Annotated in this window: 97 protein-coding genes, 8 tRNA genes, 3 pseudogenes and 1 riboswitch (1 of these 109 only partly in view); of the genes and pseudogenes, 40 read left to right on the forward strand and 68 right to left on the reverse strand. The window is 71.2% G+C overall.

Annotated features, from left to right (window positions below; all coding sequences use genetic code 11):
* Window positions 1-365: 365 nt before the first annotated feature.
* Window positions 366-914 (reverse strand): MarR family winged helix-turn-helix transcriptional regulator, encoded by a 549-nt coding sequence (locus ACZ5DS_RS26465; RefSeq protein WP_468243028.1) that lies wholly within the window; start codon window positions 912-914, stop codon window positions 366-368.
* Window positions 915-1,036: 122 nt separating this feature from the next.
* On the opposite strand from ACZ5DS_RS26465, the gene ACZ5DS_RS26470 reads away from it, so the two are divergent.
* Window positions 1,037-2,311, forward strand: a complete 1,275-nt coding sequence (locus ACZ5DS_RS26470) for an MFS transporter (protein WP_468243774.1) — start codon at window positions 1,037-1,039, stop codon at window positions 2,309-2,311.
* 21 nt (window positions 2,312-2,332) lie between these two features.
* Here ACZ5DS_RS26470 and ACZ5DS_RS26475 read toward each other — a convergent pair whose 3' ends face one another.
* Both ACZ5DS_RS26475 and ACZ5DS_RS26480 read right to left on the reverse strand, forming a co-directional pair.
* The gene (locus ACZ5DS_RS26475; RefSeq protein ID WP_468243030.1) at window positions 2,333-3,985 is read right to left on the reverse strand and encodes an ATP-binding SpoIIE family protein phosphatase; all 1,653 of its coding nucleotides are present in this window, start codon (window positions 3,983-3,985) and stop codon (window positions 2,333-2,335) included.
* 130 nt (window positions 3,986-4,115) lie between these two features.
* The gene (locus ACZ5DS_RS26480) at window positions 4,116-5,495 is read right to left on the reverse strand and encodes an NAD(P)/FAD-dependent oxidoreductase (protein WP_468243032.1); all 1,380 of its coding nucleotides are present in this window, start codon (window positions 5,493-5,495) and stop codon (window positions 4,116-4,118) included.
* Window positions 5,496-5,874: 379 nt separating this feature from the next.
* Between ACZ5DS_RS26480 and ACZ5DS_RS26485 the strand changes: the two genes are divergently transcribed.
* On the forward strand, window positions 5,875-6,654 hold the full coding sequence (locus ACZ5DS_RS26485) for a TetR/AcrR family transcriptional regulator (protein WP_468243034.1): 780 nt from the start codon (window positions 5,875-5,877) through the stop codon (window positions 6,652-6,654).
* A 796-nt stretch (window positions 6,655-7,450) separates the two neighbouring features.
* On the forward strand, window positions 7,451-9,343 hold the full coding sequence (locus tag ACZ5DS_RS26490; protein WP_468243036.1) for a sigma-70 family RNA polymerase sigma factor: 1,893 nt from the start codon (window positions 7,451-7,453) through the stop codon (window positions 9,341-9,343).
* On the opposite strand, the gene ACZ5DS_RS26495 is transcribed toward ACZ5DS_RS26490, so the two are convergent.
* Together ACZ5DS_RS26495 and ACZ5DS_RS26500 are read right to left on the reverse strand one after the other, a co-directional pair.
* The gene (locus tag ACZ5DS_RS26495) at window positions 9,333-12,695 is read right to left on the reverse strand and encodes an AfsR/SARP family transcriptional regulator (RefSeq protein WP_468243039.1); all 3,363 of its coding nucleotides are present in this window, start codon (window positions 12,693-12,695) and stop codon (window positions 9,333-9,335) included. The two genes, ACZ5DS_RS26490 and ACZ5DS_RS26495, sit on opposite strands and share 11 nt — an antisense overlap.
* Window positions 12,696-13,032: 337 nt before the next feature.
* Complete coding sequence (locus tag ACZ5DS_RS26500; RefSeq protein WP_468243041.1) at window positions 13,033-15,108, reverse strand: asparagine synthase-related protein; 2,076 nt, start codon at window positions 15,106-15,108, stop codon at window positions 13,033-13,035.
* Window positions 15,109-15,854: 746 nt separating this feature from the next.
* On the opposite strand from ACZ5DS_RS26500, the gene ACZ5DS_RS26505 reads away from it, so the two are divergent.
* From ACZ5DS_RS26505 to ACZ5DS_RS26520, 4 genes are all read left to right on the forward strand, one after another.
* Window positions 15,855-17,279, forward strand: a complete 1,425-nt coding sequence (locus ACZ5DS_RS26505) for an MFS transporter (protein WP_468243043.1) — start codon at window positions 15,855-15,857, stop codon at window positions 17,277-17,279.
* A gap of 104 nt (window positions 17,280-17,383) precedes the next feature.
* Entirely contained in the window at window positions 17,384-18,601 is a 1,218-nt protein-coding gene (gene lhgO / locus ACZ5DS_RS26510) for an L-2-hydroxyglutarate oxidase (RefSeq protein WP_468243045.1), read from the forward strand.
* Window positions 18,602-18,675: 74 nt separating this feature from the next.
* Window positions 18,676-19,515, forward strand: a complete 840-nt coding sequence (trmB, locus tag ACZ5DS_RS26515; protein ID WP_468243047.1) for a tRNA (guanosine(46)-N7)-methyltransferase TrmB — start codon at window positions 18,676-18,678, stop codon at window positions 19,513-19,515.
* 27 nt (window positions 19,516-19,542) lie between these two features.
* The gene (locus ACZ5DS_RS26520) at window positions 19,543-20,829 is read left to right on the forward strand and encodes a PrsW family intramembrane metalloprotease (RefSeq protein WP_468243777.1); all 1,287 of its coding nucleotides are present in this window, start codon (window positions 19,543-19,545) and stop codon (window positions 20,827-20,829) included.
* Between the two features lie 6 nt (window positions 20,830-20,835).
* Here the strand turns inward: ACZ5DS_RS26520 and ACZ5DS_RS26525 are convergent, their stop codons facing one another.
* The 4 genes from ACZ5DS_RS26525 to ACZ5DS_RS26540 form a co-directional block, all read right to left on the reverse strand.
* On the reverse strand, window positions 20,836-21,780 hold the full coding sequence (locus ACZ5DS_RS26525; RefSeq protein ID WP_468243049.1) for an aldo/keto reductase: 945 nt from the start codon (window positions 21,778-21,780) through the stop codon (window positions 20,836-20,838).
* Between the two features lie 91 nt (window positions 21,781-21,871).
* Window positions 21,872-22,909, reverse strand: coding sequence for a M23 family metallopeptidase (locus ACZ5DS_RS26530; RefSeq protein WP_468243051.1), 1,038 nt, complete (start codon window positions 22,907-22,909; stop codon window positions 21,872-21,874).
* A 9-nt stretch (window positions 22,910-22,918) separates the two neighbouring features.
* Window positions 22,919-23,085: riboswitch (cyclic di-AMP (ydaO/yuaA leader) on the reverse strand.
* 344 nt (window positions 23,086-23,429) lie between these two features.
* Window positions 23,430-23,503 (reverse strand) — tRNA-Met (locus ACZ5DS_RS26535).
* Between the two features lie 65 nt (window positions 23,504-23,568).
* Window positions 23,569-24,702 (reverse strand): dihydrofolate reductase family protein, encoded by a 1,134-nt coding sequence (locus tag ACZ5DS_RS26540; protein ID WP_468243053.1) that lies wholly within the window; start codon window positions 24,700-24,702, stop codon window positions 23,569-23,571.
* A 65-nt stretch (window positions 24,703-24,767) separates the two neighbouring features.
* On the opposite strand from ACZ5DS_RS26540, the gene ACZ5DS_RS26545 reads away from it, so the two are divergent.
* Window positions 24,768-25,283, forward strand: a complete 516-nt coding sequence (locus tag ACZ5DS_RS26545) for a MarR family winged helix-turn-helix transcriptional regulator (protein ID WP_468243056.1) — start codon at window positions 24,768-24,770, stop codon at window positions 25,281-25,283.
* Between the two features lie 107 nt (window positions 25,284-25,390).
* On the forward strand, window positions 25,391-26,026 hold the full coding sequence (locus ACZ5DS_RS26550; protein WP_468243058.1) for a GTP cyclohydrolase II: 636 nt from the start codon (window positions 25,391-25,393) through the stop codon (window positions 26,024-26,026).
* A gap of 2 nt (window positions 26,027-26,028) precedes the next feature.
* Here ACZ5DS_RS26550 and ACZ5DS_RS26555 read toward each other — a convergent pair whose 3' ends face one another.
* Window positions 26,029-27,438, reverse strand: coding sequence for a DHA2 family efflux MFS transporter permease subunit (locus ACZ5DS_RS26555; protein ID WP_468243060.1), 1,410 nt, complete (start codon window positions 27,436-27,438; stop codon window positions 26,029-26,031).
* Window positions 27,439-27,453: 15 nt separating this feature from the next.
* Window positions 27,454-28,056, reverse strand: coding sequence for an NADPH-dependent FMN reductase (locus ACZ5DS_RS26560; RefSeq protein ID WP_468243063.1), 603 nt, complete (start codon window positions 28,054-28,056; stop codon window positions 27,454-27,456).
* A 140-nt stretch (window positions 28,057-28,196) separates the two neighbouring features.
* Between ACZ5DS_RS26560 and ACZ5DS_RS26565 the strand changes: the two genes are divergently transcribed.
* Together ACZ5DS_RS26565 and ACZ5DS_RS26570 are read left to right on the forward strand one after the other, a co-directional pair.
* A complete protein-coding gene (locus tag ACZ5DS_RS26565; RefSeq protein ID WP_468243065.1) occupies window positions 28,197-28,883 on the forward strand; it encodes a TetR/AcrR family transcriptional regulator in 687 nt (228 codons plus the stop codon).
* A gap of 135 nt (window positions 28,884-29,018) precedes the next feature.
* Complete coding sequence (locus ACZ5DS_RS26570) at window positions 29,019-29,723, forward strand: gamma-glutamyl-gamma-aminobutyrate hydrolase family protein (RefSeq protein WP_468243067.1); 705 nt, start codon at window positions 29,019-29,021, stop codon at window positions 29,721-29,723.
* A gap of 82 nt (window positions 29,724-29,805) precedes the next feature.
* Here the strand turns inward: ACZ5DS_RS26570 and ACZ5DS_RS26575 are convergent.
* The 14 genes and pseudogenes from ACZ5DS_RS26575 to ACZ5DS_RS26640 all read right to left on the reverse strand — a co-directional run bounded on the left by ACZ5DS_RS26575 (window position 29,806) and on the right by ACZ5DS_RS26640 (window position 41,756).
* Window positions 29,806-30,754 (reverse strand): annotated as a pseudogene (locus ACZ5DS_RS26575) (amino acid permease).
* A complete protein-coding gene (locus tag ACZ5DS_RS26580) occupies window positions 30,706-31,272 on the reverse strand; it encodes an amino acid permease (protein WP_468243069.1) in 567 nt (188 codons plus the stop codon). Before ACZ5DS_RS26580 ends, ACZ5DS_RS26575 begins: the two are co-directional and overlap by 49 nt.
* Before the next feature lie 46 nt (window positions 31,273-31,318).
* Complete coding sequence (locus ACZ5DS_RS26585) at window positions 31,319-32,200, reverse strand: TIGR03619 family F420-dependent LLM class oxidoreductase (RefSeq protein WP_468243072.1); 882 nt, start codon at window positions 32,198-32,200, stop codon at window positions 31,319-31,321.
* 59 nt (window positions 32,201-32,259) lie between these two features.
* Window positions 32,260-33,672 carry a class I adenylate-forming enzyme family protein gene (locus ACZ5DS_RS26590; protein ID WP_468243074.1) on the reverse strand — a complete coding sequence of 471 codons (1,413 nt, stop codon included), beginning with the start codon at window positions 33,670-33,672 and terminating at the stop codon, window positions 32,260-32,262.
* Window positions 33,669-34,295 carry a polyketide synthase gene (locus ACZ5DS_RS26595; protein ID WP_468243076.1) on the reverse strand — a complete coding sequence of 209 codons (627 nt, stop codon included), beginning with the start codon at window positions 34,293-34,295 and terminating at the stop codon, window positions 33,669-33,671. Before ACZ5DS_RS26595 ends, ACZ5DS_RS26590 begins: the two co-directional genes overlap by 4 nt.
* Window positions 34,292-35,527, reverse strand: a complete 1,236-nt coding sequence (locus ACZ5DS_RS26600) for a beta-ketoacyl-[acyl-carrier-protein] synthase family protein (RefSeq protein WP_468243079.1) — start codon at window positions 35,525-35,527, stop codon at window positions 34,292-34,294. Before ACZ5DS_RS26600 ends, ACZ5DS_RS26595 begins: the two co-directional genes overlap by 4 nt.
* Window positions 35,524-36,030 carry a 3-hydroxyacyl-ACP dehydratase FabZ family protein gene (locus tag ACZ5DS_RS26605; protein WP_468243081.1) on the reverse strand — a complete coding sequence of 169 codons (507 nt, stop codon included), beginning with the start codon at window positions 36,028-36,030 and terminating at the stop codon, window positions 35,524-35,526. The genes ACZ5DS_RS26600 and ACZ5DS_RS26605 overlap by 4 nt, the downstream gene beginning before the upstream one ends.
* Window positions 36,023-36,490: an acyl-CoA thioesterase gene (locus tag ACZ5DS_RS26610; RefSeq protein ID WP_468243083.1), complete on the reverse strand. Its 468-nt coding sequence runs from the start codon at window positions 36,488-36,490 to the stop codon at window positions 36,023-36,025. The genes ACZ5DS_RS26605 and ACZ5DS_RS26610 overlap by 8 nt, the downstream gene beginning before the upstream one ends.
* Window positions 36,487-37,887 carry an aminotransferase class III-fold pyridoxal phosphate-dependent enzyme gene (locus ACZ5DS_RS26615; RefSeq protein ID WP_468243086.1) on the reverse strand — a complete coding sequence of 467 codons (1,401 nt, stop codon included), beginning with the start codon at window positions 37,885-37,887 and terminating at the stop codon, window positions 36,487-36,489. Before ACZ5DS_RS26615 ends, ACZ5DS_RS26610 begins: the two co-directional genes overlap by 4 nt.
* Window positions 37,884-38,141 (reverse strand): acyl carrier protein, encoded by a 258-nt coding sequence (locus tag ACZ5DS_RS26620; RefSeq protein ID WP_468243088.1) that lies wholly within the window; start codon window positions 38,139-38,141, stop codon window positions 37,884-37,886. The genes ACZ5DS_RS26615 and ACZ5DS_RS26620 overlap by 4 nt, the downstream gene beginning before the upstream one ends.
* 31 nt (window positions 38,142-38,172) lie before the next feature.
* Window positions 38,173-38,772, reverse strand: a complete 600-nt coding sequence (locus tag ACZ5DS_RS26625) for a 2OG-Fe(II) oxygenase (protein ID WP_468243090.1) — start codon at window positions 38,770-38,772, stop codon at window positions 38,173-38,175.
* Between the two features lie 259 nt (window positions 38,773-39,031).
* Window positions 39,032-39,901 (reverse strand): EamA family transporter, encoded by an 870-nt coding sequence (locus tag ACZ5DS_RS26630; protein ID WP_468243092.1) that lies wholly within the window; start codon window positions 39,899-39,901, stop codon window positions 39,032-39,034.
* A gap of 605 nt (window positions 39,902-40,506) precedes the next feature.
* Complete coding sequence (locus ACZ5DS_RS26635; protein WP_468243094.1) at window positions 40,507-40,866, reverse strand: DUF732 domain-containing protein; 360 nt, start codon at window positions 40,864-40,866, stop codon at window positions 40,507-40,509.
* Window positions 40,867-40,955: 89 nt separating this feature from the next.
* Entirely contained in the window at window positions 40,956-41,756 is an 801-nt protein-coding gene (locus ACZ5DS_RS26640; RefSeq protein ID WP_468243096.1) for a GntR family transcriptional regulator, read from the reverse strand.
* 99 nt (window positions 41,757-41,855) lie between these two features.
* Here ACZ5DS_RS26640 and ACZ5DS_RS26645 point away from each other — a divergent pair, with 99 nt between their 5' ends.
* The 3 genes from ACZ5DS_RS26645 to ACZ5DS_RS26655 all read left to right on the forward strand — a co-directional run bounded on the left by ACZ5DS_RS26645 (window position 41,856) and on the right by ACZ5DS_RS26655 (window position 43,693).
* A complete protein-coding gene (locus ACZ5DS_RS26645) occupies window positions 41,856-42,188 on the forward strand; it encodes a hypothetical protein (RefSeq protein WP_468243098.1) in 333 nt (110 codons plus the stop codon).
* Between the two features lie 282 nt (window positions 42,189-42,470).
* The gene (locus ACZ5DS_RS26650) at window positions 42,471-42,947 is read left to right on the forward strand and encodes a glycine-rich domain-containing protein (protein WP_468243100.1); all 477 of its coding nucleotides are present in this window, start codon (window positions 42,471-42,473) and stop codon (window positions 42,945-42,947) included.
* 71 nt (window positions 42,948-43,018) lie between these two features.
* Window positions 43,019-43,693: a class I SAM-dependent methyltransferase gene (locus ACZ5DS_RS26655; protein ID WP_468243103.1), complete on the forward strand. Its 675-nt coding sequence runs from the start codon at window positions 43,019-43,021 to the stop codon at window positions 43,691-43,693.
* 80 nt (window positions 43,694-43,773) lie between these two features.
* Here ACZ5DS_RS26655 and ACZ5DS_RS26660 read toward each other — a convergent pair whose 3' ends face one another.
* The 3 genes from ACZ5DS_RS26660 to ACZ5DS_RS26670 form a co-directional block, all read right to left on the reverse strand.
* A complete protein-coding gene (locus tag ACZ5DS_RS26660) occupies window positions 43,774-44,322 on the reverse strand; it encodes a hypothetical protein (RefSeq protein WP_468243105.1) in 549 nt (182 codons plus the stop codon).
* Window positions 44,323-44,641: 319 nt separating this feature from the next.
* Window positions 44,642-44,714 (reverse strand) — tRNA-Lys (locus ACZ5DS_RS26665).
* A gap of 99 nt (window positions 44,715-44,813) precedes the next feature.
* Window positions 44,814-46,331, reverse strand: coding sequence for an amino acid permease (locus tag ACZ5DS_RS26670; RefSeq protein WP_468243108.1), 1,518 nt, complete (start codon window positions 46,329-46,331; stop codon window positions 44,814-44,816).
* Between the two features lie 292 nt (window positions 46,332-46,623).
* Here ACZ5DS_RS26670 and glgA point away from each other — a divergent pair, with 292 nt between their 5' ends.
* Complete coding sequence (gene glgA, locus ACZ5DS_RS26675; protein ID WP_468243110.1) at window positions 46,624-47,814, forward strand: glycogen synthase; 1,191 nt, start codon at window positions 46,624-46,626, stop codon at window positions 47,812-47,814.
* A gap of 105 nt (window positions 47,815-47,919) precedes the next feature.
* Here the strand turns inward: glgA and ACZ5DS_RS26680 are convergent, their stop codons facing one another.
* From ACZ5DS_RS26680 to ACZ5DS_RS26710, 7 genes are all read right to left on the reverse strand, one after another.
* Window positions 47,920-49,152, reverse strand: coding sequence for a low temperature requirement protein A (locus ACZ5DS_RS26680; protein ID WP_468243112.1), 1,233 nt, complete (start codon window positions 49,150-49,152; stop codon window positions 47,920-47,922).
* A 5-nt stretch (window positions 49,153-49,157) separates the two neighbouring features.
* Window positions 49,158-49,544: a nuclear transport factor 2 family protein gene (locus ACZ5DS_RS26685; protein ID WP_468243115.1), complete on the reverse strand. Its 387-nt coding sequence runs from the start codon at window positions 49,542-49,544 to the stop codon at window positions 49,158-49,160.
* Window positions 49,545-49,637: 93 nt separating this feature from the next.
* On the reverse strand, window positions 49,638-50,246 hold the full coding sequence (locus tag ACZ5DS_RS26690) for a DJ-1/PfpI family protein (RefSeq protein ID WP_468243117.1): 609 nt from the start codon (window positions 50,244-50,246) through the stop codon (window positions 49,638-49,640).
* 4 nt (window positions 50,247-50,250) lie between these two features.
* Window positions 50,251-50,676, reverse strand: coding sequence for an ester cyclase (locus ACZ5DS_RS26695; protein WP_468243119.1), 426 nt, complete (start codon window positions 50,674-50,676; stop codon window positions 50,251-50,253).
* 93 nt (window positions 50,677-50,769) lie between these two features.
* Complete coding sequence (gene mftG, locus ACZ5DS_RS26700) at window positions 50,770-52,278, reverse strand: mycofactocin dehydrogenase MftG (RefSeq protein WP_468243122.1); 1,509 nt, start codon at window positions 52,276-52,278, stop codon at window positions 50,770-50,772.
* A gap of 84 nt (window positions 52,279-52,362) precedes the next feature.
* Window positions 52,363-53,142: an antibiotic biosynthesis monooxygenase gene (locus ACZ5DS_RS26705; RefSeq protein WP_468243124.1), complete on the reverse strand. Its 780-nt coding sequence runs from the start codon at window positions 53,140-53,142 to the stop codon at window positions 52,363-52,365.
* A complete protein-coding gene (locus ACZ5DS_RS26710; protein WP_468243126.1) occupies window positions 53,139-53,879 on the reverse strand; it encodes a DJ-1/PfpI family protein in 741 nt (246 codons plus the stop codon). The genes ACZ5DS_RS26705 and ACZ5DS_RS26710 overlap by 4 nt, the downstream gene beginning before the upstream one ends.
* Before the next feature lie 176 nt (window positions 53,880-54,055).
* Here ACZ5DS_RS26710 and ACZ5DS_RS26715 point away from each other — a divergent pair, with 176 nt between their 5' ends.
* The 5 genes from ACZ5DS_RS26715 (at window position 54,056) to ACZ5DS_RS26735 (ending at window position 59,969) form a co-directional block, all read left to right on the forward strand.
* A complete protein-coding gene (locus tag ACZ5DS_RS26715) occupies window positions 54,056-55,453 on the forward strand; it encodes an MFS transporter (RefSeq protein ID WP_468243129.1) in 1,398 nt (465 codons plus the stop codon).
* 71 nt (window positions 55,454-55,524) lie between these two features.
* Window positions 55,525-56,688, forward strand: a complete 1,164-nt coding sequence (locus tag ACZ5DS_RS26720; protein ID WP_468243131.1) for a ferritin-like domain-containing protein — start codon at window positions 55,525-55,527, stop codon at window positions 56,686-56,688.
* A 22-nt stretch (window positions 56,689-56,710) separates the two neighbouring features.
* Window positions 56,711-57,394: a type 1 glutamine amidotransferase domain-containing protein gene (locus ACZ5DS_RS26725; RefSeq protein WP_468243133.1), complete on the forward strand. Its 684-nt coding sequence runs from the start codon at window positions 56,711-56,713 to the stop codon at window positions 57,392-57,394.
* Window positions 57,391-59,001, forward strand: a complete 1,611-nt coding sequence (locus ACZ5DS_RS26730) for an MFS transporter (RefSeq protein ID WP_468243136.1) — start codon at window positions 57,391-57,393, stop codon at window positions 58,999-59,001. Before ACZ5DS_RS26725 ends, ACZ5DS_RS26730 begins: the two co-directional genes overlap by 4 nt.
* A complete protein-coding gene (locus tag ACZ5DS_RS26735) occupies window positions 59,001-59,969 on the forward strand; it encodes an aldo/keto reductase (RefSeq protein WP_468243138.1) in 969 nt (322 codons plus the stop codon). Before ACZ5DS_RS26730 ends, ACZ5DS_RS26735 begins: the two co-directional genes overlap by 1 nt.
* Before the next feature lie 12 nt (window positions 59,970-59,981).
* Here the strand turns inward: ACZ5DS_RS26735 and ACZ5DS_RS26740 are convergent, their stop codons facing one another.
* The 15 genes from ACZ5DS_RS26740 to ACZ5DS_RS26810 all read right to left on the reverse strand — a co-directional run bounded on the left by ACZ5DS_RS26740 (window position 59,982) and on the right by ACZ5DS_RS26810 (window position 77,897).
* Complete coding sequence (locus ACZ5DS_RS26740; protein WP_468243140.1) at window positions 59,982-60,899, reverse strand: NAD(P)/FAD-dependent oxidoreductase; 918 nt, start codon at window positions 60,897-60,899, stop codon at window positions 59,982-59,984.
* A 29-nt stretch (window positions 60,900-60,928) separates the two neighbouring features.
* The gene (gene glgB / locus ACZ5DS_RS26745; RefSeq protein ID WP_468243143.1) at window positions 60,929-63,121 is read right to left on the reverse strand and encodes a 1,4-alpha-glucan branching protein GlgB; all 2,193 of its coding nucleotides are present in this window, start codon (window positions 63,119-63,121) and stop codon (window positions 60,929-60,931) included.
* Window positions 63,118-65,160, reverse strand: coding sequence for an alpha-1,4-glucan--maltose-1-phosphate maltosyltransferase (locus ACZ5DS_RS26750; protein ID WP_468243780.1), 2,043 nt, complete (start codon window positions 65,158-65,160; stop codon window positions 63,118-63,120). The genes glgB and ACZ5DS_RS26750 overlap by 4 nt, the downstream gene beginning before the upstream one ends.
* A 62-nt stretch (window positions 65,161-65,222) precedes the next feature.
* A complete protein-coding gene (locus ACZ5DS_RS26755; protein ID WP_468243145.1) occupies window positions 65,223-66,017 on the reverse strand; it encodes a MinD/ParA family ATP-binding protein in 795 nt (264 codons plus the stop codon).
* Between the two features lie 20 nt (window positions 66,018-66,037).
* Window positions 66,038-67,273 (reverse strand): PP2C family protein-serine/threonine phosphatase, encoded by a 1,236-nt coding sequence (locus ACZ5DS_RS26760; RefSeq protein ID WP_468243148.1) that lies wholly within the window; start codon window positions 67,271-67,273, stop codon window positions 66,038-66,040.
* 10 nt (window positions 67,274-67,283) lie between these two features.
* Window positions 67,284-67,793, reverse strand: a complete 510-nt coding sequence (locus ACZ5DS_RS26765) for an ATP-binding protein (RefSeq protein WP_468243150.1) — start codon at window positions 67,791-67,793, stop codon at window positions 67,284-67,286.
* 12 nt (window positions 67,794-67,805) lie between these two features.
* Complete coding sequence (locus tag ACZ5DS_RS26770) at window positions 67,806-68,117, reverse strand: STAS domain-containing protein (RefSeq protein WP_468243152.1); 312 nt, start codon at window positions 68,115-68,117, stop codon at window positions 67,806-67,808.
* A gap of 53 nt (window positions 68,118-68,170) precedes the next feature.
* Complete coding sequence (glgX, locus tag ACZ5DS_RS26775) at window positions 68,171-70,315, reverse strand: glycogen debranching protein GlgX (RefSeq protein WP_468243155.1); 2,145 nt, start codon at window positions 70,313-70,315, stop codon at window positions 68,171-68,173.
* Window positions 70,312-70,653, reverse strand: coding sequence for an STAS domain-containing protein (locus tag ACZ5DS_RS26780; RefSeq protein WP_468243157.1), 342 nt, complete (start codon window positions 70,651-70,653; stop codon window positions 70,312-70,314). The genes glgX and ACZ5DS_RS26780 overlap by 4 nt, the downstream gene beginning before the upstream one ends.
* Window positions 70,650-72,488 carry an AGE family epimerase/isomerase gene (locus tag ACZ5DS_RS26785; protein WP_468243160.1) on the reverse strand — a complete coding sequence of 613 codons (1,839 nt, stop codon included), beginning with the start codon at window positions 72,486-72,488 and terminating at the stop codon, window positions 70,650-70,652. Before ACZ5DS_RS26785 ends, ACZ5DS_RS26780 begins: the two co-directional genes overlap by 4 nt.
* Window positions 72,489-72,633: 145 nt before the next feature.
* The gene (locus ACZ5DS_RS26790; protein ID WP_468243162.1) at window positions 72,634-74,082 is read right to left on the reverse strand and encodes a maltokinase N-terminal cap-like domain-containing protein; all 1,449 of its coding nucleotides are present in this window, start codon (window positions 74,080-74,082) and stop codon (window positions 72,634-72,636) included.
* Window positions 74,079-75,356 (reverse strand): IS701 family transposase, encoded by a 1,278-nt coding sequence (locus tag ACZ5DS_RS26795; RefSeq protein ID WP_468243165.1) that lies wholly within the window; start codon window positions 75,354-75,356, stop codon window positions 74,079-74,081. The genes ACZ5DS_RS26790 and ACZ5DS_RS26795 overlap by 4 nt, the downstream gene beginning before the upstream one ends.
* 248 nt (window positions 75,357-75,604) lie before the next feature.
* Window positions 75,605-76,309, reverse strand: coding sequence for an SDR family oxidoreductase (locus ACZ5DS_RS26800; RefSeq protein ID WP_468243168.1), 705 nt, complete (start codon window positions 76,307-76,309; stop codon window positions 75,605-75,607).
* 41 nt (window positions 76,310-76,350) lie between these two features.
* Complete coding sequence (locus ACZ5DS_RS26805; protein WP_468243170.1) at window positions 76,351-77,694, reverse strand: sugar phosphate nucleotidyltransferase; 1,344 nt, start codon at window positions 77,692-77,694, stop codon at window positions 76,351-76,353.
* Window positions 77,695-77,741: 47 nt separating this feature from the next.
* The gene (locus ACZ5DS_RS26810) at window positions 77,742-77,897 is read right to left on the reverse strand and encodes a hypothetical protein (protein ID WP_468243173.1); all 156 of its coding nucleotides are present in this window, start codon (window positions 77,895-77,897) and stop codon (window positions 77,742-77,744) included.
* Between the two features lie 268 nt (window positions 77,898-78,165).
* Between ACZ5DS_RS26810 and ACZ5DS_RS26815 the strand changes: the two genes are divergently transcribed.
* Window positions 78,166-79,014 (forward strand): helix-turn-helix transcriptional regulator, encoded by an 849-nt coding sequence (locus tag ACZ5DS_RS26815; RefSeq protein ID WP_468243175.1) that lies wholly within the window; start codon window positions 78,166-78,168, stop codon window positions 79,012-79,014.
* Window positions 79,015-79,430: 416 nt separating this feature from the next.
* Here ACZ5DS_RS26815 and ACZ5DS_RS26820 read toward each other — a convergent pair whose 3' ends face one another.
* Both ACZ5DS_RS26820 and ACZ5DS_RS26825 read right to left on the reverse strand, forming a co-directional pair.
* Window positions 79,431-80,234 carry a transketolase family protein gene (locus tag ACZ5DS_RS26820; protein ID WP_468243178.1) on the reverse strand — a complete coding sequence of 268 codons (804 nt, stop codon included), beginning with the start codon at window positions 80,232-80,234 and terminating at the stop codon, window positions 79,431-79,433.
* 278 nt (window positions 80,235-80,512) lie between these two features.
* Complete coding sequence (locus ACZ5DS_RS26825; RefSeq protein WP_468243180.1) at window positions 80,513-81,115, reverse strand: methyltransferase; 603 nt, start codon at window positions 81,113-81,115, stop codon at window positions 80,513-80,515.
* Between the two features lie 431 nt (window positions 81,116-81,546).
* Between ACZ5DS_RS26825 and ACZ5DS_RS26830 the strand changes: the two genes are divergently transcribed.
* A complete protein-coding gene (locus ACZ5DS_RS26830; protein WP_468243182.1) occupies window positions 81,547-83,472 on the forward strand; it encodes a helix-turn-helix domain-containing protein in 1,926 nt (641 codons plus the stop codon).
* Window positions 83,473-83,556: 84 nt separating this feature from the next.
* On the opposite strand, the gene ACZ5DS_RS26835 is transcribed toward ACZ5DS_RS26830, so the two are convergent.
* Window positions 83,557-85,725 (reverse strand): DEAD/DEAH box helicase, encoded by a 2,169-nt coding sequence (locus ACZ5DS_RS26835; protein ID WP_468243185.1) that lies wholly within the window; start codon window positions 85,723-85,725, stop codon window positions 83,557-83,559.
* A gap of 265 nt (window positions 85,726-85,990) precedes the next feature.
* Between ACZ5DS_RS26835 and ACZ5DS_RS26840 the strand changes: the two genes are divergently transcribed.
* The gene (locus ACZ5DS_RS26840) at window positions 85,991-86,269 is read left to right on the forward strand and encodes a hypothetical protein (protein WP_468243187.1); all 279 of its coding nucleotides are present in this window, start codon (window positions 85,991-85,993) and stop codon (window positions 86,267-86,269) included.
* Between the two features lie 271 nt (window positions 86,270-86,540).
* Here ACZ5DS_RS26840 and ACZ5DS_RS26845 read toward each other — a convergent pair whose 3' ends face one another.
* Window positions 86,541-86,891, reverse strand: a complete 351-nt coding sequence (locus ACZ5DS_RS26845; RefSeq protein ID WP_468243189.1) for a metallopeptidase family protein — start codon at window positions 86,889-86,891, stop codon at window positions 86,541-86,543.
* An 83-nt stretch (window positions 86,892-86,974) separates the two neighbouring features.
* Here ACZ5DS_RS26845 and ACZ5DS_RS26850 point away from each other — a divergent pair, with 83 nt between their 5' ends.
* The 8 genes from ACZ5DS_RS26850 to ACZ5DS_RS26885 all read left to right on the forward strand — a co-directional run bounded on the left by ACZ5DS_RS26850 (window position 86,975) and on the right by ACZ5DS_RS26885 (window position 93,956).
* Complete coding sequence (locus ACZ5DS_RS26850) at window positions 86,975-88,498, forward strand: metallophosphoesterase family protein (RefSeq protein WP_468243192.1); 1,524 nt, start codon at window positions 86,975-86,977, stop codon at window positions 88,496-88,498.
* 81 nt (window positions 88,499-88,579) lie between these two features.
* Window positions 88,580-88,652: transfer RNA gene (locus ACZ5DS_RS26855), tRNA-Glu, on the forward strand.
* Window positions 88,653-88,689: 37 nt separating this feature from the next.
* A tRNA-Asp gene (locus ACZ5DS_RS26860) sits at window positions 88,690-88,764 on the forward strand.
* Between the two features lie 24 nt (window positions 88,765-88,788).
* Window positions 88,789-88,862 (forward strand) — tRNA-Phe (locus ACZ5DS_RS26865).
* Between the two features lie 127 nt (window positions 88,863-88,989).
* A complete protein-coding gene (locus ACZ5DS_RS26870) occupies window positions 88,990-89,301 on the forward strand; it encodes a hypothetical protein (RefSeq protein ID WP_468243194.1) in 312 nt (103 codons plus the stop codon).
* A gap of 58 nt (window positions 89,302-89,359) precedes the next feature.
* Window positions 89,360-93,313, forward strand: a complete 3,954-nt coding sequence (hrpA, locus tag ACZ5DS_RS26875) for an ATP-dependent RNA helicase HrpA (protein ID WP_468243196.1) — start codon at window positions 89,360-89,362, stop codon at window positions 93,311-93,313.
* A gap of 95 nt (window positions 93,314-93,408) precedes the next feature.
* Window positions 93,409-93,483, forward strand: a tRNA-Asp gene (locus tag ACZ5DS_RS26880).
* A 278-nt stretch (window positions 93,484-93,761) separates the two neighbouring features.
* On the forward strand, window positions 93,762-93,956 hold the full coding sequence (locus tag ACZ5DS_RS26885) for a DUF6274 family protein (protein WP_468243199.1): 195 nt from the start codon (window positions 93,762-93,764) through the stop codon (window positions 93,954-93,956).
* 460 nt (window positions 93,957-94,416) lie between these two features.
* On the opposite strand, the gene bldC is transcribed toward ACZ5DS_RS26885, so the two are convergent.
* Window positions 94,417-94,623 (reverse strand): developmental transcriptional regulator BldC, encoded by a 207-nt coding sequence (bldC, locus tag ACZ5DS_RS26890; RefSeq protein ID WP_003949541.1) that lies wholly within the window; start codon window positions 94,621-94,623, stop codon window positions 94,417-94,419.
* A 519-nt stretch (window positions 94,624-95,142) separates the two neighbouring features.
* Window positions 95,143-95,985: a DUF8083 family protein gene (locus ACZ5DS_RS26895; protein WP_468243201.1), complete on the reverse strand. Its 843-nt coding sequence runs from the start codon at window positions 95,983-95,985 to the stop codon at window positions 95,143-95,145.
* Window positions 95,986-96,184: 199 nt separating this feature from the next.
* Here ACZ5DS_RS26895 and ACZ5DS_RS26900 point away from each other — a divergent pair, with 199 nt between their 5' ends.
* Window positions 96,185-97,279, forward strand: coding sequence for a Leu/Phe/Val dehydrogenase (locus tag ACZ5DS_RS26900; protein WP_468243203.1), 1,095 nt, complete (start codon window positions 96,185-96,187; stop codon window positions 97,277-97,279).
* Between the two features lie 328 nt (window positions 97,280-97,607).
* Window positions 97,608-97,859, forward strand: coding sequence for a DUF3073 domain-containing protein (locus ACZ5DS_RS26905; protein WP_067000810.1), 252 nt, complete (start codon window positions 97,608-97,610; stop codon window positions 97,857-97,859).
* Window positions 97,860-97,925: 66 nt separating this feature from the next.
* Here ACZ5DS_RS26905 and purM read toward each other — a convergent pair whose 3' ends face one another.
* From purM to ACZ5DS_RS26950, 9 genes and pseudogenes are all read right to left on the reverse strand, one after another.
* A complete protein-coding gene (gene purM, locus ACZ5DS_RS26910; RefSeq protein ID WP_468243206.1) occupies window positions 97,926-98,993 on the reverse strand; it encodes a phosphoribosylformylglycinamidine cyclo-ligase in 1,068 nt (355 codons plus the stop codon).
* Between the two features lie 34 nt (window positions 98,994-99,027).
* Window positions 99,028-100,557, reverse strand: coding sequence for an amidophosphoribosyltransferase (gene purF, locus ACZ5DS_RS26915; RefSeq protein ID WP_468243208.1), 1,530 nt, complete (start codon window positions 100,555-100,557; stop codon window positions 99,028-99,030).
* Between the two features lie 201 nt (window positions 100,558-100,758).
* Window positions 100,759-101,181 carry an META domain-containing protein gene (locus tag ACZ5DS_RS26920; RefSeq protein ID WP_468243210.1) on the reverse strand — a complete coding sequence of 141 codons (423 nt, stop codon included), beginning with the start codon at window positions 101,179-101,181 and terminating at the stop codon, window positions 100,759-100,761.
* A 56-nt stretch (window positions 101,182-101,237) separates the two neighbouring features.
* Complete coding sequence (locus ACZ5DS_RS26925; RefSeq protein WP_468243213.1) at window positions 101,238-102,035, reverse strand: maleylpyruvate isomerase family mycothiol-dependent enzyme; 798 nt, start codon at window positions 102,033-102,035, stop codon at window positions 101,238-101,240.
* A 283-nt stretch (window positions 102,036-102,318) separates the two neighbouring features.
* Entirely contained in the window at window positions 102,319-102,615 is a 297-nt protein-coding gene (locus tag ACZ5DS_RS26930; protein WP_468243215.1) for a hypothetical protein, read from the reverse strand.
* A complete protein-coding gene (locus ACZ5DS_RS26935) occupies window positions 102,612-102,911 on the reverse strand; it encodes a DUF6247 family protein (RefSeq protein ID WP_468243217.1) in 300 nt (99 codons plus the stop codon). Before ACZ5DS_RS26935 ends, ACZ5DS_RS26930 begins: the two co-directional genes overlap by 4 nt.
* 34 nt (window positions 102,912-102,945) lie before the next feature.
* A pseudogene (locus ACZ5DS_RS26940) lies at window positions 102,946-103,147 on the reverse strand (DUF397 domain-containing protein).
* Between the two features lie 98 nt (window positions 103,148-103,245).
* Window positions 103,246-103,797 (reverse strand): DUF5753 domain-containing protein, encoded by a 552-nt coding sequence (locus ACZ5DS_RS26945; protein ID WP_468243219.1) that lies wholly within the window; start codon window positions 103,795-103,797, stop codon window positions 103,246-103,248.
* A gap of 6 nt (window positions 103,798-103,803) precedes the next feature.
* Window positions 103,804-103,938, reverse strand: a pseudogene (locus ACZ5DS_RS26950) (helix-turn-helix domain-containing protein); the annotation flags it as partial.
* Between the two features lie 175 nt (window positions 103,939-104,113).
* Here ACZ5DS_RS26950 and ACZ5DS_RS26955 point away from each other — a divergent pair.
* On the forward strand, window positions 104,114-104,677 hold the full coding sequence (locus ACZ5DS_RS26955; protein ID WP_468243220.1) for a Uma2 family endonuclease: 564 nt from the start codon (window positions 104,114-104,116) through the stop codon (window positions 104,675-104,677).
* A 66-nt stretch (window positions 104,678-104,743) separates the two neighbouring features.
* Here ACZ5DS_RS26955 and purL read toward each other — a convergent pair whose 3' ends face one another.
* The 3 genes from purL to purS are packed head-to-tail and all read right to left on the reverse strand — an operon-like array spanning window position 104,744 to window position 107,939.
* Window positions 104,744-107,002 carry a phosphoribosylformylglycinamidine synthase subunit PurL gene (purL, locus tag ACZ5DS_RS26960; protein WP_468243221.1) on the reverse strand — a complete coding sequence of 753 codons (2,259 nt, stop codon included), beginning with the start codon at window positions 107,000-107,002 and terminating at the stop codon, window positions 104,744-104,746.
* Window positions 106,999-107,679: a phosphoribosylformylglycinamidine synthase subunit PurQ gene (gene purQ / locus ACZ5DS_RS26965; protein WP_468243222.1), complete on the reverse strand. Its 681-nt coding sequence runs from the start codon at window positions 107,677-107,679 to the stop codon at window positions 106,999-107,001. Before purQ ends, purL begins: the two co-directional genes overlap by 4 nt.
* On the reverse strand, window positions 107,676-107,939 hold the full coding sequence (purS, locus tag ACZ5DS_RS26970) for a phosphoribosylformylglycinamidine synthase subunit PurS (protein WP_015659417.1): 264 nt from the start codon (window positions 107,937-107,939) through the stop codon (window positions 107,676-107,678). The genes purQ and purS overlap by 4 nt, the downstream gene beginning before the upstream one ends.
* 311 nt (window positions 107,940-108,250) lie before the next feature.
* Here purS and ACZ5DS_RS26975 point away from each other — a divergent pair, with 311 nt between their 5' ends.
* The 6 genes from ACZ5DS_RS26975 to ACZ5DS_RS27000 form a co-directional block, all read left to right on the forward strand.
* Window positions 108,251-108,568, forward strand: coding sequence for a histone-like nucleoid-structuring protein Lsr2 (locus tag ACZ5DS_RS26975; protein WP_031164632.1), 318 nt, complete (start codon window positions 108,251-108,253; stop codon window positions 108,566-108,568).
* A gap of 154 nt (window positions 108,569-108,722) precedes the next feature.
* Window positions 108,723-108,794, forward strand: a tRNA-Gly gene (locus tag ACZ5DS_RS26980).
* A gap of 82 nt (window positions 108,795-108,876) precedes the next feature.
* A tRNA-Gly gene (locus tag ACZ5DS_RS26985) sits at window positions 108,877-108,952 on the forward strand.
* Between the two features lie 123 nt (window positions 108,953-109,075).
* Window positions 109,076-110,014, forward strand: a complete 939-nt coding sequence (locus ACZ5DS_RS26990) for an ABC transporter ATP-binding protein (RefSeq protein WP_468243226.1) — start codon at window positions 109,076-109,078, stop codon at window positions 110,012-110,014.
* Window positions 110,011-110,790 carry an ABC transporter permease gene (locus ACZ5DS_RS26995; RefSeq protein WP_468243228.1) on the forward strand — a complete coding sequence of 260 codons (780 nt, stop codon included), beginning with the start codon at window positions 110,011-110,013 and terminating at the stop codon, window positions 110,788-110,790. Before ACZ5DS_RS26990 ends, ACZ5DS_RS26995 begins: the two co-directional genes overlap by 4 nt.
* A 14-nt stretch (window positions 110,791-110,804) precedes the next feature.
* Window positions 110,805-111,564 carry the 5' portion of a sensor histidine kinase gene (locus ACZ5DS_RS27000; protein WP_468243230.1) on the forward strand. 482 nt of this gene lie beyond the right edge of the window, so only the first 760 of its 1,242 coding nucleotides appear in the window; it begins with the start codon at window positions 110,805-110,807; its stop codon lies off the right edge, out of view.

Here is a 111,564-nt window from a genome sequence, read left to right on the forward strand (position 1 = left end):
TTCCTCGGTGCTTTCCAGGTTTCCGCTCTCGCGGTTTCCTTTCCGGCGGTTCCGACTCTATCAGATCCTTTCGGGCCTGACTCCCAGTCAGCGGGGCTTGTCTTCGCGGCTGTTGGGCCGTTCCGACGTCTCAAACCTTAGCGGATCCTCCCGGCGATTCCTAATCGGACCGCCGAGTCCCTATTCGAATTGAATTCGGGCACGCCGAAATCAACCCGGTCGGGAGATCGTACTGGTGGTTGAGGTGCCGCTCGAGGCGGCGGAGGTGCTGCCGCAGAACCGTTACGGCCCCGTGGCAACCCGAAGAACTTTACGGATCGGGTCGGGGCGTGTCAAGCATCCTTGTCAAGATCTTTTCGGGTGGCTCAGTCCAGGTCGCTGAGCCGGCCGCCGGCGTCGGGCTGGGCGTGTTCCACGCGGCGCAGGAGCCTGGTCAGGACCTCGCCGAGCACCGCGCGCTCCGCAGGGGTGAGGTCCTGGAGCAGGTCCTCCTCGAAGACGGTCGCGCGCTGCATCGCCTCCAGCCACTTGTCGCGGCCCTCGGGAGTCAGCTCGACGATGACCCGCACGCGGTTGGACTCGTCGCGCTCCCGGGTGACCAGCCCCTCGGCGACCATGCGGTCGATCCGGTGGGTCATGGCGGCGGGGGTCAGGCCGAGCCGCTTGGCGAGGTCGCTGGGGCCCAGGCGGTACGGGGCGCCGGAGAGCACGAGCGCCTTGAGGACCTCCCACTCGGCGTTGCTGATGCCGAGGGCGGCGGTCTGGCGGCCGTACGCGACGTTCATACGGCGGTTCAGCCGGGACAGTGCCGACACGATCTTCTCGACCTGAGGGTCGAGGTCCTGGAACTCGCGCTGGTAGGCGGCGATCTGTTCGTCGAGCGTCGGCTCGGTGACGTCGGGGGTCTCGGCCATGGCCGCAGTATCGCACGGGGCTGCTTTGCGTTGAAGTCCTTGGAGATGTAGTCTTTAGCTTCGAACTTTAGCTTTGAAGTCTTCACTCCTAACTAGTGAGAGAGGTGAACGTGACCAGGGCGATGGGCGCAGCGATGCGCCGGATCCACGTGGGCAACGCACTCAGCGCATTCGGGCTCGGCTTCACGGTCCCCTACCTGTACGTCTATGTGGCGCAGGTGCGGGGTCTGGGAGCCATGACGGCGGGACTCGTGCTCGCCGTCTTCGCCGTGGCCGCGCTGATCGTGCTGCCGTTCGCCGGCCGGGCGATCGTGCAGCGCGGCCCGCTGCCGGTCCTGCTCGCCGCCCTGGTCACGGCCGCGCTGGGCGCGCTGAGCCTCGGACTCGCGGGGAGCGCGGGTGCCGTACTGCTGTCGGCCGCGGCTCTCGGGGCGGGGCAGGCCGTGATGCAGCCTGCGCTGGCGACGATGATCGTGGACTGCTCGACGACTCAGACGCGGTCGCGGGCGTTCGCGATGCAGTTCTTCCTGCAGAACCTGGGGCTCGGCGTCGGTGGTCTCATAGGCGGCCACCTCGTCGACACCACCCGGGTGTCCTCCTTCACGCTGCTGTTCGCGATCGAGGCGGCGATGTTCCTGCTGCTCGTCGTGGTGATGTCCACGGTGCGGATGCCGCACTCGCCGCGGATCGAGGACGCGCCGGCCGCTTCGGGGAAGGCCAGCTGGAAGCAGCTGACCGGGAACCGGGCGATGGTGCAGCTGTGTGTGCTGGGCTTCGTGCTGTTCTTCGCCTGCTACGGGCAGTTCGAATCGGGGCTGAGCGCGTACGGCGTGGAGGCCGCGGGGATATCGACGTCCGCGCTCGGTACGGCGCTGGCTGCGAACACGATGATGATCGTCGTCGCGCAGTTCGCCGTGCTGAAGTTCGTGGAGCGGCGGCGGCGGTCTCGGGTGATCGCGGGTGTGGGGCTGATCTGGGCCGTGGCCTGGCTGGCGGCGGGGTATGCGGGGCTTGGGCACGGCAGCCAGGAGATGGCGACTGCCGCGTTCGTGTCGACGTACGCGCTGTTCGGGCTGGGTGAGGCGATGTTGTCGCCGACGGTTGCCCCGCTGGTGGCCGATTTGGCGCCGGAGGGGATGGCTGGGCAGTACAACTCGGCGTTTGCGCTGGTCAAGCAGTTGGCGTTGGCCGTTGGCCCGGCGGTGGGTGGTCCTCTCGGGGCCTCGCTGCATGCCCCGTACATCGTGATCTTCCTGCTGTTCTCGCTGGGCATCACGGTGCTGGCGCTGCGGTTGGGACGGCGTCTGACCATTGCCCAGGATCAGCCGTGGGCTGCCGCGAAGAGCAGCCGGGTGGTGGCCCGGGGTGGGGCACCTACGGAGACCGTGACCGCATAGCCGTACGGCACCCGGCGCCCCCTAACCCCTCGGCAAGACGAACTCGCACCACACCGCTTTGCCGCCGCCCGGGGTTCTTCTCGACCCCCAGTTGGAGGCGATCGTCGCCACGATGGCGATCCCCCTCCCCGATTCGTCGCCCGGTTCTGCGCGGCGGCGGCGTGGCAGGTGGTCGTCGCCGTCCGTGACCTCGATGATCAGGCGGCGGTCGGTGCGGCGGAGTCGCAGGCGCATCGGTGGGGTTCCGTGCTGGAGGCTGTTGGCGACCAACTCGCTCGTGGCCAGGACGCCCAGGTCGTGCAGGTCGGCCGGGAAGCGCCAGCTGGTCAGGACGCCGGAGGCGAACGCGCGGGCGCGGGGTGCCGCCTCCACGCCGCCGAGCAGCTCCAGCGCCGCGTTGCGGAAGAGGTCGCCCTCGGGGCCGGTACGGGCGGGGTGCTGGAGGACGAGGACGGCGACGTCGTCGTCGTGGTCGGCGGTGACGCCGGCCGAGCGGACCAGGCGGTCGCAGACGACCTGGGGGGTGCCGGTCGCGCCGGACAGGGCGCGCTCCAGGGAGGCGATGCCCTCGTCCAGGTCCTCGTCGCGGCGCTCGACCAGGCCGTCCGTGTAGAGGACCGCCGTGGAACCGGGGCCGAGTGCGATCGAGCCCGATGCGTGCATCCAGCCGCCGGTGCCGAGCGGCGGGCCGGTGGGTTCGTCGGCGCGCAGGACCGTGCCGTTCTCGTCGCGGACCAGGATGGGCAGGTGGCCGGCGGAGGCGTACACCAGGCGGCCCTCGTTCGGGTCGTGGACGGCGTACACGCAGGTGGCGATCTGGTTGGCGTCGATCTCGGTGGCGAGGCCGTCGAGGAGTTGCAGGACCTCGTGCGGGGGGAGGTCGAGGCGGGCGTAGGCGCGCACCGCGGTGCGGAGCTGGCCCATGACCGCGGCCGCGCGGACGCCTCGGCCCATGACGTCGCCGATCACGAGCGCCGTGCGGCCGCCGCCGAGGGTGATCACGTCGTACCAGTCGCCGCCGACCGCGGCCTCCGTGCCGCCGGGCTGGTAGGTGGCGGCGATGCGCAGGTCGTCGGGCTGTTCCAGTTCCTGGGGGAGGAGAGAGCGTTGCAGGGTGACGGCCGTCTCGCGTTGGCGGCGCTCGCTGGCGCGCAGGCGTTCGGCGGCCTCGGCGTGGTCGGTGACGTCGGTGGCGAAGACGAGAACCGCGCCGTCCGCGCCGTCGGCGCCGTCCTCGGCCACGGGCGTGCAGGTGAAGGTGTAGGAGCGGCCGTCGACGGCCTTGCGGGACTTCAGGGTGCGGGGCTTGCCGCTGCGCAGCACCTGGTCGAGGAGGGGGAGGAGGCCCAGTTCGGCGAGCTCCGGGAGCGCCTCGCGGGCCGGTGCGCCCGGGGTGCGGGCGCCGAAGGCCGCCGCGTAGGCGTCGTTGACGTAGGCGATGCGGTGCTCGGGGCCGTGGACCAGGGCGACGAGGGCCGGGACGCGGTCCAGGACGTCGCGCGCGGGCAGTTCGTCGACGGCGGGCACGGGCGGTGCCCCGTCGGCCGGCTGTTCGGCGCGGGCAGCGGGCACGGAGCCTTCCCCTCGCCGGTCCGGGGGGACCGCGGTGTCGGTCCGCGCTGCGGCGCGGCGCTGCGTTCCGGGGAGCCGGGCGCTCCAGCGCGTGAAGTTCACAGTGGGGAAAGCCTCGTGGGTGCTGAGGGCGGGCAGGTGCCCGTCCGAGGACGTGGGGCAGTCTGGCAGGTGGCCGTCCGTGGCGATATCCGTCAGACGCCGGGGCGGGCCGGGTAGTTCCTGAGTCCGGTCAGGACGACCCCTTCGGGTCGTCCGAGGGGCTGTGAGGAGACTTTCCACCGGCCGCGAGTTCGAACTCCGCTCGGGGATGTTCGAGCGAACCGAGCGAGACGATCTCCCGTTTGAAGAGCCCGGCCAGGGTCCATTCCGCCAGCACGCGGGCCTTTCGGTTGAAGGTGGGCACCCTGCTGAGGTGGTACACGCGGTGCATGAACCAGGCAGGGTAGCCCTTCAGCTTGCGCCCGTAGACCTGGGCGACGCCCTTGTGCAGGCCGAGGGAGGCGACGGAGCCGACGTACTTGTGCGCGTACGTCTCCAGGGGTTCGCCGCGCAGCGCGTGGACGAGGTTGTCGCCGAGGACCTTGGCCTGGCGGACGGCGTGCTGGGCATTGGGGGCGGTCTCGGTGCCGGGTTCGGGGGCGGTGACGTCGGGGACGGCCGCGGCGTCGCCCGCGGCCCACGCGTGCGGGGCGCCGTCGACGGTCAGTTCGGCGGTGCACTTGAGGCGGCCGCGGCCGTTGAGGGGCAGGTCGGTGGCGGCGAGCAGGGGGTGCGGTCTGACGCCGGCCGTCCACACGACCGTACGGGTCGGGAAGCGCTGGCCGTCGCTGAGGACGGCGACGCGGTCGGCGCAGGAATCCAGGCGGGTGTTCAGCAGGACCTGGATGTTGCGGCGGCGCAGCTCGGTGACGGTGTAGCGGCCCATCTCCTCGCCGACCTCGGGGAGGATGCGGTCGGAGGCTTCCACAAGGATCCACTTCATGTCCTCGGGGCGGACGTTGTGGTAGTAGCGCGCGGTGTAGCGGGCCATGTCCTCGAGTTCGCCGAGTGCCTCGACTCCGGCGTAGCCGCCGCCGACGAAGACGAAGGTGAGGGCGGCGTCGCGGATCGCGGGGTCGCGGGTGGAGGAGGCGATGTCCATCTGCTCGATGACGTGGTTGCGCAGGCCGATGGCCTCTTCGACGGTCTTGAAGCCGATGCCGTACTCGGCGAGGCCGGGGATGGGCAGGGTGCGGGAGATCGAGCCGGGGGCGAGGACGAGTTCGTCGTAGCCGAGGAGTTCGGCGGACTTGCCCTCCTCGGCGGTGGCGAGCGTGGTGACGGCGGCGGTGCGCACCCCGTGGTCGATGGAGGTGACCTCGCCGATGACGACGTGACACCGGTCCAGGACGCGACGCAGCGGTACGACGACATGACGAGGGGAAATCGAACCGGCGGCCGCCTCGGGAAGGAACGGCTGGTACGTCATATAGGGGTCGGGAGTGACGACAGTGATGTCGACCTCGCCCTGCCTGAGCTCCCGCTTCAACCTCCGCTGCAGACGCAGGGCCGTGTACATCCCGACGTAGCCGCCGCCGACAACCAGAATGCGCGCACGTTCCTTCACCATCCCATGACGCACCCGACGCTGTTGTTTGTCCACAGCCCCGGCAATTTGTGTGACCGGCGAGCGGGTGTGCGCGAGGCCGGGGGCGCCGTCGGGGCGGGGCGAAAGCGGGCAGGTCAGCGGGGGCGGACAGGAGGGTACGAAGGTGCCGAATCGGGACGTACATGACCCGTACTCCGATCGGGGGCGCACTGTGCGGAACCTGCCCCTTCTGAATTGACCCTCACTCAACTATGTTCGTGTGTCGACGGGGTGTAGGGAATGTGGTCGAACGGGTCCGCGACGGGCGGGTCCGGTCGGGACCGATGCCAGTTCCGCGCACTCCGGTATTCAGTGGCGGGGAGAGTCTCCGGGGGGAGACGTCATTAACCGGGGGAAACACATGCATGTTCAGGACACTCATTGGTCATCGGCAGCCGCCCTCGCATCGGGCGGCGCGGCGGTGAGCGCGGCGGCGGGCAACGGGCGCGCCGACGGGGCGCGTACGACGCCGCTGCGGGTGGACGCACAGCGCAATCTGGAGCACGTGCTGCGTGCGGCGCGTGAGGTGTTCGGCGAGCTGGGGTACGGCGCGCCGATGGAGGATGTGGCACGGCGGGCCCGGGTCGGGGTCGGCACGGTGTACCGGCGCTTTCCGAGCAAGGACGTGCTGGTCCGGCGGATAGCCGAGGAGGAGACCGCGCGGCTGACGGAGCAGGCGCGGGCCGCGCTCGGGCAGGAGGACGAGCCGTGGTCGGCGCTGTCCCGCTTCCTGCGGACGTCCGTGGCGTCGGGGGCGGGGAGGTTGCTGCCGCCGCAGGTGCTGCGGGTGGGGGTCGCGGAGGAGGGCTCCGCCGGTTCGGCCGGGTCGGGTTCGGCTGAGGAGGCTCGGGTGCCTCAGCAGCGGTCGCAGCCGGGTTCGGGGGAGCTGCGGCTGGTGGCGGAGGCGTCCGGGATCTCCGTCGGGGAGGACAGCGGGGTCGGTGCGCTGCTCGAGGTCGTGGGGCAGTTGGTGGACCGGGCTCGGGCTGCGGGGGAGCTGCGGGCGGATGTGTCCGTGGCGGATGTGCTGCTCGTGATCGCTACGGCGGCGCCCTCGTTGCCGGATGCGGCGCAGCAGGCTGCGGCTTCGGCTCGGCTGCTGGACATTCTGCTGGAGGGGCTTCGGTCTCGGCCGGCGTAGGGGGGCGCGGGTTCGCCTCGGCTTCGCCTTCGGCGGGAGGGTGTTTCCCACCCGCACCACCCGTGCGGCTGTCACGGTCGGGTGCGGGTGGCCCCCGTGGGGGGGTCTCGCCGTCGGCGGCCGCCGGAGCGCGGGTTTGAGCGTCAGACGGCAGGCCCCGCGCGGCCATCGCGGTCGGAGGTGCGGGCGGGCCCCCGTGGGAGGCACTCGCCGTCGGCGGCCGCCGGAGCGCGGGTTTGAGCGACACGCGGCAGGCCCCGCGCAGCCATCACGGTCGGAGATGCGGGCGGCCCCAGTGGGAAGCTCTAGCCGTCGGCGGCCGCCACATCGCGGGATTGGGCACCACGCGGCAGGGCCCGCGCGACCAGCGCGGTCGGGTGCCGGTGGCTCCAGTGGGAAACTCTCGCCGTCGGCGGCCACCGCATCGCGGGATTGAGCGTCACACGGCAGACCCCGCGCAACCATCACGGTCGGAGATGCGGGCGGCCCCCCGTGGGAGGCACTCGCCGTCGGCGGCCGCCGGAGCGCGGGTTTGAGCGTCAGACGGCAGGCCCCGCGCGGCTATCGCGGGCGGGTGCCGGTGGCTCCTGCGGGACGGTCTCGCCGTCGGGGGCTGGTTGTTCGCTCACCCGTGAGGGCCTCTTCGGGATTCTCGTTCGGGTGGTGTTCCGTGGCCGGCGGTGGCAAGTGCGCTCGGATGAGTGGATGCCGTGTACGGCTGTACTTGAACGAAAGACAATGTGGCACCCTGAGCCGGTGACGGGTTGGGCTGGGCCGGTGTCGGGGGCTTTGCGCGATGGGCGTTGACGGGTGGGACGAGTCACGCGGTGACGGTGGCCCGGAGGCCGGCGGGCTGACCTCGCCGCAGGTGCCGAGTCAGGGCGGGAGGGGCGGGAAGGCCCCGGCCGGGACGCCCGCGGACGAGAGCGTGCCTGCTCAGCGTGGTGGGAGTGCGCTGCCGCCGCCCCGGGAGATGCCACCCGCCGACGGTGCGTTGATCGAGCGAATGCGCGGCGGCGACGACTCCGCGTACGAGGAGCTGTACCGGCGCCACGCCGATGCGGTGCGCCGGTATGCGCGGACCTGCTGCCGTGACGGGCACACCGCGGACGACCTCACCGCCGAGGTCTTCGCCCGCATGCTGCAGGCGGTGCGCGGCGGGTCGGGACCCGAGTACGCCGTGCGTGCCTATCTGCTGACCTCGGTGCGGCGCGTCGCCGCGCACTGGACCAAATCCGCCCGGCGCGAGCAGCTCGTGGACGACTTCGCCGTGTTCGCCCAGCAGGCCTCGCGCGGTACGGAGTCCGACGACGAAACGTTGGAGCAGGGCGCCGAGGTGCACGCCCTGCACGAGGCCGAGCAGTCCATGGCCATGCAGGCCTTCCGCTCGCTGCCCGAGCGCTGGCAGGCCGTGCTGTGGCACACCGAGGTGGAGGACGAGTCGCCGAGCGAGGTGGCCGTCCTGTTCGGGCTGGACGCCAACGGCACCCGGGTGCTGGCGAGCCGCGCCCGCGAGGGGCTGAAGCAGGCCTATCTGCAGGCGCACGTCAGCGCCTCCCTCACCGGCGACGAGGAGTGCGCCCGCTACGCCGACCAGCTCGGCACCTACGCCCGCCGCAAGCTGCGCATCCGCGCCGAGCGGGGGCTGCGCAAACACCTGGACGAGTGCGCCAAGTGCCGGCTGGCAGCCGCGCAGATCGAGGAGGTCGCGAGCAGCATCCCCGCGGTCGTGCCGGTCGCTGTCATCGGCTGGTTCGGGGCCGCCGGGTATGCGAAGGCGCTCGGCATCATCGCCGGAGGCGCCGGGATGGGTGCGGCGGGTGCCGCTGCCGCCACCGGCGGTTCCTCCGCAGGTACGGGTGGTGCGGGTGGCCCCGCGGCGGCCTCGGAGGGGCTCGGGGCACCGGTCAAGGCCGGGATCGCGGCCGGTGTGGTCGCCGTGGCCGCCGCCGCGGTGGCCCTGGCGCTGGTGAACGACAGCCATCCGGCCAAGGAGGTGGCCAAGCCGTCACCGCCCCCGCCGGCCGTCGAGCAGCCACAGACGCCGGCCCCCACGCCCAAGCCCACACCGAAGCCCACGCACACCCCCGGCGAGAAGAAGCCGGCGCCGGTGCCGGTGGTGCTAGCCCCCGAGCCGACACCGACACCGACACCGACTCCCACGCCCAAGCCCACTCCGACTCCGACGCCCACGCCCACCCCGAGGCCGAAGCCCACGCCGACCCCGACGCCGACCCCCACTCCCCCGCCGGCACCCGTCGTCTACGAGTGGAACGACCTGCGGTACGACGTCACCGGCGACGGCACCGGGCCCGAGATGCGGCTGCGCGAGAGCAGCTGGGTGTGGCAGCGGTACGGGATGTCGATCGGCGGCAGGCAGTACGCGCGCGGTGTCACCGTGCACGGCCGGTCCTCCGTCACCGTCGACCTCAACCGCCCGTGCACGGCGTACGACGCCCGGATCGGCGTGGACGACATGACCCTCGGGCTCGGCAAGGTCTCCTTCTCCGTCTACGGCGACGGGGTTCGGCTGTGGCGGTCCGGGACGGTCAAGGGCGGGGGCGCGGCCGTGCCCGTCCATGTCGGTCTGAGCGGGCTCAGGACCGTACGGCTCGTCGTGGAACCGCACCGCACCCTCGTCGACCCGGCTGCGCTGGCGGACTGGGCCGATTCCAAGTTCACCTGTTGACAGGGCGGTCCACGGCTCCGAGCGGACTCGCGCTCCCCGGGGTGGTCGCCGGTGCCTCCAGTTCGCGCAGGACGTCCTCCGTGCCGAGGGTCGCGCCCCGGGCGCGCTCGGCCGCGTAGCGGTCCGGGGGCAGTGTCGCGCGGGCTTCGGTGTCGATCTGCCCGGCCCGGGTGCACTCCGGCTCGGGGCGCGGATTCCCGGCGCGCCAGTGGTCCGCGGCCGCGTACAGCCGGACCGCGGCCGCCAGGTCGCCGAGCCCGGCCAGCAGTTCGGCGCCGATGTCCACCAGCGCCGCGGTGATCGACTCGGCGCAGCGCAGCGCCACCGCCTCCCGGAGCCCCTCGGCCACGATCGGCAGCGCCCGCCCGGGGCCGGACTCGCCGGCCGTGATCCGGGCGTCGGTCACGCGCAGGGCGGCCGTGAACTGCGGTGGCGGCGTGCCGCCGTCGGTGATCGCGAGGCATGTCTCGTACAGCTCCCGCGCGCGGGCCGGGTCGCCGTCGTACGCGGCGATGTGCGCCCGCATCAGCAGGACGAACGCCCGGGACTCGGCCGCCCCGTACTGGTCGGCGGCCGCGCCGGCCTCGTCCAGGGCGTCGAGGGCGCCCGCGGGGTCGCCGGAGCGGTAGGCGATCTCGGCGAGCCGCGCCATCAGGAACGGCGCCTCGGCGTAGGCACCCACCTCGTAGGCGAGGCGCAGTGCCTCCGTGTACTCGCCGCGGGCATCCTCGAACCTGCCGCGCGCCATGGCCGCCTCGCCGGCCGCGCTGCACACCTGCGCCCGCATCCAGCGGTCCCCGACGCGCCGGCTGAGCGTCCGCAGCTCCGCCAGGTCCTCGTCCACGCCCCGCAGGTTGCCCGGCGAGTCGACGGCCACGTGGGTGCGGTACATCAGGGCGACGCCGACCTCCCAGTCCCCGCCGTACCTGCGGCAGTTGGCGACCGCCGCCGCCATGTCGGGGCCGACGTCGACCGGGGCGCCCAGGTAGTAGGTGGTCAGCGGCCAGACGATGCCGGGCAGGCGGGCGGCCTGCGGACCGCCGTGCTCGTAGGCGGCCCGTACCCGTGCGATGTACTCCTGGGCGCGCTCGTCGGCCGCGAGGTTCGCCGTGCTCGACTCGGAGGTCAGGAACAGGTCGAGCATCCGCAGGTCCATGCGCAGCTCCCGCAGCGGGTGACCCGCCTCGCCGTCGGGGGCGGCGAGGAAGGCGCCGATCGGGTCGGCCGACTCCGCCGGCGGGACGGGGCCGGCCTGCCCCGTGCCCTCGGGCAGGGTGTCCCGGGCGACGCCCAGGCGCAGCACCCGCCGCACCCATTCGATGGCCTCCTGGCGGTAGTTGCGCAGCCAGCAGAACCAGCCGATCGCCAGGACGATCGCGCCCGCCTCCGCCTCGTCACCGACGCGCAGCGCACCGTCCAGGGCTGCCCGGATGTTGTCGAGTTCGCTCTCCAGGCGGGCGATCAAGGGCAGTTGGGCCGCCGACCGCAGCTGGGGCTCGGCCTGCTCGACCAGGGCGCGCACCCACGCGCGGTGGCGCCGCTCGGCCGCGGCGCGCAGCTCGGGGACCTCGGCCGCGCGCTCGGTGGCGTACTCGTGGATGGTCTCCAGCATGCGGTACCGCATGCCGCCGAAGCCGCCCGGGCGGTCCGGGGCGTCCGGCCCGTCCGGACCGTCCGGTCCGTCTGGGGCGGCCACGACGAGGGACTTGTCCACGAGGGCGCCGATCAGGTCTCCCGCCGGGCCGGTGCACACGGCCTCGGCTGCCGCCAGGTCCCAGCCGCCGGCGAACACCGACACCTCGCGCAGCACCGTCCGCTCCCGCTCGTCCAGCAGCTCCCAGGACCAGTCGACCACCGCACGCAGGGTCTGCTGGCGGGGCAGGACCGTGCGGCTTCCGGAGGTGAGCAGGCGGAAGCGGTCGTCCAGCCGGTCGGCGATCTGCCGCGGGGTCAGCAGCCTGAGCCGGGCGGCGGCGAGCTCGATGGCGAGCGGCAGCCCGTCCAGGCGGCGGCAGATCTCCGCCACGGCTTCGGTGTCGCGGAGCACGGCGTCGGCGTCGGGGCGGACGGTCCGCGCGCGCTCCGTGAAGAGGCGGTACGCCTGCTCGGGGACGAGGGGTTCGACCGGGCGCACCGACTCACCGGGGACGCCCAGGGGTTCACGACTGGTGGCGAGGATCGTGAGCCCGGGGCAGCGGGTGAGGAGGGTCTCGGCGAGGGCGGCGGCCGCGCCGATGACATGCTCGCAGTTGTCAAGGATCAGGAGTTGGCTGCGCGGGGCGCAGTACTCGACCAGCAGGGCCGTGGGGTCGGCCTGCGGTATCACCAGGTCGTGGGGCAGCAGCACGGTCTCGCGCAGACCGAGCGCGCTGACCACCGCGCCGGGCACCGCCTCCGGCCGGTCGAGCGGGGCCAGCTCGACCAGCCATGCCTGGGGCAGCCCTGCGGCGGCCTCCTCGGCGAGGCGGGTCTTTCCTGAGCCGCCCGGTCCGGTGAGGGTGACCAGGCGGGCCCTGTGCAAGTCGGAACGAATGGCCTTGAGTTCTGGTTCCCGGCCGACGAAGGACGTCAGGCGGGGGCGGAGATTGCCCGTCCGCTCCGGGGGGCGGGTGGGGGGCGGTGCGGCCGCGGGCGGCTCCTGCTTCAGCAACGACGCGTGCAGGGCCTTCAGTTCCGGGCCGGGGTCGGTGCCGAGGGTGTCGGCGAGGGTGCGGCGGGCCGACTCGTACGCGGCGAGGGCGTCGGCGGGGCGGCCGGTGTCGCGCAGGGCGCGGATGAGGAGGGCGTGCAGGGGTTCGTCGTACGGGTGGGCCGCGGTCAGTTCCCGCAGTTCCGGTACGACGTCCTGGGCGCGGCCGAGGTCGAGGGCGGCGGTGGCGCGGGCGCGGGTCGCCTCCAGGCGCAGGGCTTCCGGGCGGGTGGCCGCGGTGCGGTCGGGGAGGTCGGCGAGGGCGGGGCCGTGCCACAGGGCGAGGGCGTCGGTGAGGGTGCGGTGGGCGGTGGCGGGGTCGCCTTGCGCGAGGGCCTTGGTGCCGGTGTGGGTGAGGTGTTCGAAGACGTACAGGTCGACGTCGTCCTCGGTCGCCTCCAGGCGGTAGCCGCCCTGGGTGGAGGCGATGGTGTGTCTGCCGAGGGTGCGGCGGAGGCGGGCGACGAGGGCCTGGAGGGCGGCGGGGGCGTCCTGGGGCGGGGTGTCCGCCCAGACCTCGTCGATCAGGGTCTCGGGGGTGGTGGTACGGCCGGGGCGGAGGGCCAGGGCCGTGAGGAGGGTGCGGAGGCGGGGGCCGCCGATGGGTAGGGGGGTGCCCTGGTCGTCCGTCGCTTGGGTTACGCCCAGGATTCTGTACCGCACCCGGTCATTGTCGCGGGGGGTGTGGGGTTGGGCCACGTGTTTCCTGTTGGCCGGGTTTTGGGTTCGGAGCCGGTGCTGGATCGGTGGCCTGTGCTGCCCCGTGCTGCGGAGCCGGTGCTTGATGGGCGCCCTGTGCTGCGGTGGGCCGGGGGTGGCTTTCGCTCGCCCGCGCCGGCGGGGTGCCGCTCGCCCACCCGTGCCGCCCCAGCGGCACGACTGCCCGCAGCTACCCAGGCATGCCGGATGCGGCTGCGCCGCGTGGGCGCGATCAGCCCCCACGAACCCGCAGCCAGGCACGGCGGGTCCGGGTGACGGCGATGTGGCGTGGCTTCGGGGCTCAGCCGGAGGCCAGTGCGTCTCTTCTCGGCTGGATTCCGGAGGGCACCGCTCGGGCTCGGGCCGGGGTGCCTGTCCAGCAGGTGCCGCGGCGGGAGAGGAGGCGGCGGAGCCAGAGTTCGAGGGAGACCAGGTCGGCGAGGCCGTCCAGGGGGAGGGGCTCGCCCGTTGCGGCGGCGCGGACGGCCTTGCGGACGACTCGGGCCTCGACCAGGCCGGCCTCGGCCAGGAGAGGAGTCGAGAAGAGGTCCACCAGGGAGTCCGCGGCTGCGCGCAGCCCCGCGCGCGTGGCCGCCGTGGAGGAGGCGTGGGACGGGGCGCCCCAGCCGGGCGGGAGGTTCGTGACGCCGGCGCCCTCCAGGACCGTACGCAGGACGGCGGAGCGGGCTCCGGGCTGGACGCGCAGCGCCTCGGGGAGGGCGCGGCAGGCGCGGACGACCTGGTTGTCGAGGAAGGGCGCGTGCAGGCGCTGCGAGCGGATCTCGACGGCCTGCTCCAGGACGCGCAGGTCGGCCGCATGGCGGGCCAGGACCGCACGCGCGCGGAACTCGCCGGGGCGCTGGGCGGAGCCGCCGGAGGAGCGGTCCGCCTCCCCCTGGAGCAGAACCGATACTTCAGCCAGTGCCTCTCCCGTCAGCCAGCGTGCCGCCGGCCCCGGTCTCGCCCAGGTCAGCCCGGCGAGGGACGCGCCGACCGCGCCCTTGGGCTCGTCGAAGCGGCGCCGGATCAGCCGCTCGGCGAGCAGCTCCAGGCCCGCCCGGTACGGGGTGCGTGCGAGCCGCCGGGCCGCGCCGTACACGCGCGCGGGGACCATCACCGAGCCGTCGGCCCGGGCGAGCGCGGCGACCGGCCGGACCAGGTGGCGCCGTTTGCGGTCCATCAGGAGGTCGGCGAGCCGGGCGGGGTGGGCGTCCAGGACCTGGCGGGCACCGTGACCGGTGAAGTGGTCGGCACTGCCGGCGGTGAGCCGGGCCCGGTGGCGGGCCGCGGTGACCAGCGAAGGGCCCGGCTCGTCGGTGAGGGGGCCGTCGAGGTCGGCGAACGGCAGGGTCTCCTCGCCGCCGGTCACCACCACGTGGTGCAGGCGCGGGTTGGCCGCGAGGGTTCCCGCGCGCTCCACTTCGGCCTCGCGGCCGCCGACGGCCAGGTCGTTGAAGGTGACGGCGAGCAGCCGCTCCCCCGCGCCCGTGCCGTGCCCGAGCAGCGTGCCGGGCCGGCCGGGCAGTCCCGCGGCCAGCAGCGCCAGCGTGCCGGAGGCCGGTCCGCCGGACAGGTCGGCGCCGATCCCCGGCACCGGCATCCCGCGCGCGGCCCGCCGCTCCGCCGGGCCCATGCCGGGTACCGGCCCGGGGTCCAGGTCGGGTACATGGCGTGGTGCCGACAACCGCGCGCGTACGGCCTCGATGAGTGCGTCCCGTACGCCGTCCAGCGCGCTGTCGGGATCGGCCGGGGGCGCGGCCACGGCGAGGGAGGCGACCGGCTCGTACCCGGCGATCTCGCGTGCCCCGGCGCGCAGCACGAGCGCATGCCCCGGGGGGATGCGCCGCACGCCCTCGTACGGGGTGGTGTCACGCAGGGCGGCCGGCACCTCGGGGGCGGCGAGCAGGGCCGCCAGGTGGCCGAAGTCGAGGTTGGCCTCGATGAGGTCGGCGAGCGGCAGCGCGGCCGTGGCGTAGGCCGTGCCGCCGGCCCATGCAGTGTGGAACACCGGGCGGGCGCCCGCGAGATCGCCGCAGACGGTGATCCGGCGGCCCACCTGGACGACGGCCGTGTAGCTGCCGGACCAGGCGGTCAGATGGCGCAGCGCGCCCCCGCGCGCGGCGAACAGGCCGCGCCGCAGCTCCTCGTCGGTGGCGCCGCAGATACCGAGGACGGCGATCCGGGTCTGCGCGTCGGCCTTCACCACGCGCACCTCGTCCGGGCGCCAGTCGCCCACCGCCCACAGGGGATCGGGGTCGCCCCACAGGAGTTGGGAGCCGACGGGGTGCAGGGTCTCGCCGTCGTATCCGGTGGCACCGGCGGAACCGGCTCCGGCGGCGCCCGCGGCGGTGCTGCTCCAACCCACCAACCACCGCATCGACGCCTCCACAGGCTGTGGACAACTCCTGCACCGTACGAACCGGGTCCCCATGCTGCCATGAAGAACGCGCGGTGGAACGGCAGTGGCGCCGCCTTCGATCGAGGGAAAGTCGAGGGAAAGGCGAGGGACGGCCGAAGGAGAAGGGCGGGGGTGGATGGGTGAACGCCCGTACGATGCACGGCGGGTGGGAGGACGGCCCGAGGCGGGTGCGTCACGAATGCGCCCCCCGAACGCGCCCCGAAAACGCCCTTCGCGCCCTCAAGTCCCATGGTGGGACGGGGATTCACGCATGGAAGCCGGGGTCGATTTTCAGCCAAATCGACGGCGGGCGCGAGAATTTGAGCACGCTCCGTACAGGCCTGCGGAGCGCGCCCCAGCACCGGGACGCGCACAGTCCGGGAGGCGGGACACGCCTCCCGGACCGGTCCGCCACCCGCGGGGATGAAGGTGGCGGTGTCCCCCAGCCCACTGGATCCAGTACAGCGGGCCGACCCACGCATGAGCCATGGAACCGCTCCCCCGATGGCCGGAGAAGAGCGCACGGACGGGCGCACGGCCACACGGGCGGGGGCACGCCGCGACGGCGTGTGCACGGTGCGTACAGGGCCGTACTCCCGTACGGACCACAATCCCGCCATCCGGAACAATGCCCCTTAACGCTTGGGATGCGGCGAACTACGCTGGGTTTACGAATGCCGCATGGTTATGCCAGCGCGGCAGCCGTCTGTGTCGAGGGGTGGCGCATGTCCAGGGAGCAACGCGGGCCGAACGAAAAACTCGGCGCCGTTCTCGCCCTCGCGGGAATCAGCAACGCAGGACTCGCGCGACGCGTCAACGATCTTGGTGCGCAACGCGGGTTGACTCTTCGCTACGACAAGACCTCGGTGGCGCGCTGGGTGTCGAAGGGGATGGTCCCGCAGGGCGCGGCGCCGCACCTCATCGCGGCCGCCATCGGCCAGAAGCTCGGCCGCCCGGTGCCGCTCCACGAGATCGGCCTGGCGGACGCGGATCCCGCACCCGAAGTGGGCCTCGCCTTCCCCAGAGACGTAGGGCAGGCGGTGAAGTCGGCCACCGAGCTGTACCGGCTCGACCTCGCCGGCCGCAGGGCGGGCTCCGGCGGCATCTGGCAGTCGCTCGCGGGGTCGTTCGCAGTGAGCGCATACGCAACGCCTGCCTCACGATGGCTGATAACCCCCGCCGACAGCTCGGTCGCGCGGGAGGCGAACCCTGCCGAGGGCTCCGGCGCACCGATCAAAGTCGGCCACAGCGATGTGCAGAAGCTGCGGGAGGCCGCCGAGGACGCCAGGCGCTGGGACTCCAAGTACGGAGGCGGCGACTGGCGTTCGTCCATGGTGCCGGAGTGCTTAAGGGTGGAGGCGGCGCCGCTGCTGCTCGGCTCGTACTCCGACGAGGTCGGCCGCGCCCTGTTCGGGGCCTCCGCCGAACTCACCCGGCTCGCCGGCTGGATGGCCTTCGACACCGGCCAGCAGGAGGCGGCGCAGCGGTACTACATCCAGGCACTGCGGCTCGCGCGCGCGGCCGCCGACGTTCCCCTCGGGGGCTATGTGCTGGCCTCCATGTCGCTGCAGGCGACGTACCGGGGCTTCGGCGACGAGGGTGTCGATCTGGCGCAGGCAGCCCTGGAGCGCAACCGGGGGCTGGCGACTGCGCGCACCATGAGTTTCTTCCGGCTCATCGAGGCGCGGGCACACGCGCGCGCGGGAGACGCGCAGGCGGCGGGCGCCGCGCTGAAGGCGGCCGAGGGATGGCTGGAGCGGTCCAGGGACGGTGACAACGATCCTTCTTGGCTTGGTTTCTATGGATACGACCGGTTCGCCGCCGATGCGGCGGAGTGCTACCGCGATCTGAAGGCGCCGCGGCAGGTGCGGCGGTTCACCGAGCAGGCCTTGTCGAAGCCCACGGAGGAGTTCGTACGGTCGCACGGGCTGCGGCTGGTGGTCTCCGCTGTCGCCGAGCTGGAGTCGGGGAATCTGGATGCGGCGTGCGAGCAGGGGGTGCGGGCCGTGGAGGTGGCCGGGCGGATCTCTTCTGCTCGGACCACGGAGTATGTGAAGGATCTTCTGCATCGGCTGGAGCCGTATGGGGACGAGCCACGGGTGGCGGAGTTGCGGGAGAGAGCGCGGCCTCTTCTGATGACCACCGCGTAAGCGCTCCGCCGGGGGGGCGGGTTCCTCGCGCCCCTTCCGGGGCGCCGGCGCTTCCCCGCGTTTGAAGGCGCTGTCAGTGGCGCAGTGCACTATCGAGGTGGGAGGTGGTGCAGGTGCGGGACGGTGCGTACGACTGCGACGTGCTGGTGATCGGGGGCGGGATCGTCGGGCTGTCCACGGCGTATGCGATCACGCGGGCCGCGCCGGGTACGCGGGTGACCGTGCTGGAGAAGGAGCCGGGTCCGGCCCGGCACCAGACGGGGCGCAACAGCGGGGTCATCCACAGCGGGATCTACTACCGCCCCGGCTCCCTCAAGGCGCGGTACGCGGTGCGGGGCGCGGCCGAGATGGTGAAGTTCTGCACCGAGTACGGCATCGCGCACGCCGTCACCGGGAAGCTGATCGTCGCCACCGAGCGGGAGGAGCTGCCGCGGCTGCACGCACTCGTCCAGCGCGGCCGGGAGAACGGGATCCCGGTGCGGGAGCTGGGCGCCGCCCAGATCGGCGAGTACGAGCCGGAGGTGCGCGGGCTGGCCGCCATCCACGTCGGTACGACCGGGGTGTGCGACTTCGTGGGCGTCGCCCGGCAGCTGGCACACGCCTCGGGGGCGGAGATCCGGTACGGCGCGCAGGTCGTACGGGTGGACCGGCGCCCGGAGCGGGGCGTGGCCGTACTGACCGCGAGCGGGGATGTCGTCCGCGGGCGGGTGCTGGTGAACTGTGCCGGGCTGTACTGCGACGAGGTGGCACGGCTGACCGGGGACGAGCCCGGGATGCGGATCGTGCCCTTCCGGGGGGAGTACTACGAGCTGGCGCGGCCCGAGCTGGTGCGGGGGCTGGTGTATCCGGTGCCGGATCCGGCGTTCCCGTTCCTCGGGGTGCATCTGACCCGCGGGATCGACGGCGGTGTTCACATCGGGCCCAACGCGGTGCCGGCGCTGGCCCGGGAGGGGTACGGGTGGGGGGTCGTACAGCCCCGGGAACTCGCCGGGACGGTGGCGTGGCCGGGGTCGTGGGTGATCGCCCGGCGGCACTGGCGGTACGGGGCGGGGGAGCTGCGGCGGTCGGTGTCCAAGGGGGCGTTCCTGGAGGCGGTGCGCAGGCTGTTGCCGGTGGTGGAGGAGGGGGATCTGGTGCGGGCCCCTGCCGGGGTGCGGGCGCAGGCGGTGTTGCGGGACGGGACGCTGGTGGACGACTTCCTGATGCGCGAGGGGGTGCGGGCTGTGCATGTGCTCAACGCGCCGTCTCCTGCAGCCACCGCTTCTTTGCCCATCGGCAGGGAGGTGGGGCGGCGGGCCTTGGACATGCTCGGCGCGTTGTGAGGCTCCGTGGGCTGCAAGGGCACCGGCCCGCCCGACTCGGCACACCGAGAAGGCGCCGTAAAATCGGTCGTACTGTGTCTGAGTCTCTGAGCACCCCCGAAGTCCCGCAGCCCGCGGCCGACGCGCCCCACACGCACATCCCCGGCGTGTCCGTCCGGCATACCCGGGGCAAGGGTGAGCCGCGGTTTCCGGATGGGCCCAAGGCCGATCCCGCCGGGTCGCACTTCGAGCGGCGGATCCGGAGTTTCCAGCCGCGGCGGAGCCGGGTCACGGCCGGGCAAGCCGATGCGCTGCAGCGGCTGTGGCCCCAGTGGGGGCTGGACATCGACGGGCAGCAGGTCCTCGATCTCACGGAGATGTTCGGGAACGGCAATCCCGTGGTGCTGGAGATCGGGTTCGGGATGGGGGAGGCCACCGCGCAGATGGCGGCCGGGGACCCGGACACCAACGTCCTCGCTGTGGATGTGCACACGCCGGGGCAGGGAAACCTGCTCAATCTCGCCGACCAGAACGGGCTGTCCAACGTCCGGGTCGGGAACGGGGACGCCATCATCCTGCTCAGGGAGATGCTCCGGCCCGACGCGCTCGACGGGCTGCGCGTGTACTTCCCGGATCCCTGGCCCAAGAAGCGCCACCACAAGCGGCGGCTGATCCAGCCCGAGTTCCTGACGCTGGCCGCGACCCGGCTGAAGCCGGGGGCGATCGTGCACTGCGCGACCGACTGGGAGCCGTACGCCGAGCAGATGCTCGAGGTGCTCACCGCGCATCCTGACTTCGAGAACACCCAGGCCGACGGCGGTTTCGCGCCGCGCCCCGGGTTCCGGCCGCTGACCCGTTTCGAGGGGCAGGGACTGGACAAGGGACATGTGGTGAACGACCTGCTCTTTCGTCGCGTACCGCATCAGGACCGATAGCACCCTGTCACCGTGAGGGTCGATGCCGTGGCCACCAGTCCTCCGTACCCGACCTACTCCCCCGGTCCCGGAAGCGGAGCGCATCCGCACTGGTGGCAGCGTCGGTGGGTGCGCTACGGAGCGCTGACCACGCTGCTGGCGCTGTCGGGGCTGGTCATCCTCGCGCTGGTGCGCCGGCAGACCGGCACCGAGGGCTTCCTGGTCGGGCTCGGGCTCGCCGTCCTGCCCGTGCCCTGGCTCATAGCCGCCTTCCGCTGGCTGGACCGGGTCGAACCGGGCCCCTGGCGGAACCTGATCTTCGCGTTCGCCTGGGGAGCCTGCGCGGCGGCGCTGATCGCCATCGTCGCCAACAGCTTCGCGACGAGATGGATCGCCACGGCGACCGCCGACCCCACCAGTGCCGACACCCTCGGGGCGACCGTGATAGCGCCCGTCGTGGAGGAGTCCGCCAAGGCCGCGGCCGTGCTGCTGGTCTTCCTCTTCCGCAGACGGGACTTCTCCGGGCTCGTCGACGGTGTCGTGATAGCCGGGGTCACCGCCACCGGGTTCGCGTTCACCGAGAACATCCTCTACCTGGGCACAGCCTTCGGGACCGACCAGATCACCGGCGACCGCGGCATCGCCTCCGTCACCGCCGCCACCTTCTTCGTGCGCATCGTGATGTCCCCGTTCGCGCACCCCCTGTTCACCGTGCTCACCGGCATCGGCTTCGGCCTGGCCGCGCTCTCGGCGGAACGGCAGCACGCCCGGCGCGTGCTGCTCCCGCTCGGCGGACTGCTGCTCGCGATGAGCATGCACGCCTTCTGGAACGGCTCCTCGACCTTCGGCGAGTTCGGGTTCTTCGCCGTCTACGGCGCCTTCATGGTGCCCGCCTTCGGGCTGCTGACCTGGCTCGCGATCTGGACGCGGCAGCGGGAGCTGCGGACCGTGCGGGAGGAGCTGCCGGCGTATGTGTACGCCGGGTGGCTGGGGCCGGCCGAGCCGTTCGTGCTCGGGTCGATGCGGGCGCGGCGGACGGCCCGGGACCACGCCCGGCAACACCTCGGGGGGCGGCCGGCGGCGCGGGCGGTCGCGCAGTACGAGGCGTACGCGACCTCGCTGGCGTTCCTGCGGCACCGGGGGCGGCGCGGGCGGGCCGGGGCGGACTTCGTCGTACGGGAGCGGGAGCTGCTGGCCGAGCTGTGGCAGCGGAAGGGTGTCGCCCGGCCTGCACTGGAGTACGCAGCCCGGGCATCTGCTCCAGCACCGGTGTTCTGGGCGCCGTACGGATATCCGGCGGCGCCCCACCCTGCGTACAACCCGTACCGGTCGTAGCAGACGTCAGGCGGAAGCCCGGGTCAAGCGGTCCAGTTCCTCCTGGGTGAGCCGCAGCTCCGCCACCCCCAGCAGCGCCGGAAGCTGCTCCACCGTCCGGGCCGAGGCGATCGGGGCCGTCACCGTCGGCCGGGCGGCCAGCCAGGCGAGGGCGACCGTGGGGACGGGGGCCTCGTGGGCGGTGGCGATCTCGTCCAGGGCCGTGAGGACCTTCTGGCCGCGCTCGGAGTCGAGGTACTGCGCGGCCCGGCCGGCGCGGGCGCTCTCCACCGTCGTACCGGGGCGGTACTTGCCGGTGAGGAAGCCGGCGGCGAGGGCGAAGTACGGGACCGCCGCGAGGCCCTCGCGGGCGGCAAGGTCCTGCAGCGGGCCCTCGTAGGTGTCGCGGGAGACCAGGTTGTAGTGGGGCTGGAGGGCGACATAGCGGGCCAGACCCTCGCGGTCGGAGTGGGCGAGGGAGGCCTGGAGGCGCTCCGGGGTGATGTTGGAGGCGGCGATGTGCCGGACCTTGCCCGCCTTCACCAGCTCGTCCAGCGCGCCGATGATCTCCTCGACCGGCACCTCGGGCTTGTCGAAGTGGGTGTAGTAGAGGTCGATGTAGTCGGTGTCCAGGCGGCGCAGCGAGGCGTCCGCGGCGGCCTTGATGTTGGCCGCGGACAGGCCCGGGTACTCCGGGTGCTGGCTGACCTTGGTGGCGATGACGACGTCGGAGCGGTTGCCGCGGGCCTTGACCCACTTGCCGATGATGGTCTCGGACTCACCGCCCTTGTGGCCTTCGATCCACGCCGTGTAGGAGTCCGCGGTGTCGACGAAGTTGCCGCCGGCGGCCGTGTAGGCGTCGAGGACGGCGAAGGAGGTCTTCTCGTCCGCGGTCCAGCCGAAGACGTTGCCGCCGAGGGCGAGCGGGAAGACCTCGAGGTCGGAGGTGCCGAGTGTGCGCAGCGAAGTCATGCCTTATGTCAACAGCCGAAGCGGTCGATCCGATTCCGCCTCGCCGCGCACAGGCTCCGACTCGCCGCGCACAGACCGGACAAACGTTCCGTCAGGGGTTGAGGCCCTTGCCGCGCAGCCAGGCCATCGGGTCGATGCCGCTGGACTGGCCGCCGGGGTGGACCTCCAGGTGGAGGTGCGGCCCGGTGACGTTGCCGGTGGCGCCGACGCGGCCGATGACGTCGCCGGTGCTGACCTTCTGGCCGACGGAGACGCTGATCGAGGACTGGTGGCAGAACCACAGCTCGGTGCCGTCGTCGAGGGTGAGGATCGTGCGGTAGCCGTAGGAGCCGGCCCAGCCCGCCTCGGTGATCGTGCCGCTGTGGATGGCCTTGATGAGCGTGCCGGTGGGGGCCGCGAAGTCGAGGCCGGTGTGGTAGCCGGAGGACCACATCGAGCCGGCCTGGCCGAAGGTCGAGGTGATCGTGTACGAGGAGGTCGGCAGCGTGTACTGCTTGGCCAGCGCGGCCAGCCGCTCCTCCTCGGCCTTCTTCCTGGCCGCGGCCTCCGCCTCCTTCTTGGCGGCGGCGGCCTTGGCTGCGGCTTCCTTCTGCGCCTTGGCGGCCGCGTCGGCGGCCTGCTTCTCGGCGGCGGCTGCCGCTGCCGCTGCGGCCTTGCTGTCGGCCTTGCTCTGCTGCTGCTCGGCCTGGGCCATGATCCGGTTGCGCAGGGCCTCGCCCGCGTCGGAGCTGTCCTCGTCGCTGTCGGCGGAGGTCGTACCGACGTCGCTCAGCGAGGCCGCGGTGGCCTTGGGCGCGTCGGAGGACGAGGAGGAGTCGTCGAAGAGGGAGCCGACGGAGGGCAGGTCGGGCATGGAGATGGACACCGGCGGCTTGCCGGTGTTGGCGCTGGCCATGCCGCCCGCGCCGACGGCGGCGATGACACCGACTCCGAGGACGGTGGAGCTGCGGGCGAGGCCGCCGCGCTGCTTGGCGACGCGGTGCCGACCGCGGACCGGCCGTATGGACTCCTCGGTGGGGTTCCACTCCTCCCAGGTGCCCTCGTCGGTGCGCTGGGCGCCGAAGTAACCGAAGGTCTCGGTCTCGGTCGGCATGAACGGGGCTTCGGGGGCAGGCCGGTTGGACGCCACGCGGGCGTACTCCTTTCCTTCCTCCGCCTACCGGGTTAGCTGACGGGTTCGGAGCAGGAAGGTCTCCTACGCGCGTATACCGGCCGTGGACTCAGGCAGTTCACGACGGCATCCGCGCGATTCACCCCAAGGTGGTGGTTCCCCGGTTCCCTTGCGGGATTCGGCGCGTGCGCACGGAGCCGCCTCTTGTGACGGCTGGGACGACCGCGCTGCGTTATCGAACGTTAATAGACCCGCGTGTCAGATTCCAAGCCGTTCAGCTTGATCATTAACTATTTCCGGGCGGGACGTACGGGTTACGACCGGTGTAAATCGGGCGAGTTGGTCGACGCTCAGGAGTCTCCGCGTTTTTGATGGTGACTCAGCTGTTATGCGGAGGGGTGCCGTCCGATCACCATCGGTGACATCGGTCAGGGCTGACCGACTGTGGCATACGCCACTCGCCGTCTCGCCGAGGGGGCGCGGCAGGAAAACACTCAGGGCCGGGATCCATGACTGGATCCCGGCCCTGAGCCTTCAGTAGCGGGGACAGGATTTGAACCTGCGACCTCTGGGTTATGAGCCCAGCGAGCTACCGAGCTGCTCCACCCCGCGTCGTTGTGTCTCAAGAGTACCCCATGGCCAGACCACAAAGCACACGGGATTCCGTGAGGTGCTGCTCAGGGCAGCAGGTGGGCGTTCGGCTCCTTCGCCAGGGCCTCGTACTCGGGCAGCACCACGGCCGCCACGCCCGCGCTCTGCAGCACCCCGGTCCCGTCGGCCGCCGTCACGAACGTGTCCGGCTCGCGCCAGGCCGTGACCACGCGTCGTACGCCCGCCCGCAGGATCAGCTCGGCGCAGGGGGCGGGGCGGGAGGCGCGCCGGGAGCAGGGCTCCAGGCTGCTGTAGACGGTGGCGCCGGGCAGGCGCGGATCGGCGGGGTCGATCTTCGCGAGGGCCGCCTCCTCCGCGTGCACGACGGGGTCGTCGCCCTCGCGCGAGTGGCCGCGGGCCAGCTCCGTGCCGTCGGCGGCGACCACCACCGCGCCGACGCTGAAGGCCGTCCGCGAGGGCGGGCACAGGGCGGCCAGGTCGCAGGCGGTGCGCAGCCAGTGGCGGTCGGCGGCGACGGGCTCCGGGCCGGTGCCGGGTGCGGTGGGCTCGTAGCGCATGAGGACGACGTCCTCGATCCGGCGGGTCTCGACGAGGCGCAGCCGGCCGCCCTGGTACGGCCCCGGGCCGAACAGGCGCGGGGCCGCCGGGTCGCCGACGAACAGCGGGGCGAGGACCAGCTGGAGTTCGTCGGCGAGGCCCTGCTGGAGGAGCTGGGTGTGGACCGTGCCGCCGCCCTCGACCATCAGGCGCCGCACCCCGCGCACGTCGTGCAGGTGCTCCAGCAGGGCGCGCCAGTCGAGGTCGGGGCCGAGGGAGACCACGTCGGCGGTCCGGCCGAGGACACGGGAGGCCTGCTCGGCGCCCTTGTCGGTCGTGTACACGAGCTTCTCGCCGCCGGTGTGCCAGAAGTTGGCGGCCGGGTCGAGGTCACCGGTGGCGGTGACGGTGACCTTCAGCGGGTATGCGGTCCTGTGGTCGGCGACCCGGGCCGCGCGGCGCTCGGCCGAGTTCACCAGCAGGCGCGGGTTGTCGGCGCGGATGGTGCCGGCGCCGATCAGGATCGCGTCGACCGAGGCCCGTACCTCGTCGACCCGGTCGAAGTCGGCCGGGCTGGACAGCAGGAGCCGGTCGGGGCCGGTGTCGTCCAGGTACCCGTCGAGGGAGACGGCGGCGGACAGCAGGACGTACGGGTACGGCATCGGCGCGGTCTCCCCTGCGGCAGGCTGATCTTGGTTCAAGTTTGAAACAAACTTACACTGGTGGCATGACGACCCGCTGGCTCACTCCGGAGGAGCAGCGCGCCTGGCGCGCGTACCTCGCCGCCGCCCGGCTCCTGGACGACGCGATCGACCGGAACCTCCAGCAGGACGCCGGCATGCCGCACCTGTTCTACTCCGTCCTGGCCAACCTCTCCGAGGCGCCCGACCGGCGGCTGCGCATGACCGACCTCGCGGAGAGCCTGAAGATCACCCGCAGTCGGCTGACCTACGCGGTGACCAGGCTGGAGCGGGACGGGCTGGTGCGACGCGAGAACTGCAGCTGGGACAAGCGGAGCAGCATCGCGGCGCTGACCGACGAGGGGATGGCCGTCCTGGAGCGTACGGCGCCCGGGCACGTCGAGACCGTGCGCGCCACCCTGTTCGACCGGCTCACGCCGGAGCAGGTGAGGCAGCTGGAGGAGATCTTCACGGGCGTCGCCCGCGGGTTGCAGGGCGACGGTGCCCAGGCCGGGGCGGACGAGGTCCCCTGGCGGCGCCGGTCGTCCTGTTCCGGCTCCTGAGTCACACCCGGCACGCGGAAAGTAATTGCTTTAAGTTTGAAACATGAGGTAGGGTCCCCTTCGAACCACTGCTTCAAAACTGAAGCAACAGCTTCGGAGGGACCCGCATGCCCGACACCCCCGCCGCCACACAGCGCGCCCGCGTCCGGGTACCGCTGCACTTCCACGACGGCTACCGCGTCGACGCCGAACTCGTCACCTTCCACGGCCTGGCCGACGACCAGGAGCACGTGGCCGTCGTGCTCGGCGAGCCCGGTCCCGTTCCGCTGGTACGGCTGCACTCCGAGTGCCTGACCGGGGACGTCTTCGGCTCCGCCCGCTGCGACTGCGGTCCCCAGCTGCGCGAGGCGGTGGAGCGGATCGCCGAGCGCGGGGGCGTCCTGCTCTACCTCCGCCAGGAGGGGCGCGGCATCGGCCTGTACAACAAGCTCGACGCCTACGCCCTCCAGGACCAGGGCCTCGACACCTACGAGGCGAACGCCGCGCTCGGCCTCCCGGAGGACGCCCGCGACTACACGGCCGCCGCGCAGATGCTGCGCGCCCTCGGCATCGGGGAGCTGGACCTCCTCTCCAACAACCCCGACAAGGCGGAGCAGCTGCGCTCGCTCGGCGTCGTCGTACGGGACCGGGTGCCGACCGGTGTCTTCACCACGGCCCACAACGTCCGTTACCTGCGCGCGAAGGTCCTGCAGACCCAGCACACGCTGCCGCTCGCGGAGTTGAGCGAGCTGCACGCGGGCTGACGTCACGGCCGACGGCGGCCCGGGAGGCCGAGGGCGGGGAGCAGAGCCAGGGCGAGGAGCGTCGCCGCCACCGCGTACGTGACGCGGAAGCCGGCCGGATCCTGGCCCGCCGCACCCAGCACCACCGAGATCACCGCGGTCCCCACCGATGCCCACAGCTGGGAGTTGATGCTCAGGGCCGTGCTCGCCGCGGCCATCCGCTCCGGGGGCAGGTCCCGGGTCGCGGTCGTCATCGTCGGCATCAGCACCATGCCGATGCCGGCCCCCATGACCATGGCCGAGACGACGATCCGCCAGGGCGCGACCTGGGCCACCCCGGACTGCCAGCCCACCGACGCCATTCCGAGGGCGGCCAGCGCGATCCCGGCCGGGACGAACCGGCGCGGTGCCGCCCTGTCGATCAGCCGCGCCGCGAACTGCATCGCCGTACCGACGACGAGGCCGGCCGGTGCGCCCAGTAGCCCGGCATCCGTCGCGCTCAGCCCCCGCTGCTGCTGCCAGTACAGCGGCCCGAGCAGCATCGAGCCGAAGTAGCCGCAGGTGAACAGGGCGAGCGTGCCGATGCCGGCGGCGAACGTACGGTCGCGCAGCAGACGCAGGTCCAGCAGCGGGGCGCGGACCGTGAGCGCCCGGCGCACGAAACCGGCCACGAGGGCGGCGCCCGCGAGCGTGGGCAGGAGGGCGCCGGGCGCCGTGAAGTCGCCGCGCTCGCCGCCGCGCGCGAGGCCGTAGAGGAGCAGGGCGAGGCCGGGCGAGAGCATCAGCAGCCCGGGGACGTCCAGGCGGGCGGCGCTCGTCCGGTCCGGCACGTCCCTGGGCAGCAGCCAGAGCGCGAGCGTCAGGGCGAGGAGGCCCACCGGCAGGTTGACCAGGAAGATCCAGTGCCATGAGGCCGCGTCGAGCAGCCGGCCGCCCAGCACCGGACCGGCGACCGGCCCGACCAGGATGGGCAGCCCGCCCACGGCCATGGCGCGGCCGAGCCGGTCCCGGTCGGCGACGCGCATCACCATCGTCATGCCGACCGGCTGCAGCAGCCCGCCGCCCAGCCCCTGGACCGCACGGAAGGCGATCAGGCTGCCCGCGTCCCAGGCGCAGGCGGCGAGCAGGGAGCCGAGCGTGAACAGGGCGAGCGCGGTCAGATAGGTGCGCCTGGCGCCGATCCGGGCCATCGCCCAGGCGGCGGTGGGAACGACCGCGGCGAGTGCGAGCGTGTAGGCGGTGGCGGTCCACTGGATGGTCTCCAGCGGGGCCGAGAAGGACTCCGAGAGGCGGCGCAGCGCGACATTGACGATCGTCATGTCGAGCACCGACATCATGGAGCCGATGACGACGACGGCCACGGTCCGGTGCAGCGCGGTGGACATGACCGGCACCGGGCGGGCCGGTGCCTCGACGGACTCGGTGGTACGCATCCGGCCGGCCCGCCCTCAGGCCGCGTAGGGACGGTCGGCGCGGGCGACCCGCAACGCCCTTCCCCACCAGGCGAGTTGGCCGAGCATGCCCTTGGCGGCGCCCGCGCACACGGCCGCGTCACGCGGCTCCCCGTCCTCGCCGAGGCCGGACCACGGCCCGTGCAGGCTGACCGAGTCCCGCACGGTCACCGCGTGCAGTTCGGCGAAGACCAGCCGGAGCTGCTCGACCGCACGGAGGCCGCCGCCGAGGCCGCCGTACGACACGAAGCCGACCGGCTTGGCCTGCCACTGGGCGTGGTGCCAGTCGATGAGGTTCTTCAGGGCCGCCGGGAAGCTGTGGTTGTACTCGGGCGTGACGACGACGAACGCGTCCGCGGCGGCAAGCCGGGGCGAGACGTCCTCCAGCGCGGCGACGGCCTCGGGGCTCGGCCTGCCGCCCCAGCCGGGCATCGCCAGCGGCAGCTCCACCTCGGCGAGGTCGACGACGTCGAGGTCCAGGCCCTCGTCGGCGGCGGCGGTGCCGAGGAACCACTCGGTGACGGCCCGGCCCTGCCGGCCCTCGCGGACACTGCCGACGATCACGGCGACACGGAGCGGGACTTCGGTGCGTTCGGACACAGGGATCCCCCATTTCGGGCTCACGGCGACTTGGGCCGCCCGGTGCGGCCGTCGCCTCTCCAGCAAAGTACAACGCTCGTTGTAAAAATTACAACGAGCGTTGCAAGTCGGGTAGAGTGCTGGTCAAGGAGGGAGCCGGAGTGGGCGAAACCAACGAGAGCCGGACGGCACGGGCGCGGCGCGAGGTCTCACCGCGCAAGCTGGAGAAGCAGATCGCCATCGCGAGCGCGTCCTGCACGCTCTTCGGCCGTGAGGGCTACACACGTGCCTCGGTCGACGCGCTGGCCGCCGAGGCCGGCGTCTCCACGCGCACGCTCTACAACCACTTCCCCGGCGGCAAGGCGCAGCTCTTCGAGACGGTGGTGACGTGGACCTCCAGCGAGGTCCGGGACGCCCAACTGGCCCGCCTCAACGCCGTCCTGGACCCGGAGCGCCCCCCGCACCCCGACGACCTGGAACGCGACCTCGTGGCCCTCGCCCGCGCCTTCGTCGGCCTGATGGCGGACTACCCCAACCACTTCGCCCTGGTCCGCCACATCCACGCCGAGGCCGACCATGTGCCGGGGGAGGTCCTGAAGGCCTGGCACGAAGCGGGCCCGGAACCGGTCGGCCGAGCCCTCACCGAGGCGATGGCCCGCCTGGCCGAGGCCGGCCTGCTCGACGTACACGGCGATCCGGCCCTGACGGCCGGCCACTTCACGGCCCTGACCTCGCACACCCTCGTCCAGTCCACCCACTACGGCGTCCTGCCCCTGCCCGAGCAGGAGACCGACCGCCTGATCACGGGCGGGGTGGCGGCGTTCCTGCGGGCGTACCGGGCGGGCTGAGCGGCTCCGAAGGTCCCGGCCTCTGATGCCGGACCGTTCACTCACGCGTGGCGTGCCCCGGACGTGCACCGCCATGGGCATCATGGGCCTCGGGGCCAAGGCGCACATCGCGGAACATCGTGGAAAGGGCAGCCGATGAGGTCACCGTCGCTCCCCTTGATCGCCGTCCCGGCCCGCTTCGCCGAGCGGACCTCCTGTCTGCGGTTCGCCGCCGAGGTCACTGCGCGAGCGCTGGTGGAGGCCGTCTACCGGGCGGGCGGTGAGCCGGTCACCGTGCATCCCGCGGAGCCCGCCGACGCTGCCGCCCGGCTCGCCCGGTTCGACGGCGTTCTGCTTCCCGGCGGCGGGGACCTCGCCCCCCACCTCTACGGCGAGGAACGCACCGGCGCGCTGGACGACGACCTGGAACAGGACGCCTTCGATCTGGCCGTCGCCCGGCACTGCCTGGAAACCGGGCTTCCGATGCTCGCCGTCTGCCGCGGGCTGCACGTGGTCAACACCGTGCTCGGCGGGACCCTGGACCAGGACATGGGCGGTCCTGGGGGTGATCACCGCTCCACGCACCGGGTGGTGCCGGCTCCCGGCTCGCTGCTCGCGCGGGCGACCGGCGCAGAGAAGATGGACGTTTCCTGCTACCACCATCAGCGCGTGGCCCGGCTGGGGGCGGGGCTGACCGTCACCGCACGCGCGGGCGACGGGACCGTCGAGGCGTTCGAGAGGTCCGGCGCGCCCGGATGGATGGTGGCGGTGCAGTGGCATCCCGAGGACACGGAACGGCGGGATCCGGCGCAGCAGGCCCTGTTCCGGGCTCTGGTGCAGGCCGCTCGCGGTCACGTCTGAGGTACTTCGTTCATCTGAGGTACTTCGTTCATCTGAGGTACTTCGTTCATCTGAGGTACTTCTTTCATCTGAGGTACTTCGTTCAGGTGAGCCGGCTGTCGTCGCCGCGCGGCTCGGCGCGGGACCGGCCGGTCCCGGGGGCGGAGGCCGTGACCCGGCCCGGTGCCCCGGCGCGCAGGGCGCTCCGGCGCGTGCTCAGCACTCCCGCGGCCACCGCGACCACGGTGACCAGCAGCGTCAGGGCCAGTGAGCGTCGGGTCTCCGTGTGCAGCGCCATGCCTGCGACCATGGCGAGCAGCACCACCAGAACGAGGACGTCGAGGTAGGGGTACCACCACATGCGCACGGTGAGCCGCTCGGAGCACTCCCGCTCCAGCCGGGCCCGGGCCCGCAGATGGGTGACGGTGACGCTGAGGTAGATCACCATGGCGAGGGAACCGGAGGAGCTCAGGAGGAACTCCAGTACGGCTCCGGTGGGCACGAAGTAGTTGGCCACCACGGTGCCGAGCCCGACGCTCGATGCCAGCAGCACGGCGGCGACCGGCGACCCGTTGGGCGCCGTACCGCCCAGGATCCGGGGGGGCCTCGCCCCGGCGGGCCAGGCTGTAGAGCATGCGCGAGGAGGTGTAGAGGCCAGAGTTCAGACAGGAGAGCACTGCCGTCAGCAGGACCGCGTTCATGACCGTCGCCGCGTACGGGATGCCGATGGTGTCCAGGACGGCGACGAAGGGGCTCCTGGTCACCTTCGCGGCGTTCCAGGGCAGCAGGGTGACGATGACGGCCAGCGCGCCGACGTAGAACAGCAGGATGCGCCAGATCACGCTGCGGATCCCGGCACGGACCGCGTCGGCCGGGCGCTGCGCCTCACCGGCTGCGATGGTGATGGCCTCGGTGCCGAAGTACGAGAACACGACGACCAGCGAAGCCTGCAGGACGGGGACCCAGCCGTTCGGGGCGAACCCACCACGGCCGGTGAGATTCGTCAGCCCGGGGGCCGGCCGCTGGGGCAGCAGCCCCAGGATGACGGCCACCCCAGCAGCAGGAATGCCACGATGGCCACCACCTTGACCATGGCGAACCAGACCTCGAAGGTGCCGAAGGACTCCACGCGGCAGAAGTTCACGGCCATGAGCGCGCTCAGCACGGCCAGGGCGGCGAGCCACGTCGGCACGGCGGGTATGAACTGGTGGACGAGGAAACCGGACGTGACCGCCTCGAACCCGATGACCACACACCAGTAGTAGGCGTACAGCCAGCCGATCGAGAGACCGGCCCAGGGGCCCAGCTCGCGGCCCGCGTAGGTGGAGAACGACCCCGTCTCGGGTTGCGCCACTGATAATTCCCCGAGCATGCGCATGACTAATACGACCAGGACCCCGACCCCCGCGTAGGCGATGATCACCGCTGGGCCCGCCTGACGGACGGCCTTGCCGCTGCCGACGAACAGCCCCGCGCCGATGACGCCGCCGATGGCGATCATGGTCATCTGCCGGGTGCCGAGGGCACTGCGCAGCGGGGCGGGGCCGGCCTCGTGGGAGTGAGTCTTCACGCAGCCTCCTGGTCCGGTGATGGGGTCGACCGGGTCGAGCCGACGGTCAGTCGCCGGCGAGGTCACGCAGGGGGCGAAGAGCGGTGTAGGCGTCCGTGATCAGCGCGATGTGCTGGTCGATACCCGAGGCCGGGGCACGGCTGCCGCTCACCGTCACATGGGTCGCCCCGGCTCTTTTCCAACGGTAGCCCGCGTCCCACCAGGCGTCGCGGTGAGTGAGATGCGCGAGCAGGCGCGCCTCGACGCCGAACGCCGACGGCTCCCGCCCGGCCAGCTCAACCCGCCGCAGCAGGTCGGCGATGAGCCGGGCGCCCTGGTCCGGCCATTTCCCGAGGGAGGCGATCATCGTGAAACCGTCGGCGAGCCGGGAGATGCGGCGCAGCGCCCGCTCGGGCGGTACGCCCCGGGAACGGACCGTGCCGCCGCCCATCCACACCGGGACCGCGCGCCGCGGGCGAGGGGACAGGGCCGCTTGGGTCAGCCGGACATGCCGCCCGGCGACATCGACCGTGTCCTGCGTCCAGAGCATCCGCATGGCCCGGACCTGCTCCTCGAACAGCTCGCCGCGCAGCCGCGGCTCCACCCCCAGCGCCCGTATCTCACCGGTGTGCCAGCCGACGGCCACGCCCAGCCGCAGCCGCTCCCCGCTGAGCAGGTCGATCTCTGCGGCCTGCTTGGCCGCCAGGGCCGCCGGCCGCACCGGCAGCAGCAGCATCGAACTCGCCAGTTCCAGACGCGAGGTGATCCCGCTCAGGAAACCGAGCAGTGTGAACATCTCGTACGAGCCCTCGGCCGGCGCTGTCCGGTCGGACGAGACGATCCGTTCGGGTATGCACAGATGGTCGTAGCCGATCTCCTCCGCGGCCTGCGCGAAGGCCCGGATCTCGCCGGGGTCGGCGCGGTGCGGCAGATCGCACCCCAGACGCATCGCGGTCTCCCCCCTGTTCCACGAACCTGTTCCACGGACCTGTTCCAACGATCGACGGGTCACTTGCGGAAGACGGTCTGGTCGACCGCCGTGACACGGATGGAGCGAGGACGCTCCGCCGGCAGCAGCACGGTCTTCAGCGCATGCCGGATGACCCCCTCGGTTTCCAGGCGGGGGTCGGTCACCGTGACGTCGAGGTCCAGGGCCACGTCGCCGTCGTCCGCCAAGGACAGGACCGGCGCACAGTGCACGACGCCGGGGACCGTGTGCACCGCCTGGCGCACCGTCTGCAGGGACACCTTCTCGCCGCGCACCACGACGAAATCGGACACCCGGCCCTGGAAGTACAGATACCCGTCGTCGATGCGGAAGAGATCCGCCGTGGCGACCGTTCCCGGCGCCACCAGGGTGCGGCGGGGCGAGCGATCCGTCTCGCCGATCTTGGCGAGCAGCACGGTGTCGGAGGCCACCAGCAGTTCGCCCGTGCCGTCCGCACCGAGGGGCGGGCGCAGGGCGGCGCGCACACCGGGCAGCGGGCGGCCGACGGAGGCGAACCGGTGCGCCGGCTCCGCGTGCGCGGCGAGGGTGGAGACTCTCGGCCCGGCCTCGGTCAGGCCGTAGGTGACGTACAGCTCCCCGCCCGGCCTCCGGCGCAGCAGGGCGGCCACCGCGTCCGCGTCGAGGTGGTCGCCGCCCACCGTCAGCGCCCGCAGCCCCTTGGGCATGTCGTCGGGCAGGGCCAGCAGGCGGCGCACCAGCGACGGGGTGACCGAGGAGTGGGTGACGTCGTGCCGCCGCAGTGCCGCCGCATAGGAGGACGGAGTGAAGGGAGGTCCCGCCACCACCAGCCGCGCTCCCGTGAGGTACGCCGCGAGCACCTGCGCGACCAGGGCGTAGGAGTAGTACGGCGGCAGGCTCACGAGCACGGTGTCGGAGCCGGTCAGTCCCACGGAGACGGCGTGACGGTGTGCGTTGCGCAGCAGGGAGTCGACCCGGTGCAGGCAGGCGCTGAACATGCCGGACGTGCCGGAGGTCGCGATCAGCACCTCGCCGGAGCGGTGCCGTGGCGTCCCGCCGTCCAGCACGACGGCCTGGGCCGCGCCCACACGATGGACGCCGCGGGCACCGTAGAGCCCGGGTTCGACGCGGGGGCCCACCACCGCGGCCGCTTCGAAGCGGTGGGCCAGCCCACGGACCCTGGCCGAGGGGGTCGCCGGTGCCATGGCGAGCGGCACCAGCCCCGCGAGCAGCGTGGAGAGGTACACCTGGACCATGGCCAGGGAGCCGCTCATCGCGACGATGACCACGCTGCCCGGCGCCAGGCCGAGGCCGGCCAGGTCGCCGAGCGTGTCGTCGAGCGGGGGCAGGCCGGGCGAGGGGCGGACATCGGCGCAGCGGTCGAGCCAGGCGGCGACGCGTGCCCCGTCCAGCTGGTGACCCGCGTCGCCGGGGGAGGCGGCGTGCCGCGTCATGCGCGCTCCTTCGCGAGCGTCGGGCGGTCCCCGGTTCCGGCCAGCAGGGCCCGGGCGGAAGGGGCGGCGGCCTCGGGCTCCGGCGTGCCGGGGCGGCCCAGGACGACACCGCGAGCCTCGTGCCTGCCGTCCCGGACGGCGTGCGCGGCGCAGACGACGTAACGGGCGTGGCCGGAGCGCAGCCAGTGGTCCGCGACGGTGAGCGCGATGTCCGCGGCGGCGGACGGCGGCATCGCCAGGACGAGCGAGGGCCCCCGGAACGTCCAGCGCAGGCACGGCAGGCCCGCGAGCAGACTGGGGTTGGCCCCGGCGAACCGCAGCGGTGAGACCCGCGAGCGCGCGGCCGTACGGGCGATCCCCGCCATCGTGGGCGCCGTGCCGTTCTCGCTCACGGCGATGACACCGACCTCGTCGTGCGCGCGCAGGACGTCCTGCTGCACGGCGCCCGCCGCCTCCAGCGTCCGCCCGACCGCGGCGGTCAGCAGCCAGGCGACGGGATCGGCGTAGAACGAGGGCCGGTCGTCCGCGCACTGCCGCGGGTCGTCCACGGTCAGCTCGGCCGTGCCGAGGACGGCGGCGGTGGGTGCCGGGCATGGGGTACGGCTGCCGCCCGCCGCCGTCATGAAGTCCCGCCTTCCATGTCCCCTTCCACGTCCCCTTCTTCGGCCCCTTCTTCCTCGGCCTCTTCTTCCTCGGCCTCTTCTTCCTCGGCCCCTTCTTCCTTGTCCGGCGCGGTGAACAGCAGGCAGGTGTCGAACCCCCCGAAGCCGAGGGTGAGGCTGATGGCCGCGTCTCCCGCGTGCTCCCCGGGGGAGTCGACGGCGAACCGGAGAGGCGCGTCGGCGGGTGGTGAGCCGAGGCCGGCGAGCGGCGGCACCTTTCCCCGCCCGAGCGCGAGCACCGTCGCCACCGCCTCGATGGCGCCGGTCGCACCGAGGCTGTGCCCCAGGGCGCCCTTGGTGCCGAACAGCAGGGGCCCGGGAGCCTCCTCGGCGAAGATCCGGGCCAGCGCGTGGGCCTCCGCCTCGTCACCGCGTGGTGTGCCGGTGCCGTGCACACAGACCGCGCCGATCCGCCCGGTGCCGACGCCCGCCTCGGCCAGACAGCGGCGCACGCAGGCCACGACGCTGTGACCGGACGGATCGGGCGCGGTCAGGGCGAACGCGTCGTTGGCGGCTCCCGTGCCGCTCAGCGTGGCATGGATCCGGGCGCCCCGGGCGCGGGCCGAGGCGGGATGCTCCAGGACGAGAAAGGCGGCGCCCTCCCCGAGCACCATGCCGTCGTGGTCGCGGTCGAAGGCGCGCAGGCCGGTGCGGCTCATCGTGCCGAGCGCCGAGTGCCCCAGCCGCTTGGCTTCGGAGACCACGTCGGCACCGCCCGCCACGCAGACGCGGCTCACGCCGGAACGGATGAGGGCGTGGGCGACGCCCAGGCTGTCCGATCCGGCGGAACAGGCCGTCGTCACGCACACCGGGCGGCCGGGGTGACCGATGCTCCGCGCCGCGTGCTCCGCCCAGGCCGACAGCGCTCCGGCTCCGGGAGCGTCGAGGTGTCCGCCGTAGCTGGTCCCCGTCACCAGGGTCACGCCCGGGTCGTCGGTGGCCAGGCCCGCGTCGGCGAACGCGGCACGCAGGGTCCGTACGGCGAGTTCCCGCTGCCGCTGTTCGGGCTCCGCGTCGTACGGCACGGACGGTACGACGGCTGCCAGCGTCCCGCGCAACCGGTGCGGCGAGGCCAGTGGGGCGACGGCGGTCTCCCCCGCGCACAGCCGGTCCCAGACCTCGTCCAGCCCGTCGCCGAGCGGCGTCGTCCAGGCCATTCCGGTGATCACCGGGAGGCCGGCCGGCGCGCTCACCACAGCTGTTCCCCCATCGTGTCCAGCCTGGCCCGGCTCATCGTGCCGCGGAAGGAGGCGACGGACCGCCCGTCGACGGTCACCGAGGACGAGAAGAGGAACACATGGCCGCGGAGGCTGTCGGCGCGCACGTCGAAGACGACCAGGTCCCCGGGCACCACGACGCTCCTGAACCGTGCCTTGACCGAGCCGACCAGCGTGACCTCGTCGTCGCGCAGGGGCGGTGCGCTCAGCTGGTAGAGGATCACACCCGACTGGGCGAACGCCTGCATCAGGTGGCTGCCGGGCAGGAACACGCCGGGGAACAGGTCGCGTTCGGGAAGGTGCCCGACCATCACGTCGAGCTGGCTGGAGACGGCCATCAGGCTCTTGAGGAACACGCCCGGTTCGTGATCGACGACGCGGTCGATGAAGAGCCGTGGGTGGCGGCCCCGCACCAGCTCCTTGATGGCGGAGGTGCCCAGGGCCCGCTCGGTGCGTTTCTCGCTCGTGCTCTCACTCATGGGTGGCGATTCCTTTCAGAGCGAGCCGTCGGCCGCGTGGCAGAGGGACCGCCCGCCCCGCGACCAGGCCCACGGAGGCGAAGGTGAGAGTCCCGGAAGCCAGCCGCGTCAGGGCGCCGTCGTGCTCCTCCCGGGACAGGTCCACGGCGACGCGGAACCGGGCGCCGCCGACGTGGGCCACACGAGCGTGACCCACGATCAGATCGCGGTAGACGGCGCTGCGGGCGTAGGAGACGTGCAGGTCGGTGACCACCAGCCGGACGCCGGCCTCCTCGAAGGCGGTCAGCCCCGCCCCGTGCGCTTCGAGGAACTCCAGGCCGGCCGTCTCCAGCAGCGAGGTGAAGCGGGAGAAGTGGACGATGCCCGTGGCGTCCGTGTCGACGTGCTCGACCCGCGTGCGGTACGGGCCGCCCGCCGGGCCGGCAGGCCGGGACGCGTCGGTGCACGGGGTCGGGGTCATGTGTCCGCCAGGAAGGACTGGGTGCCGGCCCGCAGCCTGTCCACGATCTCGTCGGCCTGCTCCGGTGTGGTGACCAGCGCCGGGGCCAGCCGGAGGGTCGGGTGCACATACCGCCGGCCGGTCCGGCGGCCGGCTCCCGCCATGAACTCGACGTAGACGCCCGCCCCGATCAGGTGCTCGCGCAGGGCCCGGAGCCGCGCGGCGGCCGGCCCGGTGAGCTCGACGCCGTTCATCGCGCCGACGCCCCGGACCTCGTGGTACGTCTCCGGGAACCGCTCGACGAGTTCGGCGGTGAGCCGCCGTCGCAGCCGGGCGCCGAGGTCCCGGGCGCCCTCGACCAGCCCGTGCCGCACCAGATGGCCGAGCCCGTCCCCGATCACGGCGCAGGTCAGGGGGCGCAGGTCGGAGGTGGCGACGGCGCCGGAGCTGCGCACCCCCAGCTCCCGCCGGGCGATGACCATGGAGGTGGAGAGGGCACCCATGCCCAGGTACTTGCCGATCACCGTGATGTCCGTCGGCACGGGACCGTCGTCGTACATGGCGAAGAACCGCCCGGTCCGGGCGAAGGTGAGGACCTCGTCGGCGACGAGCAGCGCGCCCCGCGTGGCGCACAGCTCCGACAGACGCCTGAGATATCCGGCCGGCGGGACCAGGATGCCGGCGTCCCCCTGGACGGGCTCCGCGAACACGGCGAGGAGCCGGTCGCCCCGGTCGGCGAAGTACTCCTCCAGGGCCTGTACGTCGCCGAAGGGGATGTGCTGCACGCCGATGCCGTACGACTGCTGGGGCTCGGGAACCGGCAGCCCGACACGGAAGTGACGGCGGTTCAGCAGCGGTACCAGGCCGTCGGTCCAGCCGTGCCATGCCCCGGTGAAGGCGAGGATCGTGTCGCGTCGCTCCCCGCCCTGGCGAAGGCGGAGCCGACGGGCGTCGAAGCGCGACTCCAGGACCAGCCGGAGCGCGAGTTCCAGGCCCTCCGAGCCCGAGTTGCGGCCGCTGACGTGGTAGTCGCCGGGCGGGAAGTGCGCCCGCCACAGGCCCTCCGGGCCGAAGAGCCGGTCGAGGAGCAGGGCGCGCTCCAGCGAGCCGACCTCGTCGGTGGCATGGCCGAGGCCGGCCCCGCGGCTCAGCGCCCCCCGCACGACCTCGTGGCCGACGCCCAGCGGGGCGCTGGCGTAGCCGCCGCTCGCGTCGAGCAGCCGCAGTTCCCGGCCGGTGCGGCCCGCACGGAGGTCCACGGCGTCGATCTCGATGCCGTGGCCGGCGACGAAGGCGAACGGCAGCCGGCTGTGGCCGTAGTGGCTGAGGTGGGTCGCCCGGGACGCCAGAAGGCGCTGGACGTCGGCTTCGGCGAGGTGTGTGCGTGGTGCGGCGGCCGGCACGGAGCCGTGCGTCATTCCCCGGCGCCCCTCTCCCGCCGTAGCCGCTCCACGAGGGAGACGACTGCGCCCAGCGTCTCGAACTGCTCGAAGTCGTCGTCGTCGATGGCGACGCCGAACATCTCCTCGCACTGCACCCGCAGTTCCACGAAGCCGACCGAGTCGAGGCCGTAGTGGTCACGGAGGCTGTCCACCGGCTGCATCTTCTCGGCCGGCACTTCGACCTGCAGTTCCGAGGCGAGGATCCCTTTGACGCCCCGCAGTACGTCCATGCGTCGTTCCTCCTTGTGGAGTTCGTGGTCCCTAGCCGAAGGAGACAGCCCGGTCGCCGTCCTCGCTCACGGCGACGAACATCGTGATGAACTTCCGTGGGGCCGGGGTCGGCAGAACCCGGTGCGCGAACTCCGAGGACATGACGACGGTCCGCCCGGTGACCGGCCGCACGCGGGTGCGCTCGGCCGAGGCGAACAACGCCTCGTCGATGGGGTACGAGCGCTGCGGATGCGCCCCCGCGAGCGCGGGCCGCCAGGCTGCCACCTCGAGTTCACCCTGCTCGGGGGTGTTGAGGTAGGTGATGACGGAGTACTGCCGGGCCCCCCGCCCCAGATCGAGCTCCGTCCCCTCGTATTCGAGGCAGGCCGAGTCGAAGTGCCATTCGACGCCCTGTGTCGCCGACCTGACGACCGCCTGGGTGAACCGGTGCCCGGAGGCCGTGCACGCCGCTTCGGCGGTACGGGCATCGGCCACGGACGCGACCAGCCGGCGGGCGAGCGCCTCCCATTCCTCGACGGCGGGATGCCGGGCCCGAGCCACGCGGTCGAAGTACGAAGAAGGCCAGCCGCTGCCGTCCCAGCCCTCGAAGACGCTCTCGACGTGATTGGTGATGTCGGTCTTTCCCGACACGGAACCTGTCCCCGACATATGTGCAAGGTCAGCGATCAGGCGGGACGGAACAATTCCGTCCGCAACAATTCCGGGGACCAGCCCCAACTCGGAAAAGCTACCTCGAAGATCGAGCCCGGTCTCACCGTTGCTCTCGATCATCCCCATGCGGACTCCGATACAGCTCGACGCGGTTGTACCCGCTGCCGAGTGCATCCTTTCCATATGCAGCCATCGACAACCAGGGAATTCATGCCACGCAGGACAATGACCGAAAACCCTACATCATGGCCAAAAGCATGGTGCCTAATAAGGCAAGCCCCACACCCACCGCCTGAATCCTCAGTAACTTCTCCCGCAGAAAACCGCGCGCGGCCACGGCGGTAACCGCCGGATAAAGGGACGAAAGAACAGCGGCGACCGCGATCGGCCCGTGGTGGGCGGCCAGGCTGTAGGTGGCGTTGGCGGCCACATCCACCAGCCCGATGAAGGCGAGCACGGGAAGCGAGGAACGGATCGCGCCCCACCCCTCGACCGGCAGCATGGCACGCCCGCGCCGCACCGCCACGCCGACGGCGCCGGCCCACAGCACCGCATTGCACGAGCGCTGCACGAACAGTCCCAGCAGGAGCCCGGTCATGGTCTTCGCCGCAGCCGCGGCGATCAGCGCTATCACCGCTCCGATCCCTGCCGCGGCCACCAGAGTGAGCAACAGCGTCTGACGCCGCACCGGCGCCAGGCCGGCGGCCGGACCGGTCGCCAGGACGACACCGGCCACCGCGGCCAGTATGCCCGCCAGCTGCGACATCGCGGGCTGCTCCCCGAGGAACAGGCCCAGGCCGACGGGTACCGCCACGGCACCGAGCGCGGTGAGCGGCGAGACGACACCCATGGGGCCGAGCGCGAGGGCCTTGTAGAAGGCGAACTGTCCGGCGGGCCCGGCCACACCGGCGGCGATCGCGTACTTCAGCCACGGTCCTGCCTGCTCCCAGCCATGCGTGACGACCACGATCGAGCCCAGCGCGCAGGCGGCCAGAAACTGTGAGAAAAGAAGCACGATCGGGGCCGGCATGCGCCGGGTGAGCAATCCGCCGCCGAAATCAGCCAGTCCCCACATCAGGCTTGTGGCCAGCGCGAAAAAAGGTGTCATGAGAGACCTCGCGATACGGAGTCGCGTCGTGCGCCCTCACCGTATCCACCGAGGCTCTCCACATATTGCGCGCCCGTCGAAAAATGACCGGTACGAGCGACTGGCCTGTTGTTGCATCACCAACACCCAAGGCCACAAAATTGCACCGGCACGCATTCTTTCTCTTTCCCCGAGCAAAGTGCGCCGTCGCACTTCCGCTCCTGCCGCGCACGCCCTGCGCGAGCTCGGCCACTCGCATGAACGCGCCGATATACGAGGCTCACGGCGCCCTGATTCCAGCCGTCCATCGACGCCTGAGTGCCACCTGCCAGATACCTGCGCAGAGCCCAGGCATTGGTGTCGACGAACGCCTCGGGGGTGGCGTCAATGTCGAACCACCGGGCCTGGGCGTGCTTGCGAGGCGATGGCATCGCCAAGGGAGCACACCGTGTGGCGGGCGGCCAGTGGCGCCGCTGTCCTCGGCGCGGCCGGCGGTGTTGTCCTCGCACGGTTCCTCATGCGCTGATGCCACGCGGCCCCGCTCTCCCCCAGCTTGAGTTCTAGCGGTCGTTGCAACACCCCAGCTCAAAGGGTGGGAGGGCGGGCCCGCTTTCGTGCGTTCGGGATCAGGGGGTGGCCCCCTGGTACGGGATGCAGAAGGTCACGTCCGCCGCGGTCACCACCTGGACGGCGTCGCTGGCCTCAAGGCCAAAGTCCTCAGAGGCCTTATGGGCGAGCCACGCCGGATCGGAGTTGCCGTTCTTCTCTTCTCCGCACACATCCAGCGCCGCGAACAGGGCGTCCCTCTCGGTCATCCCTGCCGGCCAATCCAGGTCGCGGACCGCATTGAGGTAGGCGCCCTGCTCAGGCGAGTAGGTGTGCCCAGCCTCGCTCGATATCGGTCCCGGCAGGGCCTCTTCCTCGGAGCAGGCAGAGATAGGAGTGACGACAAGCGCAGCAATCAGCAGCGAGTTCCTGAGGCGCACGGGTCGTCCCTAGCAGGCGGCCGCATGTTCGGCTGATGTGTGGCAGGCGTGGGATAACTGTGACGCCCGCCAGGCCGTGCGTCTACGGATCAGCCATCCAACTCGATGCGGAAGTCCACGATCGTGGTATCGCCACGGCGCACGATGGGGTGGGCGACCTCGACGACGCGGCCGGTGTCGGCGATGTGCTTGCGGGTGTAGCGCAGGACCGGGACGCCGGCGCCGATGCGGAGCGTCGCCGCCTCCAGCTCGTTTGGCATGCCCGCGGTGAACGACTCTGTGATCGCGGTGACGTGGATGCCGAGCGTCGCCAGCTGTGCTCGGGTGCCGCCGGGCCAGGGCTCGTTGATGGGGTCGGCGACCGGTGTGCCTGCGACGTCGGACCAGCGGACGTAGCTGGTCGACATCTGGGTGGGCTGGTCGTTGTCGTAGAACACGAAGTGCCGGGCCAGCAGCCGCTCGCCGACCTCGCCGTCGAACAGGGCGGCCAGCTCGGCGTCGGCCTGCACCTTCTCGAACCGCTTGTCGAGCCGGTACTCGGACCAGCCGATCCCCTGATCCCGGGTGTACGGCGTGGACTTGGCGCCCGGCGTGGACCGGTACCGGTCGGCGGCCATGCGATGGATCGGCGGCCGTGGCCGGACGCGCGTGCCGGCGCGGGCCCGGGTCTCGATGAGCCCCTCGGTGGCGAGCAGCCGGAGTGCGTTCCGGATGGTGGTCCCGGATACGCCATATGTCGCGCACAGGGCGGGCAGCGTGGGGAGCTGGTCGCCCGGGGCCAGTTGGCCGGAGGCGATGCGCTGCCGCAGCTCAGCGGCGATGCGCAGGTACTCGGGCTGTGCCACTGCCGTACCACCGTTCGGAATGATCGCGTCAATCTGAGTACACATACTGTCCCGTCCCCCTTGACCAGTGCCAACTCCGGCGACAATCTGAGTACAGATAAGCAATATCCGTACTCAGATAGCCACCGTCTGCGGGGTACAGCCATGCCCGAAACGGGCCACACGTGGCAAAAGGCGTTCAAGGGGGAACCCGGCGAGGCCGCCCACGTCCGCCTCTGGGTAGCTGGCCGCGTGCACCACCCCGACGCCCCGCTCATCGCGAACGAGCTGTTCATCGCAGTTCTCAGCTCGGGCGCAGCCGCGGTGGAGGTGGCCCTGTCCACGGCCGGAGCCCGCATCCGCATCATCGCCACCGGCCCCGACCCGCTCACCAGCAGCCACGGCCCCGGCTGGGCAATCATGTCCGGCCTGGCCGACCTCACCGGATTGTCCACAGACGAGTGCGGCCTGTGGGCACAGCTGGGGACGAACCGATGACCCGACCTCTCCCCCCGGCGAGCGCACTGACGCGCGCGCAGTACTCCGGCTGGGCCTGCTGCTGGTGCGGCAGATCCCTGGTCCACTGCGGCGGCACCAGCGCAGGCATCGCCCGCGGCAGGCGCGGCGCCCACGTCCTCGACATCGAGGTCTACGCCTGCCCGGACTGCACGGCCCCCCCACACACACGATCACCCGCCCGTCTCCCAGCCTCAACACCGAGGAGACGTGCGGGGCGACGCCCTCGACCTCGAGGGCGCTCATCCATAACAGGAGGTAGACGTGACCGTCACGTTAGAGCGTCCCGTGAGTGCCACCGACGCGCTCACCCTGGTCACCCCTGAGGTGACCGACCGACTCGCCCGGCGCATCACCACCGACCACCCGGAGATCAGCGCCACGACCGCCCGCCGCATCATCGGTCAGGCCGCAGCGTTCATCGTCGCGTCCGGGCGGCAGCCCGGACAGTCGCTGTCTCCGAGTGAGCTGGTCGACTACGGCTGGCACGCGTTCATCCTGCACACCGTCGACTACACCCGCTTCTGCAAGCAGAACGTCGGGCACTTCGTCCACCACGTCCCGACCGACGAGGGCGAGCAGCTGCCCGGAGGCCACACGGCAACCCGTGAGCGCACGCTCGCCGCGATCACCGCCGCCGGGTACACGGTCGACGAGGAACTGTGGCCGACGATCTCGAACGACTGCACGCAGTGCCACGCGGGATGCAGCGACAGCCCGAACAGCGGCGGCAAGAAGTAGCACCACTCACCGTGCAAGACTCCAGCCGCCCGGCCCGTTCCGGGCGGCTGGCCCTATGAGCGGAGCACCACGTGACAGATACGGCGATCGCCTGGGACACCTACTCACGACAGCGCCCCGAGCGCCGACGCGTGAACGGGCGCGGCGAGACGACTTGGTTCAACTGGACCCAGTACGAGGACCACGGTCCGGGGGCCGAACTCCTCGACGTGGCGGGTGGTGCCCGCGTACTGGATCTCGGCTGCGGGAAAGGCGGGAACGCCGCGCACCTGGCCGCCACAGGCATGCGGGCCGTTGGCGTGGACGTCTCGCCCAAGCAGTTGACCGCCGCGCGCGAGCGGTGGGGGCAGACGCCGGGGCTGGAGCTTCTACAGACGGACGCGGCCAGCTTCCTGCGGCAGGACCGCGAAGGCTTCGCCGCCGTGTACTCGGTGTATGGCGCCCTGTGGTTCACCGACCCGGCGCTGCTGCTGCCCGCCATCCGTGAGCGGCTGCACCCGGGCGGCCGGCTCGTGTTCTCCCAGCGGCCGCCGGTCGAGGGCTGCTACGGCTGCCAGGCGTCCTACATCCCACGTGAGGCGGACGAGGACCCGCTCGTGGTGAAGCGGTGGGACTACGAGCCGGACGTGTGGGAGCGGCTACTGAAAGAGCACGGCTACACCGATGCCCAGACCGCCGTGTTGCCCGCTCCCCCGGGCAACCGGACCATCGGCACGCTCATCGTCCAGGCCCGCGCCCAAGCGTGATCGGAGGCCGTATGTCCGAGTGGATCGACCCGCGGCCCCGGTCGGCAGCTCGCCGGCCGGGGCCGCTCCATGCGGCTGGCCTACTTCTTCGGCGGCTCGTTTGAGGTACCCGGCGGTGGCGGGGTGGGAGGCTCGCCTGCGGGATGGTCATCCGGCCCTGGTTGATCAATACCAGGAGCCGTACCGCCAGGCTCACCGCCTCCGTTCGCGCCGCCATTGCCACCTCTTGGCATTGGGGTAGGCGCGATCAACCCCTGTTGGCTGAGTACTTGCAGGGCATCCTTGTGTTCGGTCTCCGCCAGCACCCTGGCGATCCGCTCCTGCTTCTTGCGGGACTCCGACGCAGCCGCCTCGCCGCGGGCCGCGCCAGCGCGCTGGCCAAAGAAGAAGCCAACGATCGTAGTCAGCAAGGGCGTCACGATGGCGAGGACACCGAGCAGGCGAGCGTTCGGATCGTAGGCGGCGCGGTATTGCTGCGGCAATGTGCCATCTTGCCGGGTCGTAGGCACGACGGTAGGCGCTGGGTCCGAGAGCCGCGGCGGGCTGTCATAGGTCTGCAGCGTGACCCAGACGATGATTCCGAAGAGCACCAAGAGCCCGGTGGCCAAGAAGACACTGACGCCCTTCATCCATCGTGATCCATCCAACTTGATCACCTCTCGCTCTGCGACGCGCCGCCCCACTGTCACTGCACACCCGAGCGGCCATAGGCGCCCGATCAAGTAGCCATTGGAGTGAGGTCACTATCCGTGATCAAGACGTAGAGGCGTCATAGACAGATATTTGGGCTCCCGTTGCCCGCGCCGCCGCTGGGGCAGGGCTGCGCTCGGCGCTCCGCACGCGTGATCGTCTGCACTTCGGGCGAGCATGGGGCGAGCTAACGATCACCGAGCCCTCGAAACACACCGAAGCCCCAGCTCAGACTGTCTCTGAACTGGGGCTCTCCGGTAGGCCCTGTGGGACTCGAACCCACAACCAATGGATTAAAAGTCCACTGCTCTGCCAATTGAGCTAAGGGCCCGGGCGAGGTTGCGTGTCCGAGCATAGCCGGACGTGGCCGTGTCTCCGATCGAGTATCGGGGACTCGGCCGCGTCGGGCGGGTGGTGCGGGTGGGTGTGGTTACTTTTCGACCAGCTCGGGAGACGAGGTGTGGGCCGGGTTCAGGAACCAGTGGCGGGCCGAGGCCAGCCACCAGGTGGTGGCGAAGCCCAGGACGGTCAGGACGGCGATCGGGGCGTAGTTGAAGGTCTTCCAGGTGACCGGGGAGACCTGGGGGAGCATGAAGAGGATCGTGATCAGGGCGACCCAGGTGATGGAGACCAGGCCGATCGGGATCGACCAGCGGCCGAGGTGCCATGGGCCCCGGTCGAAGGCCTCGCCCTTGCGGACGCGGAGGTAGGTCGGGACGACGTAGGCGATGTAGAGGCCGATCACCGCGATCGAGGTCACCGCCGCGTAGGCGGTCGAGTTGATGAGGTAGGGGAGGCCCAGGGCGAGGGCGCTGAACGCGGCCAGCCAGACCGCTGCGACGGGGGTGCGGGTGCGGGGGCTGACCGTGTGCCAGAGGTGCGAGAAGGGCAGCGCGCCGTCGCGGGAGAAGGCGTAGATCATGCGGCTGTTGGCGGTGACCGAGGCCATTCCGCAGAAGAGCTGGGCGCCGATCACCACCAGGAGCAGCAGTTTGCCTGTCGTCGCGCCCAGTGCGTCCAGGAGGATCTGGGCGGGGGGTGCGCCGGTCGGGGACGTCAGCTCCTTGTCGTAGGACTGGATGGCGAAGGTGAAGCCGAGCAGCAGGACGAAGCCGGCTATCCAGGACGTCCAGATCGAGCGGACGATGCCCTTCGGGCCCGCCGTCGACGCGTCGTGGGTCTCCTCCGTCATGTGGGCCGAGGCGTCGTAGCCCGTGAAGGTGTACTGGGCCATGAGGAGGCCCAGGAGGACCACGTAGAGGCCGCTGCCCCAGCCCGTGGTGTTCACGAACTTCGTGAAGACGAACGTCGCCGACTGGTGGTGGTCGGGGACGACGGCCAGCGCGCCGACGATCACCGCGACACCCAGGACGTGCCACCACACGCTCACGTCGTTGAGGAAGGCGACGATGCGGACGCCGAAGGTGTTCAGGAGGCCGTGCAGGACCAGGATCCCCGCGAACAGCAGGACCGTACGGCCCGGCGTGACCTCGAAGTCGAACTGCAGGTTCAGGTACGCGCCCAGGAAGGACGCCGCGCCGAAGTCGATGCCGGCTGTCACCGCCACCTGGCCCAGCACGTTGAACCAGCCCGTGAACCACGCCCAGGCCGCCGCCGAGCGCGGTGGCGCGAGGCGGTGGGCCCAGAAGTACAGGCCCGCGGAGGTGGGATAGGCCGAGCAGATCTCGGCCATCGAGAGGCCCACGAACAGGGTCATCAGGCCGACGGCCACCCAGCCCCAGGTGATGACGGCGGGGCCGCCGGTGGTCATGCCGAAGAGGTAGAGGGTGAGGCAGCCGGACAGGACCGAGATGATCGTGAAGGAGACCGCGTAGTTCGAGAAGGCCGACATGCGGCGGGCCAGGACCTGGGTGTAGCCGAGCTGGGCCAGGCGCTCCTCGTCCGACAGGTGGTCCGGTGCGTTGCTCGTTCTTGCTTCGTCTGTCATGAACCCAGCAATTCCCTCTCAGGTGCCGTGACATGCGTCACACCCTTCTCGTCCTAGCGTGGACATCGGGGTCCGCGGTCCCCGCTCTTCCACCCCGCCGTAGCGGGGTCGCGGATTCCCTGGTCAGACCGGGCACAGGCATGCCGCTCCCCGCGCTCCACCCCCTGCTTCCCCCACCGGAGACCGCCGGAGAACGCAGGAGAACGCAGGAGAACGCAGTAGGACGCCGGGGATCGGGCCCCGGCATGCACGGAATCCCGCCGCTCGCGGCCGTAGACGTCAGGAAGTACGGATGAACACACGCGTGGATCTGCTCACCAAGGAATTCCCGCCCGCCGTCTACGGCGGCGCCGGCGTGCACGTCACGGAACTGGCCCGGCAGCTGCGCACCCTGGTGGACCTGCGGGTGCGCTGCTTCGGCGAGCCCCGCCCGGAGGCGGGGGTGTCCGCGTACCGGGAGCCGCACCTGGCGGACGGCGCCCACCCCGTGCTGCGCACCCTCGCCACGAACGTCGAGATGGGCGCCGGATGCGAGGGCGCGGACCTGGTGCACAGCCACACCTGGTACGCCAACTCCGCGGGCCATCTGGCCCGGACGCTGTACGGCATTCCGCACGTGGTGACCACGCACAGCCTGGAGCCGCTGCGGCCGTGGAAGGCGGAGCAGCTGGGCGGCGGCTACCGGCTCTCCTCGCTGGTGGAGCGCACCGCCGTCACGGCGGCGGACGCGGTGATCGCCGTGTCGCACGGCATGCGCGAGGACGTTCTGCGCGTGTATCCGGACGTCGATCCCGAGCGGGTGCACGTCGTGCACAACGGCATCGACACCGAGGTGCACCGGCCCGACACGGGCACGGCCGCGCTGGAGCGGTACGGCATCGACCCGGACCGTCCGCTCGTGCTGTTCGTGGGGCGCGTGACCCGGCAGAAGGGACTGCCCCACCTGCTGCGGGCCGCCTTCGAGCTGGACCCGGCGGCGCAGCTGGTGCTGTGCTGCGGCCGGCCCGACACCCCGGAGATCGCGGCGGAGACGGCCGCGCTGGTCGACGAGCTGCGGCGGATCAGAGGGGGTGTCTTCCGCATCGACGGCATGCTGGATGCCGACTCGCTGCGTCAACTGCTCACCCACGCCTCGGTGTTCGTCTGTCCTTCGCTGTACGAACCGATGGGCATCGTCAATCTGGAGGCGATGGCCTGCGGTACGGCCGTGGTGGCCACCGCCACCGGGGGGATACCCGAGGTGGTGGCCGACGGGGTGACGGGACTGCTGGTGCCGGTCGAGCAGGAGCAGGACGGCACGGGAACTCCGCTGGATCCGAAGCGGTTCGCGTCCGATTTCGCTGCTGCTGTGAACCGGTTGCTCGCGGAGCCGGAGCGGGCCCGGGCGATGGGTGAGGCGGGGCGGGTGCGGGCTCGGGAGCAGTTCTCCTGGCGGGCGGCGGCCGAGCAGGTGCTGGACATTTACCGCGCGGTGTTGACGTAGCTCGCCTCGGCTTCGTCTTCGCCCTTCGCTGAAGAGAGGCAGCCCGCAAAGGGCGGGACCCGGGAGTTGCCGGGCCCGCCCTCCTCGGGCTGTCGTGCGCCGTCCTCAAGTGCCGTGCAGGGTGTGGGGCACCGCCGGGGCCCGGGTTTCGATCAGGATCTGGCAGGACAGGCCTACCACCAGGACCGCCTCCAGGAGCAGGGCGGGCAGGTCGCCGCCGGTCAGGCCGAAGAGGGTGAACGCCGCTGCGAGGCCGAGGCGGGACCAGGCGCGCAGGTCGCCGCGGAGGCCCACGTTGAGCAGGTGGATGCCGCCCACGCCGAGCAGGAACGCGGCCATGCCGAAGCACAGCACCGGACCGCCGGCCAGGGCCGCGTGGCCGTGGCCGCGGGCGTTGGCCGCCTGCGCGGCGAGCAGTCCGCCGACGCCGGTCACGGTGATGCCGCCGTGCACGAGGAGGTGGCCGTAGACGTACGCCTGGCCGGTCAGCCGCCACTTGCGCAGCGGCGAGGCGTCGACGTGGTCGAAGACCAGCCACCACTGGCAGGCGGCGATCAGGAAGGAGCCCGCCACCACGGCCAGCGTCTCGGGTCGCAGCCCGCTGGCGGCGATGCCGATCGCGTTGAGGGCGACGACCTCCCCCAGCACGATGATGGTGAACAGACCGAACCGCTCCGGGATGTGCGAGGCGTTGAACGGCACCCGTGACACCGCGGATGCGGACAGGATCGGGGTGAGCAGCTCGGCCAGCAGGCCCAGGGTCCACAGCGCGTAGCAGGAGGGCGCAGGCAGCAGGGCCGACGCTCCCCAGACGGCCGCGCCGAGCCCGTACCCCTGCAGGAACCGCCGGGTCAGGGTCCGGGCCCGGGGCACGTGGTAGTGGGCCCGCAGGTAGAGGGCGAGCAGGATCAGGCGTACGAGGAAGTAGCCCAGGGCGAAGCGTTTCGCCCCGGCGGTGCCGTTGAAGGCCTGGGGCACGGCCACCGACACCGAGAGGACCGACATCATCGCGATGATCATGATGAGCCGGTAGATCCGGTCGTCGTTGTCGAAGCGGTCGGCGTAGAAGGTGTAGCCGACCCAGGTCCACCAGATCGGGACGAACAGCGCCCCGAAGCGCAGCACGCCCGCCCCGGTCGGGGCGTGCAGCAGGACCTCGGTCAGCTCCGCGACGGCCACCACGAAGACCAGGTCGAAGAAGAGCTCCAGGGGCGAGGCGGCCCGGTGGTGCCCCTCTTCGGGCACCCTGAGCCGCACCCGCCCCCGGTGCAGGCGCACCTTGCCGGTGTACGTGCCGCGCGCCACGCCCGCCTCCGGCGCGCCCAGCACCCCCCGCACGCCGATCAGCCCTCGGCGACCTGGGTGTGGGCGTCGTCGTGGTAGCCCTTGATCTCGATGATCAGGCCGTCGTCGCCGACCCGGAAGGTGTCGATGCCGCGGTCCTCGACGATGCCGCCGTCCTTCTTGTGGGCGGTGATGTGGAAGGTGAACGCGGCCTCGTCCCCGCTGATCACCAGGTCCGTCACGCGGAACTCGACGCGGTCGATCACCTCGAAGACGCCGTCGAAGAAGGCGGTCACCGCGTCCCGGCCGCGGCGCGCGGGCGCGCCGACCGGCTCGTACTGGACCACGTCCGCGGCGAGCAGGGCGGCGAACCGCTCCCGGTCCCGCTTCGCGAAACTCTCCGCGTACCCCTCGACGGCGGCGCGGATCTGCTGCTGCTTGGGCATGACACTTCTCCGTACGTAGAGATGCGGACGTGAGATGGGGACGTAGAGACGGGGACGTAGAGACGGGGACATGGTGATGGGTGGTGCGTCGGGTCAGGGTGCCGCCGTCTCGATCTCGCGGACGAAAGCCGCCATGAACTCCGCCGTCACCTGGGGGTGCTTGGCCGTGATCAGGTCGCCGTCGACCACCAGGTCCGCGGTGCCGTTGCCCGCGTAGACGATCTCGGCGCCGGCGTTCTCCACATCGCAGACGATGTTGTGGGCGCAGGTCACCCTGCGGCCCGCCAGCAGGGCGCGGTCGGCGCACAGCAGCCACAGGGAGTGGCAGATGGTGCCGACCTTGAACCCGGGCGCGGCCATCGCGGCGCGCAGGAACTCCACGGCGGGCGCCTTGTTGCGGCTGTGCGGGCCCGGCACCTCGACCTGGTAGCGCAGCCGGTCCATGGCGTACGCGCCGATCAGGATCACGCCCGCGTAGTCGGCCAGGTCCAGCGCGCCCACCTCGCGGGTGACGGTGACGTGCTCCTCGACGAAGCCGTGGTCGGGGTTGCTGCCGAACGTCAGCGAGGGCTGGCCCCACAGATGGGAGACGTAGTCGACGGCGTACCCCTGCTCCGGGAAGTACGCGTTGAAGTCGCGGAACTCGGAGGGGTCGAAGTGCTCCTCGATCAGGACCGCGATCCGGCCCTTGGGCGCCGGCACCGGGTCACGCTCCCAGGCCGAGCGGGCCGAGCAGCTGGCGCGGGTCGAAGTAGGCGTGGACCTCCTTGATGCGCCCCTCCTCGATCCGGAAGATGTTCGCGCCGCGGACGGTGATGCGCTCGCCGGTGGGGGCCGCGCCCATGAACACGCCGTTGTGGGTGCCGGTGATGGTGAAGGACGCGGCGACCTTGTCGCCCTGCTCCAGCAGCTCCTCGATGGTGAAGACGCGGTCCGGGAAGCCGCCGTACCAGCGCAGCGCGAACTCCTTGTACGCCGGCAGGCCGTGGATGCCGTCCGGGGAGATCGGGTTGTCGAACTCCACGTCGGGGGCGAGGATCTCGTCCGCGATCCTCAGATCGCCCGGGGCGGTCAGGAACTGCTCGTAGTACGTCCGGACGAGCTTGGAGCCCTCGTCGGAAATCTCGGCCATGGTCAACTCCTTTGGCTTCATGGGGTCACCGGGTCCGGGCCGCCGGGGACCAAAGCCGGCGGTCCGGACCGGGCGGGTGGCTCAGGCGTCGGCTCAGGCGTCCGCGAGGAACCACTCGGCGGCGCGCTCGCCGATGACGTAGCAGGTCAGGTTGGGGTTGGCGCTGACGTGCGTGGGCATCACGGAGGCGTCGACCACGCTCAGGTTCTCGATGCCGTGCACCCGCAGCCGCTGGTCCACGACCGCGCTCTCGTCGCTGCTCGGGCCCATCTTCGTGGTGCCGACCGGGTGCCACAGGGTGGCGGAGTTCTCCCGGATGTACTGCAGCAGCTGGGCGTCGTCGTTCACCTGCCGCTGCGTCAGCTTGTCGGACAGGCCGCTGGAGAGATCGCGGATCTGCTTGGAGTTGGCGATGTCCCAGGCCTGCCGGACCCCGTCCAGGGCGATCCGGCGGTCCGCGTCGGTGCCGTAGGAGTTGAGGAAGATGTCCGGCTGGACGGTGGGGTCGGCGCTGGAGAGCGAGACCCGGCCGCGGCACTCCGGCTTCTGCAGCACGCTCATCACGCTGATCGGCCGGTGGGTGACCTCGACGTAGCGGCTGACGAAGTACATCTGCATGTCGTTGAAGTGCTGCGAGCCCGGGTTGGTGTAGCGGACCAGGACCTGGACGTCCGGGTCGTCCGGGTCGGTGACGCCCTCCCTGGGCAGCAGACCCACCGTGATCTGCTGGTGCTCGATCAGGTTCTCGCCGACGTTCGGCTGGTCGAGGACGACCTCGATGCCGAGCGCGCGCAGCTGCTCCTTCGGGCCGACGCCCGAACGCAGCAGGATCGCGGGCGAGTTGAGGGCACCGGCGGAAAGGGTTACGTGGTCGGCGTAGACCTTCTCCAGCCGGCCGCCGGTCTCCACCTCGACGCCGACCGCCCTGGTGCCCTCGAAGAGCACCCGGTGCACGGTCGCACCCGCGCGGATGGTGAGGTTCTTCCTCCTGCGGGCCTCGGTCAGGTAGGCGATCGCCGTGGAGATGCGCAGGTCGCCGCGGCGGTTCATGGGGATCATGCCGACCCCGGTGGACTCCGGGTCGTTGTGGTCCTGGACGTAGCCGAAGCCCAGGTCGAGGCAGGCCTCCAGGTAGGCCGCCTGGAACGGGACCAGCTGGTCCCGGGTGTGCCGGACGATCGGGGTGGGGCCGCCCTTGCCGTGGAACGGCCCGTCGAAGTCCTGGTCGTCCTCGATCCGGCGGAAGTACGGCAGCAGCTCGCTCCACGACCACGAGTCGTTGCCCAGCTGGGCCCACTCGTCGTAGTCCGCCGGGATGCCGCGCAGCGCGATGGCGCCGTTGACGGCCGAGCAGCCGCCGGCCACCTTGCCCCGGGCGTACGTCAGCGAGCGGCCCGGCACGGCCTCGGCCGAGTAGCCCCAGTCGTGCTCCTCCACGGACACGGTCCGGGCGTTGGTGATGTCGCCGGGGATCTGGGAGACGTCCGCCCAGTCGGGTCCGGCTTCCAGGAGCAGGACGGCGACGGACGGGTTCTCCGTGAGCCTGCTCGCGAGGACGGCACCGGAGGAGCCGGCACCGACGACTATGTGGTCGTAACGCATGGAACAGTTCCCTTCCGGGTCCACTGATGAGTTGCGCCCGGGTCGGCCCCGGGGTTTCGGCGCGGCGGCCGACCGGTCGGCCGGCTACTCGGACTCCAGGCCGCCCGGGTAGCGGCCGGTGCGCACCCATTCGTCGATGGGGCCGCGGTCGCCGGTGTCCACGTACTCGATGCGCGCGCCCATCAGGTCGGGCGCGGTGATCACCGCGAACGGGGTGGAGTCGGCGTCCTTGCGGAAGGCCGCGTCGATGCCGACGCCCTGCTTCTTCAGCAGTTCGAGCCGGCCCGCCATGTCGTCCTCCCAGACCCCGTAGTAGAGGATCCGGCCGGCGTTCCTGGCCGAGACGATGCCGTCGCCGTCGGCCTGGATCAGCTCGTAGTAGGGCGCGCCCGTCTTCGAGAACGCGCACACGAGCTCGAAGGGGTGCGGGTCGGGGTCCTCCAGGCGCGGCACCCTGAAGGTGGCGGGCTCGGTGAACTCGATGCCGAACACCTCGGAGTAGCGGGCGACGGCCGCTTCCAGGTCGGGCACCACGATGCCGACGTGGAAGAAGGACTCGGGCAGGTCCGGGCCGGGGGTGACGTCACGGTAGACGTGCACCTCGGGGAATTCCTCCAGGCATTCCAGCAGGTTCGGAATGAAGTCGCGGAGATAGTCCGTCGACCGGTGGAATTCCAGGGCCGCGTCGTCACGGTAACGCTCGACCACGAGACGGGAGTTTCCGCCTTCTTCCGGCTTCAGGTAGTCGAAGCCCAGGCAGCCGGGCTCGTTCGCGCGGATCTTCGCGGCGAGGCCGGTCATCAGAACCTCGACCTCGGCCTCCTTTCCCGCCTTGACGAGCTGGCGGGCGGTCACCGTGATCATGCCTGACCGCCCCGGCCCGGCAGCAGCATCGGCTCGAAGAAGTCCGCGAACTTCTCCTCGAGTTCGGGGTGCTGGTAGAACTCCGGGCCCGACTGCTCGAAGATCTGCTCGCCGATACCGCCGTAGGTGTCGAACATCATCGAGACGATGGTGCCGACCTCCTTGCCGAAGTAGTGGGCGACCAGCGCGACGGTGGAGCCGTTGACCCCGTACGAGCCGGTGGTGGTCCAGATCTTCTTGTCGGCGTCGTGCAGCCACATCCGGCGCGGCGAGGGGACGTTGGTGCCCTCCGCGCGCAGGCCGCGGGCGACGGCGGCGACCAGGGTCACCGGGGTGTCGCCGAGGATGCCGGAGCGGGAGAGGATGCCGATGCCGGAGCAGTTGCCGGCGACGATCCTGCCGTTGACGTGGTGGTGGCGGATCGCGTCGAGGATGCGCCCGTTCTGGGTCATCTTTCCGGAGCCGACGCCGCCCGGGACGTAGAGGATGTCGAAGAGCTGCCCGTCCTCCAGGACCGCGTCGGGCACGACCTGGGTGCCCATCTGCATCACCACGTTGCCCTCGTCGACCGACACGAACTTCACGTCGAGTTCGCGCGGCTCCTCGGCCAGCGGCCAGGGCGCGATCTGGTGGGCAAGCACCATCGCGGTGCCCTTGAAGATCTCCAGCGGGGTGATGGTGTCCTGCTCGCTGCAGCTCTCGTAACCGAGAACGGCCACGGATTTGATCTCGGCCATTTCTGAAGCCTCCTGGAATTTCGGCGAGTACCGGGAAGCTAACAGCGGGGAAATCGCCGCCCCGCATCACGCGGTACGACTTTCTGAACTTCGCATCACTTCCGGAAGTCGCCGAGGTCAGGAAGTCTCGGGGAAAGAGTTGGGCGCGCACACGCCCGTGCACAACCCTGCCGGGTATGACTACCGAGAGCGTCGACGTCAGTTCCGCTGCTGGCGCCGGGAACGCGAAGCAAGTGGCGAAGTCGCGCACGGCGGGCCGGTTCCTCGGTATCGCGGTGGGCAACTTCCTCGTCCTGATGGACGCGTCCATCCTGAACGTCGCCCTGCCCGACCTGCAGCACAGCCTGCACGCCTCCACCGGCGCCCTGGCCTGGACCGTCGACGCCTACACGGTCGTCTTCGCCGGTCTGATGCTGGCGTCCGGCTCGTTCGCGGACCGCCTCGGCCCGCGCCGGGTCTACCGCGGCTCGCTGCTCGCGTTCGGCGTCGTGTCCCTCCTGTGTGCCCTGGCCGGCTCGGCCGGGCTGCTCATCGCCGGCCGTGCCCTGCTCGGCGTCGCCGCCGCGGGCCTGGTGCCGGCCTCGCTCGCGCTGCTGTCCGGGCTCTACCCCGACCCGGCCAAGCGCTCGCGCGCCGTCGGCGCCTGGGCCGCGGTCAGCTCGCTCGGCCTGGTCTCCGGACCCGTGCTCGGCGGCGGCCTGGTCGCGCTCGGCGGCTGGCAGCTGGTCTTCCTGGTCAACCCGCCCATCGCGCTGGTCACCTGGCTCGCCGCGCGTGGCTTCGCCGCCGACGGAAAGCGCCCGCACCGTCCGGTCGACACGGCCGGCCTCGTGCTGTCCATCCTCGGGCTCGGCGCGCTCACCTTCGGTCTGGTCGAGGGCGGCACCTCCGGCTGGGGCAAGCCCGGACCGGTGATCGCCGTGGTCGTCGCCGTCCTCGCCTTCCTCGCGCTGGGCTTCGCCGAGCGGCGGGCGCCGTACCCGGCGCTGCCGCCCGCGCTGCTGGTCCGGGCCCGGGTGCAGGCCGACATGATCACCGGCTCGGCCGCCTCCTTCGTCTTCTACGGACTGCTGTACGCGATGACCCAGTGGATGGTGAACGAGCGCTCCCTCAGCGCGCTGCAGACCGGCCTCGCCTTCCTGCCCATGACCGTGCCGCTGGCGGTGCTCCCGCTGTTCACCGGCCGGCTGGTGGCCCGCGTCGGCACCCGCCCGCTGATCCTGTTCGGCCTGGCCTGCGGGGTGCTCTCCGGAGTGATCCTCGCCTTCTCCGGTACCGACACCCCGTTCGTGCTGCTGATCGCCGCCCAGCTGATGCTGGCGCTCGGCTCCACCACCGCGATCCCCGCCTCCACCGCCGACATGGCGACGGCCGCACCCGCCGAGTACGCCGCGACCGCCCAGGGCGCGCTCAACGCGTCCCGGCAGGCCGGCTCCGCGCTCGGTGTCGCCGTGCTCGGCACCTTGGTCTCCATGCACCGCATCGGTCTCGGCGTCGTGGTGTTCGCGGGTGCGGCACTCGTGATCGTCCTCGCCCTGCTCGGCCGCGCCCGCGGCCAGGAGGCCGAGAGCTGACCCCTTCGGGGATGTCCCCGACCCGGGCGGATCCCGCCGACGTACCTCCCGCAACCGAAAGGAACACCGCGATGACCACCGCCCAGCAGGAGACCGCACAGGCTCCGGTCCGGCGCTCCGTCGGCTGGATCCGTGAGGCGCTCCAGACCGCGATCGCGCTGGAGCACTCCACCCTGCCGATCTACACCTCGGCCATGCTCTCGCTCGAAGTGCAGAACTACACCAGCTACAACACCATCCGCAGCGTGCTGATGGAGGAGATGGTCCACATGGCCATCGCCGCCAACATGCTCGCCGCCATCGGCGGCCGCCCCCGGATCAGGGACCTTGACCCGCGCTTCCCCTCCCACGGCCTGCCCGGCGGGGTCGAGCCCGACCTGCACATCGGCCTGGCCTCGCTGTCCAAGCCCCAGCTGCGGAACTTCATGCGCCTGGAGTCGCCGCTGTTCCTGCTGCCGGAGGAGTACAGCCACGAGAGCTTCCCGACCATCGGCAAGCTCTACGCGCAGATCAAGGACGCGATCACCGACAACGCCGAGGAGCTGCGCGCGGCGGTCCGGGGCGGCGGCCTCGCCAACCAGGTCGGCGACAACATCGGCTTCAAGACCATCGTGCCGGCCCCGGGCGTCGACCCCGTCGACCAGCTCCTGGAGGGGATCACCGAGATCCTGGAGCAGGGCGAGGGCGCGACCGGCGGCACCATCCAGGCCGGTCCCGCGTTCCAGCACGAGGAGTCGCACTACGGGAAGTTCGCGGAACTCTGGTACGGGCGGGAGTACCGCACGCCCGAGCCGGCGCTGGAGCTGAGCCCGGAGACCGAAGCCGTGCACTTCCAGGGCAGCAGGATCGACTGGCCGGACGTGGTCAACACCCTCGCCGTGCCGTCCGACGGCTACGCCAGGATCCTCGCGGCCGACCCCGACGGGGCCGAGGCCGAGAAGGAACTGCTCCAGTTCGACGAGACGTACACGGGCATGATGGTCCACCTCGACGAGCTGTGGAACGGGCCGACGGCCACCCAGTGGCCGACCTTCGGCGAGGCCGTGCACCACATGGTGAAGTTCCGGGTCTTCTCCTGCTTCACCTTCATGCGCCGCCAGGTCCCGCAGTCGGTCATCGAGGATCTGCCGCGCCTGTACCCGGCCGAGTTCGGCTTCCTGAACACCTACACCGACCTGAACCGGCCCGTCTTCTACGGCCCCCGCTTCCGCAACCTCGCCGCCGCCCAGGCTTGAAGCCCCCCGCAGGAGACCGAGCATGTCCCGTACGAAGAAGATCCTCATCGTCATGACCAGCCACCCCGAGCTGGGCGACACCGGCCGCAGCACCGGCTACTACCTGCCCGAAGTCGCCCACCCCTGGCGGGTGTTCACCGAGGCCGGCCATCGCGTCGACCTCGCCTCCGTGCGCGGCGGCCGCCCCCCGGCCTCGGGTGTGGACGAGAACGACGCGGTCCAGAAGGCGTTCCTCGACGACCCGGAGATGCGCGCCAAACTGGCCGACACGCTCCGCCCCGAGGACGTGGACCCGGCCGACTACGACGCGGTCTTCTTCGCGGGCGGCCACGGCACCATGTGGGACTTCCCCGGCAACGAGGCCCTGGCCGCGCTCGCCCGGGACGTGTACGAGGCGGGCGGCGTGGTCGCGGCCCTGTGCCACGGCCCGGCGGCGCTGGTCGGGGTACGGCTCTCCGACGGCCGCCCGCTGGTCGAGGGCAGGCGGCTGACCGCCTTCAGCAACGCCGAGGAGGCCGCGGTGGGCCTCACCGACGTCGTCCCGTTCGCCCTCCAGACCGCCCTGGAGGACCTGGGCGGCAAGCACGAGGCCGCCCCCGAGTTCACGGCCCACGCGGTGACGGACGGCCGCCTGGTCACGGGCCAGAACCCGGCATCCGCCACGGACACGGCCCTGGCGACGGTCCTGGCCTTGGCGACCACATGACGGCACCGGCCACCGGAGGGACCGTCGGGGCACTTGATCCGTACGCATCCACCGCCGTCGCACCAGCGGGCCGCGCCCGCTGGTTCGTCCTGGCCGTGGGACTGACCTGCACCTTCCTCGTCGTGGGCGGAGTCTCCATCGCCAACCTCGCGATGCCCTCCCTCCAGCAGACCCTGCACGTCGGCTTCGGCGCCGTACAGTTCGTCGTCGCCGGGTATGGACTCGTGTACGCCGTCTTCCTGATCACCGGCGGCCGGCTGGGCGACGTGCTGGGCCGCCGCCGCGTCCTGCTCGGCGGCCTCGTCCTGTTCACCGCCGCCGTCCTGGTCAGCGGCCTCGCCCCCAATGCCCCCGTCCTGATCGGCGCCCGCCTGGTCCAGGGCTTCGGCGCCGCGCTGATCTACCCGCAGATCCTGTCGATCATCCAGGACACCTTCGAGGGCGCCGAACGCAACTTCGCCCTCGGCCTGTTCGGCGCCACCATCGGCGTCGCCATCGTCGTCGGCCAGCTCGTCGGCGGCGCGCTGATCGAGCTGAACCTGGCAGGGCTGGCCTGGCGCCCCGCCTTCCTGGTGCTGGTCCCGCTCGGCACCGCCGCCCTGCTCACCGGCCGCCGCGTCATGGCACCGGACCAACCCGCCGGCCACCCGCACATCGACCTCGCCGGCACCGGCCTGCTCGGCGGCGCCCTGCTGCTGCTCGTCCTGCCGCTGCTGCTCGGCCCGGGCGCGGGCTGGGCCTGGTGGACCTGGGCGATGTTCGCGGCCGCCCCGCCCGCGTTCGCCGTCTTCCTCCGCTACGAACAGCGCCTGGACACCACCGGCCGCGTCCCGCTGCTGCGCCCGTCCCTGTTCCGGCAGCGGGCGTTCGGCGTGGGCATCGCGATCGGCGTCCTGTACTTCATCACCATCGTCGGCCTCGCCGTCTACACCTCGCTGACCTTCCAGGTCGGCCTCGGCCTCGACCCGCTGCAGGCAGGGCTCGCGTTCGCCCCCGTGGGCATCGCGTTCTTCCTCTCCTCGCTGCTTGTGCCCCGGCTCGTGCCGCGGCTCGGCCGGTCCGTGCTGGTCCTCGGGCACGTCCTGCTGCTCGGCGGCCTGATCGCCGCCTGGGCCACCGTGCGCGCAGCCGGGTCCGGCCTCACGGCGGGCGAGCTGGCCCTGCCGCTGCTGCTGATCGGCACGGCCCAGGGCCTGACGATGTCCCCGCTGATCGGGGTCGTCCTGACCGGCATCCGCCCCTTGGACAAGGGCTCCGCCTCGGGCGCGCTGACCACCGCGTTCCAGATCGGCCAGGCCCTCGGGGTGGCCGGAATCGGTACGGTCTTCTCCGTCCTCGGCGCCCACCCGGGCTCGGACGCAGCGTCAAGCCGTTACCAAGTCGCCTATCAATCAGCCCTGTTGCTCATGGCGGCGCTTACGCTGGTGTCGTTCGTCCTGGTCCATGCACTTCCGAACCCGCACGACAGCCGGCCCCACCACCACTTCCTGTGGGTGCGGCACGGCCGCCGCACCGGGCTCGCGCACGCGTTGTACCTGCTGACGGGCGGCCATGCGGTGGGCCGCCGGCTCAGCCACTGGTTCCACCACCACGAAGGGAAACACTGATGCGTCAGGTCGCTCTGGGCAGTCAGGGTCTTCGGGTCTCCGCACAGGGACTCGGCTGCATGGGCATGAGCCAGTCGTACGGAGTCGGCAACGACGAGGAGTCGATCAGGACCATCCACCGGGCCCTCGATCTGGGCGTGACCCTGATCGACACGGCCAACGTGTACGGGGCGACCGGCCTGTACGGCGTCGGCGCCAACGAGAAGCTGGTCGGCTACGCGCTGCGCGAGCGCCGCGACGAGGTGGTCCTCGCCACCAAGTGCGGCATCGTCGACGTCAGGCCCGGTGTGGGCATGGTGCTGCAGGCCGACCCGGACTACATCCGCCGCTGCATCGACGACTCGCTCCAGCGCCTCGGCATGGACCACGTCGACCTGTACTACCTGCACCGGGTCGATCCGAAGACGCCCATCGAGGAGTCCATCGGCACCATGGCGGAGCTGGTGCAGGCGGGCAAGGTCCGCTACATCGGCGTCTCCGAGGTGTCCGCCGACGAACTCGAGCGCGCCCACGCCGTGCACCCGATCACGGCCGTACAGAGCGAGTACTCGCTGTGGACCCGCGACATCGAGGCGGAGGTCCTGCCCACCGCCCGCCGGCTGGGCATCGGCGTGGTCCCCTTCTCCCCGCTCGGCCGGGGCTTCCTGACCGGCGCGGTCACCACCCGGGACACCATGGACGCGAAGGACATGCGCCGCACCATGCCCCGGTTCGCGCAGGAGAACATGGACGCCAACCTGAAGGTCGTCGACGTGATCCGGGAGATCGCCGCGGCCCACGACGTCGCTCCCGGCCAGATCGCGCTGGCCTGGGTGCACGCCCAGGGCTCCGACATCGTTCCCATCCCGGGCACCAAGCGGGTCGCCTACCTGGAGCAGAACGCGGCCGCCGCGGACCTCACCCTGACCGCGGACGACCTGTCCCGCCTGGCCGAGGCGGCCGCCCTGATCCAGGGCGCCCGCCGCTGACCCTCGTACCCCTCAGTCCGCCTTCAGCTCCGGCGGATACAGGAAGTAGTTGGCGGCCGACGCCGCCTGCGCCCCCTCGTGGACGGCAGCCGTCACCTGGTGGGAGTGCAGGGCGGTGAGGTCGCCGGCCGCGTAGACGCCCGGCACGCTGGTCTTCTGCTCGGAATCCACCGCGACGTAACCGGTGGGGGCGAGCAGGACGCCCAGCTGCCGGGCGAGCGTGGTCTCGGGGGTGGCGCCCTGGATGGAGAAGAGCGCGTCCAGCTCAAGCCGCCGGCCCCCGCGGGTCAGCACCGCCGAGAGCATCCCGTCCGCGCCCTCGACCTCGCCGATCCGGTCGTGCACCACCGGGATGCCGGCGCGCTCCAGACGGCGGCGGAACGTCGGGCTGATCTCGTCGCTCCCGCTGTTGGTCAGCACCCGCACCCGGTCGGTGAGGCTGTGCAGCTGCATGGCCTCACCGGCGGCCGCGTCGGTGTGACCGACGACCAGGATGCTCCGCCCCCGGTTCTCGTAGCCGTCGCAGGTGATGCACCAGAACATCGACCGGCCGACGTACGACTCCCAGCCCGCGAAGTGGGGGAAGTGGTCGAGGACGCCGGTGGCCAGCACCAGCGCCCGGGCCCGCCAGGAGTGCCCCTGGGAGCGGACGGTGAAGCCCTGCCTGGCATCGCCCTCGGCGTGCGTGACCAGGTGGTGCAGCACCCGGGCGTTGGGGTACCGGCCGAGCTGCTCCCGGCCGAGCTTACGCAGGTCGACAGTGGGGATGCCTTCCGGGAAGCCGAGGTAGTTGTGGTTGGTCTGGTGGTGCGTCGAGCGTCCGTGGCCCGTGTCGAAGACCAGCACCTCGCGGTTGTAGCGGGCCAGGTAGAGCGCCGCGGAGAGACCGGCCGGGCCGCCCCCCACGACGATGGTGTCGGCGAGCCTCATGGATACGCCCCCTTCTCAGGTCGTACGAGTCAGTGCCGCGGCCGCAGCCAGATGACGCCGAGGGGCGGCAGGGTGACCTCGGTGCTCCACTCCTGGCCCTGCCAGGGAGCCGGACTGGCGTGCAGGGGCGCCGGGTTGAGCACGCCCGAGCCGCCGTAGCGGTCCGCGTCGGTGTTGAGGATCTCGGTCCACTCGCCGCCGGCGGGCAGGCCGATGCGGTAGCCGTGGCGCACGCTCGGCTGGAAGTGGTGCACGCACACCAGGGGCGTGCCGTCGGTGTCGTAGCGGACGAAGGAGTACACGTTGTCCTCGGCCGCGTCGGCGTCCAGCCAGCAGAAGCCCTCCGGGTCGGCGTCCAGGTCCCACAGGGCGGGGAGCCGGAGGTAGTGCGCGTTGAGGTCGCGGACCAGGTCGCGGACGCCCGTGTGCGGGGCGTGACCGAGGGCCCTCCAGTCGAGGCCCGTGTCGTGCGACCACTCGCTCTCCTGGGCGAACTCCTGGCCCATGAACAGCAGATGCTTGCCGGGGAAGCCCCACATGAAGGCCAGATACGCGCGCACACCCGCGAACCTCTGCCACGCGTCGCCGGGCATCCTCCCGAGCAACGAGCCCTTGCCGTGGACGACTTCGTCGTGGCTGACCGGCAGCAGGTGGTTCTCGGCGTACGCGTAGACCATGGGGAAGGTCAGCGCGTGGTGGTGGTACTGCCGGTGCACCGGGTCCTTGCCCATGTAGACCAGCGAGTCGTGCATCCAGCCCATGTTCCATTTGAACCCGAAGCCGAGCCCGCCGTGGTCGGTGCGCCGGGTCACGCCCTCCCAGGCGGTGGACTCCTCGGCGATGGTCACCACCCCCGGGCAGCTGCGGTAGACGGCGGCGTTCATCTCCTGGAGGAACTCCACCGCCTCCAGGTGCTCCCGGCCGCCGTACGCGTTGGGCAGCCAGCCGCCCTCGGGCCGGGAGTAGTCGAGGTAGAGCATCGAGGCGACGGCGTCCACCCGCAGGCCGTCGATGTGGAACTCCGTGCACCAGTACAGGGCGTTGGCCACCAGGAAGTTGCGCACCTGCTCGCGGCCGTAGTCGAAGACGAGGGTGCCCCAGTCGGGGTGTTCGCCGCGGCGCGGGTCGGGGTGCTCGTACAGGGGGGCGCCGTCGAACCGGGCGAGCGCCCAGTCGTCCCTCGGGAAGTGCGCCGGTACCCAGTCGAGGAGCACGCCGATGCCCGCCCGGTGCAGCGCGTCGACCAGGTACCGGAAGTCGTCGGGGGTGCCGAGCGCGGCCATCGGCGCGTAGTACGAGGTGACCTGGTAGCCCCAGGAGCCGCGGAACGGGTGCTCGGCGACGGGCAGGAACTCCACATGGGTGAAGCCCAGCGCCTTGACGTAGCCGGGCAGTTCGGCGGCCAGCTGCCGGTAGGTGCGGCCCGGCCGCCAGGAGCCGAGGTGCAGCTCGTACACGCTCATCGGCGCCCGTTCGGCGCGCCGCCCACCGCGCCCCTCCATCCACTCGGTGTCGCTCCAGCGGTGGCGTGAGGTGAAGACGACGGAGGCGGTGCCGGGCGCGGCCTCGGCCGAGCGGGCGAGCGGGTCGGCCTTCTGCCGCCAGGTGCCGTCGGGCCCGAGGATCTCGAACTTGTACCGGCAGCCGTCACCGACGCCCGGCACGAACAGCTCCCACACACCCGAGGCGCCCAGCGAGCGCATGGGGTGCCCGGTGCCCTCCCAGTGGTTGAAGTCCCCGACGACCCGCACGGCGCGGGCGTTCGGCGCCCACACCGCGAACGCGGTGCCGGTGACGGACCGGTGCTCGCGCACTCGCGCGCCCAGCACGGTCCACAGCCGCTCGTGCCGGCCCTCGGCGATCAGGTACAGGTCCAGCTCGCCCGGTACGGGCGGGAAGCGGTACGGGTCGTCCGTCTCGCACACGCACTCGGCGTAGTGCACCCGCAGCCGGTAGTCGGCCGTGCCGTCGGGCAGCGGCCCGGAGAAGACGCCGCCGCCCTCGTGGCGCAGCTCGGCCAGGACGTTCCCGGCCGCGTCGATCGCCGACACCGCCTCGGCGAGGGGTTTGAGGACGCGCAGCACCACGCCGTCGGGTCCCGGGTGCGGACCGAGCAGTGCGTGCGGATCGGCCACCGCGCCGGTGGTCAGACGCAAGAGATCGGTGGCCGGCAGCCGTGCGGGGGCCGTCCGGACGGGGTGGGGGGAGACCGGCGGGTTCACGAGAGGCGCGTCCTGTCCGTGATGATGTGGGCGACCTGGTGCTCTGGATCGAGGCGTACGTAGTTGTCGCGGCCCCAGCGGTACGTCTCGCCGGTGAGCGCGTCGTGCGCGTCGAAGGTGTCGGCGCGGTCGAGACCGAGGGCCGGCAGGTCGAGGTGGACCGTCGCCTCCCGCACGCTGTGCGGATCGAGGTTGAGGACCACCAGGACCCAGTCGTCGCCCACCCGCTTGGAGAAGCAGACCACCGCGTCGTTGTCCGCCCGGTGGAAGCGCAGGTTGCGCAGCTGGCGCAGGGCGGGGTGGTCCCGGCGCAGCCGGTTGAGCGTGGTGACCAGCGGGACGAGGGTGTCGCCGGAGGCGTCGGCCGCCTTCCAGTCCCGGGGCCGGTACTGGTACTTCTCCGAGTCCAGGTACTCCTCGCTGCCGGGTCCGGCGGGCACGTTCTCGTACAGCTCGTAGCCCGCGTACACACCCCAGGCGGGGGCGGCCGTCGCGGCGAGCACGGCACGGACGGCGAAGGCCGCGCGGCCGCCGTACTGCAGGAAGGCGTTGAGGATGTCCGGGGTGTTCACGAAGAGGTTCGGCCGCAGATAGGCCGCGCTCTCCTCGCCGCCGAGCCCGGCGAGTTCGGAGAGGTAGGACTCGACCTCCTCCTTGGAGTTGCGCCAGGTGAAGTAGGTGTACGACTGGTGGAAACCGACCCTCGCCAGGCTGTGCATCATCGCGGGCCGGGTGAACGCCTCGGCGAGGAAGAGCACGTCGGGATCGGTGCAGTGCACCTCCTCGATGAGCCGCTCCCAGAACCAGACCGGCTTGGTGTGCGGGTTGTCCACGCGGAAGATCCGCACCCCGTGCGCCATCCAGTGGCGCAGCACGCGCAGGCACTCCGCGTACAGCCCCTCGGGCTCGGTGTCGAAGTCGAGGGGGTAGATGTCCTGGTACTTCTTCGGCGGGTTCTCGGCGTAGGCGATCGACCCGTCGAGCCGGTGCCGGAACCACTCCGGGTGCTCGGTGACCCAGGGATGGTCCGGGGAGCACTGGAGCGCGAAGTCGAGGGCCACCTCCAGGCCGAGTTCCGCGGCCCGGGCGACGAAGTGGTCGAAGTCGTCCAGGGTGCCGAGGTCCGGGTGGACGGCGTCGTGGCCGCCGGCCGGGGAGCCGATCGCCCACGGCGAGCCCGGGTCGTGCGGGCCGGCGGCCAGGGTGTTGCCGCGGCCCTTGCGGTGCGTGGTGCCGATGGGATGGATCGGCGGCAGGTACACCACGTCGAAGCCCATCGCGGCGACCGCCTCCAGACGTTCCGCCGCGGTGCGCAGGGTCCCCGAGCGGGGCGGCTCCAGGACGCCCTCGGCGTTCACCGTGGCCGGCACGGCCCCCTCGGAGCGCGGGAAGAACTCGTACCAGGACCCGTACAGCGCCCGCTCCCGGTCGACGCGCAGCGGCAGCTCGGCGGAGGAGGTCACCAGCTCGCGCAGCGGACGGGCGGCCAGGACGCCGGTCACCTCGGCGTCGAGGGCGGCGGCGAGCCGGTCGTCGGGGCCGAGCCTGCCGTCCAGGAGCCGGTCGCGTGCCCCCTCCAGCGCCTCACGGGCCCGCTGCGGGCCGTCGGCCGGCAGCTTGTGCAGCGCCCGCTCCAGCAGCAGCGCGCCCTCCGCCAGCACCAGCTCCACGTCGATCCGGGCCGGGATCTTGATCTTCGCGGTGTGCCGCCAGGTGGCCACGGGATCGGTCCACGCCTCGACCCGGTACGTCCACTCGCCCTCCCGGTCGGCGACGACCTGCGCGGCGTACCGGTCGGTGCCCGGGGCGATGAGCCGCATGGGCGTGAAGGGCCCGGGCACGCCGTCCGGGTCGGTCAGGACGACGTTCGCGGCGACCGCGTCGTGCCCCTCCCGGAAGACGGTGGCGGACACCTCGAACAGCTCGCCCGGCACAGCGCGGGCGGGGCGGCGGCCCGCGTCCACCTGGGGGCGTACGTCCCGCACGGGTATCCGGCCGACGGTGGGGTCCGGCCGACGGACGTCGGGCTTGCCTTGCATGGTCATGCCTCCTGGCACCGAAGTACGGTCGGTCGTGGACCCGGCTGTTGCGCACACCGGGGTCAGGGCAGGGAATGGGGATGCGGCGCGGGCCGGCGCAGCGCCGTGGTCCCGTTGCTCACGTCGGCGATGATGCGGCGGTAGCCCGCCACCAGCGGATGGTGCGGATAGGCCGTGCTGAACAGCCGCTCTCCGGCGAGCGAGGCCATCTCCGGGGCGTAGGGCAGCGCCACGGTGATCGGGGTGCCGAAGGCGTTCTCCACTTTCGCGCGCAGCGGCTCCGCCGGCGTCCCGGCCGGCACCAGGTTCACCGCCACGCTCAGCTGCCCGCAGCCGAGGCGCTCGGCGAGCGACATCGTCTCGGCGGCGCCCGCCATGTCCAGCCGGTCCGCCCGGGTGACCACCACCAGGGCGTCCGAGCTGGCCATCGAGGTCACCGTCTCGTTGTTGAAGCCGGCGTGGGTGTCGAGGAGCAGCACGTCGAGGGCGAGCGAGTCGATCAGCCGGTCGAAGCCCTCCCTCAGCAGCCCGACGTCGTAGCCGCGCCCCATGATCTCGTTGATGCCCGCGGCCCGGCTGCGGGCCGGCACCACGAAGAAGCCGTCGTGCCCGGCGTCCGCCTCCGCCGCGTAGGCGGCGTCCTCGATCTCGCAGCGCCCGATCAGGTAGTCGCTCAGGGAGCGCCGGGCCGTGCCGAGCGCGTCCCCGAACATGACGTCCAGGGCGGGCGTCTGGATGTCGGTGTCCACCAGTGCGACCCGGTGTCCGGAGGAGGCCAGCAGCACCGCAAGGTTGGCTGCCGTGCTGGACTTCCCCGTACCGCCCCGGTACGAGTGCACGGTGATGATCTGCGACATGGTCTCCACCCGGGATTCCGTCAGGAGGTGCGCCGGTGGACGGCCATCATGGTGATGTCGTCCGACTGTTCGGCCGGGCCGACGAACTCGCCCAGCACGCCGTCCATGTGGTCGAGGAGTTCCTCGCCGCGCACCGCCGCCTCGGTCAGCTGCTCGATCATCAGCTCGTTGCCGAAGAACCGTCCCGTCCCGGACCGCGCCTCGGTCACCCCGTCGGTGTAGATGAACAGGGTGTCGCCGGGGCCGATCTGCGCGTAGCCCAGCGAGAAGGACACGTCGGGGATGACGCCGACGGCCGGCCCGGTGGGCTCCAGCAGCACCGGTGCGGCCCCGTCGGCGCTGACCAGGACCGGCGGGTTGTGGCCGCCGTTGATGTAGACGAGGTTGCCGGTGTGCGGGTCGAGGACGCCGAAGAAGAGGGTGGCGAAGTAGCCCTGGCTGATGTGGTTGCGGGTCAGGTAGTTGTTGGTGCCGGCCACCGCGTTGAGCAGCGGGGTGGCCCCGACGACGGGGATGGCGCGGGTCTGCTCCTCCCACACGGTGGCCTCGTTCAGCACGTCGGCGGCGATCAGGCTCTGCAGCCCGCTCTGCTCGGCGGTGTGCCGCAGCAGGCTGCGGATCAGCGCCATGAACAGGGCGGCGCCCACGCCCTTGTCGCAGACGTCGGCCACGACCAGCGCCAGCCGGCGCCGGTTGACCAGCTCGAAGACGTCGTAGAAGTCCCCGGCGACGGTGCGGGCCGGCCGGAAGCGGACGTCGATCTCCCAGTCGTCGGGGCTGGGCAGGGTGTCCGGCAGGAAGCCCAGCTGGATCTCCCGGCCGATCTCCAGCTCGCGTTCGTAGCTGAGGAGTTCGGCGTGGGCGGTCACGTCCTCCAGGGTGCGGCTGAACTCGGCCCGCTCGTGGCAGTTGCGGAGCCGGGCGCGGACCAGTTCGGGGTAGAACGGGGGCACGAGATAGTCGGAGCCCGCCTGGACGTGTCCGCCGAGCAGGTGCAGATCGTGGTCGGCGAACGCCACGACGGTCGGCTGCCGTCCCTCGTCGTCGAGCCGCCGTACGACGGCCTTCACCGTGGCCGGTGCGAGCCGGGCGGAGACGAGCAGCACCTCGGTCTCGCCGAGCTGCCCCGGCGCCAGGGCGAGCGCCTCGCCCGGGGTGCGGCGGCGGACCTCGAACCGCAGCGCCTTGAGCGTGGCCAGCAACTCGGCCGGGGCCCGGCCGTGTTCGTCAAGGAGCAGCACTTTCGTGTGTGACATCTCGTCTCATCTATTCGTGGTGGCCGCGGCGGATCGTCAGCGTGCTGACGTTGCGCCCCGCCACCAGCTCGTAGTCGAAGCGGTCCACCGCCGTCAGCGCCAGGAAGACCCCGAGGCCGCCGACGGCGCGCCGGGCCAGCGGCACGTCCAGGGCGGGTGCCTTCATGCCGCCGCGTGGATCGAAGGCCGGGGCGTCGTCGGCGAAGCGCACCCACACCCGGTCCGGGGCGACCCCGCCGTCCACGCAGATGTCGCCCGCCGCCCCGCAGTAGCCGTGCAGGACGATGTTGGTCGCCAGCTCGTCGGCGGCCAGCCGCAGCCGGTAGGTCTCGCTGCTGGTCAGCCGGCCCGACCGCCCGAGTTCGAGGACGAACCGGGCGACCAGGTCCAGGGAGGCGAGGTCGGCGGGGATCCGCAGCCCCGCGACGGGGGCGGCGAGCGGCGTCCCGGCACAGCCAGCCTCGCACCACTCCTGTCCGGCGGTGTGTTTGGCCGACGCGGCCCCGGAGTCGATCGCCATCTTCCGCCCCTCTCAGGCGTCGATCAGCTCGATGCTGTGGTCGAAGCCCGCCAGCCGGATGGTCCGGCTCACCGGCTCCGTGGCCCCGATCACGGCGATGCGCACCTCGTCGCCCATCTTCTGGCGGGCGAAGACCAGCGAGCGCAGGCCCGCACTGGCCAGGAAGTCGAGGTGACGGGCGTCTATCTCCAGCCGCACGGCGCCCTGCTCGGCGGCCTGGTCGACCAGGTCGTGGAAGCGGGGCGCGGTGGACGCGTCGAGTTCGCCCTTGATCTCGATGGTCGCGATGCCCTCCGTCACGCTGAGGGTTCCGTCGAACGACATGGACAGCTCTCCTTCTGTGAGGCCTTTCGGCTGTGCGGGGTGCGTGCGGCGGGTCAGCCGGTGCGCCGGTCCCGGCCGACGAGGATCACCAGCGCGTGCGGGCCGAGGTGGTAGCGGCCCGGATGGTGCAGCTCGCTCTCGGCGCCCACCTCGGCCGGGCCGTGCGGCGCGGCCAGCGAGGTGTCGGCGAACAGATGCCACGCCTGTCCGTCCGGCAGGCCGGGCAGCTCCAGGTCGTGCGACTCCCAGTGGGCGTTGACGGCGACGTAGACGTGGTCGTCGGCGACCGTGCCGCCCTTGGCGTGCCGGCCGCACCGCATCAGGCCGAGCACCCTGCTGTGCGACGACCAGTCCGGGTGCCAGGCCCGTACGCCGTGCCAGCTGATGTCGGGATAGCCGCTGCCGACCCGGTCCGAGCCGACGGGGTGGTCGGCGCAGCGCAGGACCGGATGGGCGTGCCGGAAGGCGATCAGGCGCCGGGTGAACTCCAGCAGTTCGGCGTTGGCCTCGAGAAGTCCCCAGTCGAACCAGGAGAGTTCGTTGTCCTGGCAGTAGCCGTTGTTGTTGCCGAGCTGGGTGCGCCCGACCTCGTCGCCGGACAGGATCATCGGAACGCCCTGGCTGGTGAGCAGGATGCCCAGCAGGTTCTTCATCTGCCGCATCCGGAGGTCGCGGACGTGCGCGGAGGCGCTCGGCCCCTCCTCGCCGCAGTTCCAGCTGTGGTTGTCGTTCCCGCCGTCGCGGTTGCCCTCGCCGTTGGCCTCGTTGTGCTTGTCGTTGTACGACACCAGGTCGTTGAGGGTGAATCCGTCGTGCGCGGTGACGAAGTTGACCGACGCCGCGGCGGTGCGGCCCCCGTACAGGTCGGGGGAGCCGGCCATGCGGGTGGCCAGCTCGCCGACCAGGCCCGGCTCGCCCTTGACGAACCGGCGCACGGTGTCCCGGTACTGGCCGTTCCACTCCGACCAGCGTCCGTAGTTGGGGAACGCGCCCACCTGGTACAGGCCGGCCGCGTCCCAGGCCTCGGCGATCAGCTTGGTGTGGCGCAGGATCGGGTCGTGGGCCAGCTGCTCCAGCAGCGGCGGGTTGGGCAGCGGGGTGCCGTCGGGCGCCCGGTCGAGGATGGCCGCGAGATCGAAGCGGAAGCCGTCGATGTGGTACTCGGACACCCAGTAGCGCAGACAGGACAGCACGAAGTCGCGGACCACGGGGTGGTTGCAGTTGACGGTGTTCCCGGTCCCGCTGAAGTTGTAGTACTCACCCCGGGGCGTGAGCATGTAGTACGTGGCGTTGTCCAGGCCCCGGAACGAGATGGTCGGGCCGTGCTCGTTGCCCTCGGCGGTGTGGTTGAACACCACGTCGAGCACGACCTCGATGCCGGCCCGGTGCAGCTCCCTGACGAGGGTCTTGAACTCGTCGGCCTGCATCGCGAACCGGCCCGTGGCCGCGTAGCCGGCCTTGGGCGCGAAGAACGAGACGGTGTTGTAGCCCCAGTAGTTGTGGAGCCGCCCGCCGGTCGCCGGGTCGGTGCGCGGGTTGTCCAGCTCGTCGAACTCGAACACCGGCAGCAGCTCGACGCAGTTGACGCCGAGGTCCTTCAGGTAGGGGATCTTCTCCCGCAGCCCCGCGTAGGTGCCCGGGGCACTCACCCGGGACGAGGGGTGGCGGGTGAAGCCGCGGACGTGGGTCTCGTAGACGACCAGGTCCTCGGTGGGGATGCCGAGCGGGGTGTCGTCGCCCCAGTCGAAGTCCTCGTCGAGGACCTTGGCGCGGTAGGGGTAGACATCGTCCCAGTCCGGCTCCCGCCCCCAGACGTCCCGGCCGGAGACCAGCCGGGCGTAGGGGTCGCTGAGCACCTTGCCGGCGTCGAACCGGTCGCCGGCCCGGGGGTCGAAGGGGCCGTCGGCGCGGAAGCCGTACTCCAGGTGCTCCGCGTCCAGGTCGAAGACCGTCATCGCGTACACGCTGCCGATGCGGAACTCCGGCGGGAACTCCAGTTCGGCGGTGGGGCGACGGGCGCCCCCCTCGAAGAGGACCAGCCGCATGGAGGTGGCCCGGTCGGAGTAGACCGAGAAGTTGATTCCCCCCGGGACCGGATGGGCGCCGTACGGGAAGGGCCGTCCGGCCCGGACCCGGTAGCCGCCGATCCGGCGCGTGGGGAACGCGTCGACGCGCTCACGTGTCTCCTGGACGGTCATCGGCCCGTGCGTTCCCGTGCGGCGTCCAGGTCCTCCTCGATCCGGAAGAAGTCCAGGAACCCGGTGGCGGACATCACGAACCGGACCTCCTCCGACAGACCGACCAGGGTCACCGCGGTCTCCAGCTGCTGGGCCCTGCGGTGCACGATCAGCAGGGTGCGCAGGCCCGCGCTGGAGACGTAGCTGACCCCGCTGAGGTCGATCAGCAAGCGGGTGCCCTGCCCGACGAAGGGCAGCAGCTGGGCCTGGAGCCCGCCGGACGTGGTGGAGTTGATCTCTCCTTCGAGGACGACGACCGTGGTGTCGCCCTCGGTGCGGTAGCTGAGCTTGACGGTCATGCCGCCCCCTCCGTCCGGGCCACCGGGGCCAGCCGGACCTTGACCTTGACCCGGCCCGAGGTCTCGGGCAGGAACACGAGCAGGCCCTCGGCGTCGAAGCCGGTGTGCGGCTCGCCGTCGATCTCGACGGACTCGATCGTCACGGATCCGCGCGGCAGCAGGTCCGGTGCCACGCGCAGCACCCTGCCCTCGATCAGCGCGGGGTCGGGCTTGAACCAGAAGTCCATGGCGCTGCCCCCCAGCAGCAGGTTGTTGTAGACGGCCGCGAGGTAGCACAGCTCCGCCGAGTGGTACATCGACATGGAGTGGCTGCCCTTGAGCCGCTCGACCCCGAGCAGGTACGGCAGCCCGTTCGCGAGCACGTTGAAGTAGACGGCGCCCTCGTCGTGGTCGAGGAAGAAGGCGTTGTAGAAGGCCTGGGCGTCCCGGGCCTCGCCCTGGAAGTCCGCCCGGTGCGTGATGCCGTGCAGGATGAGGTAGGCGAGGATCGCCTGCTCCTGCTGCCACCACGCCTTGCGGTCGTGCCAGGTGAACCGGTGCCGGTCCTCGCCGGCCGTCCGGACCCGCTCCACCACGTCGTACCAGCCGCCCCGCTGCCGGTCCGCGCCCCACTCGGGCATGCTCGTGCCGAGGGCCGTGGCCAGCTCCAGATAGCCCGCCTTGGGACGCAGCGAGTGCATCCGCATCAGGTTCCAGGCGATCTTGAGGTTGTGGCCGACCACCGCCCGGTTCTGCTGCCAGCCGTGCGTGGTGTCGTGGGACCAGTCCTTGTGGAACCGTTCCTGCACGAAGGGGCTGTGCTCGGGGTCCGGGAAGCGGCTGACGATGGTGTCGAAGGTGTACTCCAGCATGTCGGCGTACGTCTTCTCACCGGTGGCCAGGTACAGGTTGATCAGATAGGCCGGTGCGTGGTCGCCGACGGAGTTCCAGTTCTTGCGGGCCCGGTTGGGGCCGAGCGACTCGTGCTCCGGGCTGAGCAGGATCGGGTCGATGTGCGAGAAGTACCCGCCGTGCTCCGGGTCCAGGTAGAACCGGTCGAAGAGCCGGATGGTGGCGTCCGCGTCGGCCTTGATCCGCGGGTCGCCGGTGATCCGGTACGTCTGGATCGGGCCGGCCAGCGCGTAGATCTGCTCGTAGGCGGGCAGCGCGTCGTAGTCGTCGGAGAACTCCGAGGTGAACAGCTTGGTCTCGACGTCTCCGTCGACCTTGAGGCCGTGGTACCAGTACACGACGTTCTCGTCGGCGTCCACGAACCGCATGTGCTCGCGCAGGTACTCGGTGCCCCGCTCGGCGATCTCCAGGTACTCGTCGTCGCCGGTCAGCAGGAACGCGGAGGCCATGCCGTACACCAGCCGGGAGATGGTGTCCGTCTCCTGGACGTGGCTGGCGGTCTTGTCGCCGCTGAGCCGGATCTCGGTGCGGTACCGGGTGAAGTCGACCGGCCCGTCGCCGAACTGGGCCTTGCGGTAGAAGGCGGCGATCTCGCGGATCTGCCGGATCCACCAGCCGGCCTCCTCGAACCGGTGGTCGTCCGCCTGCCGGCCGGTGAAGATCAGCCGCTTGGCCTCGAACCGCAGCCCGTCCGCCTGCGGGTAGAAGATGCCGTACGCCAGGACGTAGCGGCCCTCCTCCAGCAGCGTGTCGATGTGGCCGGTGGCGTCCTGGTAGGGCTCCCCGAGGTTGTGCAGCAGCTCGGCGCCCGGGCCGCCGTCCAGGGAGACCTCGAAGGGGCGGCCGTCGGCGGTGACGAGGGTGAAGACGCGCGCCTCGCGGTCGAATCCGGCCACCCGGCCCGCGATGGTGTCGGAGAACGTGAAGTTGACGGTGTCGGACATGGTCACACCCTTCGCATTATGATTTCGAATTCGTCCGGGACTGATGAACCATCGAATCTCCCGTTCCTGACATTCCGCGAACGTGTCACATCTTCAGTGGGCCCGTATGGCACGGACAAAGAGCGGTCGTGGACTTCCTGAACTTTCAATTCTGCTGCCGGATTTCTTCGGTCAGCCGACGGACCGCGGCGAGCGGGATGGGCAGCCAGGCGGGCCGGTTGTGGGCCTCGTACACCGCCTCGTAGACAGCCTTGTCCGCCTCGAAGGCGCGCACCAGCAACGGCTCGCGGCGCGGGTCCTGACCGCCTCCGGCGGCATAACCGGCGCAGTACGCCTGCCGGTTGTGCACCGCCCACGCCGTGGCCCTCCGGGACAACCGGGCCGCGCGCGGGTCGTCGTCCCGTATCTCGCCCGGCGGCCGCTCCAGCACCTCGGTCAGGGCGTGCTGGGCCGCGTAGTCGAAGGAGCGCAGCATCGCCGCGACATCGCGCAGGGCAGGCTGCGGCCTACGGCGTTCCTCCGGCGAGTGCCCGGGTTCGCCCTCGAAGTCGATGAGCACCCAGCCCTGTTCGGTGCGCAGCACCTGTCCCAGGTGCAGATCGCCGTGGATCCGCTGGACGAGCGGCGCCCGTCCCCGCAGCACACGCTCCCGCAGCTCGTCGTGCAGCGCCCACAACGCGTCGCCGTACGGCGCCAGTTGAGGCACGGCCCGCAGCCCGTGCGCCATGCGCTCGCCCAGCAGTTCGAGCAGGGTCGCGCTCTCCGGCGGGCCGATCGGCCGGCTGCCGAGCTGCTCGGCGAGCGCGGTGTGCACCCGGGCGGTGGCAAGACCCAGCGCGTACGACTCCTCGGCGAAGCCGCCGGGCGGCGCCCCGGTGCGGTCCTCGCCGGTCAGGCAGGCGCGGGCCTGGCCGGTGGCGGCCGCCCAGCCGTCCCCGCGCGAGCGCACGAACTCCTGCACGATGCCGAGCGTGCAGGCGCCCACCGGGGACTCGGCCGTGGTGCGCACCTGGGCCAGCGGCGCCGCGCTCGGCACGGAACCGGCCCGCTGCAGCGCGCCGAGCAGCTCCAGTTCGGGGCTGGTCCCCGGCACGGGCCGGCGCAGCACCTTGAACATCGCCCGGTCCCCGAAGGCCACCGAGGTGTTGGACTGCTCCGCCGTGCTCGCCACCCCGGGCACCCCCAAGGGCAACGCGCTCCCGGGCAGCCGCTCGAAGCGCACCGGCCCTTGCGCGTCGGTGCCGAACCGTTCCAGCAGCCCGGTCATCAACTCCGGGTCCTGCGTGGCCTCGTACAGCGTCAGACCCGGCCCGCCGGGTACGGCCAACCGGCCGATCACGGCCTCCGCAGGCACCGGGGCGGCCCCCCGGCGCATCCCGATCAGCGCCTGGTACGGCCCGTCCACGCCGGCCTCGAACACCGCGACCAGGAGCGCCGGATCCCCCGGCAGCACCCGCTCCAGCAGCCGCGTGGCGACGGCCGGCGCCCCGCCGTCCTTCCCCGCGAACCAGCGCCGCCCGGGCAGCCACCCCGCAAGCAGCCCGTCGAGCACCGAACGCACCCGCTCCAGCTCCGTATCCACCAGAGTCGTCATGCCGCCCGCACCCCCATCCGCTCACGCGGCACAGGCATGCGTACCGGTGGGGGCCAGGCCTCCGTGTGCGGTGCTGTGGAGAGCACCGTGGCCGCGTGGGCCAGGGAGACCATCGTCATGTGGTGGTGCCAGCCGCGGAAGGAGCGGCCCTCGAAGTCCCGGATGCCGAGGCTCTCGCTGACCTCCGCCAGGTCGCGCGTGACGCGGTTGGCGAGCATGGCGGTGCGGTAGACCGTGCCGAGCTGGGACTGCGGCAGGTTCGACAGCCAGTACTCGCTCGGGGTGCGCCGCGCCGGATCCCGCCAGGCGCCGACCAGGATCAGCTCCGGCTGGTCGGCGGGGACCGGCCGGGGGCCGGCCGGTCCCGGTCGGCGCAGCAGGACCCGGGCGGCGCCGACCGACGTCGCCCGCAGGGCGTCCGCCTCGTGGTCGTACCACTCCACCGGCAGGCACTGCCGGCTCAGCTCCGGGACCAGGGCCGGCGGAGAGCCGGGCGGGCACGGCGCGCCCGTGTCCTCGGACACCGGGTCCGGCAGTCCCGGGCGCGGCGAGGGCCGCAGCGCCCGCAGTGCCAGACCGCGGGCCGCCGGGTCGATCCGGACCACGAACGGCATCCGGCGTTCCAGCAGCATCGCGCAGATGCCGTACGCGTCGCTCTCGCGCAGGTCCATCACCACCGGCCGGTGCGGCAGGCCCCAGTCCCCGGCCATCGCGGACACCGCCTCGACCGCGCACTGCTCGGGCGGGCAGGAGCCGACGTCCTCCGGGATGCAGGCCCGGCGCCGCAGCGTCGCCTCGCCCGCCCAGCTCTCGGGCAGCGCGAGCCGCCAGTCGACCGGACACGACGCCCGGTCGGCGGCGAGCCACACCCCGATCGCCTGCTGGCAGTTGACGACCCGTCCGTACTGGGCGACCCAGCGCCGCTCCACGCCCACCGAGTGCTGCCCGACCTTGGAGATCACCAGCGGATGGACGACCCAGGCGCGCGGCTCCAGCCGCAGCATCAGGTCCGCAAGCTCCCGGCGGACCGGTTCGGTGGCCCACGGGGACTTGGTGATGAACTGATAGAGGCTCTGCTCCACACCGCCGCCGGCACCGTCGGCGATCGCCCGCATCGTCTTCCGCCCGGAAACGGACAGCAGGCCTCTCACATAAAGCTCGCCCCAACGCCTCTGGTCACTGCGCGGAATGGATCGGAACGTGCGGGAAACGATCTCGGAGATCACGTCCTCGGAAATCTCGGCGGACTCCACCATTTGACGTTCGCCGGGCATGACTCGGCCCTCTCTGGAATACATGAGGTTTTCGCCCGGGGCCGGCGCCGCGGACGCGGTGTGCGTCCGCCGGGGCGCCGGCCCCGGCAGGTACCCGCCGGCCCGGGGGGGTGGGGCCGACGGGTGCGGGACGGGGCGGGCGGTCGGGGGTGGACCCGCCCTCGTCGTCCGTACGGACCCGGACCGGGACCGTGCCGCTCAGGGCTGCTCAGGGCTGCTCAGAGCCGTTCAGGCTTACGGGTCGGGCCCTACGGCCGCAGGGCCGACAGCGGGTCCGGGGTCAGCCTGCGGAACAGCCGTTCCCAGTCCCCGGGGGCCGCGCCCGGCTCGTTGTAGACCTCGAACGTGCGGCCCACGGCCGCCGCGGAGCCCAGTGCCCGGACACACGCCTCGGCCACCGAGGCGCGCGAGACCCAGCCGTCACCGCGGTCGTCCTGCTCCAGCCGGACACCCGCGCCCGCGCCGGCGTCGTCGGTCAGCCAGCCGGGCCGTACGACCGTGTAGGCGAACCCCGAGTCCCGTACCGCGTCCTCGCCGCGCAGCCGCCAGTCGAGCAGCCGCCCGTAGGCGTTCATCGGGTGCTCGCGGCGGGTCACGAAGATCTGGCTCACCAGCACGAACCGGGGCCGTACCGCGTTCTCGGCGGCCGCCGCCAGCACGTTGCGCACCCCGCTGTACACGGTGGTCTCCGGGCTGTCCGGACCGGAGTCGGCGGTACCCGGCTCCACGCTGAACACCACGGCGGCCGAGCCGCGCAGCGCAGGCGCCAGCGTGTCCGCGTACCGGACGTCCGCCTGCCACAGCTCACCTCCGGGCGGCGGGGTCGCTCCTCGCTCCGGGTGCCGGCTCACCACCCGGACCCGCTCGCCCGCCTCGGCCAGTCTCCTGGTCACGAGGGAGCCGAGCCGGCCCGCTCCGCCGATCACCACGATGGGGCCGTGCCTGTCGTGCATGATTCCCCCTGTTGGTCGCTTGCGTGTCGTCCCCGGCCGGGTCACACCCAGCGCAGGACGTCGTCGGCACTGGTCAGCGCCGTCGCGGCGGGCACACCGGTCAGCGTGGGCACCCTGAGCCGCGGATAGACGGTGACGCCGCGGAACCGGGACCCGGGCCGCAGGACGGCCCCGTCGCCGATCGCCGTGAGCCCCTCCAGCCGGGTGGGCCGGCCGCGCTCCGAATGGATCACCGCCATCGGTCCGACGTAGGACTCCGAGACGTCGGCGTGGGAGCCGATCACCGCGGACTCGCCCACGGCGGAGTGCACCAGCGTGCTGCCCTCGCGGATCTCGGCCCCGTCGCCGACATCCGTGTGCTCCAGCCGCACGCCCGGCCCGATCTCGACGTCGTGGCCGATGCGCACCCCGGGGCCGATCAGCACCGACCCCTCCTCGATCTTCTGGGCGAGGGTGGTGCCAGTCAGGTCGTCCTTCGTCTGCAGGCTGCTCTCGTGGATCAGGCCGTGCGATCCGGCCTGCCCGGACCGCTCCATGAGCCGGTTCATCTGCTCGTACGCCCCGTCGAGTACGAGCCGCAGCGTGTCCAGATAGTCCTGTACGTTGCCCAGGTCGCCGAGTCTGCCGATGGCGTGCGCGGCGACCGGGTGACCGTGCCCGGCCAGCCAGGGCAGCAGGTCCCCGCCCCAGTCCAGCCGCTGGTGGGACTGCCGGAACAGCTCCGGCTCCCGGGCCAGCAGCCGCAGCCGGCCGCAGTCCACCAGATACATCCCGGCGTTGGTGGGCAGGGTCGTCCGCTCGTCGGCGACCGCGTCCGGGAACAGCTCGCGCAGCCGGGCGACGGCCGGCTTCTCGACGAAGCCCGTCACCAGCCCCCGCGCGTCGGTGCGCAGCACGCCGTACTTGCCGGCGATCTCCCGGGCCGTCCGTTCCACCGCGGCCACCGTCACCACGGCTCCGCGCCGCTCGTGCGTCGCCCGCAGCTCTTCCAGGTCGAAGTCGAAGAGCGAGTCGACCGGCAGCACCAGGGCCTGGCCCTGAAGATCCCACTGTTCGAGGTTGTGCAGCGTGGCTCCGGCCGAGCCCACGTTGTAGCGCTCCAGGCGCGAACGGGAGTATCTGACGTCCACCCCGTGCCGCTCGCCGTGGCCCAGCAGCAGCTTGATCTGATGACGGTTCTCCAGACCGTGGGCCACCACATAGAAACGGCGGACGCCCTGGTCCCTGCAGGCCTCTACGACCCATTCGATGAGTCGCCTTCCGACAAACGGAATGAGCGCCTTGCTGCGAATGTAGTCGGACGATTCCAGAGTGATGGGCTTGGCCCGCTCACCCCTGCCGCCCGCGAGAATGATTCCGATGGTCTCCGGATTCCGACGAGGCACTTTCGCTTCCCCCTATGAGTCCGTCGGACGTCCGCCCGGACCCTCGGTCAGCCCCATTCCGGGTCGTGGTCAGGGGAGTTGGCCGACAGGACGGCCGTCGTGCCGTGCGCGGCCTGCTCGGCCGACTGGACGCCGAGTCCGAGGAGGAGCATGAGGGCGAATATCGCGCTGAATCGCTTGGCAGTCGTTCCCTTGGAATTCATGTGGATTCCCTCCCAGGTGGCTGATAGGCGCTGTTGCCTCCGCCGCAAGAAGCATGCATCAGTGAGCAGCCGGATTTCTTCGCTTGGTAGCCTCGTGATCGCGCATTGCGCATTTCTGAAGGGGGAACGAATGTGCAGGAAGTCGGACAATCTCTCCCATACCAATGTGATCAGACTCTGCGACGAAGGTTTGGCCCGCTACCGGGAAGCGCTCTCGAAAGGTCCGATTGATGGCGATGTCCCTGACTGCCTGGTCGAGTTGGGGCTGATGCGACCGTTGGCCGAAAACCCGCGGATCATGGGCGTGGTGCCGCCCGACATCGCGGTGAGCGAGTTCTGCCGCCCCATCGAGCGCGCCATCCTCGTCCAGCAGCAGGCCGTGGCGGCCGTGCGCGAGGCGCTGAGCGCCGCGGAGGACGTCTACCGCGAGGAACAGGGCACCGCCTCCGCGAACATCCGTCTGCTGCACGGCGAGGACGTCATCAGCGCGGCCCTGCAGAAGTCGGCGGACGCCTGCCGCGCGGAGCTGCTGACCGCCCAGCCCGGCGGCGGTCGGGCGACCGCACTCCTCAGCAAGGCATTACGGCGCACCCTGGAGCTGGCCGAACGAGACATCCGCCAACGCACGCTCTACCAGCACTCGGTACGCACGCACGGCCCCACCCTCGCCTACATAGAACAGGTCACCGCGGTGGGCGTCGAGGTCCGCACCCTCAACGAACTCTTCGACCGCCTGATCATCTTCGACCGCAGGACGGCTTTCATCCCCGACCCCCGGCACGACCTCAAGACGACGGCCCTGACGATCGAACACCCCGCGATCGTCCACTACCTGGCCACGGTCTTCGACCACGCCTGGCGGCGCGCGGAACCCCTCAGCATCACCCAGGAACAGGCGCGCCCCCCGCTGATGACCGACGAGACCCGGCGCACGATCCTGCGCCTCATGATCGAGGGCCACACCGACGCGGCGATCGCCAAGCGCCTCGGCATCAGCGCCCGCACGGTCTCCACCCACATAGGCAAAGCCGCCGAGGCCCTGAACAGCAAGAGCAGGGCCCAACTGGCCTACTCCCTGGCCCAGTCCCGCCTCCTGGACGACCACCCAGCGGACTGACGAACCCAGAACCCACCGCCGACCACCAGCAGGCCCACCCCACAGGGGCCACCCCACCCCGACGCCGAAACCAGCCCCCACCGGTGAACCCGCCCCACGGGGGCCACCCACGCCCGACGACGAAGCCTGCCCCCAGGGACCCGGCGTCCACCGCCGGCGAGTCCACCCCACAGGGGCCACGCGCACCCGACGACGAAGGCTGCCCCCACGAACCCGCCACCCGCCGACGGGGAATCCACCCCACTGGGCCACCCACCCCCAACGACGAAGGCTGCCCCACGGATCCGCCACCCACCACCCGCCACCCGCCGACGGCGAATCCGCCCCACAGGGGCCACCCGCACCCGACGACGATTGCTGCACGGGTGGTGCGGGTGGGAACGAAATCCCCGCCGATGGCGAAGCCGAGGCGCGCGCTACCCCCGCACCGCGGCCAACACCCGAGCCACCTCCGCACCCCCCACCCCAACCGCCGCCGGAACCCCCCGCACCGAAGCCCCCGGCAACCGCACCCGCAGGGCCCGCACCACCGGCTCCAGCAACCGCGGCGCAGCAACCACCACCGACTTCCCCGTCCACGCCCCGAGTTCCACAGCCGCGGCGGACAACCGGGCATCGTCCAGATAGACAAGGTGCGCATGCCCCAGCCCCGGCGCAGCCGCCCGCGCGGCCAGCGCCAGCCGCGTACCCGCCTCACCGACGGAGATCAGCCGCGCCGCAGCCACCGACGGCACGCTCGACTCCCAGGAGAGATCCACCCCCGCCCCCTCCCCGAGCAGCAGACAGTGCGGCCGCCCGGACCGCACCGCCTGCCGCACCACCGCCCGCGTCTCCTCCTCGCCGCAGGGCACGGCCAGCGGTATCCCGGACAGCCCCCGCACCTCGTCGTACCCCTCGGGAAACCCCTCGGGCGGCATCACCACCGTCGCCCCCGCCTCCAGGCACTCCCGCCAGAGCGACCGCGGCGCCACCGCCCGGCCCTCCACCGCGCCCGGCGTGACGACCACGAACGGCCTGAACCCCGCCGCCCCCAGCCCCGTCACCATCTGCGTCAGCACGGCGCCCGCGTTCGGCAGCGAGAAGAAGCGGTCCGGGTGGGCCGCCTCGAACGGATGGTGCTTGTCGCGGGGCAGCGTCTCCAGACAGACGACCCTGCCGTCCCGCCCGGCGACCGCCGTCAGCTCAACTCGAAAGGCGTCCCGCCCGGAGAGGGTCACCACGCCACCACTTTCCCCCGTCGTTTCCCCCGTCGGCGGACCCCGGCGGCCGTACCCCGCTCCACCGTGCCCGCGTCCACCTGCTCCCAGAGCGACCGTCACCGGGACACGCACGCCCCGCCCGGCCGCTCACCGGGCCGCCTCCCGCACGGATCCCGACCCCACCCCGCCGGCCGGCAGCCCGCACGCGGAGATCGCCCGGATCGCGCTCCCGGCGGTCATCACCGAAGCCTCGCCGGACGTCACGGCACTCTCACCGGACGTCACGGACACCTCACCGGTCAACCGCGCCCCACGCCGTCGACCGTGCGGATCTCCAGCAGCAGGTGCTCGACGACATCATCGCCGTACTCGTCCTCCACCAGCTCCACGGACCGCACCACCTCAAGGTCCCGCCCGCACTCCCGCGCGATCCCGCGCAGCTCCCCGAGGACACCGCGGCTGCTGAAGTGCAGCAGCGCCCGGCCGCCCGGGGCGAGCAGCAGCGGCGCCTCGGCCAGATAGCGCCGGTGCGTGCGGTAGCCCGGATCCACATAGGCGCGCTCGTGCATGGACCGGTACGTGTAGTCCTCGGGCGCACGGACGTAGTTGGAGCTCCAGAAGACCGTGTCGAAACGTTCCTGCTGAAGTGCCGAGAACAGATCGCTCCGCACCGCCCGCACCCGGTCCGCCACCCCGTGCCGCGCCGCGTTGAGCGCCGCGTTCTCGACCGCCCGAGGGTTCACATCGGCGGCGACCACCCGCTCGCACCCGGCGAGCGCGCTGCACACGGCGATGACACCGGTGCCGCAGCCCATCTCCAGGAACGAACCGCTCCAGTCGCCCGGGCCCGCCGGCGCGAGCCCGAGCAGATCGAGCGCGACGGCGGTCGACGGCGAGAACACCGGAGCAAACACTTCGTCAAGAAGGTCCCAGCGCAAGCCCAACAGACCGAACTCAACCGGCCGGTCCGGCCGCGTCAGCGACAACCGGCTGCGCTCCAGCGACCGTACGAAACTCTGCGTTCCCGACATGTCTCAGTCCCCCCGCCGGACACTCCGCGGCCGCCGCGCCGCCGACTTCCCGGCACGCGGTCAGGGCTATTGTCGGGTGACCGAACGCGACGGAGGAATGTGCAGAGGTAACCGCTGCGCACCGGCCGAGCGGTGCTCCGGTCACCGTGGGGTGCACCCTGGCGGGCGATTCCGGCCAAAGGTCAGCCCAAGGGTACTGGTTCCAGCCATCGTTGACGCCTGTCGTGCACGCAATCTAGGTTCACGAAAGCTCTGCAGAGCCACGCGCTGCAGGCGCCGCAGATCAACTGGGGGTGAGGTCGATGCGGCACACGGACGACTTCGTACAGGACGAACTGCTCAGACTTCTCGAACTGCTCGCCACCGAAGCCCCGCCCGACCGCTTCGAACCTCCCCCGGACACCCGGTCCGGCGCACCGGTGCCGCCCGAGTCCCTGGCCCTCCTCGACCACGCACGCACCCTGGCCCTGGACATCCACGGCCTGTTCGCCCGCCGCCAGCAGCGCGAGTCCGCCCTCGCGGCCCTCGTGGACACCGCACGGGAACTGACCCTCCCCTACGACGTGGACACACTGCTGCAGGTGATCACCCGCCGGGCCCGGCTGCTCCTCACCTTCGACATGTCGTGGATCACCCTCAGGGACCCCGTCGACGGCCGCTCCCACGTCCGCATATCCGACGGCCACGCCTCCACGCTGACCCCGGGGTTCGTGGTCCCGGCCCAGGGCGGCGTCGGCAACGCGGCGGCCGAACGCTCCGCCCCCTTCTGGACCGCCGACTACCTCACCGACGACCGCTTTCCGCACTCCGCGGTCACCGACGAGGTGGTCACCGCGGAAGGCCTGCACGGTCTGATGGCGGTGCCCCTGAAGGAAGGCAGCCGCACCTTCGGCGCGCTCTACGGCGCCGACCGCTCGGTGCGCCACCTCACGCCCGACGAGATCACCCTGATGTCCTCCCTGGGCGACCTCGCCTCCCTGGCCATCCAGAAGGCCCGGCTGCTCGCCCAGACCCGGACCGAGATCAGCGAACTGGAACTCGACGTGTCCCGGGCACTGGACTCCTCCACCGCCGAGCGCATGGTCGGCGGCGTCCACACCCGGCTGATCGACATGGTGCTGAGCGGGTGCGGGCTCGGCGAGGTGGCCGCCCGCGCCGCGGCCGAACTGGGCGGCGCCCTGATGGTGCGCGACGCCACCGGCCGGACCGTCGCGGTCACGGACGGCTTCCCGGACTTCGACGAGGCGGAGCTGTTCAAACGGACCCTGGACGCCCACACCGAACTCGCCCCCATCCCCTCCGCCGACGGCCTGTGGCTGTGCCCGGCCACCGCGGGCCGCGAGGTGCTCGGCACGCTGATCCTGGCCACGGACAGCCCGGCCATCGACTACCAGCTCCGGCTGCTACGGGCCACGGCCCAGTCCACCGCCGTCCTGCTGCGCATCCAGGCCGGCGCCGAGACCTCCGCCGACGGGGGCCGCAGCCGCCTGCTCCAGGACCTGATCGGCGACTCGCCCCGCGCGCCCGAACAGCTCGCGGTGCACGCCCGGCGCCTCGGCGTCGCCCTGGACGACCCGCACGTGGTGCTGATCGCCCGGCCGGACGGCGGGGCGAGCGGCCGCGCCCTGGTCTGGGCCTCGTCGTACGCCCATCGCATGGCCGGACTGCAGACCATCGTGGACGACTGCCTGGTGCTGCTGGTCCCGGGCACGGACTCGGGGGCCGCCGGCCGGGCGGTCACGGCCGAGCTGTCCTCGGTGACCGGCCGCCGGGTCACGGTCGGCTCCGCCGGGCCGGTCGCCCGCCCCGGCTCGGTCCACGGCACGTACCGGGAGGCCAGACGGTGTCTGGAGGCGCTCACCGCGCTCGGCACCGAGGGCGGCAGCGCCTCGGCACAGGAACTGGGCTTCCTCGGTCTGCTGCTCGCGGACAGCCCCGACATCACGGCCTTCGTGCAGACCACGATCGGCCCGGTGATCGCCTACGACGACCGGCACTGCACCGATCTGATCCACACCCTGGAGGCCTACTTCGCCTCCGGCGGCAGCCCCCGCCGGGCCGCCGAGGCCCTCCATGTGCACCCCAACACCGTCTCCCGGCGCCTGGAACGGATCAACGATCTCCTCGGGCCCAGCTGGCAGGAGCCCATGCGCGCGCTGGAGGTGCAGCTCGCCCTGCGGCTCCAGCGCACCCGGCACACGGTCCGCTCGCCCCTGTCCCCCTGCTGAAACGAAAAGGCTGTGGGCCCCGGATGATCCGGGGCCCACAGCCTTGTTCGGTCACCGGCCCTCGGGCCGGTCCCTCATCGTGTGTCAGCCGTTGCGCTTCCAGCGCGGCTTGTCCTCACGGCGGCCGAAGGAGCCGCCGGTGCCGCGGTGGTCGTCACGACGGCCGAAGGGGCGGTCGTGACCGGCGGACCGGAAACCCGGGCGGTCGTCGCGGCGCTCGCGGTTGAACGGCCGGTCGCTGCCCCGGTGCCCACCGCGCTCGTCGCGGCGGAAGCCACCGCGGTCGTCACGACGCTCGAAGGAACGGCCGCCACGGTCGCGGTCGAAGGGACGACGCTCGTCGCGACGCTCGAAGGAACGCCCACCACGGTCACCCCGGTCCTCACGGCGCTCGAAGCCACGCTCGCCGCGGTCACCCCGGTCCTCACGGCGCTCGAACCCACGGCCACCGCGGTCGTCACGACGCTCGAAACCACGGTCACGGTCACGGTCCCGGTCGAACGGCCGACGCTCGTCCCGGCGCTCGAAACCACGGCCGCCACGGTCGTCACGACGCTCGAAACCACGGTCACGGTCGAAGGGACGACGCTCGTCCCGGCGCTCGAAGGAACGCCCACCACGGTCACCACGGTCACCACGGTCCTCACGGCGCTCGAAGCCCCGCTCGCCGCGCTCACCACGGTCCCGGTCGAAGCTGCGCCGCTCCTTGCGCTCGTACGGCGCCGAAGCCGCCGGACGCTCCTCGCGCTCGGCCGGCTCCTCGGCCACGGACGCCTCGACCACGGCCTCCGCCGCGGCCGCCTGGGCCTCGGCCACCGCCGTCTCAGGGTCCTCGCCGCGCTCGCGGGCGACCCGCGCGACCAGCCGGTCGGCCTCCTCGCGCAGCTCGGCCGCGCGGCGCTGCGCCCGCTCCAGCTGCTTGGTGAGCTGGGCGACCTCACGCTCGGCCTGCTGGGCGGAGTTGCCCGCGGACTCGGCCTGGACCTCGGTCATGGAACGGGCGCCGGTGATCTCGGCGACCTCCGGATCGAAGGCGGCACCGCCCTGGATGATGTGGCGCGCGGCGTCGACACCGGCGTCCTCCATCAGGCGGAAGATCTGGCGCCGCTGGTGCGGCAGGGACAGGGACACCACCGTGCCCGTACGACCGGCACGCGCCGTACGGCCCGCGCGGTGCAGATAGTCCTTGTGGTCGCCGGCCGGGTCCACGTTCAGGACGAGGTCGATGCCGTCGACGTGAATACCCCGGGCCGCGACATCGGTCGCGACCAGCACATTCACGTACCCGTCCTTGAAGTCGGCCAGCGTCCGGGTGCGGGCGCCCTGGGTCATGCCGCCGTGCAGCGCGTCGGCCTTGGCACCGGCCTCGCGCAGCTGCTCGGCGACGCGGTCGGCGCCCAGCTGGGTGCGGACGAAGATGATCGTGCGGCCCTTGCGGGAGGCGATCGCGGCGGTGACCGGCGCCTTGTCCTTGGGCTTCACGATGAGGATGTGGTGCGACATGGTCGTCACCGCGCCCTGGGCCGCGTCGACCTCGTGCGAGACGGGCTCGTTCAGGTAGCGGTCGACGAGGGTCTGGATCTCGTTCTCCATGGTCGCGGAGAACAGCATCCGCTGGCCGCCCGCCGGAACCTGGTCGAGCAGCTCGGTGACCTCGGGCAGGAAGCCCAGGTCGGACATCTGGTCGGCCTCGTCCAGAACGGCGATCTGCACATCCTCGAGGGAACAGGCACCACGGTTGATGATGTCGCGCAGACGGCCGGGCGTGGCGACCAGAATGTCCACCCCACGCTCCAGCGCGTAGATCTGGTTGCCCATCGACGTACCGCCGCAGACGACCTTCATCTTCAGGCCGAGGACGTCGCCGTACGGCTGGAGGGCGTCGGCGACCTGCATGGCCAGCTCGCGGGTCGGGGTGAGGATGACGGCGCGGGGCTTGTGCTTCTGGGTGCGGCCGCCGGCCAGCGTGGCCAGGGTCGGCAGACCGAAGGAGAGGGTCTTGCCGGAACCGGTGCGGCCACGGCCGAGGATGTCCTTGCCGGCCAGGGCGTCCGGGATGGTCGCGGCCTGGATCGGGAAGGGGGTGGTGACGCCGTTCTGCGCGAGCTTGCGCACGATGCCCTCGGGGAGGCCGAGGTCGGCGAAGGTGGTCTGGGGGGACTGGGTGTCAGCGGTCTCGATGACCTCGGTCACCAGGTCGTCGTCCTGGGTGTTCTCGGACACGACGATGGGATCAGTACTGGACACGGACATGCGAATGCGAAACCTTCCGGAGTCTCGTCGGCACGCGCCCGTCAACTCCGTGAATCGCTCACGACCGCCTCAATGCGGTCCGCCACGGCAAGGGAGAGTACGCGCCACACGGCGCGCTCTGCGGTGGCGCCGGGCAAATGGGATCAAACGATCTACCACCATACGCACCCAACACCCCCCAAGGCAAACCGAACCCAGGAGACGCTGCTCACGTCCCTACGCGGGCGCCCCCGCCGCAGGAGCCGGCTCACGCTGAGCCAACTGGGTGCTCGTCTCCTCGTGGGCCGACGAGGACGGCTCGGCGGACGGCGGCGGTGGCGAGGCGGGCGTCGGCTCTTCGGTCGGCGTCGGCTGCGGCTCGGGCGTCTGTGTGGGCGTCGGCTCGACAGTCCGCGTAGGAGTCGGAACCACGGTCCGACCCGGCTTCGGCGGTGCCGCCGACACACTGCCCGTCGCGGACGGCGTGGCCGAGGCCGAGGCCGACTCCCCCCGCTTCGCCTTCCCGCCGTGCTCGTGCTTGCCGTCCCCGGACCGGCCGCCGTAGCCGAGGCCTCCCCCGCCCGCCACCGGACCCCCGTCGGGCGCCTCACCACCCCGCTGCCCCGCCGAATGCGAGGGCCTGGCCCGCCCGGCGTCGTCACCCACACTCACACAGCCGGCGGCAGCCGAGACGGCCAGCACCGTGACGACCAGACGGACGGGTACGTACAAGGGGCGCACGGCGGCCACCTCCGGAGGCAGGAAGGAGTCAACCTCCCCAACTCCCGCCGCCCGCAAGAGGACACGCGCCCCGTTCGAACGGTTACCCCGGAGATTCACCCGTACCCGAGCGCATGCAGCCGGGCGTCGTCGATGCCGAAGTGATGCGCGATCTCATGCACCACGGTCACCTCGGCCTCGGCGACGACATCCTCGCGGCTCTCGCACATCCTCAGCGTCGGCCCCCGGTAGATCGTGATCCGGTCCGGCAGCACCCCCGCGTACCACTCGCCCCGCTCGGTCAGCGGCGTCCCCTCGTACAGTCCCAGCAGCTCGGGATCGTCCGCGGCCGGTTCGTCCTCGACGAACACCGCGACGTTGTCCATCAGCCGCGTCAGCTCCGGCGGGATCCGGTCGAGCGCCTCGGCGACCAGTTCCTCGAACTCCTCGCGCGTCATCTCCAGCACACGGACATTGTCCGGTACGGCAGGGCCGTACGAGAGCGGCGAACCGTCGCATATCCGCGCCCCAGCGCGGGCATACGGCCCCAATGGCCCGCGTCCGCGTACCCGTCGCAGCCCGCCGCACCCGCAAGCCCGCCGCCCTCCCCACCCCCGAACTGGCGGCCCGCCCCCGCCCCTGGCTCAGCGCCCTCGGACTCACCGCGGTGGTCCTCGCCGGCGCCTGGCTGGGCCTGCTGATCGTCGGGAACGTACGAACCCCGGTCGGCCCGATGAACACGACCATGGCACTGCGCCCCTCCCTCACCGGCGGCACGAAGATCAACGTCTCCCCGCTGGGCGCACTGACCCTGGACAGCCACGTCGCCCCCGTCCGCCTGGACGTGAACGTCGACCAGCTCGACCCACTCCGCTCCCAGGCCCTCGTCGACCACCCCGAGCGACTCTCCGGCCTCCAGACCGAAGTGGCCCGGGACGTCGAGCACGGCACGCTCGACCTGGCCGTGCGCTCCTCGGTCGCCGTGGTCTCCGGCGCCACGGCCCTCGGCCTCGCCGTCTACCGCCGCCCGCGCCGAGCCCTCACGGCCGGCGGCCTCGCCCTCGCCCTGCTCGCCGCCTCGGGCGCGACGGCGTACGCCACCTGGAACCCCAAGTCGGTCCTGGAGCCGAAGTTCTCCGGCCTGCTGTCCTCGGCGCCGTCCGTAGTCGGCAACGCACGCAGCATCGTCACCGAATTCGACGTCTACCAGAAGGAGTTGGCGCGCCTGGTGACGAACGTGACCAAGCTGTACGACGTCACCTCCACCCTCCCCGCCTACCAGCCGGACCCCACCACCCTCCGGGTCCTGCACGTCTCCGACATCCACCTCAACCCGGCGAGCTGGAAGATCATCGCCTCACTGGTGGAGCAGTACAAGGTGAACGTGATCGTCGACTCCGGCGACACGATGGATCACGGCACGGCGGCGGAGAACGGCTTCCTGGACCCGATCGGGGACCTGGGCGTGCCGTACGTCTGGGTCCGCGGCAACCACGACTCCCCGGCCACCCAGCGCTACCTGCAGCACATCCGGAACGTGCACGTCCTGGACGACGGCCGGGCACAGACGATCGCCGGCCTGCGCTTCGCGGGCATCGGCGACCCCCAGTTCACCCCCGACCGCTCGGTGACACCGGGCGGGGACGCGGCCGAGAAACTGGCGGGCGACCGCCTCGCCGCGGCCCTGCGCGACCAGCGGGCGGCCGGCACACCGGTCGACGTGGCGATCGCGCACGAACCCTCCGCGGCCCGCGAGACGGACGGCGAGGTACCCCTGGTCCTGGCGGGCCACCTCCACCACGAGGTGACGGAGGTCATGAGGTACGGCACCCGGCTGCGCATCGAGGGCTCGACGGGCGGCAGCGGCCTGCGCGCCGTGGAGGGCAAGTACCCCGACCCGATCGAGGCCTCGATCCTCTACTTCGACCGCGCCGGCCGCCGCCTGCAGGCCTGGGACGAGATCAGACTGGGCGGCCTGGGCCTGACGACGGCGGAGGTCAGCCGCCACCTGCCCGAGGAGAACCAGCCGGGTGCGGCACCGTCCCCCGCCGCACCCTCGCCATCAAGGTCGTAAAACCGTTTTGGCGATACTCCCCGCCATCCCATATGCTTCTCACGTCCCCGACGCGCTGAGAAGCGCCCAGGCGGGCCGATAGCCCTCATCGTCTAGCGGCCTAGGACGCCGCCCTTTCAAGGCGGTAGCACGGGTTCGAATCCCGTTGGGGGCACGCAATACCGTGTGCGACACTGTTGCACGCACAGCTTGGTCCTGTGGAGCAGTTTGGAGTGCTCGCCACCCTGTCAAGGTGGAGGCCGCGGGTTCAAATCCCGTCAGGACCGCTGAGGTTTCCCCGGAAACCTCGTGGCTGGGTAGCTCAGTTGGTACGAGCGATCGCCTGAAAAGCGATAGGTCGCCGGTTCGACCCCGGCCCCAGCCACAACCCGAAGGCCCCGTTCAGTGGAACGGGGCCTTTGTCGTGGGTGAACCGGTGAACCGCTTGGCACGGCGGCCGGGCGGCGCTACGTTCTGGCTGATCGAAGCGTGCATGCCGGGGGGCGGGGACGATGAGCCGGGACGAGGCCAGAGCGATTCGGGATACCGAGTTGGAGAAGGATCGGGCGCGGTACGGGCTGCTTGCGGTCGTCATCAGCAATCTCGCCATCGCCGGGGTCGCGATCTTCGGGGTGTGGCGGCTCGACGGGGACAAGGCCGTGATCGTCGGTGTGCTGACCGCCGCGTTCACTGCGGTGAGCAGCATGACCACCGCCTACCTGGGCATCAAGGCCGTCTCCAACACTGCGAAGTCGATCGCCCTCGGAGAGGGGCCGGGTCGGCCGCGTACCGAGGCGGCGCCACCCGCTCAGCGCACGCCCTGAGCGCCGCTGCACAAATCGTTCGCCAGTGATTTCCCCGAGGTGAGATCCTGGACCGCGTATGTCTACGCATCCAGTCCCCGCCCTCGGCACCCTCGCCCCCCGTCTGACCGAGCTGTCGCTGCGCGACGCGCACCGCCTCGGCCGGCGGCTCGAGGGCGCGCGCAAGATCCGTAATCCGGAGGCCCGCGCCGCCGTCCTCGCCGAGATCGAGGCCGAGGTCGGCAAGGCCGAGGCGCGGATGGAGGAGCGGCGCACCCGGCTGCCCGCCATCGGGTACCCGGAGCAGCTGCCCGTCAGCCAGAAGAAGGACGTGATCGCCGAGGCCATCCGCGATCATCAGGTTGTCATCGTCGCCGGTGAGACCGGGTCCGGGAAGACGACGCAGATCCCGAAGATCTGTCTGGAGCTGGGGCGCGGCGTCCGGGGCATGATCGGGCACACCCAGCCCCGCCGTATCGCCGCCCGTACCGTCGCGGAGCGGGTGGCGGAGGAGCTGCGCACCCCTCTCGGGGAGGCCGTCGGCTGGAAGGTCCGGTTCACCGACCAGGTGAATCCGGACGCCACCTTCATCAAGTTGATGACGGACGGCATCCTGCTCGCCGAGATCCAGACCGACCGTGAGCTGCGCGCCTACGACACGATCATCATCGACGAGGCTCACGAGCGGTCTCTCAACATCGACTTCCTGCTCGGCTATCTGGCCCAGCTGCTGCCGAAGCGGCCCGATCTGAAGGTCGTGATCACTTCTGCGACCATCGATCCCGAGCGTTTCTCGCGGCATTTCGGGGACGCGCCGATCATCGAGGTCAGCGGGCGGACGTATCCGGTGGAGGTGCGGTACCGGCCGCTTCTGGAGGAGTACGCCGAGGACGCTGCGGACGCCGACCGGGACCAGATCACCGCGATCACCGATGCCGTCGAGGAGCTGATGGGCGAGGGGAAGGGCGACATTCTCGTCTTCCTCTCCGGTGAGCGGGAGATCCGGGACACGGCGGACGCGCTGACGAGGAAGCAGTACCGCTTCACCGAGATCCTGCCGCTGTACGCCCGGCTCTCGCACGCCGAGCAGCATCGCGTCTTCCAGCCGCACACCGGGCGCAGGATCGTTCTGGCGACCAACGTGGCCGAGACGTCGCTGACCGTCCCCGGGATCAAGTACGTCATCGACCCCGGCTTCGCCCGGATCAGCCGCTACAGTCACCGCACCAAGGTCCAGCGGCTGCCCATCGAGGCGATCTCCCAGGCCAGCGCCAACCAGCGCAAGGGCCGCTGCGGCCGTACCAGCGACGGCATCTGTATCCGGCTGTACAGCGAGGACGACTTCGACGCCCGCCCGGAGTTCACGGATGCCGAGATCCTCCGGACGAACCTCGCTTCCGTGATCCTGCAGATGACCGCGGCCGGTCTCGGCGACATCGAGAAGTTTCCCTTCATCGACCCGCCGGACCATCGCAACATCCGCGACGGTGTGCAGTTGCTGCAGGAGCTGCACGCGCTGGATCCGGCTCAGAAGGACCCGCGCAAGCGCCTCACCGACACCGGCCGCAAGCTGGCCCAGCTGCCCGTCGACCCGCGCCTGGCGCGGATGGTCCTGGAGGCCGACAGGAACGGTTGTGTCCGCGAGGTCATGGTCATCGCGGCCGCGCTGTCCATCCAGGACCCGCGTGAGCGGCCGGCCGACAAGCAGGCCCAGGCGGACCAGCAGCACGCCCGCTTCAAGGACGAGACCAGCGACTTCCTGGCCTACCTGAACCTGTGGCGGTACATCCGCGAGCAGCAGAAGGAGCGGGGGTCCAGCTCGTTCCGGCGGATGTGCAAGCAGGAGTTCCTGAATTTCCTGCGCATTCGCGAATGGCAGGACATCTACACCCAGCTGCGCACGGTGGCCAAGCAGATGGGCATCCACCTGAACGAGGAGGACGCCGCCACCGACCGGATCCATGTCTCCCTCCTCGCCGGCCTTCTGTCCCACATCGGGATGAAGGATGTGAAGGACGGCAACAAGAACGAGTACCTGGGCGCCCGCAGCGCCAAGTTCGCGATCTTCCCGGGTTCGGCGCTGTTCCGGAAGCAGCCGCGTTTCCTGATGTCGGCCGAACTCGTCGAGACCTCCCGGCTGTGGGCGCGGGTCAACGCGAAGATCGAGCCCGAGTGGGTCGAGCCGCTGGCCGAGCACCTCCTGAAGCGGACGTACAGCGAACCGCACTGGGAGAAGGACCAGGCGGCCGTGATGGCGTACGAGAAGGTCACGCTGTACGGCGTCCCGATCGTGGCCCAGCGCAAGGTGAACTACGGCCGGATCGACCCCGAGGTCAGCCGCGAGCTGTTCATCCGCAACGCGCTGGTCGAGGGCGACTGGCGCACGCACCACAAGTTCTTCGCCGACAACCGCAAGCTGCTCAGCGAGGTCGAGGAGCTGGAGAACCGGGCGCGGCGCCGGGACATCGTCGTGGACGACGAGACGCTGTTCGACTTCTACGACCAGCGGGTGCCCGAGCACGTCGTCTCCGGCGCCCACTTCGACTCCTGGTGGAAGCGGAAGCGGACCGAGCAGCCCGACTTCCTGGACTTCGAGCGCGAGATGCTCATCCGGGAGTCGGCGGAGGCGGTCACCAAGGCCGACTATCCGGACAGTTGGCGGCAGGGGCCGTTGAAGTTCCGCGTCACCTACCAGTTCGAGCCCGGCGCGGACGCCGACGGGGTGACCGTCCACATCCCGCTCCAGGTTCTCAACCAGGTCACCGACGAGGGCTTCGACTGGCAGATCCCGGGCTTGCGCGAGGAGGTGGTGACGGAGCTGATCCGTTCCCTCCCCAAGCCGATCCGCCGCAACTATGTGCCGGCGCCGAACTACGCGAGGGCGTTCCTGGAGAAGGCGGTGCCCTTGCAGGAGCCCCTGACCATCACGATGGCCCGGGAGCTCAAGCGGATGGTCGGCGTGCCCTTCGAGGCGGAGGACTTCGACTGGGCGAAGGTCCCCGACCATTTGAAGATCACCTTCCGTATCGTCGACGAGCGGCGCCGGAAGCTGGCCGAGGACAAGGACCTGGAGGCGCTCAAGCTCCGGCTGAAGCCCAAGGCCCGCAAGGCCCTCTCCCAGGCCGCGGCCGCGACCGCCTCCCGGCAGGGCGGCGAGTCCCTGGAGCGTACGGGCCTCACAGACTGGACGATCGGCGCGCTCACCCGGGTCTTCGAGACCCGCCGGGCAGGGCAGCCGGTGAAGGCGTACCCGGCGCTGGTGGACGACGGCGACACGGTCTCGGTCCGCCTGTTCGACACGGAGGCCGAGCAGGCGGAAGCCATGTGGAAGGGCACCCGGCGGCTCATCCTGCGCAACATCCCGGTGAACCCGGCCAAATTTGCGAGCGATCGCCTGACCAACGCCCAGAAGCTGGCGCTGTCCGCCAACCCGCACGGCTCCGTCCAGGCTCTGTTCGACGACTGCGCGATGGCCGCGGCCGACAAGCTGATCGCCGACTTCGGCGGGCCGGTGTGGGACGAGGAGTCGTACCGGAAGCTGTACGACAAGGTGCGCGCGGAGATCGTGGACACGACGGTCCGTACGGTCGCCCAGGTGCAGCAGGTCCTTGCCGCCTGGCAGGCCTGTGAGCGCCGTCTGAAGGCCGTGAAGAGCCCCGCCCTGCTGGCGAACCTGGCGGACGTCCGTAAGCAGCTGGACGCCCTTGTGAAGCCCGGTTTCGTGACGTGGGCGGGCATACGGCGGCTGCCCGACCTGATGCGCTACCTGGTGGCCGCGGACCGGCGCCTGCAGCAGATGCCGACGGGTGTCCAGCGGGACACCACCCGCATGGAGAAGGTCCACGAGATGCAGGACGAGTACGCCTGGCTCCTGGAACAGCTCCCGCAGGGCCGGCCGGTGCCGCAGCAGGTGTTCGACATCCGCTGGATGATCGAGGAGCTGAGAGTCAGCTACTTCGCCCACGCGCTGGGTACGGCGTACCCCGTCTCCGACAAGCGGATCGTGAAGGCGATCGACGCGGCCGTTCCGTAATCGCTCCTGCACAGAGGGTGAGTTCGACCAGATGGCTCACCCTCCTGTACAGTCTCTTCTCGCAGCGCAACGCACCATCAAGCGCCGCGAAACCTGGTCCTGTGGAGCAGTTTGGAGTGCTCGCCACCCTGTCAAGGTGGAGGCCGCGGGTTCAAATCCCGTCAGGACCGCAGAAGGAAGGCCCTCATCCGAACCGGATGGGGGCCTTTCGCTTGCCGCCGCGACCGGCCCGGCCACCCTGTCCAGGTGGAGGCCGCGCCCGCGGCGGAGCCGCAATCGAATACAGCAAATCCCGTCAGGACCGCAGAACAGAAGGGCCCCCGCGAGGGGGCCCTTCCGCTGTTCCCGGTGATGGCCGGAGCGGCCGCTCGCGGGCTTGACGGCGTCACTTTCCGCCGGTACCCAGAAACCAGGGCCCGTCCCCCTGTGCGGCCCCTGGAGGTGGCGTATGGCGGCATCGGCCAGGCACGAGACGCGGGCGCTGCTGAGGGCGCACCTGGCGGCCTCCTCGTCCTATCGGCACCTCACCCGCCACTGCCCGATCTGTCATCACCTGCTGCGGCTGGCCATGGCCGCCGACCCCTGCTCCCAGGACGCGAGCGACGAAGCCGCCCTGGAGGACGAAAGTCCTCGCAGCGCGTGACCAAGGCCCGGCCCAACACCCGCCTGGACGTGGGACGCTGGAACGCGTGCTTCCACTACCGCACGCGAGCCAGAGGCAACAAGGACTCCGGCATGTGACGGGAGTCACCGGATGAGTTTCTGAAACGGCGGAACTTACCCCCCTCCTACAACTGGTCAATTTAATATGTGCAATTGCACCCAGCTCAGGGATGGTGCACAGCCGTTCCGACACCCCTCCCCAGACTCCGACAAGCCTGCTCACAGGCGCCCGGGCCCACCCCCGTCGGCGCACAAAAAGATCGCGCTGGACCCGGCGGAGTCCAGCGCGATCGACGACGCACCCTGTGTCGCTGCCTACAACGTTCTCTTCGGCTTGGGCGTGGGCCCTGTTGGGGCAGGTCCCGCGTCGCTTGGAGCTAGGGGTTTCGGACGCCTCGGCGGGTTGGGGGACCAGCCGGTTTGCCCGGTTATTCAGTTGTTCAGGCCTCGCTGCGCTGCTGCGGGATGCCCGCGAGCAGAGCGCGGACCTCGGCCTCGCGGTAGCGGCGGTGCCCGCCGAGCGTACGGATCGAAGTGAGCTTGCCGGCCTTCGCCCACCGCGTGACCGTCTTCGGGTCCACGCGGAACATCGTGGCGACCTCAGCCGGGGTCAGCAGCGGCTCGGCATCAGGGGTGCGAGCGGTCATGAGCGGCCTCCTCGGGAGAACCGAACCTTCTCGGTTCTTTCCTCTAAATTCTGCACCTTGACCCACGTTGCCCGAAATGGCGGACGCGGGCCGAGTCGGTTATAGGACGAACGGCTTGTCCTCGGCACTACAACTACACCATCTGTCCAGCCACGTCGGCCAAACCGATGGAATTGCCCTCCCAGGTGTTCATCAGCGACGGAAGCCGATGGACCATGCCATAGCGGACAGTCACGCCGCTGTGACGATCAGTCACAGTGGCGATCAGGAGTCACCAGACCCCCCAAAGCGTGCAATGCAGAGATTCCGCCCGCAATGGAGCATAGTTGGACGGACGGAGCCTTCCCCGGGCTCCTTGTCCTATTTTGGCACGAGGGTCGGCAACGGACGCAAGAGCCGCGTAAGTGCCGTCCGTCACCCTTGAGACAAAAGCCCGGATCGGGACCAACGTCCCGTCAGGTGGTCTAGGCAGGTAGAACGTACGTCGTTCGGTGCCGATTTGACCGTGACGTACGTCACTCAGTTCGCGGAACGCCGGTCCCGTACCGCCCGCCACCGCTCCACCAGGCGCCCGTAGGCCTCCCCTGCGGCCATCCCGTCACCCCGGCGCAGCGCCTCGATGCCGTCGGCCACGTCCTGCGCCGAGTGGTCGTCCTCCAGTTCGCCGGCCGACAGCGCGTGCACCAGGCCGCCGTAGTCCAGCTCCACGACCGAGCGCGGGTGGAACTCCTCCAGCCAGCGGCCGACGTCCACCAGGCCGTCGATCAGCGGCCCCTCCTCGATGGCGTCCTTCAGCGTGCGCAGCGCCCGCGCCACCCGGCGCCGGGCCTGGACCATCGGGGTGCGGTAGCGCAGCATCGGCGGCAGCTCGCCGGACGCCTTCTCGTACCGGCGCTCGCTGTCGGAGACCAGCACGAACCAGTTCAGCGGGACCTGCCAGGTCGCCGTGCGGATCCAGGGGCGGGCGTCCGGGTTGCGGGCGAGCCAGCGCTCGTAGTCCTGGGCGGCCTGGCGGCGCACCACCGGCGGCAGCACCGCGTCCAGCACCGGCGGTGGCAGCTCCTCGGCGAGCGAGTCCAGGGCCTGCCAGCCGCGCAGCCGGGTCCGCCAGGGGCAGACGCAGACGACTCCGTCGACGTCCAGCACGAAGGCGTCGCTGCTCTCGTGCACCGGCACCGGGATCGGCGGGGTGGGCAGCAAGTCGATGAGGGAGCGGCGCAGTTCGTCCTGGTAGGAGGGGCGGTCGGGGCGGCGGGCGTAGCGCGCCCAGTGGGTGCGCTCGGGCTCCGGGAAGGCGGCCAGCGGCTCGTACACGCGCAGGTACGCCGCATAGGGGACGACCACGGAGGACACCTTGGGCACGCCTGCTCCCTCCCCATCGGACCCGGCTCGAAACCCTTGCAAATCGTCCCACGGTCATGCGTGCACGAGCGGCGCGGGAGAGTGATCCTGAACACTGCGCGGATGGCTGGAAGGCACAGGCTCTACGCTCATGCCAGCACCCCGCCACCCGCACGGGGGCTACGCCCCACCTGCCGCTACTTACTCAGGAGTCACCACAGTGACCGACGTAACCGGCGCACCCGCTGATGTCCTGCACACCCTGTTCCACTCGGACCAGGGGGGCCATGAGCAGGTCGTGCTCTGCCAGGACCGCGCCAGCGGCCTCAAGGCCGTGATCGCCATCCACTCCACCGCCCTGGGCCCGGCCCTCGGCGGCACGCGCTTCTACCCCTACGCGACCGAGGCGGAGGCCGTCGCCGACGCCCTCAACCTCGCGCGCGGGATGTCGTACAAGAACGCCATGGCCGGTCTGCACCACGGCGGCGGCAAAGCCGTGATCATCGGCGACCCGGAGCGCGACAAGACCGAGGAACTGCTGCTCGCCTACGGGCGCATGGTCGCCTCGCTCGGCGGGCGCTACGTCACCGCCTGCGACGTCGGCACGTACGTCGCCGACATGGACGTGGTGGCCCGCGAGTGCCGCTGGACCACCGGCCGCTCGCCCGAGAACGGCGGGGCCGGCGACTCCTCCGTCCTCACCGCCTTCGGCGTCTACCAGGGCATGCGCGCCTCCGCCCAGCACCTGTGGGGCGACCCCTCGCTGCGCGGCCGCAAGGTCGGCATCGCGGGCGTCGGCAAGGTCGGCCACCATCTGGTGGAGCACCTGCTGGCCGAGGGCGCGCAGGTCGTGATCACGGACGTACGACGGGATGCTGTCGGGCGGATCTCCGACCGGCACCCGGCCGTGCAGGTGGTCGCCGACACCGATGCCCTGATCCGGGTCGAGGGGCTCGACATCTACGCCCCCTGCGCCCTGGGTGGTGCCCTGAACGACGACACCGTGCCGGTGCTCACCGCGCAGGTGGTCTGCGGCGCCGCCAACAACCAGCTCGCCCACCCGGGCGTGGAGAAGGACCTCGCCGACCGCGGGATCCTCTACGCGCCGGACTACGTGGTGAACGCGGGCGGGGTGATCCAGGTCGCCGACGAGCTGCACGGGTTCGACTTCGAGCGGTGCAAGGCGAAGGCGGCGAAGATCTTCGACACCACGCTGGCCATCTTCGCACGCGCGAAGGAGGACGGGATTCCGCCGGCCGCGGCGGCCGACCGGATCGCCGAGCAGCGTATGGCCGAGGCCCGCGCGGCACGCTAGAGGCGCGCCACAGGCCGTGAAGGAGCCGCGATCGGGTGTCCGGTCGCACAGATGAGCGGTACCCGCCGGCGGGAACTTAGAGAGAACTCTCACTTCCACCGGCGGGTCGTACCCCGATAAGTGGTTAAAATCGCCACTGACCAGCGAGGACGGGGCGCCTCGAGGGTCCTGGGCACACGCGCGTGCTGCGGGCGACGTACCGTATGGGCGCGGGCTCAGGTACCGTGGAAGCCCTACGGACCGGCCCCTCTGCGGAGGGTCCGTTCCGGATCATGAACGCGTGTCAGACTCTGGGGCCGTCAAGCCCCGTCACCGAGGGGGTCGAGCCATGGGGCGCGGCCGGGCCAAGGCCAAGCAGACAAAGGTCGCCCGCCAGCTGAAGTACAACAGCGGTGGGACTGACCTGTCACGTCTGGCCAGTGAACTGGGCGCATCGACTTCGAGCCAGCCGCCGAACGGCGAGCCGTTCGAGGACGATGAGCATGACGAGGACGACCTGTACTCGCGCTACGCCGACCTCTATGAGGACGACGACGAGGACGAGGACGAAGGTCCCTCACAGCACCGTCGCGGCGCTTGACCTTGCATGGAGCACCTGCCCGGTCGGTGGCACAGCCACCGACCGGCTTCTGTGCTACCTGCAGGTTCAGACGGCGTAGTCCCCGACCAGCTCGGCGCCGGTCTCCTGGTCGCCCCGGTCGGTGATCTCGCCCGCGACCCACGCCTCGACCCCGCGGTCGGCCAGCGTGGTCAGGGCCACCTCGACGGACTCCTGCGGCACGATCGCCATCATGCCGACGCCCATGTTCAGGGTCTTCTCCAGCTCCAGGCGCTCGACGTTCCCGGTCTTCCCGACCAGGTCGAAGATCGCGCCCGGGGTCCAGGTGGAGCGGTCGACGGTGGCGTGCAGCGCGTCCGGGATGACCCGGGCCAGGTTGGCCGCGAGTCCGCCGCCGGTGATGTGGCTGAAGGCGTGCACCTCGGTGGTGCGGGTCAGCGCCAGGCAGTCCAGCGAGTAGATCTTCGTGGGCTCCAGCAGCTCCTCGCCGAGGGTGCGGCCCAGCTCCGGGATCTCCGTCTCCAGGGCCAGGCCCGCCGTGTTCAGCAGGACGTGGCGGACCAGGGAGTACCCGTTCGAGTGAAGCCCGGAGGACGCCATGGCGATCACCGCGTCACCCGTACGGATACGATCCGCGCCCAGCAGCCGGTCGGCCTCCACGACGCCCGTACCGGCGCCGGCGACGTCGAAGTCGTCCTCGCCCAGCAGACCCGGGTGTTCGGCCGTCTCGCCGCCCACCAGGGCGCAGCCGGCCAGCACACAGCCTTCCGCGATGCCCTTGACGATCGCGGCGACCCGCTCGGGGTGGACCTTGCCGACGCAGATGTAGTCGGTCATGAACAGCGGCTCGGCACCGCACACCACGATGTCGTCCATGACCATGGCGACCAGGTCGTGGCCGATGGTGTCGTAGACGCCCAGCCGGCGCGCGATGTCGACCTTGGTGCCGACGCCGTCCGTGGCGGAGGCGAGGAGGGGACGCTCGTAGCGCTTGAGGGCGGAGGCGTCGAAGAGGCCGGCGAAGCCGCCGAGGCCGCCGAGGACCTCGGGGCGCTGCGTCTTCTTCACCCACTCCTTCATCAGCTCGACCGCGCGGTCGCCCGCCTCGATGTCGACGCCCGCTGCTGCGTAGCTGGCACCAGTTGTCTCAGACATGACTGTGAGAGCTTTCGTGTCGTACTGCAGGGTGTTACGGGCGACGGATCGCGTCGGTGGCGGCCGTGGCGGCGGGCCCGGCGGCCAGCTCGGTCTCCAGCAGCTGCTTGCCGAGCAGCTCCGGGTCCGGCAGCTCCATCGGGTACTCGCCGTCGAAGCAGGCGCGGCACAGGTTCGGCTTGGCGATCGTGGTCGCCTCGATCATGCCGTCGATGGAGATGTACGCCAGGGAGTCCGCGCCCAGCGAGGTGCCGATCTCCTCGATGGTCATGCCGTTGGCGATGAGCTCGGCGCGGGTGGCGAAGTCGATGCCGAAGAAGCAGGGCCACTTCACGGGCGGCGAGGAGATCCGGATGTGGACCTCGGCCGCGCCCGCCTCGCGCAGCATGCGGACCAGGGCCCGCTGGGTGTTGCCGCGCACGATCGAGTCGTCCACGACGACCAGGCGCTTGCCCTTGATGACTTCCTTCAGCGGGTTCAGCTTCAGGCGGATGCCGAGCTGGCGGATGGTCTGCGAGGGCTGGATGAACGTACGGCCGACGTACGCGTTCTTCACCAGACCCGCGCCGAAGGGGATGCCGGACGCCTCCGCGTAGCCGATGGCGGCCGGGGTGCCGGATTCCGGGGTCGCTATGACGAGGTCGGCCTCGGCGGGGGCTTCCTTCGCCAGGCGGCGGCCCATCTCCACCCGGGAGAGGTACACGTTCCGGCCGGCGATGTCGGTGTCCGGGCGGGCCAGGTACACGTACTCGAAGACACAGCCCTTGGGCTTCGCTTCCGCGAATCGGGAGGTGCGCAGGCCGTTCTCGTCGATGGCGACGAACTCGCCCGGCTCGATCTCCCGCACGAAGCTGGCGCCGCAGATGTCCAGGGCGGCGGTCTCGGAGGCGACCACCCAGCCGCGCTCGAGGCGGCCGAGGACCAGCGGGCGGATGCCCTGCGGGTCACGGGCGGCGTAGAGGGTGTGCTCGTCCATGAAGACGAGGCTGAAGGCGCCCTTGACCTGCGGGAGGACCGCGTGGGCGCCCTCCTCGATGGTCAGCGGCTTGCCGTCCTCGTCGACCTGGGCGGCCAGCAGGGCCGTCAGCAGGTCGGTGTCGTTGGTGGCCGCGACCCGGGTCGAGCGGCCGTTGGTGTCCTTCGGCAGGTCGGCGACCATCTCGGCGAGCTGCGCCGTGTTGACCAGGTTGCCGTTGTGGCCGAGCGCGATCGAGCCGTGCGCGGTGGCGCGGAACGTCGGCTGGGCGTTCTCCCACACGGAGGCGCCGGTGGTCGAGTAGCGGGCGTGTCCGACCGCGATATGACCCTGGAGCGAACCGAGAGAGGTCTCGTCGAAGACCTGGGACACCAGGCCCATGTCCTTGAAGACGAGGATCTGGGAGCCGTTGCTGACCGCGATTCCCGCGGATTCCTGACCCCGGTGCTGGAGGGCGTAGAGCCCGAAGTACGTGAGCTTTGCGACCTCTTCACCCGGAGCCCAGACGCCGAAGACGCCGCAAGCGTCCTGGGGGCCCTTCTCGCCGGGAAGCAGATCGTGATTGAGTCGACCGTCACCACGTGGCACGCCACCGAGTGTAGGCGAGGTCGACCACTGGTCCGAATTGGGGATACCCGGCCTCAACGGATCGGGGCTTGCCGATCACCTTGGCGGTTTCTCCGTTTGCGCTGGTCAGCAGGGCGTCGGCCCGGGCCGAGCGGCCGTCGGCGGCCCTTTGGACAGGGTCGGCGGCCCCGCTCTCCGTATCCATGAGTGAGGTGTCGCACATCATTCGGGTGCGCCGCGGCTGAGGTGGACGAGGTCGCCGTCGCCGTCGGTGAGCGTCAGCTTCCCGTCGTCGACCCGGGCGGTGAGCGTGCCGGTGGTGAGGGTACGGGCGAAGGCGCGCTCGAAGTCCATCCGCACCTGGTCGCAGGCCATCTTGGTGGCCCGGAGGTTCCCGATGGTGATCCGGTCGCCGCGCACGGTCGCCCGGGCGCTGAACCCGTTGCAGCCGAGGTTGCCGACGGCCAGGCCGTCCGTGCCGATGCGGATGCGGGCGGAGGCGGGCGCGTGCCGCGTGGTGCCCTCGGCGGTGAGGCTGTCGACCCGCCAGTCGACCCCGGTCACGGGGTGCCCGGCCGGTGCGCCCTGGGCACTGCCACAGGCCACCGAGAGCGGGACGAGCACGGCCGCCGCTGTCTGGATCATGTGCTGCTTGTGCCGGTTCATACGGATTCGACGGCCGGGCCGGACCGCCGGTTCCGTCAGGACATGAGCGGCAGCAGCTCGCCGATGTCCGCGCGCTCCCCGCTTGCGCTGACCTTGGCCTCCTCCAGGGCGTCCGTCCAGGCCGTCCGGCCGGTGGCGAGGCGGATCCAGGTCAGCGGGTCGGTCTCCACGACGTTGGGCGGGGTGCCGCGGGTGTGCCGGGGCCCCTCGACGCACTGCACGACGGCGTACGGCGGCACGCGCACCTCGGTGGAGCCGCCGGGTGCCTTCACCGCCAGGGCGTCGGCAAGCAGCCGGGTGGCGGCGGCCAGGGCCTGGCGGTCGTACGGCACGTCGAGGCCGGGGACGGCGGCGTTGAGGTCGTCGGTGTGGACGACGAGTTCGACGGTGCGGGTGACGAGGTAGTCGTCCAGGGGCAGCGCGCCCGCGCTGGTCTGCAGGAGCCGGCCGCCGGGGTGGGCGTCGAGCAGGGTGTGCAGGCTCTCCTCGACGTCGGCGAGGTAGGCGCCGAGGTCGGGCCGCTCGGCGGCGAGGTTCCGGGTGAAGTCGTCGATCGCGGCGGAGTTGGCGGCGGTGGCGAAGGGCCACTCGACCACCTGGATGTCCTGCTTCGGCGGGGCCGGCAGATCCACGGCCCGGTGAACGGCCGTGACGGCCATGCCGATGTGCGCGACCAGCTCCCGTACGGTCCAGTCGCCGAGCCGGGTGGGCAGGGCGAGCTGCTCGGGGGTGAGGCCTTGGAGGGCCTCCCGCACGGCGCCGAGCTGGGCGAAGACTGCGGTACGGGTTCTGGCGGGGTCGTAACTGCGGGCACGTTTCCTGGCCGGGGGCATGATGGTGAGCCTATGCCTTCACGGCGTAGCCCTTCAGGCCCATTTCCACCAAGTCAAAGGCCTTCCCGGCCCGTTCGGCGGCGTCGGCGGCACCTGGTCCTTGGGGCAGCCGCCGACGGGAACCTGTACGCCTTTGTGACCGCTGAAGTCCATCTCGACGGCGGAGCGGCGGGCGATCCGGGTGTTGATGCGGGACGCGATGTGTTCGTGGTGTCCCTCTGGAATGCCGCCGAGGCCTGCCGGGCGCGTTCGCGCACTACTCGCGAAGGTTATCCGGCCTTGATCAGTCCCACGGGTGGCCCTCTGTGTCATCGGGAGTGACGGTGATGATCGCGACGGCCGGTGGGTGCGGCTGCGGCGCGTATACGTACGCCACGGCGAGCCCCGGCATGGCATCGCGGGGTTCGAGCCGCGTCTTGTACACCTGCTGGCCGTCCCGCCCGGAGACGCGGAGCACGCCGAGGCGGGGATTGATCTCAAGCTCCTGCCGCAGGGCCTCGACGGCTTGTTGCGCGGCGGGGCCCAGCGTCTGGAGACGCTTGGCCGCCGAGGCCGTGATCACGGCAATGACGTGCGTCACTCCTGAGAGCCCCTCTTGATCTCGGCGATGAGGTCGAGCCCTTCCTGTAGCGCGTCGTCGAAGCCGGGGGCCGAGTACAGGCGAATGCGGCCCCGATAGTCGACGATGACCTCAGCGACGGCGGAGAGGTCGGTCTCTGTGGACGCGTCCAGAGCGCGCGCGAGGTCGGCTTCGAAGTCTTCCTTGTCGCCGGGGAAGCCGCGCCCCTGACGCAGGGCGGCCCGGATGTCGCCGATGGTCTTCAGGGGCACCGGAGGGTGGTGCCCGGGGGGTGTTTCGGCGTACTGCGCACTCATCGTCGTGCTCCTTGAGGTGGGCGTACGAGTGATGCTACGGAAGTTGGCCACGCCCCACGTGTTCGACGAACGCGGTAAATACCTCCGGCGGGAGGAGGAGGGTGGGGCCGTTCGGGTGCTTGGAGTCGCGGACGGCTACCAGGGTGTGGGTGGGTGAGGTTGGCGACCTCAACGCAACTGCCGCCCGTCTGGTCGCTGTAGGACGACTTGAACCATGCTGCCTCAAGGGCGTTCATGACTGTTCCAACTCTCGTGCTGCTCGCTTCAGGAAATCGGCTGTCTGTCGCGGCCCGCCGGCTTCGGCGCGCATGGCGTCGAACCTGCGCCGGTAAGCTCAGATCTCCGTGTCCTTGTCCGTGACGTTCACCGAGCTGAAGCCATCGACGCTCACCACGGTGGGCAGCGGTGGACCGAACTCCATGAGGATGAAGTTCTGGTGGCACCGGTAGACGGGCTGGCCCATCGGCAGGATCTGCACGGTGACATGCTCCAGTGCAGCCAGTTCCGCCAGGTGCTCGTACTGCTCCCGCATCACCTCCGGGCCGCCGTACACGCGTCGCAAGACGGCCTCTTCGAGGATCGCGTGGATCTCCACCGGGCGGTCGCTGCGTGTGATGGCCTCTTTGCGCCTCATCCGGATCTCGATGTTCCGCTCGACGAACTCGGTGTTGCGCTCATCGACCGGCTTGGCGCTCTCGAACATGGCCCGTGCGTACGCTGCGGTCTGGAACAGCCCGAACATCACGTCCGGTTGATAGACCCGGAGGGTCTTGGCGTCACCCTCAAGACCCACGCTCAGATTGAAACCTGAGGGCATGAAGAGGCGGTACGGCGACCACCAGCTCCGGTTCAGCGAGTTCTTGTGGATGTCCAGCAGGAAATCCACGTCATCCGGGTTCGTGACGCCATACCGGTCGAGCAGTTCCTTGAGTTCCTGCGCCTTGGGAAGGCTGGTCAGCCCCTTCTCGACCCGGTGCAGCGTCGACTCCGAGACGCTGGTCCCTTTGACCGCCTGCGCCCTCGTCAGCCCCCTGCCCGTGCCGTCCTCCTGCTCGGCGGCCCTGGCCGCACGTCATCTGCGGCAGGTCCAGGCGGCGCACATGACACAGCAGGGGCAATCACCCGTGCGTGTGATCGGTGGCGAAACCCGCCCCGCATCGCCTGGCCCGGACAACACTGGCCTCGCCTGGAGGGGGTGCAGCATGCCTCAGATGTCGGTGGAGGAGTTCGAAACGATCGCCTCCGCCTCTCCCGAGACCGTCACGCTGGAGTTCATCAGCGGGCGGATCGGGGTCAAGAGGGCGGCGGACGGAAGCCGCAGCACCATCGTGACCTGGCTGGCCCGGCGCTGTATGCAGGCCAGGCCCGACCTGGACCTGTATCAGGGCCGAGGGCTCCGGGTCGATGCGTATCGAGAGGGCCGGGCGAAGCCGGATGCGGTGCTCGTACCCGAGGCCCACTTCGCGGGACACGGCGAGTGGGCCGACCCGGACGGCGCCCTTATGGTCGTCGAGATCACCTCGTACGACTCGGACACCGACCGACGGGACCGGCACGAGAAGCCGACTGCATACGGGCAGGCCGGAATCCCCCTGTACCTCCTGATCGACCGGGACTCCTGCACGGTCATGGTGCACAGCAACCCGGACCGGCAGGTCGGCGGCTACCGCACCATCGAGACCGCGAAGTTCGGCGAGAAGGTGTGCGTCCCCGGCCCGATGAACATCGAGCTCGACACGGAGATCCTCAAGAACTACGTCCGCTGAGCCCGGCCCAGACGACGAGGCCCCGCCCGGAAACCATCATCCGGGCGGGGCCTTCAGCAGGTGTGCCTACGCCAGCAGCGCCGGGATCGTCTCCTCGTGCGCCTTGCGCAGCTCCTCCAGGGTCAGCTCGAACTCACCCTGGATCTCCACCGATTCACCGTCCACGACACCGATGCGAACCGCCGGAAGACCCCGCGCCCCGCACATGTCGTTGAAGCGGACCTCCTCCGAGCGCGGCACGGCGACGATCGCGCGCCCTGCCGACTCGGAGAAGAGGAACGTGAAGGCGTCGAGCCCGTCCGGTACGACCAGACGCGCGCCCTTGCCGCCGAGCAGCGCCGACTCCACGACCGCCTGGACCAGACCGCCGTCGGACAGGTCGTGCGCGGAGTCGATCATGCCGTCGCGGGAGGCGGAGATCAGGATCTCGGCCAGCAGCCGCTCCCGCTCCAGGTCCACGGCCGGGGGCAGACCGCCGAGGTGGTCGTGGACCACCTGGGACCAGGCCGAGCCGCCGAACTCCTCACGGGTGTCGCCGAGGAGGTAGATCAGCTGGCCCTCCTCCTGGAAGGCGACCGGGGTGCGGCGGGCGACGTCGTCGATGACACCGAGGACGGCGACCACCGGCGTCGGGTGGATGGCCACCTCGCCCGTCTGGTTGTAGAGGGAGACGTTGCCGCCGGTCACCGGGGTGCCGAGCTGCTGGCAGGCGTCCGCCAGACCGCGCACGGCCTCCGCGAACTGCCACATCACCGCCGGGTCCTCGGGGGAGCCGAAGTTCAGGCAGTCGGAGACGGCGAGCGGCTTGGCGCCCGTCGTCGCCACGTTCCGGTAGGCCTCGGCCAGGGCCAGCTGGGCGCCCGTGTACGGGTCCAGCTTGGCGTAGCGGCCGTTGCCGTCCGTGGCGATCGCGACGCCGAGGCCGGTCTCCTCGTCCACGCGGATCATGCCGGAGTCCTCGGGCTGGGCGAGGACGGTGTTGCCCTGCACGAAGTGGTCGTACTGCGAGGTGATCCACTTCTTGGAGGCCTGGTTGGGGGATCCCACCAGCTGCAGGACCTGGCCCTTCAGCTCCTCGCTCGAAGCGGGCCGGGGCAGCTTGTTCGCGTCGTCGGCCTGGAGGGCGTCCTGCCAGTCCGGGCGGGCGTACGGGCGCTCGTAGACCGGGCCGGCGTGGGCCACCGTGCTCGGGTCGACGTCGACGATCTTCTCGCCGTGCCAGAAGATCTCGAGGCGGTCGCCGTCGGTGACCTCGCCGATGACCGTGGCGATGACGTCCCACTTCTCGCAGATCTCCAGGAAGCGGTCGACCTTCTCCGGCTCGACCACGGCGCACATGCGCTCCTGCGACTCGCTCATGAGGATCTCCTCGGGCGAGAGCGTGGAGTCACGCAGCGGCACGTCGTCGAGTACGACGGTCATGCCGCCGGAGCCGTTGGAGGCGAGCTCCGAGGTGGCGCAGGACAGGCCCGCCGCACCCAGGTCCTGGATGCCGACGACCAGCTTCTCCCGGAAGGCCTCCAGGGTGCACTCGATGAGGAGCTTCTCCTGGAAGGGGTCGCCGACCTGGACGGCCGGGCGCTTCGACGGCTTGGCGTCGTCGAAGGTCTCGGAGGCGAGGATCGACGCACCGCCGATGCCGTCACCGCCGGTCCGGGCGCCGTACAGGATGACCTTGTTGCCCGCGCCGGAGGCCTTGGCGAGGTGGATGTCCTCGTGCCGCATCACACCGATGGCACCGGCGTTGACCAGCGGATTGCCCTGGTAGCAGGCGTCGAAGACGACCTCACCGCCGATGTTGGGCAGACCCAGGCAGTTGCCGTAGCCGCCGATGCCGGCGACCACACCCGGCAGGACGCGCTTGGTGTCCGGGTGGTCGGGCGCGCCGAAGCGCAGCGGGTCCACGACCGCGACCGGGCGCGCGCCCATCGCGATGATGTCGCGGACGATGCCGCCGACGCCCGTGGCCGCGCCCTGGTAGGGCTCCACGTACGACGGGTGGTTGTGCGACTCGACCTTGAAGGTCACGGCGTAGCCCTGACCGACGTCGACCACGCCCGCGTTCTCGCCGATGCCGACGAGCAGCGCGTCGCTCTGCGGGGCCTTCTCGCCGAACTGGCGCAGATGGACCTTGGAGGACTTGTACGAGCAGTGCTCGGACCACATGACCGAGTACATGGCGAGCTCGGCGCCGGTCGGGCGGCGGCCGAGGATCTCCACCACCCGCTCGTACTCGTCCTTCTTCAGACCGAGTTCGGCCCAGGGCAGCTCGACGTCGGGGGTCGCGGCCGCGTGCTCGACCGTGTCCAGAGGCGTCCGGCTCATGCGCCCACCAGCTTCTTGAGGATCGAGGTGAAGAAGGGGAGGCCGTCGGTGCGGCCGGTGCCGATGAGCGGCTCCACGGCGTGCTCCGGGTGCGGCATGAGGCCTACGACGTTCCCGGCCTCGTTGGTGATGCCGGCGATGTCCCGCAGCGAGCCGTTCGGATTGAAGTCCAGGTAGCGGAAGACCACCCGGCCCTCCGCCTCCAGCTTGTCGAGCGTGTACTCGTCGGCGACGTACCGGCCGTCCATGTTCTTCAGCGGGATGTGGATCTCCTGGCCCTCGCGGTAGTCGCTCGTCCAGGCGGTCCCCGCGTTCTCCACCCGCAGCTTCTGGTCGCGGCAGATGAAGTGGAGGTGGTCGTTGCCGAGCATCCCGCCCGGGAGGAGGTGGGCCTCGGTGAGGACCTGGAAGCCGTTGCAGATACCGAGGACCGGAAGTCCGGCCTTCGCCTGCTCGATGACGGTCTCCATCACCGGCGAGAACCGGGAGATGGCCCCGGCCCGCAGATAGTCCCCGTAGGAGAAGCCGCCGGGCAGCACCACGGCGTCGACCTGCTTCAGATCCTTGTCCTTGTGCCAGAGGGCGACCGGTTCGGCACCCGCGAGGCGGATCGCGCGCTGGGTGTCCCGGTCGTCGAGACTCCCCGGGAAAGTGACGACGCCAATACGAGCGGTCACTTCGCGGCCTCCGCGACTTCCTCCACCTTGACGGTGAAGTCCTCGATCACGGTGTTGGCGAGGAAGGATTCCGCAAGATCGTGGATGCGGGCGAGCGCGGCCTCGTCAACCGGCCCGTCAACTTCCAGTTCGAAGCGCTTTCCCTGACGTACGTCCGAGATCCCTTCGAAACCCAGGCGCGGCAGCGCACGCTGGACCGCCTGGCCCTGGGGGTCGAGGATCTCCGGCTTGAGCATGACGTCGACTACGACGCGTGCCACTGGCACTCCCGGTGTGTGGTGCTGAGCAGGTTCCTTCAGACTACCCGCACAAAATTTCTACGCGAGTAGAGTTGTAGGAAACTACGTGAGGCGCATCACGATCGGGTGACGAGCGGGAGCCCTCACGAAAAGTTCTGGGAAAGTTCCACAGGTCCGCCCGCGACCCCTATTGCACGGGGACACGCGGACGGATTTAGTCGGGCTTCACATTGCATTGCCGGGCACTGTACAAATGAATTGGCAATAGCCGATACTCGGCACGTCATCGCCGATGAGCTGTATCGACGTGCCGCACGAAGGGACCGATATTCGTGGCGCAAAAGGTCGTGGTCACTCTCTTTGACGACATCGACGGCTCGGAAGCGGCGGAAACGATCGCCTTCGGACTCGACGGCAAGTCGTACGAGATCGACCTGAACGAAACCAACGCCAAGAAACTGCGCAAGGCGCTCGCGCCCTACGTGGAGGCAGGCCGCAAGCGCTCGCGGTCCGGCAAGGCGTACAAGCAGACGGAGGTCGCCCCCGATCCGGCGGCCGTCCGCGCCTGGGCCCAGGCGAACAAGATGGACGTGCCGGCGCGCGGACGCATCCCGAAGAAGGTCTACGAGGCGTTCAGCGCCGCGCAGTGAGGCCCGCGAAGGGGCAGTCCTCAGGGTCCGTCAGCGGGCCCTGAGGGCCGTGCACTTGGCCGCGGCGCCCCGACTTGCGCTACCCCCCTGCTGATCAGCTAATGTCTGGGACACGCCGAGGGGCGAGGCCGGAAGGCCGGATCCCACGGACCGTGCGGGTGTAGTTCAGTAGCAGAACATCCCCCTTCCAGGGGGAAGGCGCAGTGTGCAATTCCTGTCACCCGCTCTGGCACCGGTCGTCACGACCACTCCTGTGGATCAGGTAGGCTGGTGCTCGCACCGATCGGTGGGAGCCGGTCGGGGGCAGTGCGGACGTAGCTCAGTTGGTAGAGCGCAACCTTGCCAAGGTTGAGGTCGCGAGTTCGAGCCTCGTCGTCCGCTCCAGAGAAGCCCCGGTCATACGACCGGGGTTTTTTCATCCCCCGCGAGCGTCCGCCTGACATTTGTCATGCCGAGTGATGACACCGCGCACTGCTGTTCCGGCCCGCCCGCCGGGACGCTGAAGGCATGAACACCAACGAACACGAGCACGTGATCGAGGTCACAGACCTCCGGCGTGTCTACGGGGGCGGGTTCGAGGCCGTACGCGGAATCACCTTCTCCGTGGCCCGCGGGGAGATCTTCGCGCTGCTGGGCACCAACGGTGCGGGCAAGACGTCGACGGTCGAGCTGCTGGAAGGGCTCGCGGCACCGGCCGGGGGCCGGGTCCGGGTCCTCGGCCACGACCCCTACCGCGAGCGGGCCGCCGTACGCCCGCGCACCGGAGTCATGCTCCAGGAGGGCGGCTTCCCCTCCGACCTGACCGTCGCCGAGACCGCCCGGATGTGGGCGGGCTGCACCAGCGGGGCCCGGCCCGAGTCCGAGGCGCTGGGCCTGGTCGGCCTCGCCGGGAAGACCGGCGTGCGGGTCAAGCAGCTGTCCGGCGGGGAGCGCCGGCGCCTGGACCTGGCGCTCGCGCTGCTCGGCGACCCCGAGGTGCTCTTCCTGGACGAACCGACCAGCGGGCTGGACGCCGAAGGCCGCCGGGACACCTGGCAGTTGGTGCGCAGCCTGCGGGACGCCGGCACCACCGTGCTGCTCACCACGCACTACCTGGAGGAGGCGGAAGGCCTCGCCGACCGGCTCGCCATCCTGCACGAGGGGCGCATCGCCGCCTCCGGCACCCCCGCCGAGGTCACCGCGGGCCGGCCCGCCCGGATGTCCTTCGCCCTGCCCGAGGGCTACTTCCTCGGCGATCTGCCGCCCCTCGCCGACCTGGGCGTGTGCGGGCACGAGCTCGACGGCCGGGTCGTACGGCTGCGCACCCGGGAGCTACAGCGGACCGCCACCGGGGTGCTGGTCTGGGCCCAGCGGGCCGGGGTCGAGCTGCACGGCCTCGATGTGCGCTCGGCCTCGCTGGAGGAGGCGTTCCTCGGGATCGCGCAGCAGCAGGAGGTCATGGCATGAGCAGCGTCACCTGGGCACCGGCGGGCCGCCGGCTGCGCGCCCTGGCCCGCGCCGAACTCGCCCTCCTCGGCCGCAACCGCGGTGTCGTGTTCACCGCCCTGGTCGTCCCGCTCGCCCTGCCGTTCAGCGTGCGGCCGGCCATCGACCAGATCGATCTGAAGAAGGAGGGGCTGAGCGCCGGCGCGGTGATGATGACGGCCGCGATCGGCTTCTCCTTCCTGTTCGCCGTCTACACCTCCCTGGTGAACGCCTACGTCGCCCGCCGCGAGGAACTCGTCCTCAAGCGGCTGCGCACCGGCGAACTCTCGGACGCCGAGATCCTCACCGGCACCGCCCTGCCGGCCGTCGGACTCGGCCTCGCCCAGGCCCTGCTGCTGTGCGCCGGCTGCGCGGTGCTGCTGGACACCGGGGCGCCCAAGGCCCCGTACCTGACGGTGCTGGGGCTGGCGGCGGGGCTCGTCCTGAGCGCCGCGCTGGCCGCGCTCACCGCGTCCTTCACCCGAACCACCGAAAGCGGACAGGTCACCGCGCTGCCGCTGGTGTTCTTCTCGATGATCGGCTCCGGCATCGCGATCCCCACCGAGGTCCTGCCCGACCGGCTCGCCTCCGTCTGCGAACTCCTCCCGCTCTCCCCCGCGATCCGGCTGGTCCGCGCGGGCTGGACCGGCCAGTTGAGCGCCTACGAGGCGCTGGGCACGCTCGCGACCGCGCTGGCCTGGATCGTCGTGGCGGTGTTTGCTGTACGGCGGTGGTTCCGGTGGGAGCCGCGGCGCTGAGCACGGGGGAGCACATGCTGGAGCGGATACGGCAGTGGCAGCAGCGTCACTGGGGGGAGCGGAGCAAGGCCGAACGGGTCGAGCTGCAGTCGATGGTCACCTGGCACGCCACCGTCTGGACGTTCCCGCTCACCTGGCTGCTCCTGCCGCTCCTGAGCGGGGTCGAGCGGCGGCCCGTGCCGATGGCGCTCGGCTGGCTGCTGGCCGTCGTGGACCTGCTGCAGTGCGTGGCCGCACACCGGGTCCTGCGGCCCACGGTCGACCACTACCTCGGGCGCACCGAACTGCCGTCGCGTGCCATGCGCGCTCCCGCCGTCCTGCTCGGCCTGGCGCTCGCGCTGATCGTGGCGCTCACTGCGGTCGGCGGGAGCGATCCGCTCGGCATCCGGTTCATGATCGGGGCCGTGCTGGTGCCGTTCGGACTGCCGTACGCGTTCACCGTGCCCATCAAGGTGTTCCTGCGCCGGAGCGCGGCCCTCGCGGCACTGATCACGGCCGCCGTCGCGATCGGGCGCCCCAGCGGTCTCGGCGCCTTCGCCACGGGTGCGGTGATCGCCTTCTGCTCCGCCTTCTCCGTGATGGCCGCCCGCTGCGGCGCCTGGACCCTCGCCGTGGTCTGGGAGGCGGAACGCGCGCGGGAGATCGAGGCCCGGCTCGCCGTCGCCGAGGAGCGGCTGCGGTTCGGGCGGGACCTGCACGACGTTCTGGGGCGGAACCTCTCGGTGATCTCCCTGAAGAGTGAGCTGGCCGTGCAACTGGCCCGGCGGGGGCGGC

It is taken from the genome of Streptomyces sp. NPDC031100 (genome assembly GCF_055570785.1).

What these genes read in the sequence shown, in the direction of transcription:
- ACZ5DS_RS26465 (WP_468243028.1), bottom strand. Translation starts at nt 914, where the DNA reads ATGGCCGAGACCCCCGACGTCACCGAGCCGACGCTCGACGAACAGATC.
- ACZ5DS_RS26470 (WP_468243774.1), top strand. Translation starts at nt 1,037, where the DNA reads ATGGGCGCAGCGATGCGCCGGATCCACGTGGGCAACGCACTCAGCGCA.
- ACZ5DS_RS26480 (WP_468243032.1), bottom strand. Translation starts at nt 5,495, where the DNA reads ATGGTGAAGGAACGTGCGCGCATTCTGGTTGTCGGCGGCGGCTACGTC.
- ACZ5DS_RS26485 (WP_468243034.1), top strand. Translation starts at nt 5,875, where the DNA reads ATGCATGTTCAGGACACTCATTGGTCATCGGCAGCCGCCCTCGCATCG.
- ACZ5DS_RS26490 (WP_468243036.1), top strand. Translation starts at nt 7,451, where the DNA reads ATGGGCGTTGACGGGTGGGACGAGTCACGCGGTGACGGTGGCCCGGAG.
- ACZ5DS_RS26500 (WP_468243041.1), bottom strand. Translation starts at nt 15,108, where the DNA reads ATGCGGTGGTTGGTGGGTTGGAGCAGCACCGCCGCGGGCGCCGCCGGA.
- ACZ5DS_RS26505 (WP_468243043.1), top strand. Translation starts at nt 15,855, where the DNA reads ATGTCCAGGGAGCAACGCGGGCCGAACGAAAAACTCGGCGCCGTTCTC.
- ACZ5DS_RS26525 (WP_468243049.1), bottom strand. Translation starts at nt 21,780, where the DNA reads ATGACTTCGCTGCGCACACTCGGCACCTCCGACCTCGAGGTCTTCCCG.
- ACZ5DS_RS26540 (WP_468243053.1), bottom strand. Translation starts at nt 24,702, where the DNA reads ATGCCGTACCCGTACGTCCTGCTGTCCGCCGCCGTCTCCCTCGACGGG.
- ACZ5DS_RS26545 (WP_468243056.1), top strand. Translation starts at nt 24,768, where the DNA reads ATGACGACCCGCTGGCTCACTCCGGAGGAGCAGCGCGCCTGGCGCGCG.
- ACZ5DS_RS26550 (WP_468243058.1), top strand. Translation starts at nt 25,391, where the DNA reads ATGCCCGACACCCCCGCCGCCACACAGCGCGCCCGCGTCCGGGTACCG.
- ACZ5DS_RS26555 (WP_468243060.1), bottom strand. Translation starts at nt 27,438, where the DNA reads ATGCGTACCACCGAGTCCGTCGAGGCACCGGCCCGCCCGGTGCCGGTC.
- ACZ5DS_RS26570 (WP_468243067.1), top strand. Translation starts at nt 29,019, where the DNA reads ATGAGGTCACCGTCGCTCCCCTTGATCGCCGTCCCGGCCCGCTTCGCC.
- ACZ5DS_RS26585 (WP_468243072.1), bottom strand. Translation starts at nt 32,200, where the DNA reads ATGCGTCTGGGGTGCGATCTGCCGCACCGCGCCGACCCCGGCGAGATC.
- ACZ5DS_RS26590 (WP_468243074.1), bottom strand. Translation starts at nt 33,672, where the DNA reads ATGACGCGGCACGCCGCCTCCCCCGGCGACGCGGGTCACCAGCTGGAC.
- ACZ5DS_RS26595 (WP_468243076.1), bottom strand. Translation starts at nt 34,295, where the DNA reads ATGACGGCGGCGGGCGGCAGCCGTACCCCATGCCCGGCACCCACCGCC.
- ACZ5DS_RS26605 (WP_468243081.1), bottom strand. Translation starts at nt 36,030, where the DNA reads ATGAGTGAGAGCACGAGCGAGAAACGCACCGAGCGGGCCCTGGGCACC.
- ACZ5DS_RS26610 (WP_468243083.1), bottom strand. Translation starts at nt 36,490, where the DNA reads ATGACCCCGACCCCGTGCACCGACGCGTCCCGGCCTGCCGGCCCGGCG.
- ACZ5DS_RS26615 (WP_468243086.1), bottom strand. Translation starts at nt 37,887, where the DNA reads ATGACGCACGGCTCCGTGCCGGCCGCCGCACCACGCACACACCTCGCC.
- ACZ5DS_RS26620 (WP_468243088.1), bottom strand. Translation starts at nt 38,141, where the DNA reads ATGGACGTACTGCGGGGCGTCAAAGGGATCCTCGCCTCGGAACTGCAG.
- ACZ5DS_RS26630 (WP_468243092.1), bottom strand. Translation starts at nt 39,901, where the DNA reads ATGACACCTTTTTTCGCGCTGGCCACAAGCCTGATGTGGGGACTGGCT.
- ACZ5DS_RS26640 (WP_468243096.1), bottom strand. Translation starts at nt 41,756, where the DNA reads ATGTGTACTCAGATTGACGCGATCATTCCGAACGGTGGTACGGCAGTG.
- ACZ5DS_RS26645 (WP_468243098.1), top strand. Translation starts at nt 41,856, where the DNA reads ATGCCCGAAACGGGCCACACGTGGCAAAAGGCGTTCAAGGGGGAACCC.
- ACZ5DS_RS26660 (WP_468243105.1), bottom strand. Translation starts at nt 44,322, where the DNA reads ATGAAGGGCGTCAGTGTCTTCTTGGCCACCGGGCTCTTGGTGCTCTTC.
- ACZ5DS_RS26670 (WP_468243108.1), bottom strand. Translation starts at nt 46,331, where the DNA reads ATGACAGACGAAGCAAGAACGAGCAACGCACCGGACCACCTGTCGGAC.
- glgA (WP_468243110.1), top strand. Translation starts at nt 46,624, where the DNA reads ATGAACACACGCGTGGATCTGCTCACCAAGGAATTCCCGCCCGCCGTC.
- ACZ5DS_RS26685 (WP_468243115.1), bottom strand. Translation starts at nt 49,544, where the DNA reads ATGCCCAAGCAGCAGCAGATCCGCGCCGCCGTCGAGGGGTACGCGGAG.
- ACZ5DS_RS26695 (WP_468243119.1), bottom strand. Translation starts at nt 50,676, where the DNA reads ATGGCCGAGATTTCCGACGAGGGCTCCAAGCTCGTCCGGACGTACTAC.
- mftG (WP_468243122.1), bottom strand. Translation starts at nt 52,278, where the DNA reads ATGCGTTACGACCACATAGTCGTCGGTGCCGGCTCCTCCGGTGCCGTC.
- ACZ5DS_RS26705 (WP_468243124.1), bottom strand. Translation starts at nt 53,142, where the DNA reads ATGATCACGGTGACCGCCCGCCAGCTCGTCAAGGCGGGAAAGGAGGCC.
- ACZ5DS_RS26710 (WP_468243126.1), bottom strand. Translation starts at nt 53,879, where the DNA reads ATGGCCGAGATCAAATCCGTGGCCGTTCTCGGTTACGAGAGCTGCAGC.
- ACZ5DS_RS26715 (WP_468243129.1), top strand. Translation starts at nt 54,056, where the DNA reads ATGACTACCGAGAGCGTCGACGTCAGTTCCGCTGCTGGCGCCGGGAAC.
- ACZ5DS_RS26720 (WP_468243131.1), top strand. Translation starts at nt 55,525, where the DNA reads ATGACCACCGCCCAGCAGGAGACCGCACAGGCTCCGGTCCGGCGCTCC.
- ACZ5DS_RS26725 (WP_468243133.1), top strand. Translation starts at nt 56,711, where the DNA reads ATGTCCCGTACGAAGAAGATCCTCATCGTCATGACCAGCCACCCCGAG.
- ACZ5DS_RS26730 (WP_468243136.1), top strand. Translation starts at nt 57,391, where the DNA reads ATGACGGCACCGGCCACCGGAGGGACCGTCGGGGCACTTGATCCGTAC.
- ACZ5DS_RS26735 (WP_468243138.1), top strand. Translation starts at nt 59,001, where the DNA reads ATGCGTCAGGTCGCTCTGGGCAGTCAGGGTCTTCGGGTCTCCGCACAG.
- ACZ5DS_RS26740 (WP_468243140.1), bottom strand. Translation starts at nt 60,899, where the DNA reads ATGAGGCTCGCCGACACCATCGTCGTGGGGGGCGGCCCGGCCGGTCTC.
- ACZ5DS_RS26750 (WP_468243780.1), bottom strand. Translation starts at nt 65,160, where the DNA reads ATGCAAGGCAAGCCCGACGTCCGTCGGCCGGACCCCACCGTCGGCCGG.
- ACZ5DS_RS26755 (WP_468243145.1), bottom strand. Translation starts at nt 66,017, where the DNA reads ATGTCGCAGATCATCACCGTGCACTCGTACCGGGGCGGTACGGGGAAG.
- ACZ5DS_RS26760 (WP_468243148.1), bottom strand. Translation starts at nt 67,273, where the DNA reads ATGTCACACACGAAAGTGCTGCTCCTTGACGAACACGGCCGGGCCCCG.
- ACZ5DS_RS26765 (WP_468243150.1), bottom strand. Translation starts at nt 67,793, where the DNA reads ATGGCGATCGACTCCGGGGCCGCGTCGGCCAAACACACCGCCGGACAG.
- ACZ5DS_RS26770 (WP_468243152.1), bottom strand. Translation starts at nt 68,117, where the DNA reads ATGTCGTTCGACGGAACCCTCAGCGTGACGGAGGGCATCGCGACCATC.
- glgX (WP_468243155.1), bottom strand. Translation starts at nt 70,315, where the DNA reads ATGACCGTCCAGGAGACACGTGAGCGCGTCGACGCGTTCCCCACGCGC.
- ACZ5DS_RS26780 (WP_468243157.1), bottom strand. Translation starts at nt 70,653, where the DNA reads ATGACCGTCAAGCTCAGCTACCGCACCGAGGGCGACACCACGGTCGTC.
- ACZ5DS_RS26785 (WP_468243160.1), bottom strand. Translation starts at nt 72,488, where the DNA reads ATGTCCGACACCGTCAACTTCACGTTCTCCGACACCATCGCGGGCCGG.
- ACZ5DS_RS26790 (WP_468243162.1), bottom strand. Translation starts at nt 74,082, where the DNA reads ATGACGACTCTGGTGGATACGGAGCTGGAGCGGGTGCGTTCGGTGCTC.
- ACZ5DS_RS26795 (WP_468243165.1), bottom strand. Translation starts at nt 75,356, where the DNA reads ATGCCCGGCGAACGTCAAATGGTGGAGTCCGCCGAGATTTCCGAGGAC.
- ACZ5DS_RS26800 (WP_468243168.1), bottom strand. Translation starts at nt 76,309, where the DNA reads ATGCACGACAGGCACGGCCCCATCGTGGTGATCGGCGGAGCGGGCCGG.
- ACZ5DS_RS26810 (WP_468243173.1), bottom strand. Translation starts at nt 77,897, where the DNA reads ATGAATTCCAAGGGAACGACTGCCAAGCGATTCAGCGCGATATTCGCC.
- ACZ5DS_RS26815 (WP_468243175.1), top strand. Translation starts at nt 78,166, where the DNA reads ATGCGACCGTTGGCCGAAAACCCGCGGATCATGGGCGTGGTGCCGCCC.
- ACZ5DS_RS26830 (WP_468243182.1), top strand. Translation starts at nt 81,547, where the DNA reads ATGCGGCACACGGACGACTTCGTACAGGACGAACTGCTCAGACTTCTC.
- ACZ5DS_RS26835 (WP_468243185.1), bottom strand. Translation starts at nt 85,725, where the DNA reads ATGTCCGTGTCCAGTACTGATCCCATCGTCGTGTCCGAGAACACCCAG.
- ACZ5DS_RS26850 (WP_468243192.1), top strand. Translation starts at nt 86,975, where the DNA reads ATGGCCCGCGTCCGCGTACCCGTCGCAGCCCGCCGCACCCGCAAGCCC.
- ACZ5DS_RS26870 (WP_468243194.1), top strand. Translation starts at nt 88,990, where the DNA reads ATGAGCCGGGACGAGGCCAGAGCGATTCGGGATACCGAGTTGGAGAAG.
- hrpA (WP_468243196.1), top strand. Translation starts at nt 89,360, where the DNA reads ATGTCTACGCATCCAGTCCCCGCCCTCGGCACCCTCGCCCCCCGTCTG.
- ACZ5DS_RS26885 (WP_468243199.1), top strand. Translation starts at nt 93,762, where the DNA reads ATGGCGGCATCGGCCAGGCACGAGACGCGGGCGCTGCTGAGGGCGCAC.
- bldC (WP_003949541.1), bottom strand. Translation starts at nt 94,623, where the DNA reads ATGACCGCTCGCACCCCTGATGCCGAGCCGCTGCTGACCCCGGCTGAG.
- ACZ5DS_RS26905 (WP_067000810.1), top strand. Translation starts at nt 97,608, where the DNA reads ATGGGGCGCGGCCGGGCCAAGGCCAAGCAGACAAAGGTCGCCCGCCAG.
- purM (WP_468243206.1), bottom strand. Translation starts at nt 98,993, where the DNA reads ATGTCTGAGACAACTGGTGCCAGCTACGCAGCAGCGGGCGTCGACATC.
- ACZ5DS_RS26920 (WP_468243210.1), bottom strand. Translation starts at nt 101,181, where the DNA reads ATGATCCAGACAGCGGCGGCCGTGCTCGTCCCGCTCTCGGTGGCCTGT.
- ACZ5DS_RS26925 (WP_468243213.1), bottom strand. Translation starts at nt 102,035, where the DNA reads ATGCCCCCGGCCAGGAAACGTGCCCGCAGTTACGACCCCGCCAGAACC.
- ACZ5DS_RS26935 (WP_468243217.1), bottom strand. Translation starts at nt 102,911, where the DNA reads ATGAGTGCGCAGTACGCCGAAACACCCCCCGGGCACCACCCTCCGGTG.
- ACZ5DS_RS26955 (WP_468243220.1), top strand. Translation starts at nt 104,114, where the DNA reads ATGCCTCAGATGTCGGTGGAGGAGTTCGAAACGATCGCCTCCGCCTCT.
- purL (WP_468243221.1), bottom strand. Translation starts at nt 107,002, where the DNA reads ATGAGCCGGACGCCTCTGGACACGGTCGAGCACGCGGCCGCGACCCCC.
- ACZ5DS_RS26990 (WP_468243226.1), top strand. Translation starts at nt 109,076, where the DNA reads ATGAACACCAACGAACACGAGCACGTGATCGAGGTCACAGACCTCCGG.
- ACZ5DS_RS26995 (WP_468243228.1), top strand. Translation starts at nt 110,011, where the DNA reads ATGAGCAGCGTCACCTGGGCACCGGCGGGCCGCCGGCTGCGCGCCCTG.